The 115,343-nt window shown below is 58.8% G+C and carries 99 protein-coding genes and 3 pseudogenes (2 of these 102 only partly in view); 34 read left to right on the forward strand and 68 right to left on the reverse strand.

Annotated features, from left to right (window positions below):
- Window positions 1–958, reverse strand: partial view of an MFS transporter gene (locus ACYAR8_RS23115; protein WP_463581162.1) — the 5' portion only. The gene continues 341 nt to the left of window position 1, outside the view; the window shows 958 of its 1,299 coding nt (coding positions 1–958); its start codon is at window positions 956–958; the stop codon falls past the left edge of the window.
- 379 nt (window positions 959–1,337) lie between these two features.
- On the opposite strand from ACYAR8_RS23115, the gene ACYAR8_RS23120 reads away from it, so the two are divergent.
- Both ACYAR8_RS23120 and ACYAR8_RS23125 read left to right on the forward strand, forming a co-directional pair.
- The gene (locus tag ACYAR8_RS23120) at window positions 1,338–1,739 is read left to right on the forward strand and encodes an acyl-CoA thioesterase (RefSeq protein ID WP_037016781.1); all 402 of its coding nucleotides are present in this window, start codon (window positions 1,338–1,340) and stop codon (window positions 1,737–1,739) included.
- A 106-nt stretch (window positions 1,740–1,845) separates the two neighbouring features.
- On the forward strand, window positions 1,846–2,757 hold the full coding sequence (locus ACYAR8_RS23125; RefSeq protein WP_463581163.1) for a D-hexose-6-phosphate mutarotase: 912 nt from the start codon (window positions 1,846–1,848) through the stop codon (window positions 2,755–2,757).
- A 167-nt stretch (window positions 2,758–2,924) separates the two neighbouring features.
- Here ACYAR8_RS23125 and ACYAR8_RS23130 read toward each other — a convergent pair whose 3' ends face one another.
- The 5 genes from ACYAR8_RS23130 to ACYAR8_RS23150 all read right to left on the reverse strand — a co-directional run bounded on the left by ACYAR8_RS23130 (window position 2,925) and on the right by ACYAR8_RS23150 (window position 6,718).
- Window positions 2,925–3,461: a DUF3299 domain-containing protein gene (locus ACYAR8_RS23130; protein ID WP_074885922.1), complete on the reverse strand. Its 537-nt coding sequence runs from the start codon at window positions 3,459–3,461 to the stop codon at window positions 2,925–2,927.
- Window positions 3,462–3,540: 79 nt separating this feature from the next.
- A complete protein-coding gene (locus ACYAR8_RS23135) occupies window positions 3,541–3,786 on the reverse strand; it encodes a GlsB/YeaQ/YmgE family stress response membrane protein (protein ID WP_037016790.1) in 246 nt (81 codons plus the stop codon).
- 227 nt (window positions 3,787–4,013) lie between these two features.
- A complete protein-coding gene (locus ACYAR8_RS23140; RefSeq protein ID WP_074885925.1) occupies window positions 4,014–5,096 on the reverse strand; it encodes a 5-(carboxyamino)imidazole ribonucleotide synthase in 1,083 nt (360 codons plus the stop codon).
- A 7-nt stretch (window positions 5,097–5,103) separates the two neighbouring features.
- The gene (gene purE, locus ACYAR8_RS23145; protein WP_074885928.1) at window positions 5,104–5,595 is read right to left on the reverse strand and encodes a 5-(carboxyamino)imidazole ribonucleotide mutase; all 492 of its coding nucleotides are present in this window, start codon (window positions 5,593–5,595) and stop codon (window positions 5,104–5,106) included.
- A gap of 211 nt (window positions 5,596–5,806) precedes the next feature.
- Entirely contained in the window at window positions 5,807–6,718 is a 912-nt protein-coding gene (locus ACYAR8_RS23150) for a LysR substrate-binding domain-containing protein (RefSeq protein WP_108121214.1), read from the reverse strand.
- A gap of 211 nt (window positions 6,719–6,929) precedes the next feature.
- Here ACYAR8_RS23150 and ACYAR8_RS23155 point away from each other — a divergent pair, with 211 nt between their 5' ends.
- The 3 genes from ACYAR8_RS23155 (at window position 6,930) to ACYAR8_RS23165 (ending at window position 11,043) form a co-directional block, all read left to right on the forward strand.
- Window positions 6,930–8,354 carry an aspartate ammonia-lyase gene (locus ACYAR8_RS23155; protein WP_074885936.1) on the forward strand — a complete coding sequence of 475 codons (1,425 nt, stop codon included), beginning with the start codon at window positions 6,930–6,932 and terminating at the stop codon, window positions 8,352–8,354.
- A gap of 199 nt (window positions 8,355–8,553) precedes the next feature.
- Window positions 8,554–10,008 (forward strand): alanine/glycine:cation symporter family protein, encoded by a 1,455-nt coding sequence (locus ACYAR8_RS23160; protein ID WP_074885939.1) that lies wholly within the window; start codon window positions 8,554–8,556, stop codon window positions 10,006–10,008.
- A gap of 30 nt (window positions 10,009–10,038) precedes the next feature.
- The gene (locus ACYAR8_RS23165; RefSeq protein WP_463581164.1) at window positions 10,039–11,043 is read left to right on the forward strand and encodes an asparaginase; all 1,005 of its coding nucleotides are present in this window, start codon (window positions 10,039–10,041) and stop codon (window positions 11,041–11,043) included.
- Window positions 11,044–11,129: 86 nt separating this feature from the next.
- Here the strand turns inward: ACYAR8_RS23165 and ACYAR8_RS23170 are convergent, their stop codons facing one another.
- Window positions 11,130–12,428 carry an NHL repeat-containing protein gene (locus ACYAR8_RS23170; protein WP_463581165.1) on the reverse strand — a complete coding sequence of 433 codons (1,299 nt, stop codon included), beginning with the start codon at window positions 12,426–12,428 and terminating at the stop codon, window positions 11,130–11,132.
- Between the two features lie 228 nt (window positions 12,429–12,656).
- Complete coding sequence (locus ACYAR8_RS23175; protein WP_463581166.1) at window positions 12,657–13,523, reverse strand: bestrophin family protein; 867 nt, start codon at window positions 13,521–13,523, stop codon at window positions 12,657–12,659.
- Window positions 13,524–13,792: 269 nt separating this feature from the next.
- Here ACYAR8_RS23175 and tkt point away from each other — a divergent pair, with 269 nt between their 5' ends.
- Window positions 13,793–15,904: a transketolase gene (tkt, locus tag ACYAR8_RS23180; RefSeq protein WP_108121219.1), complete on the forward strand. Its 2,112-nt coding sequence runs from the start codon at window positions 13,793–13,795 to the stop codon at window positions 15,902–15,904.
- A 65-nt stretch (window positions 15,905–15,969) separates the two neighbouring features.
- On the opposite strand, the gene ACYAR8_RS23185 is transcribed toward tkt, so the two are convergent.
- Both ACYAR8_RS23185 and pdxR read right to left on the reverse strand, forming a co-directional pair.
- Window positions 15,970–17,181 carry a YeeE/YedE family protein gene (locus tag ACYAR8_RS23185; protein ID WP_463581167.1) on the reverse strand — a complete coding sequence of 404 codons (1,212 nt, stop codon included), beginning with the start codon at window positions 17,179–17,181 and terminating at the stop codon, window positions 15,970–15,972.
- Window positions 17,182–17,272: 91 nt separating this feature from the next.
- Window positions 17,273–18,820, reverse strand: a complete 1,548-nt coding sequence (pdxR, locus tag ACYAR8_RS23190; RefSeq protein WP_463581168.1) for a MocR-like pyridoxine biosynthesis transcription factor PdxR — start codon at window positions 18,818–18,820, stop codon at window positions 17,273–17,275.
- Between the two features lie 89 nt (window positions 18,821–18,909).
- Here pdxR and ACYAR8_RS23195 point away from each other — a divergent pair, with 89 nt between their 5' ends.
- The 4 genes from ACYAR8_RS23195 to ACYAR8_RS23210 all read left to right on the forward strand — a co-directional run bounded on the left by ACYAR8_RS23195 (window position 18,910) and on the right by ACYAR8_RS23210 (window position 21,392).
- Window positions 18,910–19,551 carry an FMN-binding negative transcriptional regulator gene (locus ACYAR8_RS23195; RefSeq protein WP_074885961.1) on the forward strand — a complete coding sequence of 214 codons (642 nt, stop codon included), beginning with the start codon at window positions 18,910–18,912 and terminating at the stop codon, window positions 19,549–19,551.
- Window positions 19,544–19,990 carry a GNAT family N-acetyltransferase gene (locus tag ACYAR8_RS23200; RefSeq protein ID WP_463581169.1) on the forward strand — a complete coding sequence of 149 codons (447 nt, stop codon included), beginning with the start codon at window positions 19,544–19,546 and terminating at the stop codon, window positions 19,988–19,990. The genes ACYAR8_RS23195 and ACYAR8_RS23200 overlap by 8 nt, the downstream gene beginning before the upstream one ends.
- A 17-nt stretch (window positions 19,991–20,007) precedes the next feature.
- A complete protein-coding gene (locus ACYAR8_RS23205; protein ID WP_463581170.1) occupies window positions 20,008–20,676 on the forward strand; it encodes a GNAT family N-acetyltransferase in 669 nt (222 codons plus the stop codon).
- Between the two features lie 122 nt (window positions 20,677–20,798).
- Window positions 20,799–21,392, forward strand: a complete 594-nt coding sequence (locus ACYAR8_RS23210; protein WP_463581171.1) for a hypothetical protein — start codon at window positions 20,799–20,801, stop codon at window positions 21,390–21,392.
- A 123-nt stretch (window positions 21,393–21,515) separates the two neighbouring features.
- Here the strand turns inward: ACYAR8_RS23210 and oadA are convergent, their stop codons facing one another.
- Window positions 21,516–23,324 (reverse strand): sodium-extruding oxaloacetate decarboxylase subunit alpha, encoded by a 1,809-nt coding sequence (gene oadA / locus ACYAR8_RS23215; protein WP_108121226.1) that lies wholly within the window; start codon window positions 23,322–23,324, stop codon window positions 21,516–21,518.
- A gap of 102 nt (window positions 23,325–23,426) precedes the next feature.
- Entirely contained in the window at window positions 23,427–24,842 is a 1,416-nt protein-coding gene (locus ACYAR8_RS23220; protein WP_074885974.1) for an acetyl-CoA carboxylase biotin carboxylase subunit, read from the reverse strand.
- 195 nt (window positions 24,843–25,037) lie between these two features.
- Between ACYAR8_RS23220 and ACYAR8_RS23225 the strand changes: the two genes are divergently transcribed.
- The gene (locus ACYAR8_RS23225; RefSeq protein WP_108121227.1) at window positions 25,038–25,988 is read left to right on the forward strand and encodes a LysR family transcriptional regulator; all 951 of its coding nucleotides are present in this window, start codon (window positions 25,038–25,040) and stop codon (window positions 25,986–25,988) included.
- On the opposite strand, the gene ACYAR8_RS23230 is transcribed toward ACYAR8_RS23225, so the two are convergent.
- The 3 genes from ACYAR8_RS23230 to ACYAR8_RS23240 form a co-directional block, all read right to left on the reverse strand.
- On the reverse strand, window positions 25,942–26,172 hold the full coding sequence (locus ACYAR8_RS23230) for a PA3496 family putative envelope integrity protein (protein ID WP_074885980.1): 231 nt from the start codon (window positions 26,170–26,172) through the stop codon (window positions 25,942–25,944). The genes ACYAR8_RS23225 and ACYAR8_RS23230 overlap by 47 nt on opposite strands.
- A gap of 109 nt (window positions 26,173–26,281) precedes the next feature.
- Window positions 26,282–27,148, reverse strand: a complete 867-nt coding sequence (gene hexR / locus ACYAR8_RS23235; RefSeq protein ID WP_065988147.1) for a transcriptional regulator HexR — start codon at window positions 27,146–27,148, stop codon at window positions 26,282–26,284.
- A gap of 117 nt (window positions 27,149–27,265) precedes the next feature.
- Window positions 27,266–29,332, reverse strand: coding sequence for a putative bifunctional diguanylate cyclase/phosphodiesterase (locus ACYAR8_RS23240; RefSeq protein WP_463581172.1), 2,067 nt, complete (start codon window positions 29,330–29,332; stop codon window positions 27,266–27,268).
- A gap of 170 nt (window positions 29,333–29,502) precedes the next feature.
- Between ACYAR8_RS23240 and uvrD the strand changes: the two genes are divergently transcribed.
- The 3 genes from uvrD to ACYAR8_RS23255 all read left to right on the forward strand — a co-directional run bounded on the left by uvrD (window position 29,503) and on the right by ACYAR8_RS23255 (window position 33,282).
- The gene (gene uvrD, locus ACYAR8_RS23245) at window positions 29,503–31,686 is read left to right on the forward strand and encodes a DNA helicase II (RefSeq protein WP_074885986.1); all 2,184 of its coding nucleotides are present in this window, start codon (window positions 29,503–29,505) and stop codon (window positions 31,684–31,686) included.
- A 206-nt stretch (window positions 31,687–31,892) separates the two neighbouring features.
- Window positions 31,893–32,747 carry a Tim44 domain-containing protein gene (locus ACYAR8_RS23250; RefSeq protein ID WP_074885989.1) on the forward strand — a complete coding sequence of 285 codons (855 nt, stop codon included), beginning with the start codon at window positions 31,893–31,895 and terminating at the stop codon, window positions 32,745–32,747.
- 127 nt (window positions 32,748–32,874) lie between these two features.
- Window positions 32,875–33,282, forward strand: a complete 408-nt coding sequence (locus ACYAR8_RS23255) for an SMI1/KNR4 family protein (RefSeq protein WP_074885991.1) — start codon at window positions 32,875–32,877, stop codon at window positions 33,280–33,282.
- A 65-nt stretch (window positions 33,283–33,347) separates the two neighbouring features.
- Here ACYAR8_RS23255 and ACYAR8_RS23260 read toward each other — a convergent pair whose 3' ends face one another.
- Window positions 33,348–35,102 carry a cation:proton antiporter gene (locus ACYAR8_RS23260; RefSeq protein WP_463581173.1) on the reverse strand — a complete coding sequence of 585 codons (1,755 nt, stop codon included), beginning with the start codon at window positions 35,100–35,102 and terminating at the stop codon, window positions 33,348–33,350.
- Window positions 35,103–35,411: 309 nt separating this feature from the next.
- Here ACYAR8_RS23260 and ACYAR8_RS23265 point away from each other — a divergent pair, with 309 nt between their 5' ends.
- Window positions 35,412–35,897, forward strand: coding sequence for an acyl-CoA thioesterase (locus ACYAR8_RS23265; protein ID WP_074885997.1), 486 nt, complete (start codon window positions 35,412–35,414; stop codon window positions 35,895–35,897).
- A gap of 19 nt (window positions 35,898–35,916) precedes the next feature.
- On the opposite strand, the gene pdxY is transcribed toward ACYAR8_RS23265, so the two are convergent.
- Window positions 35,917–36,783 (reverse strand): pyridoxal kinase PdxY, encoded by an 867-nt coding sequence (gene pdxY / locus ACYAR8_RS23270; protein WP_108121229.1) that lies wholly within the window; start codon window positions 36,781–36,783, stop codon window positions 35,917–35,919.
- Between the two features lie 134 nt (window positions 36,784–36,917).
- Between pdxY and ACYAR8_RS23275 the strand changes: the two genes are divergently transcribed.
- Window positions 36,918–37,310, forward strand: a complete 393-nt coding sequence (locus ACYAR8_RS23275; RefSeq protein ID WP_463581174.1) for a DUF3301 domain-containing protein — start codon at window positions 36,918–36,920, stop codon at window positions 37,308–37,310.
- A gap of 20 nt (window positions 37,311–37,330) precedes the next feature.
- On the opposite strand, the gene ACYAR8_RS23280 is transcribed toward ACYAR8_RS23275, so the two are convergent.
- The gene (locus ACYAR8_RS23280) at window positions 37,331–38,293 is read right to left on the reverse strand and encodes a CobW family GTP-binding protein (RefSeq protein ID WP_463581231.1); all 963 of its coding nucleotides are present in this window, start codon (window positions 38,291–38,293) and stop codon (window positions 37,331–37,333) included.
- Window positions 38,294–38,344: 51 nt separating this feature from the next.
- Here ACYAR8_RS23280 and ACYAR8_RS23285 point away from each other — a divergent pair, with 51 nt between their 5' ends.
- Window positions 38,345–38,716 carry an NADH:ubiquinone oxidoreductase gene (locus ACYAR8_RS23285; protein ID WP_463581175.1) on the forward strand — a complete coding sequence of 124 codons (372 nt, stop codon included), beginning with the start codon at window positions 38,345–38,347 and terminating at the stop codon, window positions 38,714–38,716.
- A 12-nt stretch (window positions 38,717–38,728) separates the two neighbouring features.
- On the opposite strand, the gene zigA is transcribed toward ACYAR8_RS23285, so the two are convergent.
- Window positions 38,729–39,931, reverse strand: a complete 1,203-nt coding sequence (gene zigA, locus ACYAR8_RS23290) for a zinc metallochaperone GTPase ZigA (protein ID WP_463581176.1) — start codon at window positions 39,929–39,931, stop codon at window positions 38,729–38,731.
- 87 nt (window positions 39,932–40,018) lie between these two features.
- Here zigA and ACYAR8_RS23295 point away from each other — a divergent pair, with 87 nt between their 5' ends.
- On the forward strand, window positions 40,019–40,408 hold the full coding sequence (locus ACYAR8_RS23295) for a glutamine synthetase (RefSeq protein WP_463581177.1): 390 nt from the start codon (window positions 40,019–40,021) through the stop codon (window positions 40,406–40,408).
- A gap of 66 nt (window positions 40,409–40,474) precedes the next feature.
- On the opposite strand, the gene ACYAR8_RS23300 is transcribed toward ACYAR8_RS23295, so the two are convergent.
- Together ACYAR8_RS23300 and ACYAR8_RS23305 are read right to left on the reverse strand one after the other, a co-directional pair.
- A complete protein-coding gene (locus ACYAR8_RS23300; protein ID WP_463581178.1) occupies window positions 40,475–41,713 on the reverse strand; it encodes an N-acetylmuramoyl-L-alanine amidase in 1,239 nt (412 codons plus the stop codon).
- 246 nt (window positions 41,714–41,959) lie between these two features.
- Complete coding sequence (locus tag ACYAR8_RS23305; RefSeq protein ID WP_074886019.1) at window positions 41,960–42,481, reverse strand: DUF3617 domain-containing protein; 522 nt, start codon at window positions 42,479–42,481, stop codon at window positions 41,960–41,962.
- A 175-nt stretch (window positions 42,482–42,656) separates the two neighbouring features.
- On the opposite strand from ACYAR8_RS23305, the gene cls reads away from it, so the two are divergent.
- On the forward strand, window positions 42,657–44,096 hold the full coding sequence (cls, locus tag ACYAR8_RS23310) for a cardiolipin synthase (protein ID WP_108121233.1): 1,440 nt from the start codon (window positions 42,657–42,659) through the stop codon (window positions 44,094–44,096).
- Window positions 44,097–44,222: 126 nt separating this feature from the next.
- On the opposite strand, the gene cfaB is transcribed toward cls, so the two are convergent.
- The 5 genes from cfaB to hflK form a co-directional block, all read right to left on the reverse strand.
- Entirely contained in the window at window positions 44,223–45,407 is a 1,185-nt protein-coding gene (gene cfaB / locus ACYAR8_RS23315; protein ID WP_463581179.1) for a C17 cyclopropane fatty acid synthase CfaB, read from the reverse strand.
- 276 nt (window positions 45,408–45,683) lie between these two features.
- On the reverse strand, window positions 45,684–47,564 hold the full coding sequence (locus ACYAR8_RS23320; protein WP_463581232.1) for a heavy metal translocating P-type ATPase: 1,881 nt from the start codon (window positions 47,562–47,564) through the stop codon (window positions 45,684–45,686).
- Between the two features lie 71 nt (window positions 47,565–47,635).
- The gene (locus tag ACYAR8_RS23325; RefSeq protein ID WP_074886031.1) at window positions 47,636–48,703 is read right to left on the reverse strand and encodes an SPFH domain-containing protein; all 1,068 of its coding nucleotides are present in this window, start codon (window positions 48,701–48,703) and stop codon (window positions 47,636–47,638) included.
- A complete protein-coding gene (gene hflC, locus ACYAR8_RS23330) occupies window positions 48,700–49,740 on the reverse strand; it encodes a protease modulator HflC (protein WP_463581180.1) in 1,041 nt (346 codons plus the stop codon). The genes ACYAR8_RS23325 and hflC overlap by 4 nt, the downstream gene beginning before the upstream one ends.
- A gap of 11 nt (window positions 49,741–49,751) precedes the next feature.
- Window positions 49,752–51,722 carry a protease modulator HflK gene (gene hflK / locus ACYAR8_RS23335; RefSeq protein ID WP_108121237.1) on the reverse strand — a complete coding sequence of 657 codons (1,971 nt, stop codon included), beginning with the start codon at window positions 51,720–51,722 and terminating at the stop codon, window positions 49,752–49,754.
- A 369-nt stretch (window positions 51,723–52,091) separates the two neighbouring features.
- Between hflK and ACYAR8_RS23340 the strand changes: the two genes are divergently transcribed.
- The 5 genes from ACYAR8_RS23340 (at window position 52,092) to ACYAR8_RS23360 (ending at window position 58,609) form a co-directional block, all read left to right on the forward strand.
- Entirely contained in the window at window positions 52,092–53,711 is a 1,620-nt protein-coding gene (locus tag ACYAR8_RS23340) for a glucan biosynthesis protein D (RefSeq protein ID WP_074886040.1), read from the forward strand.
- Between the two features lie 513 nt (window positions 53,712–54,224).
- Window positions 54,225–55,529, forward strand: a complete 1,305-nt coding sequence (locus ACYAR8_RS23345) for an O-antigen ligase family protein (RefSeq protein WP_463581181.1) — start codon at window positions 54,225–54,227, stop codon at window positions 55,527–55,529.
- Window positions 55,530–55,543: 14 nt separating this feature from the next.
- Window positions 55,544–56,827, forward strand: a complete 1,284-nt coding sequence (locus ACYAR8_RS23350; protein WP_463581182.1) for a hypothetical protein — start codon at window positions 55,544–55,546, stop codon at window positions 56,825–56,827.
- 199 nt (window positions 56,828–57,026) lie between these two features.
- Window positions 57,027–57,740 carry a substrate-binding periplasmic protein gene (locus ACYAR8_RS23355; RefSeq protein WP_463581183.1) on the forward strand — a complete coding sequence of 238 codons (714 nt, stop codon included), beginning with the start codon at window positions 57,027–57,029 and terminating at the stop codon, window positions 57,738–57,740.
- Window positions 57,741–57,949: 209 nt separating this feature from the next.
- Window positions 57,950–58,609, forward strand: a complete 660-nt coding sequence (locus ACYAR8_RS23360; RefSeq protein WP_463581184.1) for a hypothetical protein — start codon at window positions 57,950–57,952, stop codon at window positions 58,607–58,609.
- Between the two features lie 43 nt (window positions 58,610–58,652).
- On the opposite strand, the gene ACYAR8_RS23365 is transcribed toward ACYAR8_RS23360, so the two are convergent.
- The 8 genes and pseudogenes from ACYAR8_RS23365 to gcvA all read right to left on the reverse strand — a co-directional run bounded on the left by ACYAR8_RS23365 (window position 58,653) and on the right by gcvA (window position 69,239).
- Window positions 58,653–60,455 carry an FAD/NAD(P)-binding protein gene (locus ACYAR8_RS23365; protein ID WP_463581185.1) on the reverse strand — a complete coding sequence of 601 codons (1,803 nt, stop codon included), beginning with the start codon at window positions 60,453–60,455 and terminating at the stop codon, window positions 58,653–58,655.
- Window positions 60,446–62,465, reverse strand: a pseudogene (gene sbnA / locus ACYAR8_RS23370) (2,3-diaminopropionate biosynthesis protein SbnA). Before sbnA ends, ACYAR8_RS23365 begins: the two are co-directional and overlap by 10 nt.
- Window positions 62,462–63,820, reverse strand: coding sequence for a SidA/IucD/PvdA family monooxygenase (locus tag ACYAR8_RS23375; RefSeq protein WP_463581186.1), 1,359 nt, complete (start codon window positions 63,818–63,820; stop codon window positions 62,462–62,464). The pseudogene sbnA and the gene ACYAR8_RS23375 overlap by 4 nt, the downstream one beginning before the upstream one ends.
- A 54-nt stretch (window positions 63,821–63,874) precedes the next feature.
- Window positions 63,875–64,822: an ABC transporter substrate-binding protein gene (locus ACYAR8_RS23380; RefSeq protein WP_463581187.1), complete on the reverse strand. Its 948-nt coding sequence runs from the start codon at window positions 64,820–64,822 to the stop codon at window positions 63,875–63,877.
- Window positions 64,819–65,943: an NAD(P)/FAD-dependent oxidoreductase gene (locus tag ACYAR8_RS23385; RefSeq protein WP_463581188.1), complete on the reverse strand. Its 1,125-nt coding sequence runs from the start codon at window positions 65,941–65,943 to the stop codon at window positions 64,819–64,821. Before ACYAR8_RS23385 ends, ACYAR8_RS23380 begins: the two co-directional genes overlap by 4 nt.
- A 20-nt stretch (window positions 65,944–65,963) precedes the next feature.
- A complete protein-coding gene (locus tag ACYAR8_RS23390; RefSeq protein WP_463581189.1) occupies window positions 65,964–67,472 on the reverse strand; it encodes a methionine--tRNA ligase in 1,509 nt (502 codons plus the stop codon).
- A pseudogene (locus tag ACYAR8_RS23395) lies at window positions 67,472–67,916 on the reverse strand (cupin domain-containing protein). The gene ACYAR8_RS23390 and the pseudogene ACYAR8_RS23395 overlap by 1 nt, the downstream one beginning before the upstream one ends.
- A 414-nt stretch (window positions 67,917–68,330) precedes the next feature.
- Window positions 68,331–69,239 (reverse strand): transcriptional regulator GcvA, encoded by a 909-nt coding sequence (gene gcvA, locus ACYAR8_RS23400; protein ID WP_463581190.1) that lies wholly within the window; start codon window positions 69,237–69,239, stop codon window positions 68,331–68,333.
- Window positions 69,240–69,395: 156 nt separating this feature from the next.
- On the opposite strand from gcvA, the gene ACYAR8_RS23405 reads away from it, so the two are divergent.
- Together ACYAR8_RS23405 and ACYAR8_RS23410 are read left to right on the forward strand one after the other, a co-directional pair.
- On the forward strand, window positions 69,396–70,322 hold the full coding sequence (locus ACYAR8_RS23405) for a DMT family transporter (protein ID WP_108121249.1): 927 nt from the start codon (window positions 69,396–69,398) through the stop codon (window positions 70,320–70,322).
- A 176-nt stretch (window positions 70,323–70,498) separates the two neighbouring features.
- Window positions 70,499–71,431: a LysR substrate-binding domain-containing protein gene (locus ACYAR8_RS23410; RefSeq protein WP_463581191.1), complete on the forward strand. Its 933-nt coding sequence runs from the start codon at window positions 70,499–70,501 to the stop codon at window positions 71,429–71,431.
- 31 nt (window positions 71,432–71,462) lie between these two features.
- Here the strand turns inward: ACYAR8_RS23410 and ACYAR8_RS23415 are convergent, their stop codons facing one another.
- The 24 genes and pseudogenes from ACYAR8_RS23415 to rpmH all read right to left on the reverse strand — a co-directional run bounded on the left by ACYAR8_RS23415 (window position 71,463) and on the right by rpmH (window position 93,517).
- Window positions 71,463–71,729: a hypothetical protein gene (locus ACYAR8_RS23415; protein WP_463581192.1), complete on the reverse strand. Its 267-nt coding sequence runs from the start codon at window positions 71,727–71,729 to the stop codon at window positions 71,463–71,465.
- Between the two features lie 69 nt (window positions 71,730–71,798).
- On the reverse strand, window positions 71,799–72,308 hold the full coding sequence (locus tag ACYAR8_RS23420; RefSeq protein WP_463581233.1) for a methyl-accepting chemotaxis protein: 510 nt from the start codon (window positions 72,306–72,308) through the stop codon (window positions 71,799–71,801).
- A 30-nt stretch (window positions 72,309–72,338) separates the two neighbouring features.
- Window positions 72,339–73,130, reverse strand: a pseudogene (locus ACYAR8_RS23425) (PAS domain-containing protein); the annotation flags it as partial.
- Between the two features lie 167 nt (window positions 73,131–73,297).
- Window positions 73,298–75,133 (reverse strand): glutamine--fructose-6-phosphate transaminase (isomerizing), encoded by a 1,836-nt coding sequence (gene glmS / locus ACYAR8_RS23430; RefSeq protein ID WP_108121251.1) that lies wholly within the window; start codon window positions 75,131–75,133, stop codon window positions 73,298–73,300.
- 9 nt (window positions 75,134–75,142) lie between these two features.
- The gene (locus ACYAR8_RS23435) at window positions 75,143–75,910 is read right to left on the reverse strand and encodes a DeoR/GlpR family DNA-binding transcription regulator (RefSeq protein ID WP_074886092.1); all 768 of its coding nucleotides are present in this window, start codon (window positions 75,908–75,910) and stop codon (window positions 75,143–75,145) included.
- Window positions 75,911–76,086: 176 nt separating this feature from the next.
- A complete protein-coding gene (gene glmU / locus ACYAR8_RS23440; protein ID WP_463581193.1) occupies window positions 76,087–77,454 on the reverse strand; it encodes a bifunctional UDP-N-acetylglucosamine diphosphorylase/glucosamine-1-phosphate N-acetyltransferase GlmU in 1,368 nt (455 codons plus the stop codon).
- A 121-nt stretch (window positions 77,455–77,575) separates the two neighbouring features.
- Entirely contained in the window at window positions 77,576–78,001 is a 426-nt protein-coding gene (locus ACYAR8_RS23445; protein WP_037016911.1) for a F0F1 ATP synthase subunit epsilon, read from the reverse strand.
- A gap of 44 nt (window positions 78,002–78,045) precedes the next feature.
- A complete protein-coding gene (gene atpD, locus ACYAR8_RS23450; protein ID WP_037016914.1) occupies window positions 78,046–79,422 on the reverse strand; it encodes a F0F1 ATP synthase subunit beta in 1,377 nt (458 codons plus the stop codon).
- A gap of 28 nt (window positions 79,423–79,450) precedes the next feature.
- Window positions 79,451–80,311, reverse strand: coding sequence for a F0F1 ATP synthase subunit gamma (atpG, locus tag ACYAR8_RS23455; RefSeq protein ID WP_037016916.1), 861 nt, complete (start codon window positions 80,309–80,311; stop codon window positions 79,451–79,453).
- Window positions 80,312–80,361: 50 nt separating this feature from the next.
- Window positions 80,362–81,906: a F0F1 ATP synthase subunit alpha gene (gene atpA / locus ACYAR8_RS23460; protein ID WP_074886098.1), complete on the reverse strand. Its 1,545-nt coding sequence runs from the start codon at window positions 81,904–81,906 to the stop codon at window positions 80,362–80,364.
- A gap of 21 nt (window positions 81,907–81,927) precedes the next feature.
- On the reverse strand, window positions 81,928–82,464 hold the full coding sequence (locus tag ACYAR8_RS23465) for a F0F1 ATP synthase subunit delta (RefSeq protein ID WP_074886101.1): 537 nt from the start codon (window positions 82,462–82,464) through the stop codon (window positions 81,928–81,930).
- 12 nt (window positions 82,465–82,476) lie between these two features.
- Window positions 82,477–82,947: a F0F1 ATP synthase subunit B gene (locus tag ACYAR8_RS23470; protein WP_065988056.1), complete on the reverse strand. Its 471-nt coding sequence runs from the start codon at window positions 82,945–82,947 to the stop codon at window positions 82,477–82,479.
- Window positions 82,948–83,004: 57 nt separating this feature from the next.
- Entirely contained in the window at window positions 83,005–83,262 is a 258-nt protein-coding gene (atpE, locus tag ACYAR8_RS23475) for a F0F1 ATP synthase subunit C (protein ID WP_002555987.1), read from the reverse strand.
- 137 nt (window positions 83,263–83,399) lie between these two features.
- Window positions 83,400–84,269, reverse strand: a complete 870-nt coding sequence (gene atpB, locus ACYAR8_RS23480) for a F0F1 ATP synthase subunit A (RefSeq protein WP_074886103.1) — start codon at window positions 84,267–84,269, stop codon at window positions 83,400–83,402.
- 16 nt (window positions 84,270–84,285) lie between these two features.
- Window positions 84,286–84,693: a F0F1 ATP synthase subunit I gene (locus ACYAR8_RS23485; RefSeq protein ID WP_463581194.1), complete on the reverse strand. Its 408-nt coding sequence runs from the start codon at window positions 84,691–84,693 to the stop codon at window positions 84,286–84,288.
- A gap of 146 nt (window positions 84,694–84,839) precedes the next feature.
- Window positions 84,840–85,712, reverse strand: a complete 873-nt coding sequence (locus tag ACYAR8_RS23490) for a ParB/RepB/Spo0J family partition protein (RefSeq protein WP_074886109.1) — start codon at window positions 85,710–85,712, stop codon at window positions 84,840–84,842.
- Between the two features lie 9 nt (window positions 85,713–85,721).
- On the reverse strand, window positions 85,722–86,516 hold the full coding sequence (locus tag ACYAR8_RS23495) for a ParA family protein (RefSeq protein WP_074886113.1): 795 nt from the start codon (window positions 86,514–86,516) through the stop codon (window positions 85,722–85,724).
- Window positions 86,517–86,534: 18 nt separating this feature from the next.
- A complete protein-coding gene (gene rsmG, locus ACYAR8_RS23500) occupies window positions 86,535–87,170 on the reverse strand; it encodes a 16S rRNA (guanine(527)-N(7))-methyltransferase RsmG (RefSeq protein WP_175514147.1) in 636 nt (211 codons plus the stop codon).
- 5 nt (window positions 87,171–87,175) lie between these two features.
- Window positions 87,176–89,074, reverse strand: a complete 1,899-nt coding sequence (gene mnmG / locus ACYAR8_RS23505) for a tRNA uridine-5-carboxymethylaminomethyl(34) synthesis enzyme MnmG (RefSeq protein ID WP_074886118.1) — start codon at window positions 89,072–89,074, stop codon at window positions 87,176–87,178.
- A gap of 521 nt (window positions 89,075–89,595) precedes the next feature.
- Window positions 89,596–90,966, reverse strand: coding sequence for a tRNA uridine-5-carboxymethylaminomethyl(34) synthesis GTPase MnmE (gene mnmE / locus ACYAR8_RS23510; protein ID WP_074886121.1), 1,371 nt, complete (start codon window positions 90,964–90,966; stop codon window positions 89,596–89,598).
- A 78-nt stretch (window positions 90,967–91,044) separates the two neighbouring features.
- Complete coding sequence (yidC, locus tag ACYAR8_RS23515; RefSeq protein ID WP_463581195.1) at window positions 91,045–92,724, reverse strand: membrane protein insertase YidC; 1,680 nt, start codon at window positions 92,722–92,724, stop codon at window positions 91,045–91,047.
- A gap of 2 nt (window positions 92,725–92,726) precedes the next feature.
- On the reverse strand, window positions 92,727–92,972 hold the full coding sequence (gene yidD, locus ACYAR8_RS23520) for a membrane protein insertion efficiency factor YidD (RefSeq protein WP_074886126.1): 246 nt from the start codon (window positions 92,970–92,972) through the stop codon (window positions 92,727–92,729).
- Entirely contained in the window at window positions 92,965–93,366 is a 402-nt protein-coding gene (gene rnpA, locus ACYAR8_RS23525) for a ribonuclease P protein component (RefSeq protein ID WP_074886129.1), read from the reverse strand. The genes yidD and rnpA overlap by 8 nt, the downstream gene beginning before the upstream one ends.
- Window positions 93,367–93,382: 16 nt before the next feature.
- Complete coding sequence (gene rpmH / locus ACYAR8_RS23530; RefSeq protein WP_002551315.1) at window positions 93,383–93,517, reverse strand: 50S ribosomal protein L34; 135 nt, start codon at window positions 93,515–93,517, stop codon at window positions 93,383–93,385.
- 585 nt (window positions 93,518–94,102) lie between these two features.
- On the opposite strand from rpmH, the gene dnaA reads away from it, so the two are divergent.
- From dnaA to gyrB, 4 genes are read left to right on the forward strand one after another with little or no spacing between them, the layout of a single operon-like run.
- Window positions 94,103–95,638, forward strand: a complete 1,536-nt coding sequence (gene dnaA / locus ACYAR8_RS23535; protein ID WP_074886132.1) for a chromosomal replication initiator protein DnaA — start codon at window positions 94,103–94,105, stop codon at window positions 95,636–95,638.
- A 35-nt stretch (window positions 95,639–95,673) separates the two neighbouring features.
- Window positions 95,674–96,777, forward strand: a complete 1,104-nt coding sequence (gene dnaN / locus ACYAR8_RS23540; RefSeq protein WP_065988045.1) for a DNA polymerase III subunit beta — start codon at window positions 95,674–95,676, stop codon at window positions 96,775–96,777.
- A gap of 13 nt (window positions 96,778–96,790) precedes the next feature.
- On the forward strand, window positions 96,791–97,894 hold the full coding sequence (gene recF, locus ACYAR8_RS23545; RefSeq protein ID WP_074886135.1) for a DNA replication/repair protein RecF: 1,104 nt from the start codon (window positions 96,791–96,793) through the stop codon (window positions 97,892–97,894).
- A 4-nt stretch (window positions 97,895–97,898) separates the two neighbouring features.
- Window positions 97,899–100,316: a DNA topoisomerase (ATP-hydrolyzing) subunit B gene (gene gyrB, locus ACYAR8_RS23550; protein ID WP_065988041.1), complete on the forward strand. Its 2,418-nt coding sequence runs from the start codon at window positions 97,899–97,901 to the stop codon at window positions 100,314–100,316.
- 63 nt (window positions 100,317–100,379) lie between these two features.
- Here gyrB and ACYAR8_RS23555 read toward each other — a convergent pair whose 3' ends face one another.
- On the reverse strand, window positions 100,380–101,528 hold the full coding sequence (locus ACYAR8_RS23555) for an acyltransferase family protein (protein ID WP_463581196.1): 1,149 nt from the start codon (window positions 101,526–101,528) through the stop codon (window positions 100,380–100,382).
- A gap of 58 nt (window positions 101,529–101,586) precedes the next feature.
- The gene (locus ACYAR8_RS23560; RefSeq protein WP_463581197.1) at window positions 101,587–102,732 is read right to left on the reverse strand and encodes an acyltransferase family protein; all 1,146 of its coding nucleotides are present in this window, start codon (window positions 102,730–102,732) and stop codon (window positions 101,587–101,589) included.
- Between the two features lie 311 nt (window positions 102,733–103,043).
- Between ACYAR8_RS23560 and ACYAR8_RS23565 the strand changes: the two genes are divergently transcribed.
- A complete protein-coding gene (locus ACYAR8_RS23565) occupies window positions 103,044–104,231 on the forward strand; it encodes an MFS transporter (protein ID WP_217648305.1) in 1,188 nt (395 codons plus the stop codon).
- A gap of 182 nt (window positions 104,232–104,413) precedes the next feature.
- Here the strand turns inward: ACYAR8_RS23565 and ACYAR8_RS23570 are convergent, their stop codons facing one another.
- Genes ACYAR8_RS23570 through glyQ form a run of 4 tightly spaced genes read right to left on the reverse strand, consistent with a single transcriptional unit; the run spans window position 104,414 to window position 108,809 of the window.
- A complete protein-coding gene (locus tag ACYAR8_RS23570; protein WP_074886143.1) occupies window positions 104,414–105,184 on the reverse strand; it encodes a lysophospholipid acyltransferase family protein in 771 nt (256 codons plus the stop codon).
- Between the two features lie 57 nt (window positions 105,185–105,241).
- Window positions 105,242–105,799, reverse strand: a complete 558-nt coding sequence (gmhB, locus tag ACYAR8_RS23575) for a D-glycero-beta-D-manno-heptose 1,7-bisphosphate 7-phosphatase (protein ID WP_175514146.1) — start codon at window positions 105,797–105,799, stop codon at window positions 105,242–105,244.
- Between the two features lie 11 nt (window positions 105,800–105,810).
- Window positions 105,811–107,865 carry a glycine--tRNA ligase subunit beta gene (glyS, locus tag ACYAR8_RS23580; protein WP_074886146.1) on the reverse strand — a complete coding sequence of 685 codons (2,055 nt, stop codon included), beginning with the start codon at window positions 107,863–107,865 and terminating at the stop codon, window positions 105,811–105,813.
- The gene (gene glyQ / locus ACYAR8_RS23585) at window positions 107,862–108,809 is read right to left on the reverse strand and encodes a glycine--tRNA ligase subunit alpha (RefSeq protein WP_065988033.1); all 948 of its coding nucleotides are present in this window, start codon (window positions 108,807–108,809) and stop codon (window positions 107,862–107,864) included. Before glyQ ends, glyS begins: the two co-directional genes overlap by 4 nt.
- 82 nt (window positions 108,810–108,891) lie before the next feature.
- Here glyQ and ACYAR8_RS23590 point away from each other — a divergent pair, with 82 nt between their 5' ends.
- Both ACYAR8_RS23590 and ACYAR8_RS23595 read left to right on the forward strand, forming a co-directional pair.
- Window positions 108,892–109,464 carry a DNA-3-methyladenine glycosylase I gene (locus ACYAR8_RS23590; RefSeq protein WP_463581198.1) on the forward strand — a complete coding sequence of 191 codons (573 nt, stop codon included), beginning with the start codon at window positions 108,892–108,894 and terminating at the stop codon, window positions 109,462–109,464.
- Between the two features lie 39 nt (window positions 109,465–109,503).
- Entirely contained in the window at window positions 109,504–110,391 is an 888-nt protein-coding gene (locus ACYAR8_RS23595) for a lysophospholipid acyltransferase (RefSeq protein WP_074886151.1), read from the forward strand.
- Between the two features lie 142 nt (window positions 110,392–110,533).
- Here ACYAR8_RS23595 and trkA read toward each other — a convergent pair whose 3' ends face one another.
- From trkA to def, 4 genes are all read right to left on the reverse strand, one after another.
- Complete coding sequence (trkA, locus tag ACYAR8_RS23600; protein ID WP_074886153.1) at window positions 110,534–111,907, reverse strand: Trk system potassium transporter TrkA; 1,374 nt, start codon at window positions 111,905–111,907, stop codon at window positions 110,534–110,536.
- Window positions 111,908–111,954: 47 nt separating this feature from the next.
- Window positions 111,955–113,274 carry a 16S rRNA (cytosine(967)-C(5))-methyltransferase RsmB gene (gene rsmB / locus ACYAR8_RS23605; protein WP_463581199.1) on the reverse strand — a complete coding sequence of 440 codons (1,320 nt, stop codon included), beginning with the start codon at window positions 113,272–113,274 and terminating at the stop codon, window positions 111,955–111,957.
- Complete coding sequence (fmt, locus tag ACYAR8_RS23610) at window positions 113,271–114,230, reverse strand: methionyl-tRNA formyltransferase (RefSeq protein ID WP_463581200.1); 960 nt, start codon at window positions 114,228–114,230, stop codon at window positions 113,271–113,273. Before fmt ends, rsmB begins: the two co-directional genes overlap by 4 nt.
- 134 nt (window positions 114,231–114,364) lie before the next feature.
- Window positions 114,365–114,871, reverse strand: coding sequence for a peptide deformylase (gene def, locus ACYAR8_RS23615; RefSeq protein ID WP_463581201.1), 507 nt, complete (start codon window positions 114,869–114,871; stop codon window positions 114,365–114,367).
- 141 nt (window positions 114,872–115,012) lie between these two features.
- On the opposite strand from def, the gene ACYAR8_RS23620 reads away from it, so the two are divergent.
- Window positions 115,013–115,343: the start of a LysM peptidoglycan-binding domain-containing protein gene (locus tag ACYAR8_RS23620; RefSeq protein WP_463581202.1), read on the forward strand. The gene runs 695 nt beyond the window's last position; only the first 331 of its 1,026 coding nucleotides appear in the window; it begins with the start codon at window positions 115,013–115,015; its stop codon lies off the right edge, out of view.

Raw genomic sequence — 115,343 nt, forward strand, 5'->3', positions numbered from 1 at the left:
CGAACAGGAACACAAGGCCCGCGCCGACTCGATCCGCCAGCGCGCCAGCCCCGATACATCCCAGGCTAAGCAAAACGATCGCGAGGCTGTTGGCTTTCAGGGTATCGGCAGGTGCGAAACCGTAGGCCTTCTGCAGCAGTGTCGGGGTCATGAGAATCACCACGACAACGCCTGCCGACAGCAGCCAGGTCAGCAACATCGACAGCACAACGGCACCGCGGTGATCACGCAGTACGGCTTTTAGCGGCACTTCTTCAGCCAGTTGCTTGCGCAATTGCAGCTCAGCGAACACCGGGGTTTCGTGCAGCCAGCGACGCAGGTAAACCGACATCAGACCGAAGACACCACCGAGCAGGAAGGGAATCCGCCAGGCGTAGTCCGAGACTTCAACGGGCGAGTACACGCTGTTGATCCAAGTGGCGACCAGCGAGCCGAGCAAAATCCCGGCAGTCAGACCGGACGTGAGGGTACCGCAGGCGTAACCGACGTTACGGGCGGGAACGTGTTCGGAAACGAATACCCACGCGCCAGGCACTTCGCCACCGATCGCGGCGCCTTGAATGACGCGCATCAGCAGCAGCAAGAGCGGCGCCCAGATGCCGATCTGCGCGTAGGTGGGCAGCAGACCCATGATCAGCGTCGGCACGGCCATCAGGAAAATGCTCAGGGTGAACATTTTCTTGCGGCCCAGCAGATCGCCAAAATGCGCCATGACGATGCCGCCCAGCGGCCGAGCCAGATAACCGGCGGCAAAAATGCCAAACGTTTGCATCAAACGCAGCCATTCGGGCATGTCTACGGGGAAAAACAGCTTGCCTACCACCGCTGCGAAGAACACGAAAATGATGAAGTCGTAGAACTCCAACGCTCCGCCCAGTGCAGACAGTGAAAGGGTTTTGTAATCGTTGCGGTTCAGCGGGCGCGAAGGCTGTGTGGCGCTTAAAGGCACAGAGGACATAACAATGGCTTCTCTTTTGAGGCTCTCTTTGGGCGAAAATCAACGGTGACTCAACCGTGGGTAACGGCTTCACACGCGATTTCTCGACTCGAAAAGTTAATCGGGCATCAAAATTGCGTGCCAAAAATGGCGTAGTGCGCCAGGTCGGTCCGGCACGATAGCAAATTGCGTACAAATGCACATGGATTGCAATGACACGAAGGCATCATGGAAAACCTGCGGTCGTTTCAAGACGGCGCGCTCGATATACTTGCCGGCCGCGACTCAACCGGGCTCTTCAGGGAAGTTGTGCGAAACCATTTGCCCAAGTCGTTTTCGCAGAGTTTCCCTTTAAACAAAATGAAGACTTAGTAGAGTCATGGGTCAGAGGGACCCAAAAATGATTGAGCTCGAACAAGAAGATCCAATACCGCAGGGCGATCTGGCCCTGCAGATTACCGCCCTACCCCGCGAAACCAACGGCTTTGGCGATATTTTCGGCGGCTGGCTGGTTTCACAGATGGACCTTGCCGGGACTGCCATGGCGAGCAAGGTGGCCGGTGGACGTGTGGCGACTGTTGCCATCGACCGCATGGCGTTCCTGGTGCCGGTCGCGGTGGGGGCGCAGTTGTCGTTTTATACCCAAACCCTGGAAATCGGTCGCAGCTCGATTCAAATGATGGTCGAGGTGTGGAGCGATGATCCGCTGTCCAGCGAATGGCGCAAGGTGACCGAAGCGGTGTTCGTTTTCGTCGCCATCGACGGCAGCGGCCGTACCCGCTCAGTGCCGGCTCGACGCTGATCATTAAGCCAGGGTGGGCCGATGTGCCCGCCCTTGGCTTTGCGCAACAAACTCATCAAGCTTGGCGCAGTCTGATTCAGTCACTGTCCTTCGAGTGAGAACCCCTATGCCTACGTCAAACGTCGAATCCTTCCAGCTCGGTGAGCTCAATTGCTGGCGCATCCGCCACGGCCAGGCCGAACTGGTGATCGCCCAACAGGGCGCGCACATCATCAGTTACCAGGTCGACGGCGATGAGCCGCTGATCTGGTCGAACCCGGGCGCGCTGTTCAAATCGGGCAAGCCTATTCGCGGCGGGATGCCGATCTGCTGGCCGTGGTTTGGCAATTTTCAGCGTAACCCGTCGAGCGTGCAGGCCATGCGCGAGAGCAACGAGCCGGCAAAGGCCCACGGTGAAGTCCGGGCGATCGACTGGGAATTGATGGGCGTGGGTGAGGACGGCGACGCACTGATCGTCGACTTCATTCAGCCTCAGGCCGAAGGACAGTTGCCGGGCTGGCCGCATACCGTCGGCCTGAAACTGCACATCCGCCTGGATGCCGCGCTGAATGTCAGTCTGGTGAGCTTCAACGCTGGCGCTGAAGACGTCACGCTCAGTCAGGCGCTGCACAGTTATTTCGCGGTGAGCGATGTGAGCCAGATCAGCATCGAAGGGCTGGATGGCGTCGAGTACCTGAACACGCTGGAAAGCTGGGACACCCAGAACGTGCAGGTGGGTGACATCACGTTCACCGGCGAGACGGACCGTATTTACCAGGACACGCCTGACCTGATTTCAGTGGTCGACCCGGAATGGAAGCGCCGGATTCAGATTCAAACGACGGGTTCGCACTCGGCCATCGTCTGGAACCCGTGGATCGACAAGACCAAGACTTTCGACGACATGCAGGCTGATGGCTGGAAGAGCATGGTGTGCGTTGAGACGGCTAACGTCATGACCGACGTCGTGACGCTCAAGCCGGGTGATATGCACGCGCTGAGCGTCAGCATCTGGGCCGAGCCGTTGGCAGAAGCCTGACAGCCTGTGGGATTGGGGTCCAAGCCAGTCCCACTGAGTGAACGCGCTCTACTTGTGGGACCGGCTTCAGCCGGGAAGAGGCCTGCATGAGCACCATGAATTTTGCGGTGTGACACCCGACGCCTTCCCGGCTAAAGCCGGTCCCACAGTGGATCCCAAGACCAGTCCTACAAATCCGCCTCAACCACCACACGCACTTTCGATGCGTCCAGCGCATAGGCGGCGTCGGCGAGATCATTGTTGACCTTCTCCACCTTCAACGTGCCGATGACCCACAACGGTGTGTAAATGTCGGAGATCTTCAGGCCTTTCGGATAACGCACCAACACCAGCTGATTCGGCGGCGGTGGCGGCACGTGGATGCAGGCGCCCGGGTACGGGACGAGGAAGAACAGCGTGCTGCGACCCTTCGCGTCAGTCTCAAGCGGCACCGGATAGCCACCCAGGCGGATGGTTTTGTCGTTCATCGACGCGACGGTTTTGGTGGAGTACATGACGGCAGGCAAGCCCTTGCTCTGCTTCAAACCGCCCTTGCTGTCGAACGTGCCCTGGCCTTCCGGCGAGTTGTGGTCGATTTCGGGCATGGCTTCGAGGGCTTTCTGATCCGACTTCGGCATCAGTTCAAGCCAGTCGGTTTCGGGTAATTCAGTGGCGCGTACCAGTCCGCAGACCAGCAGCAGTGAAACGAAGAGGAGATGACGCATTGGAGATGCTCGGCGAGAGGAGTTGAATGCCGGGCATTCTAGCCCTCTGCGCTGCAATAGCGCAGAGGGCCAGGCGTGCTTAACGCTTTTTAATCATGCCGTAGATCACCAGCAGGATGATCGCGCCGACGAGCGCACCGAGGAAACCTGCACCCTCGCCTGCGCGGTAGATACCCAGCGCCTGACCACCATAAGTGGCGGCCAGCGAGCCGCAGATGCCGAGCAGGATGGTCATGATCCAGCCCATGCTGTCGTCGCCTGGCTTCAGAAAGCGCGCCAGCAGACCTACGATCAAGCCGATGAAGATGGTTCCGATGATTCCCATGCCATGTCCCTCTGTTTGAATGAATATGCCAAAAGCCTAGCTGGCTATTGGCAACACGCTATGAGAGGGGTGGCCCGGCGAATGGTTCAACAGGAAAGTACACCGGTCTTTGTAGGAGCGCGCTTGCCCGCGATGGCGGTGGGTCAGACAGCAATGATGTCGCGGACAAATGCTATCGCGAGCAATCTCACTCCTACAGAGGCGATCAAGACTGGCCAGCGCAGTGATCAGTTTCTGATCAGTGCCTCGACCTGCTTCACCTGACGATCCAGCGTTGCGCGGTCTTTGCTGCGCACCGTGGCGTGGCCGACCTTGCGCCCGGCCTTAAAGGCTTTGCCGTAGTGATGCAGATGGCAATCTTCGACAGCGATGACCTGATCCACTGCCGGCACTTCACCGATGAAGTTGAGCATCGCGCTTTCGCCGACCTTGGCCGTCGAACCCAACGGCAGCCCGGCAACGGCGCGCAGATGGTTCTCGAACTGGCTGCACTCGGCGCCTTCGGTGGTCCAGTGGCCCGAGTTGTGGACGCGCGGGGCAATTTCGTTGGCTTTAAGGCCGCCATCGACTTCGAAGAATTCAAAGGCCAGCACGCCTACATAATCCAGCTGCTTGAGCACCCGCCCGGCGTAATCCTCAGCCAGCGCCTGCAGCGGGTGATCGGTGCTGGCGATGGACAGGCGCAGGATGCCGCTGTCATGGGTGTTGTGAACCAGCGGATAGAAGCGGGTTTCACCGTCACGGGCGCGCACGGCGATCAGCGAGACTTCGCCGGTGAACGGCACGAAGCCTTCCAGCAGGCAAGGCACGTTGCCCAGTTCGGCGAAGGTGTCGATCACGTCTTCCGGTGTGCGCAGGACTTTCTGACCCTTGCCGTCGTAACCCAGCGTGCGGGTTTTCAGCACAGCCGGCAGACCAATGCTGGCTACCGCAGCGTCCAGATCGACCTGGGACTGGATATCAGCGAACGCCGGCGTCGGTATGCCGAGGTCCTTGAACATGCTTTTTTCAAACCAGCGATCGCGGGCGATGCGCAGCGCTTCTGCACTCGGGTAAACCGGCACGAACTGCGACAGGAAGGCGACGGTTTCAGCGGGCACGCTTTCGAATTCGAAGGTGACCAGATCGACATCATTGGCCAACTGGCGCAGGTGCTCCTGATCGCCATAATCGGCGAGCAGGTGCTCGCCAAGGGCAGCGGCGCAGGCGTCCGGTGCAGGGTCAAGGAAGGCGAAGTTCATCCCCAGCGGGGTGCCCGCCAGTGCCAACATGCGACCCAACTGGCCGCCACCGATTACGCCGATCTTCATGAAAACCTCAGGCCTCGCGTGGGTCTGGATTGTCCAGAACGCTGTCTGTCTGCTCAGCGCGGAATTTCTTCAGCACTGCGTGGAAGTGTGGGTGCTTGGCGCCCAGGATACTGGCCGACAACAGCGCAGCGTTGATCGCGCCCGCCTTGCCAATGGCCAGGGTCGCGACCGGAATGCCGGCAGGCATCTGCACGATGGAGAGCAATGAATCAACGCCCGACAGCATGGAAGACTGAACCGGGACACCCAGAACGGGCAGATGAGTTTTGGCAGCGCACATGCCTGGCAGATGAGCAGCGCCACCGGCGCCGGCGATGATCACCTCGATACCACGGCCTTCGGCTTCTTCGGCGTACTTGAACAGCAGATCGGGCGTGCGGTGCGCCGAAACCACTTTGACTTCGTACGGAATGCCGAGCTTTTCAAGCATGTCGGCGGTGTGGCTAAGGGTGGACCAATCGGACTTGGAGCCCATGATCACGCCAACCAGTGCGCTCATCGTCGTGCCTCTCATCGGGCGCCCGCAGGCGCGACTAAAAACAACAAGCCACGCGGGAGGACCGGCGTGGCTTGTCGTACAAATTATGACCAGTCGAACCGGCCGAAGGCCGCGGAGTATACCGCAAAGATTCTCGTTTGACAGGCTGCCGGCGACCTCCCGTCAGCCCGCCAAACCGGCCCGTGGAAGCCCGGATTTACTGACTCCAAGGTCAGGCAGCCGGTGAGGTGCCGCCGGCTTCCAGCTTGCGCCACAGCAGCCGGACATTGGCCTTGCGAACCAACGCGCAGCGGTACAGCCGGATCTCCAGCGGAACATGCCATTGGGGCCCTCCGCAGATCACCAGCTCGCCTCGTTCAAGCTCCGCCGTCACGCTCAGCCGCGGCACCCATGCGATCCCCAGCCCTTGCAACGCCATGCCTTTGAGACTGTCAGCCATCGCCGTTTCGTAAATCGTCGTGAAGCGTACGCTGCGCTGGCGCAACAGCAGGTTCACCGAGCGACCCAGAAATGCACCCGCGCTGTACGCCAGCAGCGGCACGCTCTGCTCCCCTTCCAGATCGAACAGCGGCCGTCCCTCCTCGTCCGTCGAGCAGACCGGTAGCATTTCGGTCACGCCCAAGTGCAGCGACGGGAAGATCTCGGCGTCCATTTGCAGCGCGGCATCAGGGTCGTAGAACGCCAGCATCAGATCGCAGCCGCCTTCACGCAGCGCGTGCACCGCGTCGCCGACGTTAGTGGCGACCAGTCGCGTGGCGATATTCAGCCCTTCGTTGCGCAGTTGCGCGATCCAGCGCGGGAAGAAACTCAGTGCCAGCGAGTGCGCGGCCGCGATCTGCATGACCTCGCCCTGCCCGCTTTCCAGATGGTGCAGATGACGCAGCACTTCGCCGAGCTGGTCGACCACAGTGCGCGCGGTAACGAGAAATAACTGCCCCGCCGCCGTCAGCTCGACCGGCGTGCGAGAGCGATTGACCAGCGTCAGCCCAAGCGCAGCTTCAAGGCTGCGAATGCGCCGACTGAAGGCCGGTTGCGTGACGAACCGACGCTCCGCTGCCTGGGAAAAACTGCGGGTCGCGGCCAGCGCACTGAAATCTTCCAGCCATTTGCTTTCCAGGTTCATCGTTTCTCCAGCCTTAGAAGTTGCGCATTCGCGGGTGCGGACGAGAGCCTCATACACTGATTCACACGCCCGTAACAATCCCCGCGTCACTGCGGCATTATGCCGATTGTGCATAGGGCAGCGTTTTACAGCATTGGTCCGGAATAGCGCACAGGCCTAGTATCAAGGGCGTTCCGGCTTGGTCCGTGCCCATCTTGAGACTTTCTCTATCATGTCCTCCGCTGCATCATTTCGCATCGAAAAAGACTTGCTTGGCGTTCTCGAAGTACCCGCTGAAGCGTATTACGGCATCCAGACCCTGCGCGCAGTGCACAACTTCCGCCTCTCCGGCGTGCCGCTTTCGCACTACCCGAAGCTGGTCGTAGCGCTGGCGATGGTCAAGCAGGCAGCGGCGGATGCAAACCATCAGCTGGGCCATTTGAGCCCCGAGAAGCATGCGGGCATCAGCGAAGCCTGCGCACGACTGATCCGCGGTGATTTCCACGATCAGTTCGTCGTCGACATGATTCAGGGCGGTGCCGGCACCTCCACCAACATGAACGCCAACGAAGTCATCGCCAACATCGCGCTCGAAGCGATGGGCCATGCGAAGGGCGAATACAAATACCTGCACCCGAACAATGACGTGAACATGGCGCAGTCCACCAACGACGCCTACCCGACGGCTATTCGCCTGGGTTTGCTGTTGGGACACGACGCACTGCTCGCCAGCCTCGATAGCCTGATCCAGGCGTTCGCGGCCAAAGGTCACGAGTTCAACCACGTGTTGAAAATGGGCCGTACCCAACTGCAAGACGCGGTGCCGATGACCCTGGGTCAGGAATTCCGCGCCTTTGCCACCACCTTGACTGAAGACCTCAACCGCCTGCGCAGCCTTGCGCCTGAGCTGCTGACTGAAGTCAATCTGGGCGGCACCGCCATTGGTACCGGCATCAACGCCGACCCTGGTTATCAGCACCTGGCCGTTCAGCGTCTGGCGACCATCAGCGGCCAGCCGCTGGTGCCGGCTGCTGACCTGATCGAAGCGACTTCCGACATGGGTGCTTTCGTGCTGTTCTCCGGCATGCTCAAGCGCACCGCGGTCAAGCTGTCGAAGATCTGCAACGACCTGCGCCTGCTCTCCAGCGGCCCGCGCACCGGTATCAACGAAATCAACCTCCCTGCCCGTCAACCAGGCAGTTCGATCATGCCGGGCAAGGTCAACCCGGTGATTCCGGAGGCGGTGAACATGTGCGCCTTTGAGATCATGGGCAACGACCTGGCGCTGACCATTGCTGCCGAAGGCGGCCAATTGCAGCTGAACGTGATGGAACCGTTGATCGCCTACAAGATCTTCGACTCGATTCGCCTGCTTCAGCGCGCCATGGACATGCTGCGCGAGCACTGCATCGTCGGCATCACCGCCAACGAAGCGCGCTGCCGCGAGCTGGTCGAGCACTCGATCGGCCTCGTCACTGCGCTGAACCCGTACATCGGCTACGAAAATGCCACCCGTATCGCTCGCGTTGCACTGGAAACAGGCCGTGGCGTGCTGGAGTTGGTCCGTGAAGAGGGCTTGCTCGATGACGTCATGCTGGCGGATATCCTGCGCCCCGAGAACATGATTGCGCCGCGACTCGTGCCCTTGAAGGCTTGATCGTCCGGCTCTGCAGCACTTGCAACACGATCACCAGGCTGAGGGTCTAGACACCCCTCACCCTTTTGAGGGCCGGGAGCATACGCTTCCAGGCCCTTTTTTTTGCCCAGCGCCATTCGGGCTTGAAACAAACCGGATAAAGACTCCAATAACGCGCGCCGGTATAGTGCGCACCCTCTAAGAAAGCGAGGAAACACCAATGCTTGAAGTCATCAACGACTTCCTCTCGGGAAAAGTACTGATCGTGCTCATTGTAGGGCTCGGTGGATATTTCACGATTCGCTCGCGTTTCGTTCAGTTCCGTCACTTCTTTCACATGTTCGCGGTGTTTCGCGACAGTCTGCGCAGCAGCGCCGGCCAGTTGAGTTCATTTCAGGCTCTGATGCTCAGCCTCGCTGGCCGCGTCGGCGCAGGTAACATCGCAGGCGTCGGCATCGCCGTAACCCTGGGCGGACCCGGTGCGGTGTTCTGGATGTGGGTTACAGCCCTTGTCGGCATGGCGAGCAGCTTTTTCGAATGCTCCCTCGGCCAGCTGTACAAACGCTGCGACGCCGAAGGCCAATACCGCGGGGGTCCGTCGTATTACATTCAGCACGGTCTGGGCAAACGCTGGCTGGGCATGATCATGGCGGTGTTGCTGCTGGTGACCTTCGGTTTCGCCTTCAACGGCCTGCAATCCCACGCCGTGACTCACTCGCTCAATGACGCGTTCAAGGTCTCGCCAGGCTACGCCGGCGTCGGTCTGGCGATTCTGCTGGGCCTGGTGTTCGTCGGCGGGATCAAGCGCATCGCCAAGGTCGCCGACCTGCTGGTGCCGATCAAGACGCTGGTCTACATCGCCGTCACGCTGTACGTCATTGGCGTGCAGTTCGAACACGTTCCGCACATGCTGATGACCATCGTCAAAAGCGCGTTCGGCATGGATGAAGTGTTCGGTGGCCTGATCGGCAGCGCCATTGTCATGGGCGTCAAACGTGGCGTCTTCGCCAACGAAGCCGGCCTGGGCAGCGCACCCAACGTGGCAGCGGTCGCTCAGGTCGAGCACCCGGTTGCACAAGGTGTGGTTCAGGCGTTCAGCGTGTTCCTCGACACCTTCGTCATCTGCACCTGCACCGCGTTGCTGATCCTGCTGTCCGGTTTCTACACCCCGGGCTTCGAAGGCGATGGTATCGCGCTGACGCAGAACTCCCTCGCTGCGGTCGTCGGTGACTGGGGCAGGCTGTTCATCAGCGTGGCGCTGGCGCTGTTCGTGTTCACCTCGATTCTCTACAACTACTACCTGGGCGAAAACAGCCTGCGCTTCCTGCTGGGCGAGAACCGCAAGGCGATCTTCTTTTATCGCGTGTTGGTCCTTGCGCTGATTCTGTGGGGCGCAGTCGAGGATCTGGGCACGGTGTTCGCCTTCGCAGACATCACCATGACGCTGCTGGCCTTCGTCAACCTGATTGCGCTGGCGATGCTGTTCAAAATCGCGCTGCGGGTGCTGAAAGACTACGATGACCAGCGTAAAGCCGGCATCAAGACGCCGGTTTTCGACTCCAGCCAGTTCCCCGATCTGGACCTGGACCTGAAAGCCTGGCCAAAGCCTGATGCCGCTCACCCTTCGGCGCACACGGAAGCGATCAGCAGCAAACCCGTCGCGGACGCGCGTTAATCACTTGAACGTCAATCCAGGGAGACAGGCATGAATCGCGAAATTCACCCATCGGCCCGCCAGGTAATGGTGCTGTACACCGGTGGAACCATCGGCATGCAGGCCAGCGAAAACGGGCTGGCACCCGCTTCCGGCTTTGAAGCACGCATGGCTGAGCAACTGGCCGCACTGCCCGAAATGGTGGTGCCACAGTGGTCGTTCCGCGAAATGTCTCCCCTGATCGACAGCGCCAACATGACCCCTGCCTACTGGCAGCGCTTGCGAGAGGCGGTGGTCGATGCAATTGAAGCGCAAGGTTGCGATGCTGTGCTGATCCTGCACGGCACCGACACCCTGGCCTACAGCGCAGCGGCCATGAGCTTTCAACTGTTGGGCCTGAATGCCCCGGTTGTGTTCACCGGTTCCATGTTGCCAGCCGGTGTTCCCGACAGCGATGCCTGGGAAAACGTCAACGGCGCCTTGCAGGCCTTGGGTCAAGGGCTCGCCTCGGGGGTGCATTTGTACTTCCATGGCGAGCTGCTTGAGCCGACACGGTGCGCGAAGGTTCGCAGCTTCGGCCGTAACCCTTTCGCGGCGCTTAATCGCGCCCGGGGTGGTGAGGCTGTATCGGCGTTGCCGACGGCGCTGGATTACCGCCAGCCCAAGAAACTGGCGAATGTCGCCGTGCTGCCCCTGTTTCCCGGCATTGGCGCTGCACAGCTCGACGGTTTGATCGACAGCGGCATTCAAGGTCTTGTGCTGGAATGCTTCGGCAGCGGCACTGGCCCCAGCGATAACGCAGGATTCCTTGCCAGCCTGCAGCGTGCGTATCAGCAAGGCGTCGTGGTCGTGGCGATTACCCAATGCCACGAAGGCGGCGTCGAACTGGACGTATATGAGGCTGGCAGTCGTCTGCGCGATGCCGGCGTGCTGTCCGGCGGAGGCATGACCCGCGAAGCCGCATTCGGCAAGCTGCATGCACTGCTGGGGGCTGGTCTGGAGGGGGAGGAAGTACGACGGCTGGTTGAGCTGGATGTTTGCGGCGAGTTGCGTTAAAGCTACTCTGAAACCAGTAGGTTCAAACCCGGAGCCCTACTCCGCGAAAACGGAACCTACGAAGTAAGGCATGCAGGTGTGTGAGCTTAAGTAAGGTACCGGGAAATCCAGAAACTGGTGTTCTCACCCGGCCTTGGGTTAACCACCCATCCTCCTATGAGCAGCTTACTCTCTGCTCCTTCGTCATCCTTTATCTCTTCAGCAAAGGAAGTGAACAGGTACCCTGGAACCTTGGTCAGTACTGATCCCTGCTCACCAAAAGTTGTATCCAGCGTCCCGTCAGCGTTAATCCGGCTCAGAGTAAGCGCACTCGTATCACCGAAGGTTGTCCCGATGCCAATAGACAGCCCCGATTCCAGCGGTATGACGTAGCTACCGATATTACCCTCTCCCAATGGGATACTTAACGGCGCACCGCCGTTGAAACTCTGATCCGGCTTACCATCCAGACTTAGCTTTGTATACACTGCGGTTTGCTTTCCGATTGCCCCTAAAGCGCCCACCACAAATATTCCATCGCCTCGAATCGCAAGGTTTGCCACAAATCCACCGGCGCTGCCATCGCCATACGTAAACTTGCCCCCTTCTGCAAAACTTTTATCGACACTGCCGTTATCGAAAAACCGGGAAATCGCCATCTTGTCCCCAAGATTGCCAGCAACGTAGATCCGTTGTTGGCTGTCGAGCCGAATCCTTGAATAACTTTCTTGTGCCTTAGCGGTTGAATATACGAATCCGTCTTTACCAAACGACAGGTCGGTAACACCATCTTTGTGGATTCGCATCACTGCGCTGTCAAAATCGCCGTATGTTTTAATCGTTTCAGCAGTGATTAGAATCTTGCCATTTTCTTGAAGGGCCATCCCCCCTGCGATGCTATTAGGGTACTTAAGCGCCGGACGATGAATACCGTTAATACCGAAGCTGGTATCCATTTCTCCGTTATCTCCTACCTTAATGACAATAAGAGAATCGGACTCGCCCCCGGCGAGGTCGTACAGGCCCAATGTAAGTAAAACACCTTCATTGGGTACCACCAACGAGCCAGTCACGCGTACGCGATGCTCGAAGAGTTCCAGAAACGCATACCCACCGGTGCCATAGGACTCAACCAATTTGCCATTCGTATCGAGCCTTACCGTAACCACGCCGACTTTCTCGCCAGCGCGATAATTCAAACCCTTGGGGGTTGCATGAGTAATGACGCTCGTGGCGGGCTGTGCAAGCGAACGGGCTGGCGCTCCAGCAACATAGGTACCAATGATCAGATATCCGTCGCTTAAACGCTTGATATGACCGCCGGTGCTTTGATTAAGACCCACTGAAATAACGCCGTTCTCTCCAAAATTCGGATCTTGATCCCCTGGCTTCCGTTCGTTGCTCATCACTCATCCCTCAATGACTATCGAATACCGAGAGATAACAATAAGACTTCGGGGCACACGGCATAACTGTCAGTAATGACAGTGCTCAGTTCCTTTCGCGATAAACCGTGCCCTACGGAGACATAATGGAATGAGCGAGCGATTAGGCAATTCACACCGACGCCCGCTATAAAAGGCGTTCAATTCGACCTCGCGGAGGTCGAATTTCCGGGAACAAGCTTAGGTCTGCTACGAATAAGCAACCTCAGCCGGCCGCTTATCCATCGCATCCTGCAGCATCGAGTTCAGATTGCCGGAGATGTTTTCGCACAGCGCTTTCATCTGAATCTCGTGCTCGGAGACTTTGAAGGGGCTTTGCAGGTCTGTGCCGATTTTCTCGATTGCCAGCAGCATGAAGCCGACTACGGTGGACGCCAGCGGCGTGAACCATCCCAGCGTGTCAACAAGACCGATCGGCACGATGATGCAGAACAGCGTGATGAACAGGCGCGGGAACGTGACGTATGGATAGGGCAACGGCGTGTTGGCGATGCGCTCCATTCCGCCCTGATTGTTGGAGATTTCCACCAGCGTCGCTTCGAGCCGTTCAAGACGAATGCTGTCCAGACGGCCGGCTTTGTATTCCTGAGCGATGATCGCAGCGGACTCATTGAGAATCGCATTGGGGAAGTTGTTGGTGCGCGTGCGGCGCTCATACTCTTCCCGGGAAATCATAGCGGTGACCTGCTCGCCGCAATCGCTGCCCTTCAAATGAGCCGACAGGCATTCAACATAGGCCACATGCCGGCGCAACAGGGTGGCCTTGACCGGGTTCAGGCCGTCTTCGTCATCGATGAACGTCAGCACCTGCCGGGCGAAGCTGCGAGAGTTATTGACCAGTGCGCCCCATAAGGTACGCGCCTCCCACCAGCGGTTGTAGGCGCTGGTGTTGCGGAAACTGGTCAGTACCACCAGCGCGGAACCCAACAGGGTCAGGGGCATCGATGGCAGGGTGATCTTGCGATCGAGAAACAGCATGAAGTCGGCGGTGACGACAACGTCCCATATCAGAAGCCAGAACAAGGACCAACCGATGTAGGTAAACGTCCGGATCATGGTCCGGTACTTCTTGACGATAAATTCCTGCAAAAGCCACCCCCGTCGCAATACGTTGAATCAGTCGGCAAAGGCTCGACCCACAGCTTCGAATACCTGCGGGCAAGTTCGTTCGTTACGACCACAGGCTATATGTAACCAAATGCTCTCGGAAAGCTGAATCGGTTCTTCTCCTAGCCGGCTGACAGACTGTTCATGGAACGATAACGCCCTCCCCGTGCTCAACACCTATCTGGATGTTTCAGCTACCCGTCACGAGGAGAACGTTAATGAGCTCATCTGCCAATACTCCCTCCACCGAACGATCCGGCGCCGCGCGCACGTTCACGCCGCACACCGACCGCGACCAACTGACCATCAATACCATCCGCACCCTGGCCATGGATGCCGTGCAGAAAGCCAATTCCGGCCACCCCGGCACGCCGATGGCGCTGGCACCTGTCGGCTACACGCTGTGGAAAGATTTCCTGCGCTATCACCCGCAACACCCTGACTGGCCAAACCGCGACCGCTTCGTGCTATCGGTCGGTCATGCTTCGATGCTGCTTTATTCACTGCTGCACCTGGCGGGTGTGGTCGAGATCGACGAGCATGGCAAACCATCGGGCAAACCCGCGGTGAGCCTTGAGGACATCAAGCAATTTCGCCAAATGGACTCCAAAACCCCGGGCCACCCTGAATACCGCATGACCACCGGCGTGGAGACCACCACCGGTCCGCTGGGTCAAGGCTGCGCCAACAGCGTTGGCATGGCGATGGGCGAGCGCTGGCTGGGCGAGCACTTCAACAAGCCCGGCGCTACGCTGTTCGATTACAGCGTTTACGTGCTGTGTGGCGATGGCGACATGATGGAAGGCGTGACGGCCGAGGCGGCGTCGATCGCCGGGCACCTCAAGCTGTCGAACCTGTGCTGGATCTACGACAACAACACCATCAGCATCGAAGGTCATACCGAGCTGGCTTACAGCGACGATGTGCAGAAGCGTTTCGAGGGCTACGGCTGGAAAACCCTGCACGTCAAAGACGCCAATGACGCCAACGCGCTGGCTAAGGCGCTCCAGACCTTTCAGCACACCAGCGATGCACCGACCCTGATCGTGGTAGACAGCATCATTGGCTTCGGTTCGCCCAACAAACACAACACCTCTGCCGCCCACGGCGAACCGCTGGGCGATGACGAAATCAAGCTGACTAAAAAGGCTTACGGCTGGGATGAGAACAGCAGCTTCCTGGTGCCGGAAGATGCCCGCAATTACCTGCGTGATGCACTGCTGGAGCGTAGCGGCAGCAATTACGACGCCTGGCTTGCGACCTTTAACCAGTTTGAAAAGGACCAGCCGGAACTCGCCGATCAGCTCAAGCGCATGCGTGCCGGTGAAATGCCCGACGGCTGGCAAGACAAGCAGATGAATTTTGAGGCGGACGCCAAAGGCATTGCCTCGCGCGCTTCCGGTGGCAAGGTGTTGAACGCCTTCGCCGAGCAGATCCCGTGGCTCATTGGCGGCTCGGCCGACCTTTCGCCGTCGACCAAAACCAACCTCACATTTGAGGGTGCGGGCAGCTTCGAAGCGGGCAATTACGGCGGTCGAAACCTACACTTCGGCGTGCGCGAACACGCCATGGGCTCGATTGCGAACGGCCTGGCACTGTCCTACATCCGTCCATACACCTCGACGTTTCTGGTGTTCAGCGATTACATGAAGCCGCCGATTCGTCTGGCGTCGATCATGGAGTTGCCGGTGGTGTTCGTCTTTACCCATGACTCCATTGGCGTCGGCGAAGACGGCCCGACGCACCAACCCATCGAGCAATTGACTCAGCTGCGGGCTACCCCGGGTGTGCTGACGATTCGGCCGGGCGATGCCAACGAAACGGCCCAAGCCTGGAAAATCGCGCTGGCGCAGACCAGCAGGCCTTCATGCCTGGTGCTGTCGCGTCAGCCGCTGCCGACCCTTGATCGCTCGAAATACGCCAGCGCCGAGGGCCTGACCAAAGGCGCCTATGTGCTGGCGGATGCGGTGGAAGGCAAAGTGGACGTCATCCTCATCGCCACCGGCAGCGAGGTCGGCATGACCGTCGAGGCGTTCGAGACGCTCAAAGCCCAAGGCATTGCGGCGCGAGTGGTGTCGATGCCGAGCTGGGAATTGTTCGAGGACCAGGACAAGGCCTATCGCGACGGCGTGTTGCCGCCGGACGTTAAAGCACGGGTGGTGGTGGAGCAGGCGGGGCCGGTAGGCTGGGATCGGTATGTCGGTCAGACCGGCGCGAAGATCGTGATGAATACCTTCGGCGCGTCGGCCCCCATCGACAAGCTGCAAGCCAAGTACGGATTTACGGCGGAGAATATCGCCAAGCTGGCGAAAGAGCAGATCGCCGGTTAAACCCTGCGTAAGAGCGCTTGCCCGGAAATCGCGGGCAAGCGCTCTCCTTCCTTTAGATCACTCGATCAGCATCCGGTCAACACAGCGGGCCGACGCTCACCCTCAAAGAATAACGGCCGAATGCGCACGCCCACGGCGTTGCCCGCGAAGGCAGCGACCAGCCAAAGCCAGCCGTGCAAGCTGCCTGAGGCGATGCCGCTGAAGTACGCGCCGATGTTGCAGCCGTACGCCAGGCGCGAACCATAACCCAGCAACAGCCCACCGATCACTGCAGCGATTAGCGAGCGTGTCGGAATTTTCAGGCTCGGGGCGAACCGTCCTGCAAGGCCCGCCGCCACTGCCGCACCCAACATAATGCCGATGTCCATGACGGTGGTGATGTCTTCCCACACCGGCGCGGCCAAAGCCTTGGCGTTCGCCGGCATCTGCCAGAACGGCCAGCTGCCCACATCCACACCCAGACCACCGGCGACTTTCGCACCCCACAGTGCGAAGGCCGATGTGATGCCCCAAGGGCGACCCGCCAATGCCAAGGTGGCGTAGTTAAGCAATGCCAACCCTACGGCACCCCACACCAGCGGCCAGGGACCGCGGAGGAAGCGGCGCAAGCCAATATGTTCGCTGCTGACAGCCGCCTCCAGCTCCCCGTGCCGACGCTTTTCCAGCTTCACGGTGACAAGGGCAATGACTGCGAACAGGGCCAGGCTCATCAGCAGCGCCGGAATCACACCGAAGGTTTTAACGATGGAAGTGGCGGGAAACGACGGCAGCGAGAACCACCAATCGACGTGATGGGTGGCGATCAGCGAGCCAATGATGAAGAACAGCAAAGTGACGAGCATCCGCGCGTTGCCGCCGCCAACGGTGAACAGCGTGCCGGACGCACAGCCGCCGCCCATTTGCATGCCGATGCCGAAGATGAAGGCGCCGAAGACTACGGACACACCGGCCGGGGCCACGAGGCCGGTGACCGGCGTGCCGAACAGCGTACCGGCACCCAGCGCGGGGAAGAACAGCACCACCGCGACGGCCAGCATCACCATCTGCGCGCGCAAACCGGCACCGCGTCGCTCGTTGATGAATACCCGCCAGGCCGAAGTGAAGCCGAAGGCGGCGTGATACAGCGTGAGGCCCAGCGCAGCGCCCACGATCAGCAACAGCACTTGCCGGCCCCCTACGGCCGATTGGAGAAACAGAGCGCCGACCACCAACAAGAGGAAGGCGATCAGCGGCGCGCCGAGCTTGCGCTGCGGCGCCACAGAGAGAGGAAGACTCATGGGCGTATCTCGGAGAAGGATTGCGATGGGCGCGAGTATACGCCGGTGCCTGCTGGATGACGCGCCAACGCCCCCATCGGTTTGATCACAATCAAACCCGCCATGCACCTCGCAAGCGCGTCAGCGCAGAGGCGATATCGGCCTCGGGAACCGCTGCAAACCCCAGTACCAGGCCCGCCCGATCATTCACCGGCGTCTCTGACTCCGGCAGCCAGTACTCACTCAACGGCGCGACCTCGACGCCGACACTTTCCGCTTTGGTCACCAGTTCCGTTTCACGCGCTAAAGTGTCCACCGCGACGGTGACATGCAGCCCTGCAAGCGGCTTGATCATCGGGCTGCAGCCCTCAAGCGCCTCGGGCCAGCCAGCCAGCAATGCATCGCGTCGACTCAAGGCAGCCCGGCGCATGCGGCGAATGTGCCGTTGAAAGTGGCCCGCTGCGATGAACTCGGCCATGACCATTTGTGTACCCACCTCGGAATGACGCATGTCCACGGCCCGGCGCCGGCTGAATGGTTCTACCAGGTTGCGCGGCAACACCAGATAACCCAGACGCAGCGCCGGAAATGCCACCTTGCCGAAGGTCCCGACGTACAGCACGCGACCGCTCCGATCCAGCGCTGCCAACGGCGCCAGCGGTGCGCCGCTGTATCGGTATTCGCCGTCGTAGTCGTCTTCGACGATCCAGCCCTTATTGCGCTCGGCCCATGCGAGCAGTTCCAGCCGCCGCGCCAGGCTCATCGTCACGCCCAGCGGGTATTGATGGGAGGGCGTCACGTAGGCCAACTTGCAGCCTGAATCATCGCGCGCCGGACTGCGCATGCCCTGCGCGTCAACCGCCATGCCCTGCAACCTGGCGCCAGCCACCCCGAAGGCATGACCGGCAGCGCGATACCCCGGATTTTCGATCGCCACCACATCGCCCCGCTCAAGCAGCAGCTGTGCACAAAGGGTGATTGCCTGCTGCGCGCCATTGGTGATCACAATTTGCTCAGGTGCACAGCGCAGATCGCGGGACGTCCTCAAATAAGCTGCGATGAGCTCTCGCAGTCGCCATTCGCCAGCCGGGTCGCCATAGCCCAGATGCTGCATGCCCGGCTTACGCCAGAAAGCCGCGTGCAGCTTGCCCCACGTGTCGAAGGGGAACAGATCGAATGCCGGAACCCCTGTTCGAAACGCCTTCGGCAGACCGCTTTTTGTCGGCCACAGATGATGCTGCTCCAGCGTCTGAATCGCACTGCTGTGGATAACATTGTTCGACAGTTCTGCCGCAATTGTCGGCGGTTTTGTGGATAAACCTGTTGATAAGCCTGGTGATAACCCTGTGGACAGGTTTGTGGATAGTTTTTTTGCCGCCCGTGGTTTCTCCTTCAACAGTGCGACATAAGTGCCGTCGCCTACACGGCTTTCAGTGAAGCCTTCGGCGTAGAGCTGGTCATAGGCGCGCACTACACTGTTGCGGGAGATGCCGAGGGACGACGCCAGATCCCGGCTTGCCGGCAAGCGCGTGCCTCCAGACACGCGGCCGTCGAGGATGCGCTCGCGCAGCGTCTGATAGAGCTGGCGGCTAAGACCATGGCGGCGGTTCAGCTCGATGCCGGCGAAATCGAAGGTCAGTGCTGGCATGGGTACGCGCATCGGATTGGCCCTATGAGATTGATCATTAATGGCTCTTACAACGGACCATTAGGCTGCCTAGGATTGGCTCAGCCGCCAAGGAAAATCTCATGTACACGCCCAGCTATTTCAAAGACGAAGACCTCGCCAGCCTGCACGGGCAGATAGAAGCCACCCGCCTGGCGACCCTGGTCACTTTTGACGAGAGCGGTTTGCAAGCGAGTCATATCCCCTTGCTGCTCGAACCCACTCAAGGTCCGCAAGGGACGCTGTATGGGCATCTGGCCAAAGCCAATCCGCAGTGGAAAGCCCTCAAGACGGGCGCCGAAGCACTGCTGATTTTCCAGGGTGCGGACGCCTACATCAGCCCGTCTTTTTATGCCGCCAAGGCTGAGCACGGCAAAGTGGTGCCCACGTGGAATTATCTGGCGGTGCACGTGTATGGCCGTGCTGATGTGTTCACTGACCCCGAGCGGCTGCTGCAGGTTGTCACCGGCCTGACCAACAAGCACGAAGCCAGCCGCGCCGAGCCTTGGGCTGTCAGCGACGCGCCCGCTGATTACATCGAAAAAATGCTCAACGGCATCGTCGGTTTTGCGATTCCCATCGAGCGGCTTGAAGGCAAGCGCAAGCTCAACCAGAACCGCAGCGCCGAAGACATTGCCGGCGTCAGCCAGGGCCTGGCACTCAGCCAAGACCCATCCGATCGGAAAATCGCTCAATTGATGAGCCAGGGAGCACCGCGTGTCTGACCTCCACATCCGCCCCGTCACTGCTGAAGATCACGATGCCTGGCTGCCGTTGTGGCACGCCTATCTGACCTTCTACAAAACCACGCTCGCCGATGCGGTCACACAGAGCACCTGGCAGCGGTTTCTGGACACCAACGAGTCCACCAACGCCGCCCTCGCCTGGCAGGACGGCAAAGCAGTGGGCATGGTGCATTTCATTTATCACCGCTCCAATTGGAGCATCAGCAATGCCTGCTACCTGCAGGACTTGCTGGTGGTGCCGGAACAGCGCGGCACGGGCGTTGGCCGCAAGCTGATCGAGTACGTCTACGCGACCGCCAAAGAAGACGGCGCCGACAAAGTCCATTGGCTCACCCACGAGACCAACGCAACCGCCATTCAGCTCTACGAGCGCATCGCTGAGCGGCCGGGCTATATTCAGTTTCGCAAACCGTTGTAAGACCAGGAACTCTCGATATGTCGGACCTCACACAATGGCAACCGGCCAGGCTGCCGGACACGCGCACGCTGCAAGGACGCTTCATTCGTCTGGAAAAACTCGACGCCGCACGCCATGGAGATGGGTTGTGGGAGGCGCTGGAAGGTCCTGCCGCTGACCCCAAATTGTGGGATTACCTGTTCGTGGGTCCCTTCCCCGAGCGCGGCGCATTCGATGACTATCTCGCAGGGCTGGAAGGCTCGACCGACCCGTGGTTCTACACCGTCATCGACCAACAGACCGGCGCCATCGACGGCTTTCTGGGCTTGATGTCCATTTTCCCGAGCGCGGGCCGCATCGAGATTGGTCATGTCACCTTCGGCGCCTCGATGCAACGCACCCCCAAAGCGACCGAGGCGGTTTACCTGCTGGCGAAGGAATCCTTTGCGCTGGGCAATCGCCGCCTGGAATGGAAATGCAACGCCAACAACGCCCGCTCCAAGCGCGCGGCCGAGCGTTTCGGGTTCAGCTTCGAGGGCACATTCCGCCAGCATTCGGTGTTCAAGGGGCAGAATCGCGACACCGCCTGGTACTCGATCATCGACAGTGAATGGCCGGCTGCACAGCAAGCGTTCGAAGCATGGCTGGCTGTGGATAACTTCAAAGACGGTCAGCAAATCAGAACGCTGGAGGAGATACGCAACTAATCGCACGGTTGAGTAGGAATTATCTGAAAAAGCTGCGAGATCATCACGGCTGGAAAATCCCGGGCTAGCCTGAAGGACGTCCACAGGAAGTGGACGCCCTATCTCATTCAAGGAAGACTCACATGCAAAATCTGACTCAAACAAAAGCGGCCCCCGAAAATCCGTGGCGAGTGCCCGCTCCCATTCTCCACAACGGCAAATATGGCAGCGTGATCATTGATCGTGGTTCGCTAAAAAAGGCAGTGGCCGGATCCAACAATCATTATCTGTTCAGCGAAACAGGCGTCGGCGTGCAGTCTCTGGTGATCGTCGGTACAGCGGTCCAGGTCACCGAGTTCTTGCTTGACCATCAACTGCGCGGCATTGAATCGCAGATCAAGAGCCTTCCGCATCTCTACATGGGCATCACCACTTACAAACCGAACGAGCGATTCTCAGGGGTATTTCCTGCCAATGAGTTGCTGAGCAGTGTCGCTGGTTTCCTGGGTGGGCTGATTCCAGCACCCGACTGGTCGGGAATTCTTGCGGCTCCCGATCAGTTGGCCAGCCTCAAAAAAGCCATCAACGGCGTGGATGCTGCGCAGAAGGCCAAAGGCAATGTGCTTTACGTGAAATTCAGCTATTTGCAGGAAGATAAAATGGTGCTTGTCGGCACGGGTAAAGCGTCGTTCAAAGACGTCCTGCATGTCTTCCAGAAGCACTACAAGAATCGCTGAGCGCCCATTCACCCAGCTTGGGTTCAGGACAAAAAAAAGAGGAGCCACGAGAGCTCCCCCAGAGGTAACCGTCAAGCCTGCCGCGTCTGTGCGCGGCAGGCCGTTAACTGTGCCGCAGCTGTGTCAGCCCTCGATTTCGACCAATATCTCGCCCGGGTTTACGCGATCGCCTTTCGCGACATGGATGGCCACAACCTTGCCAGCGATTGCAGCCTGGACTTCGGTCTCCATCTTCATCGCTTCGGTGATCAGCACTGCCTGACCGGCGCGGACGGCATCGCCCTCCTTCACCAACACGTCGACGATATTGCCCGGCATCGAAGTGCTGACATGGCCCGGCTTGCTGGCCTGCGCACGCTTGCCGATGCCGCTGCCGACGAACTCGTTAAGCGGCTCGAACACCACTTCTTCCGGCATGCCGTCGATGGACAGATAGAAGTGGCGCTTGCCCTCGGCCTTGACGCCTACGCCGGTGATATCGACGCGGTAGCTTTCGCCGTGAACATCGATCACGAATTCGGTCGGGACGCCTTCGCCGCCTGCTTTCGCCACTGCGCCCGGCTCTGGAATCGGCAGCAGAGGCTCTGGCGCCAGAGTGCCCGCCGCACGCTCTTCGAGAAACTTGCGGCCGATGTCCGGGAACATCGCGTACGTGAGCACGTCCTCTTCGGTGGTGGCCAACGCGCCGATTTCGCCGCGCAGCTTGGTCATTTCAGGCTTCAGCAGGTCGGCCGGACGCACATCGATCAGCTCTTCATTGCCGATGGCCTGACGGCGCAGTGTCTCGTCCACCTGCCCCGGCGCTTTGCCGTAACCGCCAGCCAGGTAGAGCTTCACTTCGTTGGTGATGGTTTTGTAACGCTCGCCGGCCAGCACGTTGAAAAATGCCTGGGTGCCGACGATCTGGGAAGTCGGGGTCACCAACGGCGGATAGCCCAAGTCTTTGCGCACCCGCGGAATCTCGGCCAGCACTTCGCCCATGCGGTTCAACGCGCCCTGCTCTTTGAGCTGGTTGGCGAGGTTGGAGATCATGCCGCCCGGCACTTGGTTAACCTGCACGCGGGTATCGACCGCCGTGAATTCGCTTTCGAACTGGTGATACTTCTTACGCACGGCGTAGAAATACAGGCCGATTTCCTGCAGCAGTTCCAGGTCCAGGCCGGTGTCGAATTCACTGCCTTTAAGTGCCGCAACCATCGACTCGGTACCCGGGTGGCTGGTGCCCCAGGCAAAGCTGGAGATCGCGGTATCGATATGGTCGGCACCATTTTCGATAGCCTTCAGCTGGCACATCGCAGCCAGGCCCGCGGTGTCGTGGGAGTGAATGAACACCGGCAGCGATTGCTCGGCTTTCAGCGCCTTGACCAGCTCGCCCGTGGCATAAGGGGTCAGCAGGCCGGCCATGTCCTTGATCGCGACAGAATCGCAGCCCATCGCTTCCATCTCTTTGGCCTGCGCGACAAACGCGCCAATGGTGTGCACCGGGCTGGTGGTATACGCAATCGTGCCTTGGGCATGTTTACCGGAAGCCTTTACCGCTTCGACCGCTACGCGCAGGTTGCGCACGTCGTTCATGGCATCGAAAATGCGGAACACGTCGATACCGTTATCCGCCGCCTTGGCGACGAAGGCTTTGACCACGTCATCGCTGTAGTGGCGATACCCCAGCAGGTTCTGACCGCGAAGCAGCATTTGCAGACGCGTGTTGGGCAGCGCCGCGCGCAATTGGCGCAGGCGCTCCCACGGATCTTCCTTCAGGAAGCGCACGCACGCGTCGAAGGTCGCACCGCCCCACACTTCCAGCGACCAATAGCCGACTTTGTCGAGCCTGTCGCAGATCGGCAGCATGTCCTCGGTGCGCATGCGGGTCGCCAGCAGGGACTGGTGGGCGTCGCGCAAAATGGTGTCGGTGACATGGATCTTCTTGGTCATTTTTATCTCCTCAGAGCTGCAAGCGCCAAGCTGCAAGCCTCAAGCAAAGGCCGATCGCGCTCTTGCTTACAGCTTGCCGCTTGTAGCTTGCAGCTAACGTGTTCATAGGCCAGCGTGTGCAGCGATGGCGGCGGCGATGGCCAGGGCCAGCTCTTCGGGTTTGCGCTTGATCGAATAATTGGTCAGCTCGGGATGGCTCTCAACGAAGCTGGTATTGAACTGACCGCTGCGGAATTCCGGGTTGCGCAGGATCTCCTGGTAATACGCGGCCGTGGTCTTTACCCCCTGCAGACGCATGTCATCCAGCGCACGCAGACCGCGGTCCATTGCCTCTTCCCAGGTCAGCGCCCAGACGATCAGCTTCAGGCACATGGAGTCGTAATACGGCGGAATGGTGTAGCCGGTGTAGATCGCCGTATCGGTGCGCACGCCGGGACCGCCAGGCGCGTAATAACGGGTGATCTTGCCGAAGCTCGGCAGGAAGTTGTTTTTCGGGTCTTCCGCGTTGATGCGGAACTGCAACGCGAAACCGCGATGGATGATGTCTTCCTGCTTGACCGACAGTGGCAGCCCCGACGCAATGCGGATCTGTTCGCGAACGATGTCGATCCCGGTGATTTCCTCGGTGATCGTGTGCTCGACCTGTACGCGGGTGTTCATCTCCATGAAATACACCTCGCCCTCGGCCAGCAAGAACTCCACGGTGCCGGCGTTCTCGTAGCCCACGGCCTTGGCAGCACGCACGGACAGGTCGCCGATGTAGGCGCGCTGCTCCGGGGTTAGTTGCGGACTCGGGGCGATTTCGATGAGCTTCTGGTTGCGGCGCTGGATCGAGCAATCGCGCTCAAACAAGTGCACGACATTGCCAAAGCTGTCGCCGAGGATCTGCGCTTCGATGTGCTTGGGATTGACGATGCACTTTTCGAGAAAGACTTCGGCCTTGCCGAATGCCTTGGTCGCCTCGGAAATGACCCGAGGAAAGGCCTGCTCCAGCTCTTCCCGGCTGTTGCAGCGACGAATGCCGCGACCGCCGCCGCCAGAAGTGGCCTTGAGCATGACGGGGTAACCGATGCGATCGCCTTCAACCAGTGCTTCGGCAATGTCGGCCACGTTGCCTTCCGTCCCGGGCGTCACCGGCACGCCGGCCTTGATCATGCTGCGGCGAGCTTCGGTCTTGTCGCCCATGCGGCGGATCACTTCAGCGGACGGACCGATGAACTTGATACCTCGTTCTGCGCAGATATCAGCCAACTCTGCGTTTTCCGACAAAAACCCATAGCCGGGGTGCAACGCGTCGCAGCCGGTTTCAACGGCAAGATTCACCAGCTTCCGCGGGTTCAAATAGCCTTCGAGGGGCTCCGAGCCAATACCGTAGGCCTCGTCGGCACGCTTCACGTGGAGCGCGTGACGGTCCGCGTCGGAATAGATCGCCACCGAGCGGATGCCCATTTCGGCGCATGCGCGCACGATTCGGACAGCGATTTCCCCACGGTTGGCGATCAGGATTTTTTTTATCACTGGTATTTCCTCGACCGATTAGCAGACGGACCAGATAGCTGGCCAATACCGCGCGACATTCCGTAACTGCATGTTGCTCGCAGGTGAGGGCACCCTATGACGAATCAGCAATTAACAAAAATGAGTAAATATTGGGTGAACCATAAGCAAAACCTTATAGTTGCCAATATCAGCTAGACAGCCAGGGATATAAAAATGCGTAAGTCATTGATGCGAATGACATTGCGTCAATTGCGGATCTTCAATGAGGTCTGTGACTTGCGCTCTTACAGTCGGGCGGCTGAAGAAATGTCGCTGACCCAGCCTGCCGTCAGCCTGCAGATTCGTCAGCTGGAAGAGCTGGTCGGGCAGCCTTTATTCGAATACGTGGGCAAGAAGCTTTATCTCACGGAAGCCGCCGAGGCGCTGCAGCTCGCCAGTCGCGACATCTTCGGTCGGCTGGAGAACCTCGACATGCAACTGTCCGACATGCAGGGCTCGCTGCAGGGGCAGCTCAAACTGGCGATCGAATCCAGTGCCAAGTATTTCGTCCCACACCTGTTCGCGGCCTTCAAGCGTAAATATCCGGAAGTCATGCTCAACCTGACGGTCGTCAACCGGGCGCAGGTGATTCGGCGACTCTCGGATAACCGCGATGACCTGGTGGTGATGTCGATGGTCCCGCAGGACATGGGCCTGGAGTTCTTGCCCTTTCTAAATAACCCGATCGTCGCCGTCGCGCAGCCGGATCATCCGTTGACGCTGTTGCCCAATCCGACGTTGAAGGATCTGGAGTCGGCAACACTGGTGGTCCGCGAACAGGGCTCGGGGACGCGCAAGGCGTGTGAGGAGTATTTCAAGGAGAAGCGCGTTCACTTCGAGCACACGCTGGAGGTGTCCTCGGCTGAAGCGCAGCGTGAATGCGTGGTGGCGGGGCTTGGCGTCGCACTGCTGACGCGTCATGCGCTGAGCCTGGAGCTTGCCACTGGCACGCTGATTGAGCTGCCAGTGGCCGAATTGCCGCTGTACCGAAGCTGGTGCGTCGTACAGGCACGGGACAAACGTCTGTCGCCGGTGGCTCACGCGTTCCTGTCATTCATCCGGACGGAGCGCACACAGATCAGCGAGCTGGTCGCGCGCTTTGATGGCCACCTTCCGAAGCGCTAGCGCTCTGCCAGAAGTGCGCGGTGGCGCCATCCAGGTAGTTCGAGAGTTCCTGGTTCAGGCGGCGCTCTTCTGAATGGCTTTCGATTGCACGCCGGAACGCCATGCGGCGCTGGTCTTCCTGCTGACGGCGGGTTTTGGTGCTGGAGGTGCTGTGCTGCTGCGAGTCATCGTAGTGCCGAGGCATATCCTGTCTCCCATTCGTGTGCGGGAGTACAGAGTGGCGGGGCGCGGTGACGATCAGACGTCGGAAGCGTTACAGGTTGGTGAAGGTTTCAGCACTGCGCAGGTTCAGCTCAATCTTCGGACGATTTGATCGACTTCGGCGACAACCGCAGGCTGCGCAAGCTGCGCTTCACGCTCTTCAGGTGATTGACCAGGCTCGGGCCGCGCGCCATCGCGACGCCCATCGCCAGGACATCAATGACCACCAGGTGCGCGATGCGTGAGGTCAACGGCGTGTAGATCTCGGTGTCCTCGTGCACGTCGATGGCGAGGTTGACCGTGGACAACTCGGCCAATGGCGTCTGGCTCGGGCACAGCGTAATCAGGTTGGCGCCGCTCTCGCGCACCAGATTGGCGGTGATCAGCAGATCCTTTGAGCGACCTGACTGCGAGATACACACCGCGACGTCGGTGGGCTTGAGCGTTACAGCCGACATCGCCTGCATGTGCGGATCAGAGTAAGACGCCGCCGTCAGCAGTAGTCGGAAGAACTTGTGCTGGGCGTCAGCCGCGACTGCACCGGAGGCGCCGAAACCGTAGAACTCAACCCGATGCGCGGCCGCCATGACCGTCACCGCCGCCTGCAAAGCATGGGGATCGAGCTTTTCGCGCACTTCTATCAGCGTGTGCAGCGTGGTGTCGAAAATCTTCAGGCTGTAATCGGCGACGGAATCGTCTTCGTGGATGGCAAACTGCCCGAAGCTCGCGCCGGCGGCGAGGCTTTGCGCCAATTTGAGTTTCAGATCCTGAAAACCGGTGCAGCCAATGGCGCGGCAGAAACGCACGATGGTCGGCTCACTGATACCGACCGCATGCGCCAGATCGGCCATGGAGCTGTGCATCACGGCCGCCGGATCGAGCAGCACGTGATCGGCTACTTTCAGCTCCGACTTGCGCAAGAGATGGCGTGACTGGGCGATGTGCTGCAACAGATTCAAAGGACAGGACTCAAGTGAAGGAAGGGCCGGGCTGTAGCTTTCTTGTAGTTATACTACATGACCTGCAAACCGCACAGTTAAACGATCTTCCCGCGGTCAACCGATCGGTGTTGAGGCTCAGGTCGCTTTGTAGTGTAGGGCTTTTCGCACAGGGCTCCAGGCTTCGGCCAGACAACTGCGCAGGATGCCGCCCATGACGCTGGCCTCTACCGGCCGACTGATCAAGTAGCCTTGCACCTCGTCGCAACCATGAGCCCTGAGAAACTCCAGTTGCTCGCAATCTTCCACGCCCTCGGCCACTACCCTGAGTTCAAGACTGTGGGCCATCGCGATGATCGCCCGGGTGATCGCCGCGTCCTCTGCCCCTTCGTTCAAACCACGAATAAAGGCTTGGTCGATCTTCACGCAGTGCACCGGAAAACGTTTCAGGTAGCTCAACGATGAATAGCCCGTACCGAAGTCGTCGATGGCTAATTTCACCCCAAGTGCGCGCAGTTGCTGGAACGTGGTGATGATGTGCTCGACGCTCTCCAGCAGCTGGCTCTCAGTGAGCTCAAGCTCCAGGTATTCCGGATCGAGCCCGGTCTCTTCGAGCACTTGCCGCACAAGGCTGACCAGCTTGCCTTGACGCATTTGATGCACCGAAAGATTGACTGAAACCCTGATCGGAGCGAGGCCCTCCCGCTGCCATTCGCAGGCCTGGTGGCAGGCTTTGCGCAGCACAAACTCCCCTATGTTGGCGATCAGGCCGGTCTCCTCCGCCAACCCGATGAACTCGCCGGGCGAAATCAGACCGCGCTCGGGATGACGCCAGCGCACCAGTGCCTCCGCGGAATTGAGACGCCCGCTTTTAAGCTCCAGCTTAGGCTGATAAAAAACCTCCAGTTGCCCTTCTGCAATCGCGCGACGTAGCTGGATTTCCAGCTGCAAACGACCTGGCGTACCCGCCTCAAGGCTTTCGGTGTAGAACTGAAAATTGTCGCCACCCAGGTGTTTGGCGTGTTGCATGGCCATATTCGCCTGGCTGACCAGCGCGGCAATGTCCCGGGCAGAACCGGGCAGCAACGCGATGCCGATCGAAGCGCTGATCACCAGCTCATGGCCGGAAACTGATATCGGCGAACGCAGCTTCGCCAGCAGGCGCGTCGTGATTCGCGCCATCGTGGTCAGGTTGCCGTGGCTGTCAAACAGCACGGCAAACTCGTCCGCCGACAAACGCGCGACGGTATCGGCGTCTGCCACGTGGGCATTCAGCCGGCGCGCGACAAGGCGCAGCAATTGGTCAGCGATGTCGTGACCCAGGCTGTCGTTGAGCAATTTGAAGCGATCGAGATTGATATGCAGCATGGCCAGCGTGCGCCCACCGTGACGCGCACGCTGATTGGCCTCGCGCAGCCGCTCGTTGAACAACGCCCGATTGGCAAGGCCGGTCAGCTCATCGTAATGGGTCAGATAACGCGTACGCTCTTCGTACTGGCGCGTCAGCTCGCGGTTAAGCTCGTCACTTTCGGCCTGGGCCTGTTGAAGGTGCTCGATGAGCGCCACGTTCTGAAATCGCCGGATCAGGCCCCTCTCGATCAAACGGTTGACCTGCGCGGCCACCACGATCAGCGCCAGCAGCAGAATCAGTCCGAGCCAGCCCCAGCCATGGCATTGTGGATCGCCAGTCCAAAACAGATAGAGGATGGGCGGCAGCAGGCACGGCAGCGTGAAGGTGAGGAACGCCGGAATGCTCACGGCATAGGCCACACTGGCAGACAGCGTCGCAGCGCCGATGAGGCCGAACGCCCAGGCCTGCTGAGCGAGGCTTTGCGCCGGCATCAGCACCAGCGCGGCGCTGGACAGGGTGAACCCGCTGACGCAGGCGCCGGCCAGAAATATGCGATTCCAGATCGGCTGTGAACGACGATCGAGTGATGCCGACCTGAACGCGGCGACTTGCAGCACACGCAGACAAACCAGCGCTGACAGCCAACCCAGCCAGACGCCAACCAGCACGTAACGCTCGGGGCTCCAGAGCAGCCACGCGCAGAGCAAACCATTGATGAACATGAACAGGGTCGGCAGTAGCGATCCCTGATAAAGAAGGCGGGTACGCTCGGCGGCAAGCTGGGTCGCGAATTGCTTGCAGATGACACGGCGTGTCGCCACGGAGTCTGCCGGGGCTTCGGAGCTGAAGGTCATGGCATTTCTTATAATTGGTGGCCTTGAACGTTCGCGGAGGATACACAAGGGACCGTCGAGACCAAACAGTCATAAATTAAAATCTACAGACGGCAAAATAGGACCGACAACATCACGACCGGCCAGCGTTAGGGTTTGCCCATGCCCTCACGGCACCCTAGAATGCCCCGATGCGCGATGACCTCTCCCTTCTGCTTAACTCCCTCAACGATGCCCAACGCCAGGCCGTAGCTGCCTCCGTGGGTCGTCAGTTGGTCCTGGCCGGCGCTGGTTCCGGCAAAACCCGTGTGCTGGTACACCGTATCGCCTGGTTGATCCAGGTCGAGAACGCCTCGCCGCACTCGATCCTGTCGGTGACGTTCACCAACAAGGCCGCTGCCGAGATGCGCCATCGCATCGAGCAGTTGATGGGCATCAACCCGGCCGGCATGTGGGTGGGTACCTTCCACGGTCTGGCGCACCGCCTGTTGCGGGCGCACTGGCAGGAAGCGGGTCTGAACCAGAGCTTCCAGATCCTCGACAGCGATGACCAGCAGCGACTGGTCAAGCGCGTCATGCGCGAGCTGAATCTGGATGAGCAGCGCTGGCCGGCACGGCAGGCGCAGTGGTTCATAAACGGGCAGAAGGACGAGGGGCTGCGTCCTAAACACATTCAGGCCTCGGGCGATCTCTTTCTGACGACCATGAAGTCGGTCTATGAAGCCTATGAGGCGGCCTGTCAGCGCGCCGGCGTTATCGATTTCTCCGAACTGCTGCTCCGCGCGCTGGACCTGTGGCGCGATAACCCGAGCCTGCTTGCTCACTATCAGCGCCGTTTCCGTCACGTGCTGGTGGACGAATTCCAGGACACCAACGCCGTTCAGTACGCCTGGTTGCGCCTGCTTGCCCAGGGTGGCGACAGCCTGATGGTGGTCGGCGACGACGATCAGTCCATCTATGGCTGGCGCGGCGCGAAGATCGAGAATATTCATCAGTATTCCGAAGACTTCCCCGATACCGAGACCATTCGCCTGGAGCAGAACTATCGCTCCACCGCGAGCATCCTCAAGGCCGCCAACGGCTTGATCGTCAACAACACAGGGCGGCTGGGTAAAGAGCTGTGGACTGACGTCGGCGACGGCGAGCTGATCAATCTGTATGCCGCGTTCAACGAACACGACGAAGCGCGCTACGTGGTCGAGACCATTGAAAGCGCGATCAAGACCGGCCTTGCGCGAAGCGACATCGCCATTCTCTACCGCTCCAACGCCCAGTCGCGGGTCCTTGAAGAAGCCTTGCTCCGCGAGCGCATCCCGTACCGCATCTACGGTGGCCAGCGATTCTTCGAGCGCGCCGAAATCAAGAACGCCATGGCGTATATGCGCTTGCTGGACGGGCGCGGTAATGATTCGGCGCTGGAGCGGGTCATCAACGTCCCGCCGCGCGGCATTGGCGAGAAAACCGTCGAAGCGATTCGCGAGCATGCGCGCCACGCCGACGTTTCGATGTGGGAAGCCATGCGCCTGCTGGTCGCCAACAAAGGCCTGGCCGGTCGTGCAGCGGGCGCGCTGGGCGCATTCATCGAACTGATCGAAAACCTCGCCGCCAAGGCCGCGGACATGCCGCTGCATCTGATGACCCAAACGGTTATCGAGCAGTCCGGCCTGATCACGTACCACAAGGAAGAGAAAGGCGAGAAAGGCCAGGCCCGGGTGGAAAACCTTGAGGAACTGGTCAGCGCCGCGCGCGCCTTCGAGAACAGCGACGAAGAGGAAGACCTGACACCGCTGGCGGCCTTCCTCGGCCACGCCTCTCTGGAGGCAGGCGATACCCAGGCGGACGAGCACGAAGACAGCATTCAGCTGATGACGCTGCACAGCGCCAAAGGTCTGGAGTTCCCGTACGTGTTCCTGGTGGGCATGGAAGAAGGCCTGTTCCCGCACAAGATGAGCCTGGAAGAGCCGGGGCGCCTGGAAGAAGAGCGTCGTCTGGCTTACGTGGGTATCACCCGTGCCATGCAGCATCTGGTGATGACCTACGCAGAAACCCGACGCCTGTACGGAAGCGAAACCTACAACAAGGTCTCGCGCTTCGTACGGGAGGTGCCGGCCAATCTGATTCAGGAAGTGCGGTTGTCCAACAGCGTGACGAGGCCGTTCGGCGGTTCCAAAACCATGGCCCCGAGTCGCTTGTTCGATGGCGAAGCCATTCCGCAGAGTCAGTTCTCCCTGGGGCAGCACGTGCAGCACGCAGTGTTTGGTGAAGGCGTGATCCTCAACTTCGAGGGTTCAGGCGCTCAGGCGCGGGTCCAGGTGAATTTCTCGGAAGGCAGCAAGTGGCTGATGCTGGGGTACGCGAAGCTCGAGCCGGTTTGATCGGCAACTGACGATGCGTTGATGCATCCCTTGTATTCCCACATCCACCCCCCATCTTTCCTACAGAACTTTCTTCACCTGCTTACAACCCAAGTAGAGCAGGCAGGTGAAGATTCACGCAAAAGCCGGAAACATATGGCCGCTGGTCATCCCCATTTGTCCTGTGCAACATGGCGCGCGTGCAATCCACAAACGGGAATTCCCTTATGCAACGTTTTCTTAGCATCGCTCTGGCAATGATTATCGGGCTCACCATGAGCCTCGATGTCAACGCTGCGCGTTTCGGTGGTGGCAAGAGCATGGGCTCGGCGCCAAGTCACCAGGCGCGTCAAACAGCTCCTTCCACTCCTGCCGCAGCACCTAACGCCGCCGGCCGTCCTGCGCCTGCTGCGGGCGGTGCTTCCAAATGGCTGGGCCCATTGGCCGGTCTCGCCGCGGGTGGCCTGCTGGCCTCCATGTTCATGGGCGGTGGCTTCGAAGGCATGCAGTTCTTCGACATCCTGATCATGGCGATCATCGCCTTCGTGATCTTCCGCTTCATCGCGGCGCGTCGACGCAAACAGCAGCCACAGATGGCCCCCGCTGGTGCTCCTTATCAGCGTGAAACCTTCGAACAGCCGCAACCGGCACAGAATTCGATCTTCGGCGGTTCCGCTCCTGCAGCGGCTGCCCGTCCGGTAATCAACGCGCCGGCCTGGTTCAACGAAGAGCGTTTTATTGAAGCTGCCCGCAGTCACTTCCAGTCGCTGCAACAGCACTGGGACGCGAACGAGATGGACAAGATCTCCGAGTTCGTGACCCCGCAGATGCTGCAGTTCCTGAAGAAAGAACGCGCCGATCTGGGCGACGGCTTCCAGTCCACCTTCATCGACAACCTCAACGTGCAACTTGATGGTCTGGATGATCGCGCCGACAAGACCATCGCTACGCTGACGTTCAACGGTGTGTCGAAGACGTCGCGCTTCGATCAGGGCGAAGTGTTCAGTGAAAGCTGGAACATGGAACGCGCCCAGGGTGACAACCAGCCTTGGCTGGTGGCAGGTATCCGCCAGAACGGCTAATACCGCTGAGCTGCTGCAAATGAACCCCGGACTTGTTCCGGGGTTCTGTTTTTAGAGAAGCCAAGTTAATTTGGCGATGCCTTTGAGCTACTGTATAACCCGCGCAAATCGTTAGAGGATCCACGTCGTGGAAGAAGTCATCGAACAACTCCGTGAAGCCAATGAACCGGTCCCTGTCCCGCTTGAGCTGCCTGATGAAGATCAGTTGGTCGAAGTTGAGGAGCAGCTGTTCATCAATATCCCGTTCGTCTTCAAGGAGTTCTTGCTCACCGTAAGCGACGTGGTTTACGGCAGCCTTGAGCCCGTCACCGTCACTGATCCGGGCTCGCATACGTATCTGCCGGAAGTGGCGGCGACCGCCTGGGACATCGGCGTGCCGCGCGAGCTGATCCCGATCTGTCAGGACGGCGAGGATTACTACTGCGTCGAGGAAGACGGTACTGTGGTGCTGTGGTCTGGCGAAGAAGAACTCGTCACCGAGGAAAACTGGGAATCCGTCTGGCACTGGGCGCGGGACGTCTGGCTGGAAAGCTGAGAATCACAACTCCTCTTCTGAATCAGCCTTGAGCACGCGTCTCAAGGCCGACTCAGGCTCATGCCTCATGGCTCAGCGTGATTGCCGAGGGTTTCGAGCAGCGCAATCTGCATGCGCGTGTGCACCCGGATGAACCACCGCCACAACACGGCTGCTACCACGGCCGCCACCACGACGATCAGCATCAGCCATTCGCGCGTCGGCAGCATGCTGGATGACAGCAATGCGATGAGCAGAAAAATCACCACCAATGACAGCAGCGGTATCACTTCAGCGATCACCCGACGGACGCGCGCTGTGTGCCTTCCCGCCATCTCCGGCTTCACGCTCATCTCCGCCAGCAACATCGACAGCGCCTTGAGCTTGCGATAAGCAGCGATCAGGAACGGCAGCGACAGTAGCAATGAAGCGCCCCAGATCCAGGCTTTCTGCTGTCCGACATCACTGACCCAGTCGCTGAAATACACGCCAATCCGCTCCGCGAAGAATGCCCCGGTGAGGAAGATAGCGATGACCAGCGCCAGGTTGATGCCGACCTGCAGCAGAATCTTGCGGATCATCGCCGCCAGCACTGCGCCTTCCCCTTGCGGCTGAATGCTGCGCAGCCACTCTCCGTATAGGCCAAACACCCGCGCCATACGTGCCGGAACAATGGCGCCCAAGGTGTGCGACAGCGGATCTGCTGCGCGGATGAGGTAAGGCGTCAACAGCGTAGTGATGGCGGAGACCGCCACCGCGACCGGGTAGAGAAAATCGCTGGTGACCTGCAGCGTCATCCCCAGCGCTGCGATGATGAAGGAAAATTCGCCAATCTGTGACAGCCCCATCCCCACACGCAGCGAGGTCTTGCCGTCGTTGCCGGCGATAAAAGCGCCCAACCCGCAGGAAATCATCTTGCCCAGTACCACGGCGACGGTGATCACCGCGATGGGCCAGGCGTAATCGAGCAGAATGTTCGGATCGATCATCAAGCCGATCGCGACGAAAAAGATCGCGCTGAACATGTCCCGGATGGGCTCGACCAAGTGTTCGATCTTCGCCAGTTGCCGGGATTCGGCCATGATCGCACCAATGAGAAACGCCCCCAGCACCATGCTGTATTCAAGTTTGACCACCAGCAGGCAAAAGCCGAAACACAGGCCCAGCACGGTGATCAGCAGCATTTCATTGCTTTCGAACTTCGCCACATAAGCCAGCAACCGCGGCACGACCAGAATGCCGATGACCAGCGCGACGATCATGAACAGCGACAGCTTGCCGACCGTGGAAAACACCTCGCCGGAACTGACCGTGCCGCTCACGGCGATGCCCGATAGCAGCGCGATGATGCCAATGCCGAGGATGTCTTCAACGATAAGCACGCCAAAGATCAGCTGGGCAAAGCGCTGGTTTTTCATTTTCAGGTCGTTGAGCGCTTTGACGATAATGGTAGTAGACGAGATCGCCAGAATGGCACCCAGGAACAGCGAGTCCATGGTGTTCCAGGCGAAGAACTGGCCGATTTCGTAACCGATCCAGATCATCAGCATGATTTCGAGAAACGCGGCAATGAACGCGGTCGCGCCTACCTTGAACAGTTTGCGCAGGCTGAATTCCAGGCCGAGGCAGAACATCAGGAAGATCACGCCGAGTTCGGCGAGGGTCTTGATGGTGTCTTCGTCGTGGATGAGGCCAAAAGGCGGGGTGTGCGGGCCGATGATAAAGCCGGCAACGATATAGCCCAGCACCACGGGTTGCTTGAGCCTGTGGAACACCACCGTTACGACGCCAGCGACGAGCATGATCACAGCCAGGTCTTGAATGAAACTGATGGCATGCATGGGCGCTGCTCCTGCTGGCAATCGGTGAAATGCGCGTATCCGCCTGAATGAGAGACGACTGCTGTACGAAAACTCGCCAACGAAGCCTGAATATTCTGACCGAGACGCAGGATTTACCCCATCCAAGGGCTTCCGCAGGTTAACACCGCACAAAAGCGCGAAAAGCCAGTGCAATATATGGAAACAGATGGATGCAGGGCGTGACGGCGGAGCGGCCGTTGGCGTCCCGGTATCGATGGTTTTGTAGCCAATCTGCATTCGAGCACCTGAGCAAGGTGCCTTCTGACCCTTTTAGACCGTGAGCACGCTATGGAACCCGGAAACGCCCAGCTGTCGATGACTGTATTGATGACCCCGGACATGGCCAACTTCTCCGGCAACGTCCACGGCGGGACGCTGCTGAAGTACCTCGACGAAGTGGCCTACGCATGCGCGAGCCGTTACGCAGGACGCTATGTCGTGACGCTGTCGGTGGATCAGGTGATTTTCCGTGAGCCGATTCACGTCGGCGAACTGGTCACGTTCCTGGCATCGGTCAACTACACCGGCAATACGTCCATGGAAGTGGGCATCAAGGTAGTGACTGAGAACATCCGCGAACGCTCGGTTCGTCACACCAACAGCTGCTTCTTCACCATGGTGGCGGTGGACGACCAACGCAAACCTGCCGGCGTGCCGCCGCTCACTCCAGCCAACAGCGAAGACAAGCGCCGTTACGTGCAGGCACAACAACGCCGCCAGATCCGTCAGGAACTGGAGAAGCGTTATCGTGAAATCAAGGATGAGCCGGTTTAAGCCAGCGCCGGAATTCGCTCTACAACCGGACGGCTTCGAACCTGACGCGCGGATGGGCGATTCGGTCCTGCGCGCGCACCAGTTCCAGCTCATAGCTGCCGCAGGCCTGAGTCTCCAGCAGCACTTCATGCACCGCTGACGCCGCGAATTCGAACGCGCGGCGCAGGTCGTCACCCAGCAAAATCCGCGACAGGAAAAGCCCGGACGTCAGGTCGCCGACACCAACGGGCTGTCGAGGGAATGCCAGGAGCGGTCGGCGCAGGTGCCAGGTTTCGTGTTCGGTCACCAGCAGCATTTCAAAGCTGTCCGCAGGTTTTCCCGGATAGGCCAGGTGCTTGACGACCACCGCCTTGGGGCCTCGGGCCAGCAATGTGCGCGCCATGGCCACGCAGTCAGGCAGCGATTCGGGTTTGCGGCCGGAGAAGCTGTCCAGCTCCAGCTGATTGGGGCAAAGAAAGTCGGCCACCGCAGCGGCTTCGTCGAGAAGGAAATCGCTGACCTCCTGCGGCACGATGCAGCCCTTTTCCGGGTGCCCCATCACCGGATCACACACATACAGCGCGCGTGGATTGGCGCGTTTGATCTGCGCAACGGCGCTCAGAATCGCCCGCCCCTGCGCTGCGCTCCCCAGATAACCCGACAGCACCGCGTCGCAATTCCCCAACTCGCCTATCGCGGCAATCCCCTCGACCAACGCTGGAATCTGCTGCGGCGCCAGGACTTCCCCCGCCCAGTGTCCATACTGAGTGTGGTTGGAGAACTGAACGGTATTCAACGGCCAGACATTGATGCCGATACGCTGCATAGGGAACACAGCTGCGCTGTTGCCGGCGTGACCAAACACGACATGGGACTGGATGGCGAGTAGATGGGGCGTACGTTTCATGACAGGTTCCTGAGACCGGGAAGGCACAGTAGTGGCGATGCCGGACGAAGTGAAGCGAAATTAAGCTTTCGGGCTATGGCTGTCTGTCACCCGACGCAGTTAAGCTGCAAGCCTTCTGTTGGAGTGCCTTTTCCATGCTGACCCTGGGCAACATTTTCGTCCTCATGCTGCTGGCGACTGCCGGCGCCTGGCTGTGGCACGCCCATGGCCTGCGTGAGCGGGCGCTCGAACGCGTCAAACAGCACTGCGCCAAGCTTGAGCTTGAATTGCTCGACGGCAACGTGGCGCTGAAGCGACTCGCCTTCAAACGCGACAATGAAGGCCGCAAGCGCCTGGCGCGTGTGTATAACTTCGAATTCACAGTCACCGGTGAGCACCGGCATCCCGGCACGATCACCATGTTCGGTGCCCATGCGGCGCAGATCGAGCTGGCGCCCTACCCGTTCGAGATCAAAGACCCGAAGCCCACCGCCGAGATCATTCAGCTGAGTCAGTGGCGTCAGGAACACAACAAGTGGAAGCAGTGATCCTCTGTGGATAACTGACTCTAGAGCAGACAGGCCGCCAACTCTGCCTGCAAAGCGGCCTCGTCCTGAGGCCCTTCGAAGATCAGCTCAAGGCGCGAGTCCCTGCGCCATTCACTCGACGCCCATTCCAGCGAGCTGCCATTCAGCGCGTTGCCTGAAACCCACCCCTTTTCGCTGTGGATAACCAGCTTGGCGCGCCGCCAGTCAAAGGCCTGCAGCCATGCTTGCACCTTTGTCGCATCGAAAACCCGCTCTGGGTGCCAGCGCCAGCCGATGCTCCAGCCTTCTGCCTGTTGCTGGCTCACGCAGAACGGCGCCATCGGGTCTGCCCACGCTGCAGGGAGTTGCGCCAATGACCGGGGGATGGCTGGGTTGTCGGAGCCAGCGTGAGCGCTGACGTCGATGCCGGGTAACGCATCCAGAGACAATACGCCGTGGTCAGTCCAGCGCAGCAGACGATCAGGCAGCGCAGCGGCAATCGCCTTCCGCGTCGAAGCGTCCAGCCCTTCAGACTTGTTCAGTACCAGCAGGCCCGTCTGCGCAAGGGCGTCCCGCTGGGTGTCAGGCAGCGCTTTGCCCTGAGCGAGCGCCTGGGCGTCGAGCACCATGACACTGGGCTGAATCGACAGCACGCCGAACCAGGGTGCCTCGTGTAATTGCTGGATCAACTGAACCGGATGCCCCAGCCCGGAGGGCTCGATGAGCAAGCGGTCCGGTCTGGCCTTGCGCAACAACCGGCCGAGGCCAATCTGAAAAGGCGCGCCATTGACGCAGCACAGGCAACCTCCAGCCACTTCGCCAAGTGCGATACCATCGTCGCCGGTCGTCAGCAGCGCAGCGTCCAGGCCGATCTGGCCGAACTCATTGATCAGCACAGCCCAGCGCTCGTGCGCAGGTTTCTGCTTCATTAGATGCCTGATCAGGCTCGTCTTGCCGGCACCTAATGGGCCTGCAATGACATGAGTGGGGATGTTCTGCAGCATGTCGGCCATTCTTGAGATCGCTCCTGAAATGAGCGCTGACGGAGGTAATTGATGCGAGCAAGGTGGCTGCCCATGGGGCTGGCGTGGGCGCTGTTGGCGATGACGTCGGCGCAGGTCTGGGCCGAGACGTGCGTCGTGCACAGCCAGGGCGAGCGAGTGGACGTCAAAGTCTGTCAGGAGAATCTGAACATCCCGCCAGACCTGTTCCACGACGGTTTTTGCAAACCCCAGCTCAAGGACCAGAAAACGGAGGTTACGTACGCGGAACAGTGCCCTACCGGGTCATTTGGCCAGTGCAGCAACGCGCAGGTGGCCAATATGCCTTATCGGCAGAACATTCACTATTACGGCGTGGCCAGCGACGCTGCGTTCCTCAAACCGTTCTGCGAGCAGCAGAGCAAAGGCATCTGGAAAACCCAGTAAGTCGGACGGGTTTTAGGCCGCGTCGCCGTACCAGTCGCCAAACGGATCAGGCATTGAGCGCCAGTCTGCAACGCCGGCCGCCATCTCGGCGTCAGTCAGCAGACATTCATCCAACTCGGCAGCCAGCCGCCCGAAGTCGATGTTCTGACCAATGAACACCAGTTCCTGACGGCAATCGCCGGTCTCCGCTTCCCAACTGCGCATGATCACCTGCGTGCTTTCGTCGTCCTGCGGCCACTGCGCCTTAGGCACGAAGCGCCACCAACGACCGGCGAAACCATGACGCATCAAGCCGCCGGCCTGGGACCAACTGCCGGCGTCCTCATGCTTGCTGGCGAGCCAGAAAAAGCCCTTCGAGCGCAGCAGTCGTCCGTTTTCCCACGGCGCATTCAGGAAGTCGAAAAAGCGTTGGGGATGAAAAGGCCGACGCGCCCGATAAGCCGTGGACGCGATGCCATATTCTTCGGTCTCCGGCGCGTGCTCGCCACGCAACTCCTTGAGCCAGCCCGGTGCCTGCGCCGCTCGTTCGAAGTCGAAACGGTTCGTGTCGAGAATCTTGCTGAGGGGCACGGCGCCCATGACCATGGGCAGAATTTCCGCCTGACTGTTGAGGCGACGCAAAATTGCCATCAGCTCCCGGCGATCGGCTGAACTGATGAGGTCGATCTTGCTGATCAGTATCACGTCGGCGAACTCAACCTGCTCAATCAGCAGATCAGTGATCGCGCGCTCGTCATCCTCGCCCAAGGTCTCTCCGCGTGAGGCCAGGCTCTCCGCAGCGTTGAAATCCTGCAGAAAGTTCAGGCCATCGACTACCGTCACCATCGTGTCGAGACGGGCGACATCGGCCAGACTCCGGCCCTGTTCATCGCGAAAGGTAAATGTCTCAGCCACGGGAAGCGGCTCGGAAATACCCGTGGACTCAATCAGCAGGTAGTCGAAACGGCCTTCATGGGCCAGCCGACTGACCTCTTCCAGCAAGTCTTCGCGCAGGGTGCAGCAGATGCAGCCGTTGCTCATCTCCACCAGTTTTTCTTCCGCGCGATTGAGGCTGACGTCCCGCTGTACTTCACTGCCGTCGATGTTGATCTCGCTCATGTCGTTGACGATCACGGCGACGCGCAGATTGTCGCGATTGCGCAGGATGTGGTTCAACAGCGTGCTTTTTCCTGCGCCAAGGAAGCCGGAAAGAACGGTAACGGGAAGACGGTTCATGAAGGTTTCACCAGAGTGCGGATGCGATCGCTTTTTACGTTATAGTATAACGATACGCAGGCGCTAATCTTTTTTTAAGGCAGCTTCATGACTCGGTTGTTTTGGTTGTTGGCAGGCTGTTCGCTGTTGCTGAGCACACAGGCGTTTGCCCTGCCGCCCTCGCCCAGGCTGAACAAGGCGTTGTGCACGCGCACTGCAACGCTGTTGGCCTGCATTGATGCCGACGACAACACGTACAGCGTGGCGGTAGCAGGGAAAACGATCTTCGTGCGCGGCTTTGAAAGCGTTGGCAAGCGACGCTGGGCGCAGACCAATAGCCGTTACGGCTCACTGACCTTCTTCACCGGCCTGGCATCGGATGGCGAAACCTGGGTGGGGTATACCCGGAAAGTGGGCTGGACGACGATCAGTCGGGTGTCGAGTTCGAGCGGGAGCCGGACCAAAATCACCTGTGATCGAGTGATGGGTTGTCGGTGAGCGGCAAAGCTGGCCCGTTTCCGGAGAGAGCCAGTCTGCTCTCTCCGCCGTTCGGCACCTCAATCCTCAGGCCAGCGCCTCATTCGCCTTTTGCTCCTGGCGCCAGGCCACGTACGAGCCGGCCGGCGGATTGCGCTCGAAGTAGCGCTTCATGCCATCAAACAAACCATCGGCCACGGCCTGCTGATGGCGCGCGGTGACGAGACGCTGACTGTCGCGGCTGTTGGAGATGAAGCCGGTCTCGACCAGAATCGACGGTACGTCCGGTGACTTCAGCACCGCGAAACCGGCCTGCTCCACGCGTTTCTGATGCAGCGTCGTGATCCCTTCCAGGCTGCCCAGTACGGTGTGACCCAAATCCAGGCTGGCAGCGATCGTGGCGTTCATCGACATATCGAGAATCACGCCGGCCAGCATTGGGTCCTTGTCTTTCAGGTTCAACAGACTGTTCGCGCCGATCAGGTCGGCGCCGTTTTCGCGCTGGGCCATAAACCGTGCTGTTGCAGATGTCGCGCCGTTCTCCGACAAAGCGAACACGGACGCGCCAGAGGCCGTCAAGCGAGGGGCGGCGTCGGCGTGGACCGAAATGAACATGTCAGCGTTGTATTTGCGTGCAACGTCCACGCGCTTGCGAAGCGGCACGAAGAAGTCGTCGTTGCGAACCAGGCGCACATCAAAGCCCTTTTCGCGCTTCAAACGCTTGGCGAGCAACTGCGCAATGGACAGCACGACGTCTTTCTCGCGCTCACCCTTCGAGCCAACGGCGCCAGGGTCTTTACCACCATGGCCTGCGTCGACGACCACCATGATGTCGCGCTTGGAACGGTCTCTTCCCGTGGACTGCGCGGCTGGCTCTTTCGCCAGCGGTGCGGCTGCGGCCAACTGCACCGGCGGACGGGAAAGCACGTCATGCCCCAGATCCAGAACCAGCCGGTTGCCCTGAGCGCCCTCGGGACCCAGCAGGAAACTGTTGATCTGCACGGGGGATGTCAGATCGAGGACGATGCGCGTATCGCTCTGACCGAAGTGGCCGGAGCGAATCGACTTGATCGGCGTGTTTTCCAGCGCCAGCTGACTGAAGTTGCCCTCAAGCCGGGCGCCGCTGACGTCGATGATGATCCGCTCGGGCGCGCTAAGAGTGAAAGTCTTGTACTGCACCGGGCCACTCAGGTCGAACACGAGACGTAGCTTGCTATCGGAACGCCACAAGCGAGCACTCCGGATCTGCGTCGCATGGACTGAAAATGGAAGCGCAAAGGCGGCGCTGGCCAAAAGCATGTTGAGCAGCATTTGACGTCGGTGCATGGCACGGTCCGATGGCGAAGAGCATCCCGGCTCAGAGATAGAGGGTCATAGTTACAATATAACAGTCGGGATATCTGGCGAAGATGAAGCTTTTTATAAGAATGGCCAGGGTTTTAATCAGTCTGTTCAACGCCTAAGGTTGAAAAGCTCATGTGAAACAAGAACATGTTCCACGTGGAACACGATGTAATGTTCGCACAAATGAAAACGCCCTGATTACTCAGGGCGCTTGATAAGCAGGAAGAATCAGGTTCTCGGTTTTACGGTGCCACACTGCTGACCCAGCCAAACAGCGCGCGTGTCCATGCTGCCGTTCTGCTGCTGGCCTGTCGCGTTGAACGAGCCAATGACGTGGGTGTTGAATTCACGGTCACTCAGGAACTGTGCAGTGCCAGTACCCTGAGCGCGAGGGCAACTGAACTTGAATTTCCAGGTGGCGCCGGTACGTTCGGTGATCTGCTGGGTACAGCCCGACTTCGGATCGGTCAGCGGGATCTGCTCATTCTTGACCTGCTCTTGGGTCAGGCAAATACGTACGCCCTTCCCGCCAAGAGTAACACCTTGTTTTTCAAGCATTTGCTCCATGGCTGCGCGCTGCTGCGGCGCCATCATTTGCAGTTGGGACAGCATCACCTGCAAGTCCGGCATCTGCTGGCCGTCCACCTGCATGTTGCTTGAACTCAGCTCCCACAGTCCCGGCTGCAACACCTGTGCCTGGGCGAAGGGCGCAGCCAGACAAACCATCAACGCCAGTACGCGCTTTTTCATGAATCGGTTTTCCTTTTTTACTCTTGGGCATCTGGATGCGGCCTGCTTGCAAGCCACTGAACGATGAGGGTTAGACGGCAGATCGGGTGGCCAGTTGCACCCGCAATAAAATAGCGACAATCCCGGTGCGGTGTGGTCTGTTAGACACCAATAAGCTTCTAGCACAAGGTTGCGCATGGATTACCACAGCCCGTATTTCTTTGGCTATTTGCTCGGTTTCACTCACCTGCTGGGCATTGTCGCAGCAATCCACGCCTTACTCACTGTGCGTACGGCTCAGGGCTCGATTGCCTGGGCGATGCCCCTCATCTTCATCCCCTATATCGCACTCCTCCCGTATCTGGTCTTCGGTAGAAGTACGTTCGACGCCTACATCAAAGCGCGGCGTCAGGCGAACACCGAGATGCGCACGGCGATCGCCGACTTCAACTGGAAGCCATGGATTGAAGAGGCGGTGGCAGCGCGTCGCTCGGACGCTTATCGATCCCTGCGCGCAATGCCAAAGCTGGGACGCATGCCGTGCCTGGCGAACAACGAAGTAAAGCTGCTGATCAACGGCGATGAAACGTTTGGCGCGATATTCGAAGCAATCAAAAGCGCCCGGGAAGTGGTGTTCGTGCAGTTTTTCATCATCCATGACGATGATCTCGGTCGCCGACTGCAAGGGCTGTTGCTGGAAAAAGCCGCCGAAGGCGTAGCGATTCATGTGCTCTACGACCGCATCGGCAGCCATGCCTTACCGGCGCGCTACATCGACAAACTGCGTGCCGGTGGTGTTCAGATCAAGGCCTTTGCCACACGGGGCGGTTGGCTGACACGCTTCCAGATCAACTTCCGCAATCATCGCAAGATCGTCGTGGTTGATGGCATGAAAGGCTTCGTTGGCGGCCACAACGTGGGCGATGAGTATCTGGGCCTCAAGCCGCCGCTGGCGCCGTGGCGCGATACCCACGTTAGCGTTGTCGGACCTGTCGTGGCGTGCTTGCAGGAATCGTTCGCCGAGGACTGGTTCTGGGCGACTCGCGAAATCCCGCCGCTGATCCTGCCGGACAGCTACCCGGAAGACGGCGTACTGTGCCAGTTACTCGCCAGCGGCCCGGCCGATGCGCAGGAAACCTGCTCACTGTTCTTCGTCGAAGCCATTCATGCGGCGACCGAACGGGTGTGGATCACCACACCCTATTTCATTCCCGATGAAGCCGTGTCGGCGGCGCTGAGATTGGCGGTCCTGCGCGGCGTGGATGTGCGCCTGCTGCTGCCCTCGCGTCCTGATCACTACACGGTCTATGCCGCCTCCAGCTTGTTTGCGTTTGAAGCCGTCCGCGCAGGCGTTCGCATCTTTCGCTACAAGCCCGGCTTCCTGCACCAGAAGGTGGTGCTGGTGGACAACGCGATCTCGGCGATTGGCAGCGCCAACCTGGACAACCGTTCGTTCCGGCTCAACTTCGAACTCATGCTCTTGACCGTTGATGAGGATTTCGCACGCGAGGTCGAAACCATGTTGATCGACGACTTCGCCCTCTCCCACGAAATCTCCAGTGAAGAGAGCAAAGAAACCCATCACCTGCAGCAATTGGGAATGCGGGTCGCAAGATTGATTTCGCCGATTCTGTAGATGTGATTGAGCAGTACGCCAAGTGTGGGAGTGAGCTTGCTCACGAAGACGGTAGTTCAAACGCCGATGATTCGGGGGATGTACCGACATCTTCGCGAGCAAGCTCGCTCCCACCAGTTGAAGCAATTACGCGTAGATATCGTCTCTGGTCAACGGCAGATTATGACTACCGTCCGGATAAGACTTTACCGCGAGGATCTGGTGGAGGTTGATCCAGCCCCTGGAAAACGCATACGCGCAGCCAGCCAGATACAACCGAAAGATCCTCAGCGCCTGCTCCGGCACCATGGCCGCGGCGAGATCGAGCTTCTCTTCCAGCCGGGAACTCCAGTGTTCGAGTGTCCTGGCGTAGTGCAGGCGCAGGCTTTCCACGTCGACCACTTCCAGACCCGCCTCGCTGATGAACCCGGTGATCATCGACAGGTGCGGCAGTTCACCGTTGGGAAACACGTAGCGATCGATAAATTCCCCTGCACCGCGCCCCACAGGACGTCCGTCGGTGTGCCTGGACGTGATGCCGTGGTTCATCACCAGACCGCCCTCCTTCACCGCATCGAATAAACACTTTGCGTACAGCTCAAGGTTGGCGTGGCCGACATGCTCGAACATGCCGACGCTGACGACCTTGTCGAACCGACCGTCCCTGGGCAGATCCCGGTAGTCGAGCAGCTGCAGCTCGACACGCCCCTGCAGACCGTCCGCGCGCACCCGCTCCCGGGCCAGCGCCAGTTGCTCACGGCTTAACGTGATGCCGAACACTTTGACGCCGTATTCACTTGCGGCAAAGCGGGAAAGCCCTCCCCAGCCACAGCCGACGTCGAGCAGGTACTCCCCCGGCTTGAGGCGCAGCTTGCGGCACAGGTGGTGAAATTTGTCTTGTTGCGCCTGGTCGAGGGTCTCGTTGCCGGTCTTGAAGTACGCGCAGGAGTAGACCATCTCCCGGTCCAGCCACAAGCGATAGAAGTCGTTGGAGAGGTCGTAGTGGTAGGAGATCGACGCGGCGTCGGTGGCCTTATCGTGCTCGGTGCGCACAGGGAGATTGTCGTCGTCCTCGTCCACCAGCGCTTTGGTCAACTCGTCGCACACCCGGATCACTTCGCTGATTGATCCTTCCAGTTCGAGCCGGCCCTCAACAAAGGCGCGGCCCAGAAGGTCCAGACTCGGGTGCGTGAAATCGGAAACAAGCGACGGGTCGTTCACCACGATCGTGACGCGGGGATCACTCCCCAGGTCGAGCTCGTTGCCGTCCCAGAGCTTGAGACGCAGTGGCAGATGAAGGTTCTGCAACGCCGGTGGAAGTTGCGCGAGCATATGAAATCCCCCTGATCCAGCTACACGGAAAGGGTAGTCCATAACCGACTCCCGGATCAGGAGCCGTCAGGCGATCGGCTTTTATGAACGACGACGAATCTACAACGGGTAGGACTTTGTGCCCCAGAATTCGAGCCAATGTGACGCCTGCAGATGGAGCACCCCGAAAAGACTCAAGTTAATTTGTAACAGAGTTCTTCAAAGCTCAAGCGGATTTTAATGCTTAGTGGATCCCCGTAACCCGGCGCTTTCGGTGAAGGCGCCGGGGAATGTGGCTTAGGAGGGATTGTGAAACTTCGCGATGGGCTCGTGAAAACGTAGCAGTCGACCGGCGTTGCCAAGCACCAGCAGCGTGCTGAGGTTATGCAGGATCGCCGCGATCATCGCGCCTGCCGCGCCCAGCACGCCGAACGCCGCCATGGCGACAATGGCCAGCGTCCAGCCAAGTCCGATGATCACGTTCACTTGCAAGGTATGGCGGCACTGACGGCTCAGCCTCACGCAGGTGCCCAGCCGGCGCAGGTCACTGCCGATCAACACGATGTCGGCGGAGGCCAACGCGATGTCCGCCCCGCCCGCCCCCATCGCAACGCCGACAACGCCGGCCTTCAGCGCCAGGGAGTCGTTGATGCCATCGCCGACGACCATCGGACGAAAGCCTTTTTTGATTTCGCTCATGACCCGATTGAGCTTGTCCTCGGGCAGCGCCTGGGCGTGGATATCGCTGATGCCGACCTCGTGACCCAAGCTGTCGGCGACACTCTGGCGATCCCCGGTCAGCAGTAACTGCCGACCCAGGCCCAGCTCGCGCAGCTCACTCAGCGCCTGACGGGCCTCGGGCTTGAGGCTGTCGGCCAGCAGCAGCCAGGCCAGAAAATGGCCATCCACCGCGAGCCCGGCAATCGGGCCATCGTGGTCAGGAACCGGCGAGGTAACGATGCCCAGCTGCGCGAACAGCTCAGGCCGCCCCAACGCGGCTTCACCCCGTGCGGTCTGCGCGACGACGCCCAGCCCCTGGCGCTCACGAATGTCGCCAAGAGGGAGCAGATGATCCTTGTCGACCAAACTGGCCAGCGCGCGACTGACCGGGTGGCTACTCGCAGAACCCAGGCTTGCTGCCAGCTCGATGATGTTGTCGCCAGCGCCCTCCTCGGCCTGCACCGATTGCAGACGCAGACTGCCGTAGGTCAGCGTGCCGGTCTTGTCGACGACCAAGGAAGTCAGATCGGCCAGTTCTTCAAGAAAAGCCGAACTGCGGATCAGAATGCCGTGGCGCGCGGCGACCGCAATACCGGCAATGGCTGTCGCGGGCGCTGACAGCACCAACGCGCAAGGGCAGGCAGCGACCAACACCGCCAACATGGCCTGCGCGTTATTGGTGATGAACCAGGTCACGGCCGCGATCAGCAGCACGAGAACCATGTAGCTGCCGGCGTACTTTTCCAACAGGCGAGTGATGGGCGGTTTGGAGCGTTCGGCGCTTTGCATGAGCGCGATGACCTTGCCCAGGGTCGACTCGTTGCCGATGCGCGTCACTTCGATACGCAGCAGGCCATCGAGGTTGATCGCGCCGCCGAAGACTTCCATCCCTGCACGCGCTTCAAGCGGGACGGACTCGCCGGTAATGGGTGCGGTATCGAGGCTGGCCTGGCCTGAAATCACCAAACCGTCAGCCGGTACGCGGTCACCGGCGCGCACTTCGACGCGATCACCGGCCACCAGCGTGCCGTTGTCGACTTCGCGGATCGCGCCATCCTTATCGATCAGCCGGGCATGGCTGCGGGTCAGACGGCCCAGTGCCTGAATGGCTTCCTGGGAGCCAATCACGCTGCGCTCCTCCAGCACGTGGCCGAAGATCATGATGATGGGCAGCAACGCGGCGGTCATCAGATCGCCCGTCGCCCACGCGCCCAGCATGGCCAGTGCGATCAGTTGATCGGTAATGCCGTGCAGGCTGGGATAACGCAGGCTGTGCCAGCCGGCGCTGACCACCGGGATGGCCACCAACAGCGAGGCGGCGCCCAACAGCAGCTGGCTGACGCCGACTTGCTCGGGCGAGAAGAATCGCCAGACCAGCCCCAGAGCAAGCAGGCCCAGGGCAAGCATCGCCAGCGTCAACTGGCGGGCCGCGCTGCGCTGCTCGCGGCTGGTGAGCATACTGCCGGGCGCAGCGGGCTCGGCATGCTTGTGAGAAGGGTCGTGGGAATGGTTATGTACGGCTTCGCCACTCATTTGTCAGCTCCCTGAATGATCAGGCGGGAATCGTCGCGGGGGTCGACCGTGGTCACTGAGCCCGCCTGTTTCAGGATGGCAGGCACCCGCTCGCGGTAGATCCGCAATAGCAATCCGGGATCGCTCTTGTTCTGCATCGACATCGCCAGGCCGGTCACTGCGGCGGTGTCGGTCTGCGCCTTGGCCAGTCGTTCGGACGCCTGGGCATGGGCGACCTGCAGCGTGCGGTCGGCCTGCTGATTAGCGGTCTGGTTGAGTTTCTCTGCGTCAGTGCGCGCGTTCGCCACAGCCTGATCGGCTTGCTGACTGGCAGTCAGCACCGCGTTGAACGCATTCACTGCCGCGGCCGGCAGACTGGACTGCACGTCGACACGCACGACTTCGACGCCCAGACCGACGCCAGTGGCCGTCAGCTCGCCAAGCTGCGTGTTGATACCCTGCACCAGATCGCCGCGCAGACGTTCGCGACGCTCGGCAGACTGGCTGTCGGAACCCACCAGCTCGGGACGCGCCACCAGAATAGTGTCCAGATCCCGCGCCGCTGTGAGGCTGACGGCGCTGCGATTGACCAGACGATCCAGCGCCGGCAGCACGTGCTCGCCTTGCAGCACGAACGCTCGCGGCTCCGTCACTTTGTAGTACGCCGTCACATCGAGTTGTACGACACCGGCGTCCCCCGTCAGCAAATAGCCCGAGCCTGCCAGTGCGTCGCTCATCGGCGTCGCAAAACTGGTGATCTTGTCGGCTGCCAACGCAGTGGGGGAACGCAACAGCGTTTCGACATGCCGCTCGATCACGCGGTCAGCGGACGGCAAAAGCACCACTTGCTCGAACGGTTGCGGCCAGGCCAGCAACAAGCCTGCGTTCTGTACGCGGTCCAGCTCGCCGAAGCGAAACACCACGGCGCGGTTCTGTGGGTCGATTTCCCGCACATTGGAGACAGCCCAACCGAGCGCAGCCAGCAGGGTCACGACATACAGCCCCAGAAACGCCAGCCGGCTGGCCTGCAGCCAGGGACTGTTCACCACCGGCCGCTCGATGTGCGCCGCGTCTTGCTCAGTCATGGCTGCGTTCCAGCCTTGCCATCCAGGGTCGGCGGGCCGTCTACAAGCACTCGGAACGGCGCGGCATCGGTACGCAGAATCAGTTTGGTGCTCGGCCCCACCACGGTGCCGAGGGTGTCCAGCGAGCGCAGCAAGTTGTACAGCTGCGGCGAACCGGCGTAGGCGCGGCCGTAAATCTGCGCCGCTTCAACGCGGGATTGCGCCTCGATGTCGGCAGCTTTCACGGTAGCGTCGGCCTCGACAATCCGCGCGTCGCGTTCGGCGGCAGAACGGATCTGCGCCGCCTCGCGTTTGCCAATGGCGGTGCGCTCTGTAGCGATGGTTTCGCGCTCGGCGCGCATGCGGTCGACTGTCGCGTTGAGAGTCACCGACGGCAACGTAAGACGTTCGACACCTACTTGCAGAACGCGTACGCCATAGGTGGTCAGCAGTTGCTTATCGATCTGCTGACGCAGCTGGTTTTCGAAATCGGCAATGCGCACCTGCTTGGCGTCGGTGTTGATCAGGCTCGACAGATCGAAGCTCGCTGCGGTGGTTTCCAGTGCAGAGCCGACGAAGGTGCGGATCTGTCTGGCCGCTTCGTCCGGCTGGTTTTGCACGGCGCGCATGAAGCGCTTCACGTTGTCCGGATCGCCCTGCACCTGCCAGGCCACGTACGCCTGAACGATGATGCGCAGGCCGTCACGGGTACCGACGTCCTGCAAACCGCTTGAGGTGGTGCGCAAACGCAGGTCCACGGGGATCGCTGCTTCGAACGGCGCCGGCCAGCGCCAGCTCAGGCCCGGATCGAGCAGTACGCGGGCGGGGTTTCCGAAGCGCGTGATGACCGTCGCCTCGCCGGAGCGCACCTGGACCAGGCTCGCCGCCGCGATCGCGAAAGCAATCAGCACCGCAGCCAACGCCGCACGGCGCCACGGAAACACGGCCGGGCCGGAGGCTTCGCCATGGTGATGGCCGTGATGGTGGCCGCCATGACCGTGACCGCTGTGGTCGTGACCGGAATGGTCGTGATGATCGTGGGAATGAAACAAACTCAAAGGAAGACTCCTTATTCAGCCGAGGGCTGGTCAGCTGATTGAGTCGACGCTGCAGGGTCGACCGGGAGGGTAAAAGAACGCAGATCGATGGTCGGCGCGCTGGTGCCGCCGAGCCGATGATCCAGCACCAGCAACTTGGCGTGGGTCAGCCCCTGAGTCAGCTGACTGAAATACTGCTCCAGCAGAAACGCCCGGCCCGCTTTGGCGTAGCCCTGTTGCTCGGCGCTGAAACGCAAATCCGCGCCTTGCGCCGTGGCCATGACTTCCCGCGAGGTGGCCGCCGCCTGATCGTGGGCCATGCTGGCGTGCAGTTGAGCCACGTTGGCCTGATCTGCCGCCGCGCCACGCTCCCGGGCGATCAGTGCCTGGGCGCTGATCTGCGCGGCCTGGACCGCGTGGTAGGCGTTTGCCGCGCCTGCCGGTGGATGAATCGACTCAACCACGGTCGCAAGAATTTCCACACCGCTGTCGAGTTTTTTCAGGTCGCGCTGTACGGCGTCGCCGATGTCAGCCGCCAGATCATTGCGCTGCTCACCGAGCAATTCGTCGAGGGTGCGCGAGGCGAAATCGTGCACCAGCACGCGGCTGGCGGTGCTGCGAATAAGACTGGGGATGTCGGCGCTGTTGTACGTCGCGGCCAGTGCGGCTTCGTCCGTCAACCCGATACGATACACAAAGCGCACGTCCATGTTGACGATCTGGAAGCTCTGCTTGGCACCGGAGCCGCTGGCGATCACTTGCGACTTGTCATTGATGTGTGTGGCGTCCCATAACCGGTTGGCAATGGCAGGCGGCGGCCCTTCGGCAGGGTCAAGGGTCTGCTCGGCGCCCGCCCCCTCCGCGACGCTGGTCGCCAGCTCGTGGACCACACCATTTTCCACCGCCAGCACCGTTCCGAAAGGCCAGGGCAAACCGGCATGCAGACCCGGCTCCAGGACTTCAACCGGCTTGCCGAAGCGCTCGTAAATGCCACGGCCCTGCATGGGGATTTCGTGAACACCACTCAGCAACCAGCCGAGGCCGACGATGACTGCCAGCACCGGCAGAAAGGCACGGCGCATGTAGGTAAACGCCCAGATCTGGCGCAGGTCGATGCCGAAGCGGTTATGCAGCTCGTTTTGCAGCGCCAGCAGCGGACGCGGCGGCCAGCGCAACAGGCCGGCAACGAAGCTGTTGGCAATCAGGCGCGGTTCGAGGCGTTCGTTACGGGGGCTGAAGACAGACAGGAGCGCGCGGACGAGTAACTCGACGGCGACCAGCCCAGGCAACAGCCCAATCAATACCGCGAGGCGGGCGGGCCATACGCGATCAACTGAGGAGAAAAACAGGCAGAACGCCGTGACCAGTAGCGTAGCGATGGCGACCTTGGTGATCTGCGCCAACTGCTCGGCTTCAGGCCAACTGGCCTCGGACTCATTGCCGAATTGCCGCTCCAGCACCAACAGCGCAAACCCGATCAACAGCAGCAGGCCGCCGACCATGTTGCCGACAAGGCCGACATTGCTGCCTGCCAAAGCAAGGTTCCAGATCAGGCCAATGCTGACCAGCGACAGCAACGTCCAGCCTGCCAGCCAGAACACTGGCAATCCGACCTGCCCCACCATTGAGGTGCCAGCGCCGCTGATGCGGCCAAGGACGCGGTCGTACCAGCCCTGCTCCTCGACGTGAAGCAGCGCTTCATCATCAGAGGCAGCTGCAGCGGAAGCGGGTGCGATGATGCCCGCGCGCCACTGGCTGACCACGTGAGCCGACTGCAATGCCGCCGCCAGCAAGAGCAGGCTCGCGGCACTGTTGGTCAGCACCGCCGTCCACAGCGAGTTGGGAGAAAAGAGGTCAACGAAAAGCGACACCACCAGGCCGACGACGCCCATCGCTCCTGTCAGATACGTCAGCCGTGAAAGACGCCGCGATTGAACAGCCGCCTGCTGAAATCGCGGCAGGCTCACCGGTGCAACGCCCTCATCATCCAGATCAACCCGCATTGCAACTCCAAAGCCCGTTTAACGCTGTAATCATCACCCTTCCCGCTCGCCAACTGCCGTCGCGTCACACTGCTTCCAACCACGCTGAAACAGGGCGTTACGATATAACAGAAATCGTGAAATTTTCGTCTGATTATTCGTTTGCGCAGCCCTCAATGCGGGTGCGGACAGGCAGCAGACAGCTACAGGCTCACTCGGACAAGCAACACGTGGACGCCAGATCAAACGTGCCTTGAAACGTTTTTTTCCCCTTTGTGCGAACAAGATGCCGAGATTGTTATCTGTTTGTTGGTAATTTGCGTTCGGCAAGGATTGGGAAAGCGCACTATTTTGTGCAGGAAGGCACAGCATCTTCAGAGGCTTCACCATATGAATCGCAGAAATCTCTTGAAAGCGTCCATGGCGCTGGCAGCCTATAGCGCGCTGCCCGCGTCAGGTCTTTATGCGGCACGCGCGCTGGCTGCGGCGGCCGATGGCGACATCGAACACTTTGACTTCAAGACCTTGCAGGACAGCGCCAAACAGATGGCCGGCAAGCCTTACGTCAGCACCAAGCAGAACCTGCCGCCAACCTTGGCGAACATGACGCCTCAGCAGTTCAACGCGATCAAGTATGACGCCGGTCACTCCCTGTGGAACGACGTGAAAGGCCAACTGGACGTGCATTTCTTCCACGTCGGCGCAGGGTTCAAGACGCCGGTTCGCATGTACAGCGTCGACCCGGCGACCCAGCAGGCGCGTGAGGTACATTTCCGCCCTGAGCTGTTCAACTACGAAGCCAGCCGCATCGACAAGAGCCAGCTCAAAGGCGACCTGGGCTTCGCCGGGTTCAAGCTGTTCAAGGCTCCCGAGATCGCCATCAACGACGTGCTGTCTTTTCTGGGCGCCAGCTACTTCCGCGCCATCGACAGCAACAAGCAATACGGTCTTTCCGCCCGGGGTCTGGCGATCGACACCTACGCCCATAGCCCTGAGGAATTCCCCGACTTCACGCAGTTCTGGTTCGAGAAGCCGACCAAAGACGCCACACGCTTTGTGGTCTACGCGCTGCTGGACTCCCCCAGTGCGACGGGCGCGTATCGCTTCGACATCGATTGCCAGGCTGACCGCGTGGTGATGGACATCGACGCGCACATCAACGCGCGGGCCGACATCGAGCAGTTGGGCATTGCGACCATGACCAGCATGTTCAGCTGCGGCACCCATGAACGCCGCATGTGCGACACCCTTCACCCGGAAATCCACGACTCTGACCGGTTGGCCATGTGGCGTGGCAATGGCGAATGGATCTGCCGCCCGCTCAACAACCCGGCCAAGATCCAGTTCAACGCGTTTGCCGACAAAGACCCGAAAGGCTTCGGTCTCGTGCAGACCGACCACGACTTCAAGACCTACCAGGACACCGTGGACTGGTACCACCGCAGGCCGAGCCTGTGGGTCGAGCCGACGACGGCATGGGGCGAGGGCTCAATCGATTTGCTGGAGCTGCCGACCACGGGAGAAACCCTGGATAACATCGTCGCTTTCTGGAACCCGAAAGTGCCGGTCAAGGCCGGCATGTCGATGAATTATGGCTACAAGCTCTACTGGAGCCCGCTGCCTCCGGTCAGCACGCCACTGGCTCAAGTGCACGCGACGCGTTCAGGCATGGGCGGTTTCATCGAGGGCTGGGCTCCGGGCGAGCACTACCCGGAAGTCTGGGCGCGGCGTTTTGCCGTGGACTTCAACGGCGGCGGGCTGGACCGATTGCCGGAAGGTTCGGGCATCGAGCCGATGGTCACCGTGTCCCACGGCAAAATCCAGGACTTCAATGTGCTGGTGCTGCCGGACATCAAAGGGTTCCGCGTGACGTTCGATTGGTACCCGACCAGCGACTCCGTGGAGCCGGTGGAAATGCGCATGTTCATCAAAACCGGTGACCGCACGCTGAGTGAGACCTGGCTGTACCAGTACTTCCCGCCCGCACCGGACAAGCGTCGCTACACCTGAGTCTGATCAGCTGACCGTATCGCGGGATTCAAGCTTGCTCGTGAAATGGCGTATCAGCCGCTGAATATTCAACGGTTGTGCTGCCATCTTCGCGAGCAAGCCAACGCTCACAATGAGTCCTGTCGCCACTCGAGTACACACATCTCAAGAGAGCGGCCAGCACTCGGAACCTGTAACGGAAATGAGTCATAGAAAGCCACCGACAGGTCTGTATTTCCCCTCCTTTTTATAGCGTCAATTTTCTATCCGTCATTAGAATCAATGAGTTACGATTTACGATATTTAGCCATGACTAAATATATCCGTAAATTTGACTATTTGATTGACAGCCCCCCGATCTGCGGCTGATATATCCCTGCCGCGCCGCTCGCGAGGGGACCGAAACGCCCTCCTCCTCCCCCGCTGCGACCAACCAAATCATCGCGATTGCACGCCATCGACCGCCATTGCCGCTCGGCGGCTGCTCGCACGCTGACGTTTATCACACGTACAAATGCTCCCGAGGGGCTGCACATGATGTCGACTTCCCCCGTTTACGTAGAAAAACCTTCTTTGCTTTCATTCGAGAAATCCATGGCGATCGTGCTGGTTGCGATCAGCCTGATGGTCGTCGAGACCTTCAACGGGGCTCTGCGTTTCTATCTGGATCAGGCTGGGATTTCCGTACTGCTCTACGCCCCGAAGGTCGCTTGCCTGCTGTTCTTCGCACTGGAGCTGCGCAGCTTCAAAGCCGGGCCGGGGGTCTGGTTGAGCCTGCTGGTGCTGTTCCTGTCGGCGGCATGGGGAGCACTGAACGGCGCCCAGGCCGGGAATTTTGCATTCGCGCTCTACGGGATCAGCCCGCTGCTCTTCGGGATCGCCTGCGGTGACCAGATCATTCGCCACAAGCGCCTGTTCATGTGGGTGATTGCCTTCTGCCTGCTGGCTTCGCTGGTCGGCATTGCCCTCGACCGGTCTGTCAGTCTGCCGTGGAAGGGCTACAGCTACACCGTCGGCGGCACCGAGTTGAGCGCCAACACCGCGTGGACCTCCGAAGACATAGACCGCCCGGCAGGCTTCGCGCGGATGTCCAGCGCAGTGGCCAGCATCATCTCGATTTTCAGCCTGTACCTGATGGCGACCCTGCGCTCGAAGTTGCTGGGGTTGGTGGTCTGCGTGATCGGTCTCGCCGGCGTGATATTGACCACCAGCAAGGCACCAGCATTGGCGTTCATCGGCGGTGCCGGTCTGCTGGTGATGATGCGGTTCCGCTGGACGGCACGGGCGACCATCGTTGTCGCGGTCGTCCTCGGTATGTCGCTGCCCTTCGTGGCGATGATGACCGACTTCGATGCCAACAAAATCTCGTCCAGCAGCTCGCTCGCATCCATCTATGACCGGCTGATCAACACCTGGCCCAACGTCATTCGGACGCTGATGGAGGAGGATCGAACGCTCACCGGTGTGGGCTTCGGGCTGGTTGGCAGTGCCGTGGCCGCCTTCCCGGTTCCCGCGGCCAGCATCTTCATGGTTTCCGACAGCACCGTGGTTTACCTGTGGGCGACGTTTGGCTTGGCCGGACTGTTTCTCTACGCGCTGCACATCCCGTTGTTTTTCATCCTGGCGGACAGCGTCACCCGTTACGGCAAGGCGTTGCTGGTGACCAGTTTTTGCATCTGCATTGTCAGCTGGACGACCGATACGCTGGAAGTGACCCTAGCCAACATGTTCCTGGGCATGGCCATCGGGCACGCGCTGGCCATGAAAGCGCGGGGCAGACAGCGGGCCCCAAAGCCCCATGAGTTGCCCACGTGGAACGGCCTGCCGGGCCTGAGTTGACCGAGGGCAATCCTATGAGCTTTCGCACCATTGGCCTGAGCGGGCTGGCACTCATGGCCGCTCTCTGCGCTGCCAATGTCGCCGCGTCCGAGCCTTTTATCGTCGGCGTTGCCACCCATTCGATGAACAACACCGGGCAACCGCTGCGCAGCCTTCAAATGGCAAGCGTGGCGGGCGTCACGTCCATTCGCGATGACGCCTTCTGGTCTACGGCCGAACCTGTGCGAGGCCAGATGCAGATCATTGCGCCGTGGCGCGCCTGGCTGAGCACTGCCAAGGGACTGAACCTCGCCCCAATGGTCATTCTCGGCTACGGCAGCTCATATCAGGGCGGCGCGAAGCCGCGCAAGGCTGAGGTCAAGATTCCGTACCTGAAATACGTCGACTACCTCACTCGCCAGTTGGGTAATCCGGTCAGGTTTTATGAAGTCTGGAACGAGTGGGATCTGGACGGCGCGGCCGATCCGCGTCTGAGTAACGACTACGTCACGCTGGTCCGTGACGCGGCACCGATCATTCGCAAGAACAATCCCCAGGCACTCGTGCTCGCCGGCGCCGTGACGACCCTGGGGATCAAGAGTGGATTCGTCGACCGCATCCTGGCTGCAGGGGTGATGAAGTACGCCGATGGCCTCTCGCTGCACCCCTATGTGCACTGCGAAGGCAGCTACCGCAATACGCCGGAAAGCTGGATCGGCTGGATGCGTGATCTGGACCGTCGAATCAGCGCCAAGGTTGGGAGGCCGGTGCCTCTGTATCTGACCGAGATGAGCTGGCCAAGCCACAATGGCAATTGCGGTGTTAGCGCCGAGCGCCAGTCTGCATACCTGGCGCGCGCGTACTTCCTTATCCGCACGCTGCCGAACGTCAAAGGCATGTGGTGGTATGACCTGATCAACGATGGCACCAACCACACCGACCAGGAGCACAACTTCGGCCTGCTTGATGACGATCTGCGCGCGAAACCGGCTTATTCGGTGCTCAAGGCCATCAGCCCTTACCTGCCTGACTTCACCTACGAGCCGGCCAACAGCCTCCAGTCCGACGGAGTCTTCCAACTGGCCCTGAGCAATGGCCGCGAGCGGATTCTGGTGGCGTGGGTAAGCGGTCGCGAGCACGAAGTCAGCATTAGCGCTACGGCCATGAAAAACAGACCGGTGCGCATACTCGATACGCAAACGCCGGACAAAGGCATGACCGACTCTGCGCAGCAGTGGGTGTGCGATGCCCAGCGCTGCTCCGCCCGGCTCACACTCACGGAGTTTCCAAAAATAATTCGCTTGAGTCCCGACGCCTGACGTCCTTACGTCTTTACTTATGAAACCCGCCTGCCCCTGTCAGCGCGGGTTTTTTATGCGCTGCAGATGCAAATAGTGGCAATACGACATTTACTGGACATGTGTTGCTGCTACCTTACGGCCTAGGGCAGATAGGCTGCCGGGGGAACGTATGGGGCTTCGAGGAAGATTCATCGTTGGCTGCTTGCTCGGGCTGTTCATGCTGCCAGTTGTCGGGGAGCCGTACGTCGCAGGCGGAGCTCAGTCGAAGCCCTATGCCTACGAAGACAAGGACGGTCACCTGGAAGGGATCTCCGTCGACATCGCGCGACGCGTGATGAAACTGGCAAACCTTGACGTTACCTTCGTCATCTACCCGGTCAACCGCCTGCAGGCGATGCTGCGCAAGGGCGAGATCGATATCAACTTTGCTGACGCGCTGATCTGGAACAGCTCCGAAGAGCAGCGTCGATACGTGTTCTCCAAACCCTATTCCACGGTCAAAGAGCACCTGTACTTTCTGGCGGACCACCCTGCGCGGGGCCAGACCATCGCGCAACTGGCGCACCTTACGATTGGCATGGTCCGGGGCTACAACTACTGGGCCCTGGACCCGGCGATCGAGAAGCATCGCCTGACCCGGCTGGAAACCTCCAGGGATGAAGCGCTGATCAAGCTGCTCCAGAGCAAACGCGTCGACGCCATCGCCATGGTCGACGACAACTTTGATGAGCTGGTCTCAAGCAATGCGCTTGATCCCGGTCAGTTCGTCCAGGGCGCACGACTCAGCGAAGCGCCGCTGGTGTTCAAGCTCCAGCCGCAATACGCCTCGTGGTTGCCGCGTATCAACAGCGCGATCGACAGCCTTAACACGTCGGGCGAGCTGGAGCGCATTCGACGCCAGTATTTGCCTGGGGCGCAGGTGGCGAAGTGACGACAGGCCGTTCATTAGTCAGTAATTTTGTAACTGCGGAACAGGAGGCCGCGCGCATCCCGGATCTGGAAAGTACAATGCCGACCTCAAAAAAAACCCCACCGAGAGGTGGGGTTTTTGTTACTTCGTCTGTCCTCGGGGGGAGGTGCATGCACCCGCGAATCCCGTGGCTAGTGAAAAAACTATATGGACATAGGTTTCTCAAGTCAATGCAAAAAACCTGCACGGTCTCGACCGCCCTGTCATCGGTTTGGATGGCAACATATCGAAGTGCGGCGACCGCGGCCGGGTTCGGTGCTGAAGAGGCTTTGGCGCTTTACGCTTGGAACGCTCGCGTATCGGGTGCACTACTTACACCCCTGCATATATGTGAAGTCGTTGTTCGCAACGCCGTTGCTGATGCAATAGCACTAATTCACGGCCCCTCCTGGCCATGGATTTCTGGCTTCGAGCGCAGCCTTCCTCGGTGCGCAGGACCCGGCTATAACCCGCTAACAGACCTGCAGCGCCTTAAGTCGAAGCGCAGCACTGCAGACCAGATTGTCGCCGAACTGAAATTCGTGTTCTGGGAGAAAATGTTTACCAGCAGGCATGACGATCGAATCTGGAACTCGTGCCTTATCCAAGTCTTTCCCAACCTGGAGCCCGCCAATACAACCGCAGAAAACCGCAAGAAATTATTTGAAAACCTAAACAAAGTGCGACTGCTCAGAAACCGCATTGCCCACCACGAACCTATTTTCAGTCGAGATCTCCAAGCCGACTTCTGCATCATCATCGGACTGGTGGAGGCACGGTGCAGAGCATCCGCCTCGTGGATGCTGAAGCAGCAGCATGCTCTAGAAGTCATCGCTACCAAACCTTTCTAGGCGTCTCTCATTCGCGAATGCGGGAGAGCGCTGAAAATAGCCTCTAAACCGTCAATTTAACCTCAACATTCAACCCTAGCATCTCGCGGGCGATCCGGTCGGCATCGACGAAGGCGCGGGAATAGCTGCCCGAAGACGGGACGTAGTGGTTGTAATAAGTCGAACCTTCGACGAGAGGGCCGGTTATCCACAAGTTGGGTTGTGCTTTACCTTCGCTGTCTACGAGCACGCCCTCTCCGTCTTCAGTCAGGCTGTTGATAACTCCGATATCCTTTAATAAGCGGATAACTTTTGGCAGCGACGAACTGTCACGGGCGCCGCTGACATGTGCGCTGATGACACATTGTAAGGGGATGATCAGATTCTCTGCGAGAACCACGCTGGTGAGGTGTCGATCCGCACTGTGGATAACTTGGGAAACGTGCACCCATTTGACAATTCCCGCATCGGCCAAGGCCAGCAGTTCCTGATGACGCTCCTTCTGCGGCCCGGCGACCATTCGATTGACGTGGGGCGCGTATTCTCCGAAGAAGACTAGACGTGAATCAGTTGTGAGTCCTCGGTTATCCACAACCCGACGGAGCTGCTCACGGCAACTTCTCCACACTTCGATCGCAGCCTTGATCGGACTCGAATCCAGGCCCAGTGAACTCTCCGCAGTGTCGCGCTCGATGAATGCGCGCATGGATTGGGGATAATCCTTCGAATCCATAAATGACCCGCGCGGGTTATACACAGCCTCATCCAGCGGCAGCGCCTGGAAGCGCGCGGCCATTTCCGCCGATACGGTGTCAAGCCGGTCCAGGTAATACGCGCGCACAACCTCCGCTTTGATCTTTAACGCCGACTCGCCTTTTTGGTGCGCAATCATCCCGAAGTATTCTGCGAGCATCTCAGCTTTGATCAACGGCAGTACCTGCAGCTCGAAATCCAGGCCGTCGGGGTTTTCCGCTCGAAGACTCGCCACCGCTGACAAGGTGAAAATCAACGCAGCATTTGAGGTCCGATGAGGCACTATGTCCGGCCGGGTGCGGTACGGCAGACCGCTACGGGAGAATAGATAGATAGACGGCTCCCCGCCGCCAGGCTCATAGCGCAAGCCATCCGGCAGATTGCGAAATTGGCCTCCGCGCCCGACCGTTAGACCCGCGACAACATCCATCGCAGTAAGCCCCAGCCCTTCAATACCGACCGCTTCTGTGGATAACACTGAGTCGAGCGATCCGAGGGGTGTATAAGCTGCGGACGATCCGGGCCGCTCCTCTTTCGAACCCTTCATCCATTGCGCGTGACCAACAGTGATCGCCAGCCAATCCACTGCACAACTCAATTCATCTGTGGACAGAACAAACTGGCCCATATCTGTGTGCTCAATGTTATCCACAGCATGAGGTTGATGAATGACACGCACGTTTGCGGGCAGACCAGAAATCACCTGTTGGTAAGTCCATGCCAGATACTCTCCCAGCCAGCTGCGCGGCAGGAACCCATTGGGTTGTACGCTGCGTTCTGCAGATTTATGACGCAGGCACCATTCGTAAAAGTTCGGCCCTTGCCGTCCCGTGTGTCCGTCGAGGGCCGCGGCGTCCGGAAACATCGAAATCTGCGAAGCGACGGTGTTGAGCATCAGGTATTCAGGCTGGTCGACGGCATGCAAGCCTGGCCCCGGGGGCTGGGGGTCAAATACGTTCACTTCGATGTGCCGGGCTGTGTTGACCGCCAGCGCACAGATACGCTCCAGCACCGTTAACCCGCGTGAGCCACACCCGACAATACCGATGCTGATAGCGGCTTTTTCCAGGCCTGGGGATAACTTTTCGCCCGCCAGCGCTGCGCTCAGTTCCATCTCAAGGTCTCTCCAAAGAACGATTCGATACCGACGCCACGGGATTCTGCCAGCGCGGTGTCGACGATGAATTTACTCAGCGCCAGGTCCAGTACGCCCAAGCCGAACGGCGAGAAGATCGAGGGCTTTGCGGGGTCAAGCCCGACCTCGCCACGGATAAGGCCGGCCAGCGTCCCGTTCATGAAAGCGCGGCTGCCGGTCAATTGCTCGGCGAGGTGCGGCGACGTATTGGCCTTCATGCAGTGCTCAATGTCGTCACAAAGGTTGTTGGCTTCCAACAGCAGCTGCGGGGCGATGTCCCGCAACGAGATGTTCAGCACGACTTGGCCGGCGCGAAACCCCATTGGCTGTTTGACGTACGGCTCGCCGGCCGTGGTGGCGAAGATCACCAGATCTGCCGACAGCGTTTGCTCCAGCGTTCCGGTCCGGGCTGTGCATAAGTCGGCATTTTCGATAAAGCCTGTCAGAGCGTCCGCAGACGCCGCGTCGAAATCGTGCACAACCCCGTGACTGATATCCCATCCTTCAACGCTGAGCATCCGCGCGATGTTGCGGGCAATCACCCCTGCGCCGATAAATCCTACTGACGCAACCTTACGTGACTGACCGTTGAGCCAGTAAGCGCCTGACACCGCCGATGCGGCTGTTCGCACCGCGCTGATCTGCGCGCCTTCAAGGCAGGCGTAGGGATAGCCAGTCTCTCGGTCATTAAGGATAACGACGGCTGACGCCCTTGGCTTCTGCTGAGCGACGTTGCCGGGGAAGCTCGAAATCCACTTGATTCCCGCCACGGCGTCTTCTCCCTCCAGCGCCGCCGGCAACGCGATGATCCGGTTGGCGGGTTGTTGAGGGAAACGAAGAAAGTAGCTGTCCGGGTTGAGCGTCTGGCCGTCATGGTGCTGCAGATACACCTGCTCGATGCGCCGCACCATGTCGTGGGCGTGGCTGTCGAGAATGTCTTTGATCACAGCGCCGGGGATCACATGGAAGTCAGACATTCAGCGCCTCTCCCTCGAAGGTGTGCACGTACTGCTTCACATACCGGGCAATCGGCTGTGAGCTGAGCGCCGTCAGCTCGGCGCGTCCGAACTTCTGCATCACCCACTCATCGTTGTAGATTGTCTCAAGGTAACGCTCGCCGGCGTCCGGCGAGATCGCCACGACTACGGCGTCTTTGGGAATCCCCAGCGAGGGCTCTGCCAACCCGGCCACCACGGTCCCGGTGGAGCCGCCCGCCAGCACGCCATTGGATTTCGCCAGCCAGCGACACATGGCCACGGTGGCGCGCTCATCCACCACCTGCTGCTTGTGCAAGTGATGGGCGCGGAAGATCGGCGGCATCTGGCTGGAGCCGAGTCCCGGAATGAAACGCGGCCCGGGGGGCTGACCGAAAGTCACCGAACCGGCGCTGTCCACCGCGATGATCTTGGTGCGCGGCGAATGTTTGCGGAAATACTGCACGCAGCCCATCAAAGTGCCGGTCGTGCCGGCGCCGACCACCAGATAGTCCAGCGCCGGGAAGGCGATATGAATCGAGCGCGCTGTGGTGTGCTCATGGGTCTTGGCGTTGGCCGGATTGCTGTACTGGTTAAGCCACAGGTGACGGGGATCGCGGGCGACGGCATCGCGAATGTAACGAATGCGGGTGCCCAGATAGCCGTCATTGTCGTCGCGCTCGGTGACGATGATGATCTGCGCGCCGAAGGCTTCCATCATCTTGATGTTGTGCAGGTTGGTGTTGGGATCAACCACACAGCAGAACTTATAGCCACGCTCGGCACAAATCATCGCCAACGCCACCCCAAGATTGCCGGACGACGACTCGATAAGCACGGTGTCCTTGTGGATAAGTCGGCGCTCTGCATAGGAGTCGATCAGGCCGATGGCCGTCTTCATCTTGATCGAGCCTGCGGGGTTGCATGACTCAAGCTTCAGATGCAGGTTTTCAAAACCCAGGCCTTTTACCCTGACGAAGTTCGAATCGCCGACGATGTGGGAAATGAAATTCATGGTCGTGCCTCGACGCGTGTGCGCCGGGAATGGCTCGGCATGGTCGCCACCGGCGCACGCTCCCGGGGCTGGGTCGCCAGCAGCGCATCGGTCAGGTGCTGCGCCCGTACGGCAACCATTGAAAACGACTGAGCGTCGCTGATGCCGTGGGTCTTTTCCGACGTTCCGTTCGCCAGGATCTGCACGCCTTCACTGTGCTGCAGGGCGACCCGGTAATGCCGGTCGACCGCAAGCGTGCCGTCCTCGTCGCGGACCAGCCAGGGTTGCAGAAGGGTCAGCAGTGGTGGCACTGCAAGCTGCTCGTAGCCGGTGCCCAAAACAATCCCGTCGACGTACAGCACGGTTTCAACGCCGGTATTGCTGTCACGCAGCACCACCGAATAGGCATCGCCCACTTTTTCCACTGAAGCCACTTCGGACCAGACATGCAGGTTCAGACGCCGGTGCCCGGTAACCTCGCCTTCGTACAGGAAGGAGTAAAGCGCCTGACTCTCGTCGACGTCGATGCCTGCGTAATTGGTCGCGCGGATCTCCTCGAATACCCGGCTGCGTCTGCCGGGCTCAAGGTCGTGGAAATAATCGATGTGCTCTGGCAGGAAGGCCATGTTGGGAAATTGCCCCAGCTGTCCCACCTTGAAACCCACGCCGCGGTGCACTGAATGGACTTGCGTGGTGGGGGCGGCGCCGAGCAGGTGCGTCACCGCCTCCCCCGCGCTTTGACCCGAGCCCAGCACCAGCCAGCGCTGCGCGATCGGACCGCCGCCCAGGTGGATGTTTTTCAGGTACCGGGAGGTGTGGAAGACCCGGCCGCCGAGGTGCGGGCTGAACGCGTCCGGTATACGGGGCAGGCTGCCGTGGGAAAGCACCAGACGCTTGGTGCGATAAGTGCCGTTGGCCGTGACGACATCGACGCCCTTCAAGATGCCTTTTTCCGTCACCGGCAATACGTCGAGGACGCCTTCGTCGTAGGCGACGTAATCCTTGAGTTGCGCAGCGACCCAGGCGATGTAGTCGGACCATTCCACCCGGCTGGCCGGACGGCCCAACAGGCCAAACGTGTGCAGACGACCCTTCTCTTTCAGGTACATGGCGAAGGAGAAGCGGCTGCGTGGATTGCGCGGCGTCACCAGGTCTCGAAAGACATGGTGGTTGATGTCGGTGCCCGCCAGTAGAAACGCGCCATGCCACGTCGAGTCACGCCCTTTTTCGAAGAAGCGCACGCGCTGGAAAGGCTTTCGACCGCTGCCTTCCGCTTCGTCTTCCATCGCACAGGCCAGTGCGATACCCGCCGGGCCGAAGCCTACCGAGATGACGTCCAGGGTTTCACGCACACCTTCGATTTCATACTGAGTCATGGTCATTCTTCCTGAAAGTTGTAAAAGAGGTGGCGCGCTGTTGGGCAGGCCGCTTCAACACAGCAGACGTCGTTCGTGGACGTGCTCGTCGGTGTAAATCCACAGCGAAACCCGGGCGTGACCGTTCTCCCCGTTGCTGAAGCTGACAGGGCCGGCGGGGGTGGCAAATTGATCAAAGCGCAGCGCGTCCAGCAGTCCGCGCTGCCCGGCGGCTGCTCGGTCAACCAGAGCAAATGCCGCAAGGGTCTCGACGGCGTAAACCGGGGCCTGTTCGGCGTAGATCTGCTGATAAACCGCATCGAATGACTGCGCCTCAACCAGATCTCCCGCGATGGGGAAGCTAATGACGTACACCGTCCCGGTTTGCGCAATGCCTTCCACCAGCGCAGGAAACGCGGCGTCGTCGGTGAAGAAGATCGGCAATTCACAGCCCGCAGCGCGGTTATCCACAAGGAATTGGCGGCTGGCTTTCAAGCGCCCGCAAAAAACAACGGCGTCGGCATTATTCACATCGACTACCAACTCGACTGTGGATAACTGCAAGGCCTCTTGCAGTTCATGCCCCTGCTGGCGGCCATGCAGGCTCGGGTCGGTGAACAAAGCGAGCCGTCGCAGGCCTTCAGATTCGGCAAACTCAATCAGGCGCGTGGCCAGAAGTCGGTCAGAGGCGCAAATCCGGAATGTGGTATTCCCGGAGCGGGTCAAGGCTGCGCAAGTGGATGCGGGCAGGATCAGCGGAATTCCAGCCTGTGCATAACTTTCCACAGCTGCGGCGGCAGAGTCGGAAGCGAAGTGACCGATCACTGCATCCACCTTCGCATCAATGAAGTGCCTCGCCGCCGCAACGCCTCCCGCCGCGCTCGCGCCGTCATCAAAGTAAAAATGGCGCGCGCGGCGCACGTGGGGATACAGATGGCTGGACAGGTACACGCTGCGCAAAAAACCGCGCGCATGCAGCGTGGTGCCAACGTCGAGCGCCGCGCAGATACCCAGGCGCATCATGACAACGCCACCTCGGCGAACCGCGAAGGGCGGAACGCTTCCATGACTGATCGGTAAGCCTCGTCCATCGACACGCCGGACATCAAGCCGCTCAGCTCGAACGCCAGCAGCTCGGCAACATTCGGTGCCATTTTGAAGCCGATGCCGCAAAACCCGGTAGCCAGGAGCAGGTGGCTCTTGGCGCTGGAACGGCCGATCAGCGGGCGGCCGTCTTCGGTATACGCGTCCCAGCCAACCTGTGTGACCACCGGCAAACTGTGATGCCGGTCGTAGCCGAGACGAGAGATGCGGTCCATGACGTCTTGCTCGTTATCCAGCGGGGCTAGGTTCAGCTGATCCGCATGTTCCGCGCGCTGACGTCGCTGGCCGCCCACTTGCACGAGATTGCGGCCCAGCGGGAGGAGGTAGGTATTCAGGTGGTGAGCAATGATCGGCATGCTCGGGGCCTGGTCGCAGCCGAAGCGCGTGAACGGAATCGTCCGCGCGTGCACGGCGTTGTGCGGCCGGGGCATTGGGCCACTGGCGCCACAGGCATCGACGACCCATGTCGCCTCCAGACACAGTTTCCCGGCATGAACCTGAACATGGCCATCCAGTTCGACGCAGTGGTCTACGGCCAGGTGATCGAGGTACGTCGCTTTCTCACTGACGTAGCGACATAGATTCGACACCGCAACGCGAGCATCGACCGTGCCACCGCTGCGTTCGATGAGCAGGCATTCGCCGACACAAAACGGCGAGAAACGCCCGTTATCAAGCGCGTCGACAGAAGCGTGCAGCTCAATGCCCTCGGCACCTTCGCTGTCCACTGCTTCCAGATATTGCCCGCACACTTCGGCGCTGGCGATGTAGGCGACACCACTACGGTTGAGTGCACTCTCGTAAAGGGCATGGACAATCCCGGGATTGCCGTAAAGGCAGCCGCGGCGAGTCAAGGGACGCAACGTGGCGTCCAGCTCCAGACCGCGGACAATGCCGCCCGTGTCCCGAGTTGCACCCTGAGCGCCAGCGATACCTTTCTCCATCAGCGCCACATCGAGGCCGCTTTCAACCAGCGCCGCGGCGATCGAAGCGCCCATGATGCCGGCTCCGATCACGATCACATCAAATGAAGTTTTCATCGTCGTTGTGCGCCTCTCGGTCAGATTTCGTACTCGACCGCACTGACATACACCAGCTGCTGCAGGACTTCGTTTTCAGTAAAACGGCAATAGCGCAGGATCTGTTTCGCCAGATCCGGGAACACTGGCGCGCCGATGGCACCGACCAGCGCCATGTACGGCAGAATCCGCTTGCCGAGCGTCTGACGATCACGGGCGGCGTTGATGATGTCCGACAGCAGCACCGCGAGGCCCTTCATGCTGAAGTGGTCCACCGACGTCGCTTCGAACCAGCGCGCGACCAAAGTCTTGAGGGCCGCCGCGTCCGCCGCACTGACTTTCAGGCTGTCGCCGTCCACCCGTTCGCGCTCGGCCTGGGCGGCCAGCTTGACCAGCACCTCCTTGAAGGTTTGCTCACGCCAGGCGGAGAACTTCTCGACATCGAAATCATCGGTGTCCTGCTCGGGCGCGATCAGCGCCAGATAGAAGCGCGCGCTGTCGGTGCAGGCCTCTGCCACCAGGTCCCGCGCCCAGATCGCATAGTTGCGGCTGGTGGACAGGTTCTTGCCGTTCAAGGTCAGGAACTGGTTGGTGTAGAAGGTCTGGCGCATGCGATAGCTATGCATGGTCTGCAGCAGCGAGGGGTAAACCATCATGTGGCTGAAGGCGCAGTCGTAACCCAGAAAATGCACAAGCCGGCCTTTGCCCGAGCGGCAGTATTCGTCGTACTCCCATGGCGCAAGCTTGTGTTCGTTGAGGTATTCACGGAAGGCCGCCAGGTAACCGGACAGCCCCATAACCCAGGTGTGTAGGCGACGGCTGCCATCGGGCTTGAGATCCAGGCCGCCGTCGTGGGGCCGGGTGATGCCCCAGTCCATCGGACCGATATCGAATTCCTCCTCCAGAAAACGGCGAATGAAAGGCCGCAGCGGCGCATGTTCAAACGTACTTTTCAGGTGGTTACGGAAGTTCGACAACGCGAGAAATTCGCGCTCTATCGGTCGCCAGATCATCGGCGCTGCACATAGCTTGCAGCGGAAGTCGCTCATCTTCGAGGCATTGGGTGTATGGGCGCATTCTTCGCACTGGCTGGCATCCGAGTCCGAGCCACAGTGATCGCAATTACCCCGGCCGAAGGCTTCGTAGCCCCACTTATCACAATGTTCGCAATACGGTTCCTGGCTGACCTTTTTGTAAATGGTCCCCGCCTTCACCGCGTACTCGTACATCTCCTCCACGGCGTTCTTGAAGTAGCTGTTCCCGTACGGGCGCATCCAGAAGTCGACCTGGATGCCCATCTTCTCAAGCGTGTCGTTGATCTTATCGGTGTTCTCCAGCGCCAGTGCTTGGGGGGTACGGTCCAGCTCAATACCTCGACGCAGCATGTAGGACTGATAGTCGTCGGAGTAGGAGACGAGGGTGCAATCGTGGCCGCGTTGACGCTGAGCGCGGGTGTAGATATCCGCTGCCAGAAAAGGCCCCGCCATATGACCAATGTGCAAATCACCGTTAGGCGTCGGCGGCGTGATCGTCACAAGTAGCTTGCCCATCACGACGCCCTCTGATCGGACACGTCATGAACCGTTGCCCTCTGCAGGGCGAACTCATTGGCGGCGACTGACTGCCGGGCGTCTTCATCGAGAAAGCGGTTGGCGGAATCGCGATCCCACCACACGACGTAGAAGTGGAAGTCTTCGTCAGTGTCGTTGAACACATAGTGATCGGTGTGTTTGGGAATGGCGGCGATGTCACCCCATGGTGAACGGGTATGTCTGTTCCCCGACGATCAACTGTGCGGTTCCTTTGATGCCGATAAAGAATTCCTGGTCTATCTGGGTATGGGACAACGATTTAGTGTGGGGCCGCACGACGCACCAGCCGCCGCCGATGGGCGTCGGATAGCCATTCCATGGCAGTAACCTTGCGCCATCCAAGTCATATTCATGAACCAGCTTGTCCCACGCCATGGGGCGAAAAATATCGAAATCAGTCATGAGGTTTTCCTTCAGCCGGAGCATCCTGCTCGCTGTTTTATCGGCGCCAGACTGGGCTGACGGGCGCATGCCAGTTAAGGGATAAACTGAAGAAAAGTGAGCGACGGGGCAAACTAGAAATCCGCAATCAGCGGTTAAGTTTGACTTAACGGATGTCGGCTTAATTGGTTGAAGAATCAACAAGTTGATGGGTTTCATCCATATGGATATATCGCCCATGGACACTGAAGCAGGACTTAACTGCCTGACAACTAACCAACACTTTATGACACCGCAGAAATTGAGGGTGTACGCACTGGCCTCTTCCCGGCTAAAGCCAGTCCTACTGACACACCGCGTACACACTGTGGGACCGGCTTTAGCCGGGAAAACGTCGGTGGCAACAACGCAGACTCGGCGGTGTGCAAACGCGAACTATCGTGTGGTGAATTCACGCTGACTGGCGATGGCCTGAGACACCAGCCAGTCACGAAACTGTTTGCTGGATTTGGGGAGAATGGCCGTTTCGTCATAAACCAGGTAATAGGCAATTGGCGTGTCGATGGCTGCGCGAAACGGCACGACCAGACGGCCGGACGCCAGCTCTTCTCGAATCAGCGAACGTCGCACCAGCGCAATGCCCATTCCCGCCAGCGCAGCCTCGATGACCCCGTTGGAATCGACAAAAACCGAGCCCTTGTGAACGGCGGCCTCGCCGTCTTCGATACCCACTGCACGGAGCCACAACGCCCAGTCTTCGCGGTGTTCGTCGTGCAAGAGGTTGTAACTTTTCAGGTCGATGGGCGACGACAGATACCGGGAATCCGGCAGCAATGAAGGGCTGCAGACCGGCTGCAGCCGGTCGTTGATCAGCATCTCCACTTCCAGACCGGGATAGCGCCCAAGGCCGTGGCGCACGGCGAAGTCGACACCGTCGCCAAGCAAATCAACCAGCCGGTTGGTGGTACTGATCAGCACCTCGATGCCGGGGGAGATGGCCTGAAAATCAGGCAGCCGGGGCAGCAGCCATTGCATGGCAAAGCCGCTGGTGCAGCTGACAGTGATTGTATTGGGGCCGTTATCGCTCATCAGTCGCTGAGTAGCGTCGGAGATCTGTCCGAGCGCGGGACGAATGGCTCGCAGGTAAATCTTGCCCTCGGCGGTCAGTTCCAGGCGCTTGGTATTACGGATGAACAGCGTGACGCCAACGGCTTTTTCGAGCTTGGCAATCTGTTGGCTAATGGCCGCAGGGGTCACGAACAGCTCGCCGGCCGCGCCTTTCATGCTCGCGTGGCGCCCCGTCGCTTCAAAACACAACAGCGCGTGGAGGGGCGGAAATTTCATGCCTGACCTCGGTTAAGAAAATCTAATGTGCTTAAGAAAAGCTCGCTTGAGCACCGCCCCAGACACTGCTCAAATCATCACACCCCGACTCGACGAGCGTCAATCAACAACTTTTCGGTCAGCGGATCGGCGATACGGATCAAGAAAGGAAGCGCAATGAAAGTGTCCGACTATGTTCGATTAATTGTTCTGGCCGCCATCTGGGGAGCCAGCTTTCTGTTCATGCGCGTTGCTGCCCCGGTATTAGGCGCATTGCCTACCGCCTTCTTTCGCGTGTTGCTCGGTGCCATTGGCTTAATGGTTATTCTGGCCATGTTAAGAACCCGGCATGAGTTCAACGGCAAGTTCAAATCTACTTTGGTCCTCGGCATCATCAATTCCGGCATTCCCTTTTTGATGTACAGCATGGCGGCCCTGTTATTACCCGCGGGTTATTCCGCCATCTTGAATGCAACCACACCATTGATGGGCGTATTAATAGGCTCGATATTTTTCAATGATTCGCTGACACCCAAAAAAGCCGTCGGCGTGTTTCTCGGTTTGCTGGGCATAACATTGCTAACCACCACCGGCCCGGTGACCTTTACCACGTCGGTGGTCATGGGCGCACTCGCTTGCCTGGTCGCGACCAGTTGCTATGGCGCCGCAGGATTTTTGACCCGTCAGTGGATCGGCGACCGGGGAGGATTGGACGCCAAGCTGGTAGCGTTCGGCAGCCAGATCGGCGCGACGCTGTTTCTGCTGCCCTTTTTCGCCGTCTCCGCCACCGTTAATCCGCCGGCCACCTGGGGCGATTCGTCCGTATGGCTGTCCTTGGCAGCCGTTGGTTTCGTGTGCACGGCGTGCGCTTACATTCTGTACTTCCGCCTGATCGCCGACATCGGCCCGGTGCGCTCGCTGACCGTAACCTTCCTCATCCCGCCATTCGGTGTCCTGTGGGGAGTGATGTTCCTGGGTGAAAAGGTGTCTGCCGGACACCTGTACGGCGGCGGCCTCATCTGCCTGGCCGTCTGGTTCGTATTAAGCCAAAGCAAGCCGAAACCGGCGCCTGCCCCCCAGGACCGTGCCGCAACAACCTCATAAAACAGTTATCCACAACAGATGTTCAGTCCCGAGTGAGCTCGCGGCCCGGACCGGCTGTACCTGAACTATCCAATGCCGGGTGATAAACACCCTTTTGGGGTTCATCCGATGGCAACCCTTGGACGCTTTTCCGTCACTTGGCACACCGGCAGCAATCTCACAGCGAGGTATGCAGGATGAGCAGAGCGATCCCGTTGATAGCCCTCCGCACGTTCGTTGAGGTGTGCAAGGCCGGGAGCATGAAACGTGCAGCGGATCAGCTGTGCGTGTCACCGGCGGCCATCAGTCAGCAGATCAAAGGGCTGGAAGACCAGATCGGCAGGCGCCTCTTCGAGCGAGACGCCAAAGGCATCCAGCTCACCCCTTGCGGACGCAGCCTGTATGACGAGCTCGCCGGCACTTTCGACGTCATCGAAAAAGCCTGGTCGGGTGCTGCGCTCAAGCCGCCACGTCCGACGCGCCTGGTGATCAGCACGACGTCTACGATTGCCAGCTCCTGGCTGATCCCGGCACTGAGCGGCTTCAAGGAGCGATGCCCCAACGTCGAGATATCGATCCAGATCTGTAACGGTCTTTCGGAGCTCAAACACGGCCATGTGGATATCTGCATTCAGCGCGAAATGGCAGCCAGTTGTGATAACCACGCCACGCATTTGTGGTCGTCGTATTTGATTCCCGTGTGCAGCCCGCATCTGCTCAGCACCCAGCGCAACATCCAGAGCCCGCAAGATTGCCTGACATTCCCGCTGCTACAGGACACCGAGCGCAATTACTGGAAAGTCTGGATGAACGCGTTCGGCATGAGCAACCGCAAGATGATTCAGGGTTCCAGCTATGGCGACGAGTCCCTGTTGATCAGTGCGGCCTGTGCGGGTCAAGGCATTGCACTGGTCAACAGCGTCTTCGCTTCCGAGGCCCTGCAAAGCAAACGCCTGGTGCAGGTCACCAATGCCACCGCGGAGCTCAAGTTCGACTATTTCGTGTACTGCGCGAAAGAACGGCGCGAAGAATGGGCGATTGCGGAGTTCATGGGGTGGGCTGTGCAGCAGGCGGGCAAGACTGCGAAGGGGCACACGCGGGAGATTGAAAGCGCTGGCCAGGTGGCTTGATTCAGTTAGAGCAACCCTTTGAACACATCTTTCAAATAAGCATGCGGCTCATGCCCACTGAGTCGCGCGACCGGACGGCAGCCGCGGGATTGCCCATGCGGCGCTGACTTCCGCTGCGAAAGCACCGTGAACGTTCGTTACGGACATCATAGAACAGCTGTGTGGCCTGCTCGCCAGTCAGAGTCCCTTCTGTTCGTGCCTGCTCGATCCGAGCGAGCAGCGCGTCACACTCATCTTCCAGTCTGGGCCGGTCGACCTTATGCAGATCGTTTATGGATTGCTTGAGAGTATCGAGCATATGGATCACCTGGATCGCGCTTTCCCTGGGGTCACTGCGAAGTGCAGACATGAAGCATTGCAACATTCATTACTGTCCGGCTTGACCTGAGAACTGCTCAACGGCGACCACAACACTGTTGGCACCTTGCTGAATGTCCTTGATCACCTCGTCCGCCTCACTCGCCAAATCCAGCGCAGCGCCGGCCTGCTGTCTGCTTTTTCCGATCAAGGTCACAGCGCTGGACGCCAGAACCTGATTGTTTTTCACGACATCAAAGATTTCCGCCGTCGCTTTAGTGGTTCGAAGGGCCAGATTTCTGACCTCGTCGGCGACCACCGCAAACCCCCTGCCCTGTTCCCCGGCACGTGCCGCTTCGATTGCTGCGTTCAGGGCCAACAGATTGGTCTGGTCCGCGATGCTGCCGATGGTTTTGACGATGGTGCCGATTTCCTGGCTCTGGGCATCCAGTGCTTCAATGCCATGGGCAGCATCTTCCATCAAGGCAGAAAGCGTATTGAGGGTCGTGACGGTGTTCTGAATGACTTCGCGGCCTTGCTGGGCGCTGGCATTGGTTCGAACCGACGTGCCGTGGGCCATGCCGGCTGCTTCGGATACGGCGCGCTCGCGGGTGACCTGGTCGGTAATAACGGTGGCTATTTTGGCAATCTTGTACAGCTTGCCATTGGCATCCACGATTGGATTGTAGGAAGCCTCCAGCCATACCTCGTTGCCATGTTTATCGACTCGGCAAAACCTTCCCGCGACATAGGATGCCTGTCTAAGGGTCTGCCAAAACCGATCGTATTCCTCTGACTGAGCGTCGGATGGCACGCAAAAGATTCGGTGGTGCTTGCCCAGGATTTGGGGAAGCGTATAGCCCATAGCCTCGAGAAAATTCTGATTGGCTGTCAGCACTAACCCATCCAGAGAAAACTCGATAACGGCCGTGGAGCGCATCAACGCCCCCACCAGTGCTTCGTTCTCCCTGGAAGCTTCAATGGTTCTCGTCAGCACGCTTGAATACATGACGATTCGTTCGACTCGCCCACTCTCACCCGCGAAAGGTATAACCATTGCCCGTAGCCAGACGTGTCGACCGTCGTGGCTGCACAGGCGCAAGGTACCGCTGTAATGCTTGCCTTCGGCGATTGCATCCAATGCGCGACGCTGATGGACATCGCCCTGCAGTTCAGAGGGACTGAATTCACGCAGGGTTCGACCGACCAATTCAGCCTGTTTGAATCCCAACTCTTTCTCGAACTGAGCATTCACCTCCAGGATGACGCCTCCCGCATCCAGAGTGACGGACACGGTTTCGAGATCCAGAGTTGCCTTTACCTGCTCCAGGGCTCCCAGCTGTTTTTCCAATTGCTGGATTCTATTTTTCAACCGGGTATTGAACATGAGGGCCGCTCGCATTGACTTGAGAAGCTATCGACGCAGCGAGCGAAACCTTGAGCAGCATGGCCAGCATAATGATGGCCGGTAGAGATCAAGCATTCAATCCAGCGTGTAGGCCCTCCTTTGCCTACACATCAACATCCTGCGAATGCTCTGAAGCTCAAGAACAGTATGCTGTGGATAACTTATTCCACCGTCACAGACTTCGCCAGATTGCGCGGCTGATCCACATCCGTACCCTTCAGCACTGCCACGTAGTACGAGAGCAGTTGCAGCGGGATGGTGTACAGAATCGGCGTCAGGGCGTCGAGGATGTGGGGCATGGAAACCACATGGGTGCCCTCCCCGTTGACCATGCCGGCCTGTTCGTCAGCGAAGACAATCAGCTCGCCGCCCCGCGCACGCACTTCCTGCAGGTTGGACTTCAGCTTTTCCAGCAGCTCGTTGTTAGGTGCCACGGTGACAACAGGCATGTCGCTGTCCACCAGTGCCAACGGGCCGTGTTTCAGTTCGCCGGCCGGATAAGCTTCGGCGTGAATGTAGGAAATCTCCTTGAGCTTCAACGCCCCTTCCATCGCCACCGGGAATTGCGCGCCACGGCCCAGGAACAGGGTGTGATTCTTCTCGGCGAACAGTTCGGCGATTTTCTCCACGGTCGTGTCCATTGCCAGTGCTTCACCCAGGCGGGTCGGCAGGCGGCGCAGTTCTTCGACCAGTTCTGCTTCCACGCCAGCGCCCAGCGTGCCTTTGACCTGACCCAGTGATAGCGTCAGCAGCATCAGCGCGACCAACTGGGTGGTGAACGCCTTGGTAGAGGCGACGCCGATTTCCGGGCCGGCCTGAGTGAGCAGGGTCAGATCGGATTCACGCACCAGCGAACTGATGCCCACGTTGCAGATCGCCAGGCTGGCAAGGAAACCCAGTTCCTTGGCATTGCGCAGCGCGGCCAGGGTATCGGCGGTCTCGCCGGACTGGGAGATCGAAACGAACAGCGTGTCCGGCTGGACCACGACTTTGCGGTAGCGGAATTCGCTGGCGACTTCGACCTGGCAGGGAATGCCGGCGAGACCTTCGAGCCAGTAACGCGCGACCATGCCGGCGTGATAGCTGGTGCCGCAGGCGACGATTTGCACGTTGCGTACTTTGGCGAACAGCTCCGCCGCTTGCGGCCCGAACGCCTGCACCAGCACCTGCTGCTGACCGAGACGGCCTTCCAGGGTCCGCTGCACGACTTTTGGCTGCTCGTGGATTTCCTTGAGCATGAAGTGGCGGTACTCACCTTTGTCCGCCGCTTCTGCGCCCTCGTGATACTGGACGATCTCACGCTCGACAGGCAGGCCGGATGCGTCCCAGATCTGCACGCTGTCGCGACGGATCTCGGCGATGTCGCCCTCTTCCAGGTACATGAAACGGTCCGTAACCTGACGCAACGCCAGCTGATCGGAGGCGAGGAAGTTTTCCCCAAGGCCCAGACCGACCACCAGCGGACTGCCACTGCGAGCGGCAATCAGGCGATCCGGTTGCTGTGCGCTGATGACCGCAAGGCCATAAGCGCCGTGCAGTTCCTTCACCGTAGCCTTCAGAGCAGCGGCCAGATCGGGCGTGTCCTGGAGTTTATGGTGCAGCAGGTGGACGATGACTTCGGTGTCCGTGTCAGACGTGAACACGTAACCAAGACCCTTCAGACGCTCGCGAAGCGGCTCATGGTTTTCGATAATGCCGTTATGCACCACCGCCAGTTGCTCGTTCGAAAAATGTGGGTGAGCGTTACGCTCCAACGGCGCCCCGTGCGTTGCCCAACGGGTGTGAGCAATGCCGAGGCGGCCTGCGACCGGCTCACCGGCGAGTGCCCGCTCCAGTTCGTTGACCTTGCCAACCCGGCGGCGACGCTCGAGCACGCCGGCGTTGTTGAATAACGCTACGCCAGCGCTGTCGTAGCCCCGGTATTCCAGGCGCTTGAGACCCTCCAGCAGGATCGCAGTAACATTCCGCTCAGCAACAGCTCCGACAATTCCACACATGGTCTTCTCCTAGGAAACAGCAGCGCAAATCAAGGTTACGCCGCGAGCCTGAATTTGTTCGCGCGCCTCTTGAGGCAGGCGGTCATCGGTAATAAGGGTATGGACGCTGCTCCAGGGCAGCTCCAGATTGGGAATCTTGCGACCGACCTTGTCGGCCTCGACCATCACGATCACTTCCCGGGCGACCTCGGCCATCACCCGGCTGAGGCCGAGCAGTTCGTTGAATGTGGTTGTACCGCGGGTCAGATCAATGCCGTCGGCGCCGATAAACAGCTGATCGAAATCGTAGGAACGCAGCACCTGTTCAGCCACCTGGCCCTGAAACGACTCTGAATGCGGGTCCCACGTCCCGCCTGTCATTAGCAGGACCGGCTCGTGCTCCAGTTCACCCAGCGCGTTGGCGACGTGCAGGGAATTGGTCATCACCACGAGGCCCGGCTGTAGGCCCAGCTCCGGAATCATCGCAGCCGTGGTACTGCCGCTGTCGATGATGATCCGTGCGTGTTCCCGAATGCGGGCAACAGCGGCGCGGGCGATGGCTTGTTTGAACCTGGACACAGGCTGGCCGGGTTCGCCGATCAATTCCTGGGGCATGGTGATGGCGCCGCCATAACGACGCAGCAGCAGCCCGTTACTTTCAAGTGCGGCCAGATCCTTCCTGACGGTCACCTCGGAGGTTTCAAACCGCTTGGCCAACTCATCCACACTCACCTCGCCCCGCTCATTGAGCAAAGCAAGGATGTTGTGGCGGCGCTGAGGCGTATTACGTTTCGACATAGTGATCTTAAGTTTCGATTCGAAAGTTAACGAACGCAATGAAAGCTCATCGAAAGATATACGTCAAGGGGGAATGGGTATAGGGGAGGATGAAATAGGATGTGTTTGAACGATTTCCGCTCACAGACCAGCATCGGCTGCCTGCTTGGCAGCAGCCGATGTAACCTGGGGATAACTCAATCTTTCTTGGTTTTCACCGGGCGCTTCCAGCCTTCGATGTTGCGTTGACGCGCACGGGCGACCGCAAGCTGTTCGGCAGGTACGTCCTGATTGATCGTGGAGCCGGCGGCAGTGGTAGCGCCCGACGCGATGTGCACAGGGGCAACCAGCGAGTTATTCGAGCCGATGAACACGTCCTCGCCCATTATCGTCTTGTGCTTGTTGGCGCCATCGTAGTTGCACGTGATGGTGCCGGCGCCAACGTTGGTGCGCGCGCCGATGACTGCATCACCCAAGTAGGTCAGATGACCTGCCTTGGCACCCTCCCCCAGATGGGCATTCTTCAATTCGACGAAGTTACCCACATGAGCGCGGGCATCGAGCACGCTGCCCGGGCGCAGACGGGCGAATGGCCCTGCATCCGCACCTTCGCCAACGATCGCGCCTTCAAGATGACTGTTCGCCTTGATGATTGCGCCTTTGCGCAAGGTGCTGTCCTTGATCACGCAGTTCGGCCCGATCGAGACGTCGTCCTCGATGACCACTCGCCCTTCAAGGATGACGTTCACATCGATCATCACGTCGCGGCCCGTGGTGACGTCGCCACGAACGTCAAAACGCGCCGGGTCGCGCAGCGTGACGCCCAACGCCATGAGTCGGCGGGCTTCGCGTTGCTGGTAATGACGCTCGAGCTCGGCAAGCTGTTTACGATCATTGGCGCCCTGCACTTCCATCGCATCATCAGGCTGGGCAGTTGCGACCACCAGGCCGTCGTTGACGGCCATGGCAATCACGTCAGTCAGGTAATACTCACCCTGAACATTGTTGTTGGAGAGGCGGCCCAGCCAGTCTGCCAGTCGCTTGCCGGGTACGGCGAGAATACCGGTGTTTCCTTCCTTGATCGCCTTCTGCGCTTCGGTTGCATCCTTGTGCTCGACGATAGCGCTGACGCGGTGGTGCGTATCACGAACGATCCGACCATAGCCGGTCGGGTCATCCAGCGTGACTGTCAGCAGGCCCAGTTGTTGATCGTTTGCCAAGGCAAGCAATCGGTGCAGGGTCTCCACTTTTATAAGCGGGACATCGCCGTAAAGAATCAGCACCGTTTCAGCGGTCAACACCGGCAGCGCTTGCGCCACTGCATGGCCTGTCCCCAACTGTTTGTCCTGCAGAACAAAACTCAGATCATCGCTGGCCAGTTGCTCGCGGACTCGCTCGGCGCCATGGCCAATAACCACATGAATGCCTTTTGGGGAAAGCTGGCGTGCACTGTGGATGACGTGGCCGAGCATCGATTTGCCGGCCACCGGATGCAAGACCTTGGGCAGAGCGGAACGCATGCGAGTGCCCTGACCCGCGGCGAGAATGACGATATCGAGAGACATGAAGGGATTCCAGACGAGCAGGCCACATTAGCCGGGCTGATAATTCAGGCGAGATAGCCGAAAAAAGAAAAAGGGTAGCCGAGGCTACCCTTTTACTCAATCGCGCAACGAGCCGTCGGTGTTAGCCGCCGAACTTCTTGCGAATTTGCTGAACGGTGCGCAGCTGAGCTGCGGCCTCCGCCAGACGTGCAGCAGCAGATCCGTAATCGAAATCTGCGCCTTTTTCATTCAGAGCACGCTCGGCAGCCTTGACGGCTTCCTGAGCTGAGGCTTCGTCCAGATCAGCAGCACGTTGCACGGTATCGGCAAGCACTTTGACCATGTTCGGTTGAACCTCAAGGAAACCACCGGAGATGTAAAACACCTCGGCTTCGCCACCCTGCTTGATCAGGCGGATCGGACCCGGCTTCAGATCGGTGATCAACGGTGCGTGACCTGGAGCAATACCGATATCACCCAGGTTACCGTGTGCAATCACCATCTCGACCAGACCGGAGAAAATCTCTCCTTCCGCGCTGACGATATCGCAATGGACTGTCATAGCCATTTGCCTGCCTCAACCTGATTAGCGCCCGTTGCCGGGCGCCTGGATTACAGTTTCTTGGCTTTCTCGATCGCTTCTTCGATGCCGCCGACCATGTAGAACGCCTGTTCAGGCAGATGGTCGTAGTCACCAGCGAGGATGCCTTTGAAGCCAGCAATGGTGTCTTTCAGGGAAACGTATTTACCCGAGGCACCGGTGAAGACTTCAGCCACGAAGAACGGCTGCGACAGGAAGCGCTGAATCTTACGAGCGCGGGATACCAACTGCTTGTCGGTTTCCGACAGCTCGTCCATACCCAGGATCGCGATGATGTCTTTCAGCTCTTTGTAACGCTGCAGAACATACTGAACGCCGCGAGCGGTGTCGTAGTGGTCCTGACCGATGACGTTCGGGTCCAGCTGGCGCGAAGTCGAGTCCAGTGGATCGACCGCTGGGTAGATACCCAGGGAAGCGATGTCACGGGACAGAACGACAGTGGCGTCCAGGTGAGCAAACGTTGTGGCTGGCGATGGGTCGGTCAAGTCATCCGCCGGTACGTATACCGCCTGGATGGAAGTGATCGAGCCTTCCTTGGTCGAAGTGATGCGCTCTTGCAGTACGCCCATCTCTTCAGCCAGCGTCGGCTGGTAACCTACTGCTGAAGGCATACGGCCCAGCAGTGCGGATACTTCAGTACCGGCCAGTGTGTAACGATAGATGTTGTCGACGAACAACAGAACGTCGTTACCTTCGTCACGGAACTTCTCAGCCATGGTCAGGCCAGTCAGTGCAACGCGCAGACGGTTACCCGGCGGCTCGTTCATTTGACCGTAGACCAGCGCTACTTTGTCCAGAACGTTGGAGTCCTTCATCTCGTGGTAGAAGTCGTTACCCTCACGGGTACGCTCGCCCACACCAGCGAACACGGAATAACCGCTGTGCTCGATGGCGATGTTACGGATCAGTTCCATCATGTTTACGGTCTTGCCGACACCGGCACCACCGAACAGACCGACTTTACCGCCCTTGGCAAACGGGCAAACCAGGTCGATGACCTTGATACCGGTTTCCAGGAGGTCGTTGCCGCCAGCCTGATCAGCGAACGAAGGCGCAGGACGGTGAATGCCCCAGCGCTCTTCGGTTTCGATCGGGCCCGCTTCGTCGATCGGGTTGCCCAGTACGTCCATGATCCGGCCCAGTGTCGCTTTACCGACCGGTACGGAGATGGCTGCGCCGCTGTCGATAACGTCCAGACCGCGCTTCAAGCCTTCGGTGGAACCCATCGCAATGGTACGAACTACGCCGTCGCCCAGCTGCTGCTGAACTTCCAGAGTAGTTTCCGCGCCTTGTACTTTCAGCGCGTTGTAGATGCTCGGTACGCTGTCGCGTGGAAATTCCACGTCGATCACGGCGCCGATGATTTGAACGATACGTCCGCTACTCATTAGCTGGATCCTCTGAATATTTGAACCGTTAAACCGCGGCAGCGCCGCCGACGATTTCCGAGATCTCTTGGGTGATCGCTGCCTGACGCGCCTTGTTGTAGATCAGCTGCAAATCGCTGATCAAATCACCGGCGTTGTCAGTGGCGTTCTTCATCGCGATCATCCGCGCAGCCTGTTCAGCCGCGTTGTTCTCGACCACCGCCTGATAGACCTGCGACTCCACGTAACGGACCATCAAGCCGTCCAGCAGCTCTTTGGCGTCGGGTTCGTACAGGTAATCCCAGTGGTGCTTGAGTTCTTGATCCTGGGTCGCGACCAACGGAATCAACTGCTCGACCGTTGGTTGCTGAGTCATGGTGTTGATGAACTTGTTGGACACCACGGACAGGCGATCAATACGGCCCTCCAGGTAGGCATCCAGCATCACCTTGACGCTGCCGATCAAGTCGTTGATCGACGGCTCTTCGCCCAAGTGGCTGATCGCAGCGACGACGTTACCGCCGAAGTTGCGGAAAAACGCCGCACCTTTGCTGCCGACCACGCACAGATCGATCTCTACGCCGTTTTCACGGTTCTTCGCCATGTCCTTGACCAAAGCCTTGAACAGGTTGGTATTCAAGCCACCACACAGACCACGGTCACTGCTCACCACGACGTAACCGACGCGCTTTACTTCGCGTTCGATCATGAAGGGATGACGGTATTCCGGGTTAGCGTTGGCGAGATGACCAATCACCTGGCGGATGCGCTCCGCGTAAGGACGGCTAGCAGCCATGCGCATTTGAGCCTTGCGCATTTTACTGACCGCCACTTTTTCCATGGCGCTGGTGATCTTTTGCGTGCTTTTGATGCTCGCAATCTTGCTGCGAATCTCTTTTGCGCCTGCCATGTAACACCTATCAGGTTAGCAAGCGGGAGCCTCGCGGCTCCCGCTGCGGCTTACCAGGTTTGGGTGGCCTTGAACTTCTCGATACCGGCTTTCAGGCCAGAATCGATTTCGTCATTGAAGTCACCCTTCACGTTGATCTTCGCCATCAAATCGGCGTGATCTCGGTTGAAGTAAGCAATCAGCGCTTGTTCAAAGCTGCCAACCTTGGCGATTTCAACGTCAGTCAGGAACCCACGCTCAGCGGCATACAGCGACAGCGACATGTCAGCAATCGACATTGGCGCATATTGCTTCTGCTTCATCAGCTCGGTAACGCGCTGACCATGCTCAAGTTGCTTACGGGTCGCTTCGTCCAGGTCAGAGGCGAACTGGGCAAATGCTGCCAGTTCACGGTACTGAGCCAGAGCGGTACGGATACCACCGGAGAGCTTCTTGATGATCTTGGTCTGAGCGGCACCACCCACACGGGATACCGAAACACCGGCGTTCACTGCCGGGCGGATGCCGGAGTTGAACATGGCCGATTCCAGGAAGATCTGACCGTCAGTGATGGAAATCACGTTGGTCGGAACGAACGCGGAAACGTCGCCAGCCTGGGTTTCGATGATCGGCAATGCGGTCAGGGAGCCGGTTTTGCCGGTCACTGCGCCATTGGTGAACTTCTCTACGTACTCTTCCGAAACGCGGGATGCACGCTCCAGCAGACGGGAGTGGAGATAGAACACGTCGCCTGGGTAAGCTTCACGGCCTGGTGGACGACGCAGCAGCAGGGAGATCTGGCGATAAGCCACAGCCTGCTTGGACAGATCGTCATAAACGATCAGTGCATCTTCACCGCGGTCGCGGAAGTATTCGCCCATGGTGCAACCGGAATACGGTGCCAGGAATTGCAGCGCTGGGGATTCGGAAGCACTGGCAGCCACGATGATCGTGTTGGCCAGAGCGCCGTTCTCTTCCAGTTTGCGAACCACGTTGGCGATGGTCGATTGCTTCTGACCGATTGCTACATAGACGCAGAAGATTCCGCTGTCTTTCTGATTGATGATCGCGTCGATCGCCAGAGCGGTTTTACCGATCTGACGGTCACCGATGATCAGCTCGCGCTGGCCACGGCCGACAGGAATCATTGCATCGACAGCCTTGTAGCCAGTCTGTACAGGCTGGTCTACCGACTTACGCCAGATCACGCCTGGAGCAACTTTCTCGACCGCGTCGGTCTCGGTGTTGTTCAGCGGACCTTTGCCGTCGACAGGGTTACCCAGTGCGTCGACAACGCGACCCAGCAGTTCCTTACCAACCGGAACCTCGAGGATACGGCCAGTGCACTTGGCGCTCATGCCTTCGGCCAGAGACTGGTAGGAGCCCAGTACAACGGCACCTACGGAGTCTTGCTCCAGGTTGAGAGCCATACCGAAGACGCCGCCCGGAAACTCGATCATTTCGCCGTACATTACGTCGGCGAGACCGTGAATCCGCACAATGCCGTCAGATACGCTGACGACAGTGCCTTCGTTACGGGCTTGGGAGGACACATCGAGCTTGTCGATGCGACCCTTGATGATTTCACTTATTTCGGAAGGATTGAGTTGCTGCATTGCTCTGCTGCCCCTTCAAACTCAAGATTTCAATGCTTCGGCTAGTTGCGCGAGTTTGCCGCGAACTGAGCCATCGATAACCAGGTCGCCAGCGCGGATAACGACACCACCGATCAGGGTGGCATCCTCCGCAGCGTGCAGGCGCACTTCCCGGCCGAGCCGTGCACTGAGAACCTTGGCGAGTTTGTCTTGCTGTTCTTGGTTCAATGCAAAAGCACTGGTCACATCCACATCTACCGACTTTTCCTGCTCGGCCTTGTACAGGTCGAACAGCTCGGAGATCTCCGGCAAAAGCGGGAGGCGGTCGTTTTCTGCAACGACCTGGATGAAATTCTGTGCCTTGGCATCGAACTTGTCGCCGCACACTTCAATAAAAGTGGCTGCCTTGTCTGCGCTCGTCAGTCGCGGGGCCTTGAGCATGCGCTGCATCGTGTCGTCTTGCGACACTGCAGCAGCCAGGCCGAGCATGGCTGACCAATTGGCCAGTTGCTGGTGCGCCTGTGCATGCTCGAAGGCTGCCTTAGCGTAAGGTCGGGCCAACGTGGTCAGTTCTGCCATGATCGCCCTCGCTTAAATTTCAGCAGCCAGTTTGTTTACCAGCTCCGCGTGCGCGTTTTGATCGATTGTGGCACCCAGGATCTTCTCTGCGCCGTTGACTGCCAGGCTACCCAGTTGGGCGCGCAGCGCGTCTTTGACGCCGTTCAGTTCCTGTTCGATCTCGGCCTGAGCCTGAGCCTTGATGCGGTCAGCTTCAACGCGAGCCTGTTCACGGGCTTCGTCGACAATCTGGGTACCGCGTTTCTTGGCTTGCTCAATGATCTCAGCTGCCTGAGCCTTAGCTTCGCGCAGTTGCTGACCCACTTTATCTTGGGCCAGCTCCAGGTCGCGAGCTGCTCGTGTAGCAGCGTCCAGTCCATCCGCAATCTTCTTCTGACGTTCGTGCAAAGCCGCGATGACCGGAGGCCACACGAACTTCATGCAGAACAGCACAAAAATGAAGAACGCAACGGACTGGCCAATCAGGGTTGCATTAATGTTCACGCCAACACCTCGCTCGTTCGTTGTCCATCACACCAATCAACTCGAAAATTCGAGTGATCAGCCAGCGAGTTGACCAACGAAGGGGTTCGCAAAAGTGAAGAACAGAGCGATACCAACACCGATCATGGTCACGGCGTCGAGCAGACCAGCCACGATGAACATTTTAACTTGCAGCATTGGAACCATTTCCGGTTGACGCGCAGCGCCTTCCAGGAATTTACCGCCCAGCAGGCCGAAACCGATTGCAGTACCCAGTGCGCCCAGGCCGATCAGCAGTGCAACAGCGATAGCAGTTAGACCAACTACAGTTTCCATCTTTCCTCCCGACTTTTACGTCGTATTGGTTAGGTTTTCTTAGATTAAAGCGGTAAAGCAAAATCGTCTCTTATATCAAGCCCTCGCGGGCACCCCCTCACCGGAGTGAGGGGATCATCAGACTCGCCAGGCGGGTCTCAATGGTTATCTTCGTGAGCCATCGAAAGGTAGACGATGGTCAGCATCATGAAGATGAACGCTTGCAGGGTGATGATCAGGATGTGGAACACAGCCCACGCCCATTGCAGGACCACGCCCAGGCCGCTGAGCCACAGCAGACCGCTGCCGAACATGACCGCGATAAGAATGAACACCAGTTCACCCGCGTACATGTTGCCGAACAGTCGCAGCGCCAGGGAGATCGGCTTGGCCACCAGAGTCACGAATTCAAGCAGGAAGTTCACCGGAATCAGCAGCGCCTGAACGAAAATGTTCTTGCTGCCGAACGGGTGCAGGGTCAATTCGCCGATGAAGCCGCCGATACCCTTGATCTTGATGCTGTAGAAAATGATCAGAGCAAATACGGACAGAGCCATGCCCAGCGTCGCGTTCGGATCGGTTGTCGATACGGCGCGGAAAGGAATGTGATGATCACCGGTTATCATGATCGCCAGTTGCGGGATCCAGTCGACAGGAATCAAATCGACGGCGTTCATGAGGAACACCCAGGCGAAGATGGTCAATGCCAGAGGGGCGATCACGGCGCTGCGGCCATGGAAGCTGTCCCGGACGCTGCCGTCAACGAACTCGACGAGCACTTCAACGAAGTTCTGCAGAGCGCCCGGCTGACCCGAAGTCGCCTTTTTAGCGGCCATGCGGAAAATGAGGACGAAGATCAGACCCAGTGCGACCGACCAGCCGAGCGTGTCGACGTGGAAAGCCCAAAAGCCCATTTCTTTTGCTTCAGCCGCTGAATGCGCGAAGCCCCAACTGCCGTCAGGCAAATGACCAAAGGTCAAGTTCTGCAAGTGGTGCTGGATATAGCCCGAAGCTGTTTGCTCTGCCATGGTTGCCTCAAACGCCCTAAGGTCTCGAAAGTCTTGTTCTCATTAGCAGGGGCGCAAACCAACTGACCAGTTGGGTCAGTATGAACACGCCGAAAACCGCCAGCGGAGCCAGCGGCTTTACTCCTGCAAACGTCAGTGCAAAGAGCACCGCCGTAAAAATCAGCTTGCCTGCCTCGCCGGCGTAGAACGACCGAACGATGGCCTGCGCTGCCCTGGCCCCGGAGTACCGGAATGCCTTATGAGCAAAATACAAATTCGGCAGCCAGGCTATCAGGCCTCCGCAAAGACCCGAATACCCGGCTACGACACCGTGCCACTGCCAAAGCGCCAGCGCAGTCCCCAGAAGGACTATCAACTGAGCCAGCAAGATCGGGAAAACAGCCAGGCGATGGAATGGCAAGCGGTTTGGCGTGCGTGTCTCCATCACATGGGCTCCTCGTAAGCCGGCCGCCAAAATCAACAACTTGGCATAAATTGTGCCGACAAAATGCGCGCAGAGTATAGGGGCGGTTCAGCCCCTATTCAACTGCCAGGTAGTGATTTCCGACTACCCGCTACGCATGATTTGTTTCAGCGAATGTGAGCGAGCACACCCTGTAGCTCATCCAGCGAGTTGTAACGGATGACCAACTGACCTTTGCCCTTCTGTCCATGGCGGATTTGCACTGCGGAGCCCAGCCGCTCGGCAAGACGCTGCTCCAGACGTGTAATGTCAGGATCAGCCTTCACCGGCTCTGCAGCCTCCTGTTTTCCGCTGAGCCACTGGCGAACCAGTGCCTCAGTCTGGCGCACGGTCAAACCGCGTGCGACAACATGTCGCGCCCCTTCAACCTGCTGATCTTCGGGCAGCCCCAACAGTGCACGGGCGTGGCCCATCTCCAGATCTCCATGGGAGAGCATGGTCTTGATGACTTCCGGCAATGCGATCAGTCGCAGCAGATTCGCTACGCTGACTCGCGACTTGCCGACCGCTTCGGCCACCTGCTGTTGGGTCAGCTGAAATTCCTGCTGCAAACGCTGCAGGGCAATCGCTTCCTCGATCGGATTCAAGTCTTCGCGCTGGATGTTCTCGATCAACGCCATCGCGATGGCCGCTTCATCCGGCACGTCACGCACCATGGCGGGAATCGTTTCGATCCCAGCCTGCTGGCTGGCGCGCCAGCGGCGTTCACCAGCAATGATCTCGAAGCGGTTGTCAGCAATGGGGCGGACCACGATCGGCTGCATTACCCCTTGCGCCTTGATCGAGTTCGCCAGTTCTTCCAGCGCTTGAGGATCCATGTCACGACGCGGCTGATATTTGCCTCGTTGAATCAGGTCCAGCGGAATGTGCTGAAGCTCGCGCTCACTGGCCTTCACCGCCTGTTCTTCCAATGCGCTGACGGTGGGGCTGCTCAGCAGTGCGTCCAGCCCACGTCCGAGTCCACGTTTCTTGACGGCCATGGAATTTCCTTAAGTGGGCTGAGCCGCGGTGCGACTGCCGCGACGTTGGCGACGGACCATCTCGCCCGCAAGCGCCAGGTAAGCCAGCGCGCCGCGAGAAGTCTTGTCGTACGCCAGTGCCGGCATACCGAAGCTTGGCGCCTCGGCCAGACGAATATTGCGCGGAATAACGGTGTCGTACAGCTGCTCGCCGAAGTGCTCTTTGAGCTGTGCCGAAACATCGTTGATCAGGCTGAGCCGCGGGTCATACATGGTCCGCAGCAAACCTTCGATTTTGAGTTGTGGATTGAGCAATTCACCGATGCGCTTGATGTTATCCACAAGGTCGCTCAAACCTTCGAGCGCGAAGTACTCACACTGCATGGGGATAATAACGCCATCGGCCGCAACCAACGCGTTGAGCGTCAACATTGAAAGCGACGGAGGGCAGTCAATGAGGATGTAATCGTAATTTTCGCGGATGGGCGCCAGCGCTGAACGCAGGCGGGATTCCTTCATCTGCATTTCCAGCAGGACTACCTCGGCAGCCGTCAGATCGCGGTTTGCCGGTAGCAGCTGATATCCGCCGTGTTCGGAAAAGTGGATGGCCTGATTCAGATCGCACTCGCCAATCAGCAAATCGTAGACCGAATGCTCAAGCGCGTGCTTATCCACACCACTGCCCATGGTGGCATTGCCTTGTGGGTCGAGATCGATCAACAGCACCCGACGCTTGGTAGCCACCAGCGACGCCGCGAGGTTGATGCAGGTTGTGGTTTTACCCACCCCGCCTTTTTGGTTCGCTATCGCGAATACCTTAGCCATTCTTGCGTGTGTTCCCTGTCATGCCGAGCGGCGCAGTATCAGCAGATGCCGTTGACCTTGGCAACCGGGTACGGCCAAGGCTTGCGCGCTTTCCAGATGAAAATCTGCGGGCAATGCTACCAGTTCATCCACTGGATGAAGACCCTTCATTGCCAACCAGCGCGTTTCAGCGTCGCCCATATGCCGAGTCCACTGGGTAAAGTCTTCCAGACTGCTGAAGGCGCGGGAGATGATGCCGTTGAACGGCAGCGCAGGCTGGAAAGCTTCGGCGCGGCTGTGGATAACTTGCAGGTTGGCGAGCGCGAGCTCCAGTTTTACCTGGGTCAGAAACCGGGTCTTCTTGCCGTTGCTGTCGAGCACCGTGACTTTCATGTCCGGGAACAGGATGGCAAGCGGTATGCCAGGCATCCCGCCGCCGCTACCGACGTCCAGCTGACGCTCACCTTCGATGAAACGCACCACGCTCAAACTATCCAGCAGATGTCGAGACACCATCTCATCAGGATCACGAACAGCGGTCAGGTTGTACGCCTTGTTCCACTTGATCAGCAAGGCCAGGTACGCCAGCAACTGGCTGTGTTGACTCTCGCTTAACTCGACGCCGAGCTCTCGAGCGCCAAGGGTCAGTTCTTCTGCATGCTGCGGGGTAACCATCGAACTCAAGCGCTTTGCTCCAACTGACGGCCCGCGCCGCGTTTTTTCAAATGAATCATCAACAGAGAGATCGCCGCTGGTGTGACGCCCGGAATCCTTGAGGCCTGGCCGAGCGTTTCCGGACGAGTTATCCCCAGCTTGCTCTGGATTTCTTTAGAAAGACCGGAAATCCCGGTGTAATCGATATCTTCAGGGAGTCGTGTGTTTTCGCTGGCACGCAAACGAGCGATCTCATCCTGCTGACGGTCGATGTAACCGGCGTACTTGGTTTTGATCTCGACTTGTTCAGCGACCTGCGGGTCAGGCGAGCCGTTACCGGTCAGCGCAACAAGGCTGGCGTAGTCCACTTCGGGACGGCTCAGCAGATTCAGCAGATTGTATTCGTGGGTCAACGGCGTGCCGAAGTGCGCCGAGACCGCATCGCCCTGCTCGGTACCCGGACGAATCCAGGTGGACTTCAGGCGCTGTTCCTCGAGTTCGATGCCTTCACGCTTGGCACAGAACGCCGCCCAGCGGGCATCGTCGACCAACCCGAGCGCCCGACCCTGTTCGGTCAAGCGCAAGTCCGCGTTGTCTTCACGCAGAATCAAGCGGTACTCGGCGCGCGAGGTGAACATCCGGTACGGCTCTTGGGTGCCCAGCGTAATCAGGTCATCCACAAGCACGCCGATGTAGGCCTCATCCCGACGCGGACACCAGCTGTCCTTGCCTTGAGCCCGAAGGGCCGCATTTGCACCGGCGAGTAAACCTTGCGCACCGGCCTCTTCGTAACCGGTCGTGCCGTTGATCTGTCCGGCGAAAAACAACCCACCGATAACCTTGGTTTCCAGGCTGTACTTCAGGTCACGCGGATCGAAATAGTCGTACTCGATGGCATAGCCAGGCCGCACGATATGGGCATTTTCCATCCCGCGAATAGAGCGAACAATCTGCAGCTGTACGTCGAACGGCAGCGATGTCGATATACCGTTTGGATAAAGCTCATGTGTCGTCAAACCTTCCGGTTCGATAAACACCTGATGGCTTTCCTTGTCGGCAAAACGATGGATCTTGTCTTCGATCGACGGGCAATAGCGAGGGCCGACGCCTTCGATCTCCCCGGCAGCAGAATACATCGGCGACCGATCCAGATTCGCGGCGATGATTTCGTGGGTTCGAGCGTTGGTGTGGGTAATCCAGCAACTGACCTGGCTCGGGTGCTGAGCCTTGGAGCCCATAAACGACATCACCGGGATCGGCGTATCGCCCGGCTGTTCGGTCATCACCGAGAAATCTACAGATCGTCCGTCAATGCGCGGGGGGGTGCCCGTTTTCAGGCGACCCACTCTCAACGGCAACTCACGGAGCCTGCGCGCAAGCGCAATTGACGGCGGATCACCGGCGCGACCGCCCGAGTAGTTCTGCAGACCAATGTGGATAAGCCCGCCGAGAAAGGTACCTGTGGTGAGAACTACTGAGTCGGCGAGAAATCGCAACCCCATCTGAGTCACTACGCCCCGCACCTGGTCCTGCTCGACGATCAGGTCGTCGCATGCTTGCTGGAATATCCACAGGTTAGGCTGGTTTTCGATGATCTCTCTGACCGCTGCCTTGTACAGCACGCGGTCAGCTTGGGCACGCGTCGCCCGGACAGCTGGGCCCTTGCGGCTGTTTAGCACGCGAAACTGGATACCACTTTTGTCAGTGGCCGTTGCCATCGCACCACCAAGTGCATCGATCTCTTTGACCAGATGACTTTTGCCGATGCCACCAATGGCCGGGTTGCAACTCATTTGGCCGAGGGTTTCCACGTTGTGCGTAAGCAGCAGGGTGGTAGCACCCATACGTGCGGACGCCAGTGCTGCCTCGGTACCGGCATGACCGCCGCCGATGACGATCACTTGAAAACGGGAAGGGAAATCCACCACGCACCTCGTGCCTGTTGATTGGGGGGAATAGGAATGGCGGCAAGTATAGGCACTTACCCCCCCTTAAGAAACCCGTTGCGCAAAATCTAACCAGCTGTGGATGAATGGCGGTTATAGAAATTAAAAAGAAAGAAATTTATAAGATCTTTGTTTTTATGTTTATATTTACTGAGGCCACTTTCTGTGGATAAAGCTCTGAAGCCCTTTTATTACCTTATGTACAGACCATCAAAAGTCTGTGTCCATGTGGGCAAGAGGCCCTTGGATAACCTGTCTAAGCCTGTGGATTAAATGATAGGTTGTCCACAGGCGCAATTATCCTCAGCTCAGGTGCGTGTTTATCAACCGAGCTTAGCCGCGGTTATACACAGGGCTTAATCGGAAAATGATCCGCTGAGCGGTCAAATTCGACGCGCAGACATCCCCATTGCACTGATCGGGAATCAGGCAAAGTCGGATGAGTGAATGGGATGTGGCAGATCCGGAGAGATTGACCTGCCTGGGGATGGAGCGTAGCGCTATTTGCCAATGCAAAAGCTGGAGAAAATTCTTCCCAACAAATCGTCAGAGCTGAAGGCGCCGGTGATTTCACCCAAGGACTGCTGAGCTTGGCGCAGATCCTCTGCAAGCAGCTCACCAGCGCCGGCCAAGGTCAACTGTGAGCGTCCATGCTCAAGAGAGGCGCTTGCCTTGTGCAACGCCTCAAGGTGGCGTCGTCGCGCACTGAAGCTTCCTTCAGCTGTTTGCTGATACCCCATGCACGACTTCAGATGCTCGCGCAAAAGCTCCACGCCTCCACCACCCGCCTTGGCGCTGAGATTGATGGTCACGTGGCCACCGACGCTGGTCACCAGTTCCACCGGTTCATCACTTAGGTCCACCTTGTTACGAATCAGCGTGACATGGGCCGGGTCAGGTCGTTGATCGAGGAACTCTGGCCACAACGCGAACGGATCGCCTGCCTCGGGTGCTGTCGCATCCACTACCAGCAAAATGCGGTCTGCCTGGCCTATCGCCTGAAGCGCGCGTTGAACGCCTATTTTTTCCACCTGATCGTCGGTATTGCGCAGACCTGCGGTGTCCACGACGTGGAGCGGCATGCCATCAATGTGAATATGTTCGCGCAGGACATCCCGGGTTGTGCCGGCAATCTCAGTCACGATCGCCGCTTCTTTGCCCGCGAGTGCATTCAACAGGCTGGATTTGCCGGCATTGGGCCTGCCTGCAATAACCACATTCATGCCATCCCTGAGCAACGCGCCCTGATTGGCTTCGTGCAGCACTGTGGATAACTGGTTGCGCACATTATCCAACATGCTCAGCACGTGGCCATCCGCGAGAAAGTCGATTTCCTCCTCCGGAAAGTCGATGGCCGCTTCAACGTAAATGCGCAAGCTGATCAGTTTCTCCGTGAGTTCATGGACTCGTTGGGAAAATGCACCCTGCAGCGACCTCAAGGCATTCCGCGCGGCCTGAGCAGAACTTGCTTCAATGAGGTCAGCGATCGCCTCGGCTTGGGCAAGATCAAGCTTGTCATTGAGAAACGCGCGTTCGCTGAATTCACCCGGCCGCGCCAGGCGGCACCCCAGTTGCACGCAACGTTGCAGCAACATGTCCAGAACAACCGGCCCGCCATGTCCTTGAAGCTCGAGCACATCTTCCCCAGTAAACGAGTTAGGGCCTGAAAAGTAGAGACCGATGCCCTCGTCGATTACTGCGCCGTTTGCTTCTTTAAAGGCGCCGTAATGTGCATAACGAGGTTGTGGCAGTTTGCCAAGAATTGCCTCGGCACATTTGCTGGCCTGGGGGCCGGAAATACGGACGATGCCGACACCTCCTCGTCCGGGAGCAGTCGCAATGGCCGCGATGGTTTCAAAAAGAACGTTCATGGGCCGACTCCTGAGCAACTGACGGATAGCAAAACGCCCCACGAGGGGGCGTTTTGAATAACTTGTTAACAGGGTAGATCAGGCATCAGCTTTCTTGGCTTTCGCTTCGATGCTGCGGGTGATGTACCACTGCTGGGTGATGGACAAGGTGTTGTTCACAACCCAGTACAGCACCAGACCAGCCGGGAACCACAGGAAGAAGAACGTGAAGATGATTGGCATCAGCTTCATGACCTTGGCCTGCATCGGGTCCGGAGGTGTCGGGTTCAAACGCTGCTGGATGAACATGGTAGCGCCCATGATGATCGGCAGGATAAAGAACGGATCCTTGATCGACAGGTCGGTTATCCACAGCAGCCAAGGCGCTTGGCGCATCTCGACGCTTTCAAGCAGTACCCAGTACAGCGACAGGAAAACCGGCATCTGTACCAGAATCGGCAAGCATCCACCCAACGGGTTGATCTTCTCTTTCTTGTACAGCTCCATCATCGACTGAGACAGCTTCTGACGATCGTCACCATGTTGCTCTTTCAACGCGGCAAGGCGTGGAGCGACTGCACGCATGCGTGCCATGGACTTGTAACTGGCTGCCGACAGAGGGAAGAAAAGCCCTTTGATCAACATGGTCAGGAAGATGATCGACCAGCCCCAGTTGCCGACGATGCTGTGGATATGTTGCAGCAGCCAGAAAATAGGCTGGGCAATGAACCACAAAATGCCGTAATCCACTGTCAGTTCCAGACCTGGGGACAACTCTTTCAGGACTGCCTGACTCTTCGGACCGGCATAAAGCGTTGTAGTCGTCTCGGCTTTTGCGCCAGGTGCGACCGTCATTGCCGGACCGGTGAAACCGATAATGTAATTGCCTGCACTGTCTTTACGGGTTGTGACGGTGTTGCTGTCAGCCTTGTTCGGGATCCAGGCGGTCACGAAGTAGTGCTGTAGCCAGGCGACCCATCCACCCTGGACAGTATCCTTGACCGACCCTTTGTCGATGTCCTTCATGGAAACCTTTTTATAGGGTTCCGAAGGTGTCCACATCGCAGCACCCAGGTAGGTGGCGGTGCCAGTAGCGGTAGTCGAGGATGGATCAGCGCTCGCATCGCGTTTCAGCTGGGCGAACAGGTTACCGTTCCAAGGCTGCGCGCTCTGGTTGTCAATCACGTAAGAGACGGTCAGGTCATACAGCCCGCGTTTGAACGTGAAGCGCTTGATGTAGTTAACACCGCCATCGCTGAATTTCAGGTCAACGACCAAGTCGTTCTGTCCATCAGCCAGCTGGTAGCTTTTTTGCGTGGCCGAGTAAACAGGACGACCAGTGGATCGGGCATCAGGACCATTGGCGCCAGTCAGCCCGCTCTGAGCGAGGAAAATCCGCTCACCGCCGTTATCGAACAGCTGGAAAGGAATTTCGGGGTGATCCTGACGGCGTGGATAGAGCGGCAAACGAAGTTGCACCACGTCGCCACCTACCGGATCAATTTCCAGATTGAGGACGTCTGTCTTCACCTGAATCAGATCTTTGCTGGCGGCCACCGGGGTTTCAGCCGGCGCAGCGACTTCTCCGGTGGCGCTAGGAACGTCTGCATTGGCAGTCGCTGAACCTTGCGGAGCATCAGGAATAGCGGATGTATTGGTGTTGGCAGCAACATTCTGAGTCGGCAAGGCAGCCTGACCATAGTCCTGGTTCCATTTCAGGACACCGACATAGGTCACGATTGCCAGGGCGACGATCAGGATCGTGCGTTTAATATCCATGATTACTCGGCCATCGAAGAGGAACGGGAGGTGGGAGCAGGTGGAACCGGGTCATAACCACCGGGATTCCACGGATGACACCGACCTAAGCGACGTAAGGTCAGCCAGCCACCACGCACCAGACCATAATTTTCAATGGCCTCGTACGCGTAGCAGGAGCAACTGGGGTAGAAACGACAGTGACTGGCCATCAGAGGACTGATGGCATAGCGGTAAAACTGGATCGGAACGAGCGCCAGTTTACGCATCAGGACTGTCTACCCCCGCAGTTTCGGTTTTAAGTTCGGGATTGGGCCGGCTACGCGCCAGACGTTTCCAGAGCTTGCCGAAATGCTGAATCAATTCGGGGTTTTCAATATCACCCAAGCCTTTGCGTGCGACGACGACGATATCCCATCCGACCAGGTTGTCCTGGTGAAGGCGAAACGACTCACGCATCAGGCGTTTCAAACGGTTGCGCTCGACGGAGAGCTTCACGCTCTTCTTCCCGATCACCAGCCCGAGACGGGGATGATCAAGGTCGTTGTTGCGCACAAGGAGCAGGAGATTTTTCCCCGGAACCTTGCCGGTGGGGGAGTCAAAGACTGCCTTGAAATGCCGGGGTGTCAGCAAGCGCTTTTCCCGACTGAAGTCCTGACTCACCACCTGTGCCGATTAATCAAACTGCCAGACGCTTACGGCCTTTGGCGCGACGACGCGACAGAACTGCGCGACCGTTTTTGGTGGCCATACGAGCACGGAAACCGTGGGTGCGAGCGCGCTTGATAGTGCTGGGTTGGAAAGTACGTTTCATGGCGTGTTACCTGGTTCGTCCACAACGGGCCGGAATGGCCCCCGTTTTAAGAGACCGGGGATTCTAGAGAAAGCGGGCTCGCAGGTCAATTTCCAACCAACGTTTCTTGCATTTAGTTCCTGAGTGCAATTCGACGACAGCGGCCAATCCGTCGAAGCATCCTCGGATGCGTAGATATAGAAATAAAGAAGGAAGGTATTTAAAGCTTTTTTGTAAAGCTTATAAAAGCTTAAGGAGAGGTTTTCTGTGGATAAAAGCCTGAAGGCCTTTATTTGCCTGATGTACAGAGGAATGAAACTCTGTCCACAAGCAGTGCTCCTGCTGTGCGGCAGCTGAATACAAGCTGTGCGTAAACCAGCTAGTTATCCACATTCACTTTATCCACAGATTTCAGGGTGGTGTTATGCAGAGAGCTGAAGCGTGGTTATCCACAGACCTTAACTATCCACCGGCCGTCATCTTTTTCAGTGCTTTACGGTGGGTTTAGTGCGTTCGCGCCCTACCTTCGTGTGGATAAGTCAGCTACGGGTGGTTACAATGGCGGCTTGTTTTTGCCGCGCCGGCTTCAGAATCTAGGGGATATTTGTGTCAGTGGAACTTTGGCAGCAATGCGTTGAGCTTTTGCGCGATGAGCTGCCTGCCCAGCAATTCAACACCTGGATCCGTCCTTTACAGGTTGAAGCCGAAGGCGATGAACTGCGCGTGTATGCGCCCAATCGATTTGTCCTGGACTGGGTTAATGAGAAGTACCTGGGTAGGTTGCTCGAGTTGCTGGGCGAGCACGGTCAGGGAATTGCGCCGGCACTGTCCTTATTAATAGGCAGCAAGCGTAGCTCTGCCCCACGTGCCGCCCCGAACGCACCACTCGCTGCGGCGGTAGCCGCATCTCAGGCGGCTGAGATTGCAGCCACCAGCGAAGCGCCGGTTGCAGCGCGAGCTCCGCAATCCGTCGCGACGCCCGCTCCGATGATTCAGACCTCTCTGAATGTCGAGGATGAGCCTTCAAGGGCGAGCTTCGATCCGATGGCTGGCGCGAGCTCCCAGCAAGCGCCTGCGCGCGCGGAGCAGCGTAATGTTCAGGTTGAGGGCGCGCTGAAGCACACCAGCTATCTCAACAGGACCTTCACATTCGAAAACTTTGTTGAGGGCAAGTCCAACCAACTGGCGCGGGCTGCCGCCTGGCAGGTTGCCGACAATCCCAAGCATGGCTACAACCCGCTCTTCCTTTATGGTGGTGTAGGCTTGGGTAAAACTCACTTGATGCATGCTGTGGGTAACCACCTGCTCAAGAAGAACCCGAATGCCAAAGTGGTGTATTTGCACTCGGAGCGATTTGTGGCGGACATGGTCAAAGCGCTACAGCTCAATGCCATCAATGAGTTCAAACGCTTCTACCGCTCCGTCGACGCACTGCTGATTGATGACATTCAATTCTTTGCGCGTAAGGAACGTTCCCAGGAAGAGTTTTTCCACACCTTCAACGCGCTTCTCGAAGGCGGTCAGCAGGTCATTCTCACGAGCGACCGCTACCCCAAAGAAATCGAAGGTCTTGAAGAGCGCCTCAAGTCACGTTTCGGTTGGGGCCTTACGGTTGCCGTGGAGCCCCCGGAGCTGGAAACGCGGGTCGCGATTTTGATGAAGAAGGCGGATCAGGCGAAGGTCGATCTCCCTCACGACGCTGCGTTTTTTATTGCGCAGCGAATCCGTTCCAATGTGCGTGAGCTCGAGGGTGCGCTCAAGCGCGTCATCGCTCACTCGCACTTCATGGGCCGCGACATCACGATCGAGCTGATCCGCGAGTCATTGAAGGATTTGCTCGCGTTGCAGGACAAGCTGGTGAGTGTGGATAACATTCAGCGGACTGTTGCCGAGTACTACAAGATAAAGATCTCCGACCTGCTGTCCAAACGCCGTTCCAGGTCCGTTGCAAGACCGCGGCAAGTGGCAATGGCCTTGTCAAAGGAACTGACCAATCACAGCCTTCCCGAAATTGGCGACGTGTTTGGCGGCCGCGATCACACAACGGTCTTGCACGCGTGCCGGAAGATCAATGAGCTTAAAGAATCCGATGCGGACATCCGCGAGGACTACAAGAACCTGCTGCGGACTTTGACAACGTGATACCGACGCAGCTTATCAAGGCAAGGGACTAGACCATGCATTTCACCATTCAACGCGAAGCCCTGTTGAAACCCCTGCAACTGGTCGCGGGCGTCGTTGAACGCCGTCAGACCTTGCCGGTTCTTTCGAACGTACTACTGGTCGTTGAGGGCCAGCAGTTGTCTTTGACCGGTACTGACCTCGAAGTCGAGCTGGTCGGCCGCGTACAGTTGGAAGAGCCTGCAGAACCGGGCGAGATCACCGTTCCTGCGCGCAAGCTGATGGACATCTGCAAAAGCATCCCAAATGACGCGCTCATCGACATCAAGCTCGACGAGCAAAAGCTGATTGTCAAAGCCGGCCGCAGCCGATTCACGCTTTCCACCCTGCCTGCCAACGACTTCCCTACTGTCGAGGAAGGTCCGGGTTCGCTGACGTTCAGCCTTGTTCAAAGTAAATTGCGCCGTTTAATTGAGCGCACCAGCTTTGCCATGGCTCAGCAGGACGTTCGTTATTACCTCAATGGCATGCTGCTGGAGGTTCAGTCGGGCATTCTGCGCGCGGTGGCTACTGATGGACATCGTCTTGCGATGTGCTCCATGGCTGCAGAGATCGAGCAGGCTGACCGTCACCAGGTGATCGTTCCGCGTAAGGGTATTCTGGAACTGGCGCGGCTGCTAACCGAGCAAGATGGGCTGGTCAGTATCGTGCTGGGTCAGCATCACATTCGTGCGACCACGGGCGAGTTTACGTTCACATCCAAATTGGTCGACGGCAAATTCCCGGACTACGAGCGAGTGCTTCCCAAGGGCGGCGACAAGCTTGTTGTGGGTGATCGTCAAGCACTTCGAGAAGCGTTCAGCCGCACTGCGATTCTCTCCAACGAGAAGTATCGAGGCATTCGTCTTCAATTGGCCAACGGTCAGCTGAAGATTCAAGCGAATAACCCGGAGCAAGAAGAGGCCGAGGAAGAAATCAGCGTCGACTACAATGGCAGCTCTCTCGAGATCGGATTCAACGTGAGTTATCTGCTCGACGTACTGGGTGTCATGACCACGGAGCAAGTCCGTCTGATTCTCTCTGATTCGAACAGCAGCGCTTTGGTGCAGGAATCAGGTAATGACGACTCGGCCTACGTCGTCATGCCGATGCGCCTGTAACAGCAGTTGATTAATGTCTCTTAGCCGCGTCTCGGTCACCGGGGTGCGCAATCTGCAACCGGTGACCTTCTCTCCTTCTCCCCGCATCAACATCCTGTATGGCGCCAACGGCAGTGGTAAAACCAGTGTCCTTGAAGCCATCTATCTCCTGGGCTTGGCGCGCTCGTTCCGCAGCGTACGGCTGCAGCCGGTTATCCAATACGAGCAACCTGCTTGCACTGTCTTTGGCCAGGTGGAACTTGCCGAGGGTGGCCATAGCAGTCTGGGCATTTCCCGTGATCGTCAGGGAGATTTTCAGATCCGTATCGATGGCCAGAACGCCAAAAGCGCCGCGCAACTTGCAGAGACATTGCCGCTGCAGCTGATTAACCCGGACAGCTTCAGGCTTCTTGAAGGCGCTCCCAAGATCCGTCGTCAGTTTTTGGATTGGGGAGTGTTCCACGTGGAACCTCGTTTCATGTCGACTTGGCAGCGGCTCCAGAAGGCCCTCAGGCAGCGTAACTCGTGGCTTCGGCATGGTACACTTGACGCCGCTTCGCAGGCGGCATGGGACCGTGAACTGTGCCTTGCCAGCGATGAAATTGACGAGTTTCGGCGCGCCTATATCAAGGCGTTGAAGCCAGTATTCGAGCAAACCTTGAGTGAGCTTGTTCAGATCGATGGGCTGACGCTTAGTTACTATCGAGGATGGGACAAGGAAAAAAATCTGAGTGACGTACTGGCATCTTCGCTTTACCGCGATCAGCAGATGGGTCACACGCAGGCGGGGCCGCAACGTGCAGACTTACGCCTGCGATTGGGTGGGCACAATGCGGCGGATATCCTTTCCCGTGGGCAGCAGAAACTTGTGGTCTGCGCCCTGCGCATTGCTCAGGGACATCTAGTCAGCACGGCCCGTCGTGGCCAATGTATTTACCTCGTCGACGATCTGCCATCGGAGCTCGATGAGAATCACCGCGGTGCGCTATGTCGCCTGCTGGAAGAATTACGCTGCCAGGTATTTATCACCTGCGTAGATCATGAATTGTTGAGGGAAGGCTGGCAGACGGAAACGCCAGTTGCTTTGTTCCACGTGGAACACGGCAATATCACCCAGACCCACGACCACCGGGAGTGAAGGCATGAGCGAAAACCAAACGTACGACTCGACCAGCATCAAAGTGCTGAAAGGGCTCGATGCCGTACGCAAGCGTCCTGGTATGTATATCGGCGACACAGACGATGGCAGCGGCCTCCACCATATGGTGTTTGAGGTTGTGGACAACTCGATTGACGAGGCGTTGGCCGGTCACTGTGACGACATCAGCATCATCATTCACCCGGATGAATCGATCACTGTTCGCGATAACGGTCGTGGCATTCCGGTCGATGTGCATAAAGAAGAAGGCGTTTCCGCAGCCGAAGTCATCATGACTGTGCTGCACGCCGGTGGTAAGTTTGACGACAACTCCTACAAAGTATCCGGCGGTCTGCACGGTGTGGGCGTTTCAGTGGTCAACGCGCTGTCCGAGGTTTTGAACCTCACTGTCCGCCGCAGTGGAAAAGTATGGGAGCAAACGTACGTCCATGGTGTTCCACAAGAGCCGATGCAAATCGTTGGTGAAAGTGATACCACGGGTACCGAGATTCACTTCAAGCCCTCCTCTGAAACGTTCAAGAACATCCATTTTAGCTGGGACATCCTGGCCAAGCGCATTCGTGAGCTGTCGTTTCTCAACTCCGGTGTGGGTATTGTTCTTAAAGACGAGCGCAGCGGCAAAGAGGAGCTGTTCAAGTATGAAGGCGGTTTGCGCGCATTCGTTGAGTACTTGAACACCAATAAAACACCTGTGAATCAGGTTTTCCACTTCAACATCCAGCGTGAAGATGGCATAGGCGTTGAGATTGCCCTGCAGTGGAATGACAGCTTCAACGAGAACCTGTTGTGCTTTACCAACAACATTCCACAGCGTGACGGTGGTACGCACCTCGTTGGCTTCCGTTCTGCTCTGACACGCAACTTGAACAACTACATCGAGCAGGAAGGTCTGGCTAAGAAGCACAAGGTCGCTACTACCGGTGACGATGCGCGTGAAGGCCTGACAGCGATCATCTCCGTCAAGGTACCCGATCCGAAGTTCAGCTCGCAGACGAAAGACAAGCTAGTGTCTTCAGAAGTGAAGACGGCGGTTGAGCAGGAGATGGGCAAGTACTTCTCTGACTTCCTGCTTGAGAACCCGAACGAAGCGAAAGCCGTTGTCGGCAAGATGATCGATGCAGCGCGTGCTCGTGAAGCGGCGCGTAAAGCACGTGAGATGACTCGTCGCAAAGGTGCGCTGGATATCGCAGGCCTGCCAGGCAAACTGGCCGACTGCCAAGAGAAAGACCCTGCCCTTTCCGAACTGTATCTCGTGGAAGGTGACTCTGCGGGCGGCTCCGCCAAGCAGGGACGTAACCGTAAGACTCAGGCCATCCTGCCACTCAAGGGCAAGATTCTGAACGTGGAAAAGGCACGCTTCGACAAGATGATTTCGTCCCAGGAAGTGGGCACGTTGATCACGGCACTGGGCTGCGGTATTGGCCGTGACGAATACAACATCGAAAAGCTGCGTTACCACAACATCATCATCATGACCGATGCGGACGTCGACGGCTCGCACATCCGTACCTTGTTGCTGACCTTCTTCTTCCGTCAATTGCCGGAACTGGTTGAGCGTGGCTACATCTACATTGCTCAACCGCCTTTGTACAAAGTGAAGAAAGGCAAGCAAGAGCAGTACATCAAAGACGACGACGCCATGGAAGAGTACATGACCCAGTCGGCCCTTGAAGATGCGAGCCTGCACTTGAATGAGTCGGCGCCTGGCATCTCCGGTGCAGCACTGGAGAAACTGGTTCACGACTTCCGCATGGTCATGAAGACTCTGAAACGTCTGTCTCGCCTGTACCCGCAAGAGCTAACCGAGCACTTCGTCTACCTGCCGGCTGTACCTATGGAGCAGTTGTCGGATCATGCGGCCATGCAAGAGTGGCTGGCGAAATTTGATGAGCGCCTGCGCGTGGGTGAGAAGTCCGGTTTGGTCTACAAGGCCAGTTTGCGTGAAGACCGTGAGCGTAACGTGTGGTTGCCAGAGGTCGAGCTGATCTCCCATGGTTTGTCTAACTACGTAACGTTCAACCGCGATTTCTTCGGCAGCAATGACTATAAAACAGTCACTGCGCTGGGTGCTCAGATCAGCACGCTGCTCGAAGAAGGCGCTTACGTTCAACGTGGCGAACGCAAGAAAGCGGTCACCGAGTTCAAGGAAGCGCTGGCCTGGTTGATGGCAGAGAGCACAAAGCGTCACACGATTCAGCGCTACAAAGGTTTGGGTGAAATGAACCCGGATCAACTGTGGGAAACCACGATGGACCCGAGCGTTCGACGCATGCTCAAGGTGACGATCGAAGACGCCATTGGCGCTGATCAGATCTTCAACACCTTGATGGGTGATGCGGTTGAACCGCGTCGGGACTTCATTGAAGCCAACGCACTGGCGGTGTCGAACCTGGATTTCTAAGGTTCACCCGCTGACAAAACAGCCCCAACGATGCGAATCGTTGGGGCTGTTTTGTTTGAGGGTTCAGCTCACGATTTTGATGGGGTTAACTGCCGACGTGGTTCTTCCTCTCTTGGTCAACCGTTTGCCCCATTCAATCCCGCGCTGTTCAATGAGGCGGTGGCTGACCACAGATACGCCCACGATAATGATCAACAGAGCGAGGAGCAGAGCGTTGTCAGCCACTACGTTGTTCAAGGACAGCGTTGGACTTGGCGCTCCTGCAGGATAAGTGACGATGGCGTAACCAGTGAGTTTCCCTACAAGCAGCATGGCGAGGGTAAAGGCGAATAGAACCATCGCATGGGTCATGTAGATCGAGTAGGACAGCGCGCCCAGGTTCTCGAACGGGCGAGCCTTCAGCAAGGTCGAGATCACCCCTCCCTCAAAGGAGAAGATCAACATGAGCACGCAGAAGCCCAACGTCAGAATGATCTGCTTGTGATCAATGTCACTCACCAGCAAGCTGACTATCAGGCAGATCCCTGCGACTTCCAGAGCCGTGTGCAGCCAGCGCGGCAGGCTCATGTTGTGGATAACCCGGTAGAGGTGGTAGGTCAGCACGCCTGCAAAGAAACAAGACAGACCCTGCAGTGCGGGCTCCATCAGATAGGCAAGTCCCAAGGCCAGGCACACCGTAGCCATCAACGAAATCATCGAAAATATCAGCGTGGCGAAGCGTGGGGTACACAAGAGGATCCCCGCGAAGATCATGTAGATGTAGTACTCGACACTGATGCTCCAGGCGGGAAAGTTGAACGACTGGGGATTGAATCCTGGCCACCAGGATTGCAACAGCAGCAGGTTGGGAATGATTTCCTGGGGCGCGCGCTGCCCGGTGAAGCTGGGCTGATTGAACGCTATGCCGGCATGCTCAGCGCCCAGCTTCACTACCTCCAATGCGATGGCGAATACGAGTACAAAGACGTGCAACGGGTACAGTCGGAAGCTGCGTGTGATGAAAAACTGCCTGAACTGGTCCGTGGTGGCCAGGCGCTGGGCATAGGTGTGAAACATGACAAAGCCGCTCAGGACGAAGAAAAAGCTCACCAGGTAATGAGCATTTCTGAAGAACGCCCATTCCCCGAAGCTCTGCGAAATATGGATGTGATAGACCGCAACGCTAAGTGCGCAGATGCCCCTAAAACCGTCCAGCACTTGAAATCTCTTCATCTCGAACTCCCTGTCGAATCCATACTGAATGCGTTTCGATTTTCCCTCTGAGCGCAGGTCATCTCGCGCTACCCTTCCCGGCTTTAGGCCAAAGGGTTTTCACGGTGTCCAGGCAGCTGCTCAAAAACCAGGCAAGCTCACGGCGCCGTGCCATGGCTGGCCTCTCGATGAAGTGCCAAGAGAATATGGCGGCCAGTATCACAAGTGGAAAGGCGGGCAGCATCATGCTGAGAGGGCCGATGCCTTTGAACAGATCGGCCAGAATTTCCTGAATCGGGAAGCCGTAGATATAGGCGCCGTACGAGTAATCACCCAGCTGGTTATAACGGTCGATCGTGGGGTGCGTTGCGAACCCGAGGTAGAAAATCAGATACGTCCAAACCAGAACAAAGCATTCGAAGAAATAGGGTGTGCGCCATGTGCAGACGGCTAGTACGGCGAAAGGCAGGAAGCCAATGAGTCGATGCTGGATGTGCTGACGATATCGGTAGAAGGACATGCCCAGCACAAATGGCAAGCTCCACGTGAAGAAAGACTCGACGCCGTAGAAGTCATTGAACAGCGCGTTGTTCAATATCAGGGTTTTGAAGGCTACATACAGTGCCGCATAGAACATTAGAAAGCCGGCGAATTTACGGCCTTCACTGTAGAAGGCGGATGCGCCAAGCGCACTGACCAGCATGTAGAACGCCACCTCATAAAAGAGCGTCCATAGTGACCCGTTGATACCGGGCCACGGGTTGTTCTCGAACACACCAGGCAGGTGGAACTTCATGCTGAGCAGCGTCAAGTTGTGGGTCGCATAACCGTATGTTTCACCTGAGCGGAAATATTCCGACGCACTCAGTGTCGTAAACATGGGCCCGATGAGGAACACGCTCAGCAGCAGCACAAGTGTCAGTCCAGGGTAGATACGCAGAAACCGAGCGGTGAGGAAATCCATCGTGCTGTCCGCGCGATCGCGGCTAAGCGAGATAAAAAAGCCGGAGACGCAGAAGAATGTGATTACCGCCACATCACCAAGGGAGAGGCCGAGCCAGTCAGAGAGCGGCTCGACCGCATCATGGCCGAGTGCGAGCGGGTAACCGTGGGAAATCAGTACCGCAGTGGCGGCAAGCATTCTGATCAGGTTGAAATTGTTGTTTCGTCTGGACGCCAGGTCACCCAACGTACTCATACTGCCTCCGCGCGAAATCAGGGTCATGTCGGATCGATCCATTCACCGCTGTGACGCTCACGCGGTCGGGGACGCGCGATATCGAGAGGGTTCTAAATGGTTTTGAGCTTGAACGATACACTGGGTAGGCTGCGCGTCTAATTGGCATCCCTAATGGGGCTGCGGATAAGCTGCATGCCTTGTCAGCCAATAATTTGGCCCTTAAACATGAACGATAGTTTTTGAGAGGCGGACGTGTCGGTAGGCCTTGATAGGCCACCTGCAGTGGAGGGAACCTAGATACCCGCCGAGTGAACCGTTTCATCAGGACAGATGGAAGACCAAGGAGCCTGAGTCATATGTCGATTCGCAAATACCAGAAAGTACTGGCCATCCCTCGAGTGCTGCCTGCAACGTTGTTCATGTTCGTTGCGGGTCTGCCGCTGACCATCATGGGGCTCACGCTGAGCCTGCACGTTCTCAACGAAATGGGCGGCAGCTATTTTGATGCCGGCGTGGTGGGGACAGCGACCGCCCTCGGATTCGCGGTGGGCTCTCCCCTGCTCGGCCGAATGATTGACCGTCATGGACTACGCCCGGTGGTGGCCGTGTGCGGCACGCTGTCGACCCTCGCCTGGATACTGCTTCCCATGGTGAGCTATTGGCTTTATGTGCTTCTGGCTTTCGTGGCCGGGCTGTTTACCGTGCCGACGGGATCGCTTGCCCGGCAGTTCGTCGCCAGCCTGGTGCCGGAAGATCAGCGCCGACCTGCCTACTCGCTCAACATGATGCTCATGGAGCTCTCATTCGTCATCGGGCCCGCCAGCGGTATCCTGTTGATCACTACCTATTCGGCCACTGCAACGCTGGCAGGAATCGGTCTCTGGCGAGCGCTCTCCTATGTTGTGCTCTACGTGTTGAACTGGCCTACGCGCAATGTGGACGAAGTCGCTGAAAATCCGGATCGCGTGCGACCTAAGCTCCGCACATGGATGAGCCGCCCTCTGATGGCCGTGATGTTTGTCAGCGCGGGTGCGTTGTTCGTGCTGTACGGCACCGAGCTGGCACTGATCGCCGTACTGCGCGCAAGCGATCAACTTGCCTTTACCGGGTATGTCATCGCCGCCATGTCCGTAGCGTCGATCGTGGGCGGGTATGTCCACGGTGTTGTCCACAGGTCGTGGTCACAAATGAAACTTGCCTTGGCGATGAGCCTGCTGCTGCTGCCCGTGGTGTTCTTTGACGACGTCTGGTGGTGGCTGATGCTCGCGCTATTGCCCACCAACTTACTGTGCACGCCGACGTTGGCTGCAGGTTCGGAAGCGGTTGCCAAGCTGGCGCCTTCCAGCGTGAGAGGTGAAGTGATGGGGCTGCACGATTCGGCTTACCGAATAGGCCAGACGCTGTCCGCACCAATGGTGGGATTCGCGATCGACAGCGTTTCTCCCGCGATGGGATTTGTAGCGGCCGCGAGTGGAGGGATTGTACTGGTCGGTATGGGGGCGTTATGCAGTCTGTGGGGATCAGCGCCGGCCAGAACGGCTTGACTGGAACATCGGTCTTGGCTGCACAGGCTCAAGACCGGTATTTTCAGCCCATTGGCTGTCGTTGGAAAAAACTTATGCACGTTTTGGACGCGGTAAGCGTCGTAAGAAATAAGTAATCAAATTAACGAGTTAGACGCTAATTTATGGAATTTCAATTTATTCGTGCACAGGTTATCCACAATTCACGCCGGTGATTTCTCGGGGGCGGGCGCAGGCACTGCGGGCGATCCCAGGTCACGTTGGATTTGCTCGTTCCACGCCGAGACGCGATCATTCAGCGCAGCGATTGCGCGAGGGCCAGCGCCTTCCGCGTACATCGGTTTGCCAATCACGACTTCGATGGTGCCCGGCTTTTTACCCCAACCTTCTTTAGGCCAATAGCGGCCAGCATTGTGTGAGATAGGCAGGACGGGCAAGTCCGCGTTAACCGCCAGTGCCGAACCGCTGCGCGAGAATTTTCCGATCTGGCCGTAAGGCACGCGTGTGCCCTCAGGAAAGATCAGCACCCAGACCCTATCTTTGAGCAACTCATCGCCCTTCTTAGCCACAACCTTCAGCGCCGCTTTGGGATTGTTGCGGTCGATGGCGATGGGACGCAGCATCGCCATGGCCCAACCGAAGAACGGGACGTATAGCAACTCACGCTTCAGTACTTGGCTTAAAGGCTGAAAGTGGGCCGAGAGAAAAAACGTTTCCCACGTACTCTGGTGATTGGAGACGATCACGCACGGCGTCTCTGGGATGTTCTCATGTCCGGTGACGTTGACCTTGATGTTGAGGAACACGCGGGTCAGCCATAAGGCGCAGCGGCACCAGTAGACATTGATGAAGCGATAGCGAAGACGGAACGGCAGGAAAGGTGCAATAAAGAAACTCAGCGAACACCACAGCAGGGCAGTAGTGCCCAGCAGCAGGTAAAAGAAGAAAATCCTGATGGCCTGCACAATCGACATAGCTGCTTTTACCGTTACGGGGCAATTGCCCGAATTGAGCGAGCCGTTGAATAGCCGTTAGCCGTTCAACGGGGCGCTGTTGTGAATAAGTTCTGCGGCAACCGCCGCCAGATCATCGAAAACCAACGTGCCTGCGGGTAGAGCACCGCTTCGCGTCTTCTGACCTTTGCCGGTCAGGACCAGAACAGGTTGTGAGTCGACGGCCACCGCCGCCTCCAGGTCACCCTTGCTGTCGCCTACAAACCACACGTCACCCAAATCGACGGCGTAATGGCTGGCAATTGTCTTCAGCATGCCCGGTCTTGGCTTGCGGCAATCGCAGCCGGCGTCCGGGCCATGGGGACAATAAACGACCAGTCCGAGCTCACCACCCTCCTCCGCCACGAGTTCACGCAAGCGTGCGTGCATGGCATCGAGGGTGGCCAGATCGTAGTAACCGCGAGCGATGCCGGACTGGTTGGTGGCCACTGCCACCGTCCAGCCGGCCTTGCTCAGTTGCGCAATGGCCTCGATGGAACCTGGAATCGGAACCCACTCGTCCACCGACTTGATGTAGGCATCGGAGTCCTGGTTGATCACCCCGTCCCTGTCGAGAATCAGCAACTTCACTGGCATGCGCTCCGCTGTCAGCTCAACAAAGAGATGTCGGCAACGCCGAGGAACAGATTGCGCAGACGGGCAAGCAAGGCATAACGGTTGGCTCGCACACTGGCGTCTTCCGCGTTGACCATCACTGCTTCAAAAAACGCATCCACCGGCTCGCGAAGTGCTGCGAGACGCGTCAGCGCTTCGTTGTACTGACGGCTGGCGGACATCGGCGCTACCGCCTGATCTGCCTGCTGAATGGCCGAGTAAAGCGAGAACTCGTTGGCGTTATCGAAGTACTTCGGCTCGACGGTCTGGGCGATGTTACCGTCTGCTTTGCTCAGCAGATTGGAAACCCGCTTGTTCACGGCGGCCAGTGCGGCAGCCTCAGGCAATTTGCGGAAGGCCTGAACCGCCTGCACACGTTGATCGAAGTCCAGAGCCGAAGCCGGCTGCAAGGCGCGCACCGACAGGTAGACGGAAACGTCGACGCCTTCGTCTTCATAGCGCGCACGCAGGCGATCGAAGATGAATTCGAGCACCTGCTCTGGCAGGCCAGCAGGTTTGATCTTCACACCAAACTGAGCGACGGCGAACTGCACGGTTTTGACCAGGTCGAGATCCAGCTTCTTCTCGATCAGGATGCGCAGGATGCCGAGCGCGGCCCGGCGCAGTGCGTATGGGTCTTTGCTGCCGGTCGGCAGCATGCCGATGCCGAAGATGCCCACGAGTGTGTCGAGCTTGTCCGCAATGGCGACTGCGGCGCCGGTCAACGTGCCTGGCAATTCAGCGCCAGCACCGCGTGGCATGTACTGCTCGTTCAACGCCAGTGCGACGTCTTCGGGTTCGCCGTCAGCCAGCGCGTAGTAGTAGCCTGCAACGCCCTGCATCTCGGGGAACTCGCCAACCATCTCGGTCGCCAGGTCGCACTTGGACAGCAAGCCTGCACGTGCGGCGCGCTGAGCATCGCCTCCAATGCGTGGCGCGATGAACGCGGCGAGCTTGGAAACGCGCTCGGCCTTGTCGAACACCGTGCCCAGTTGCGCCTGGAACACCACGTTCTGCAGGCGCTGGTTGAACGTCTCCAGCTTCTGCTTCTTGTCCTGCTTGAAGAAGAACTCGGCGTCGGTCAGACGTGGACGAACGACTTTCTCGTTACCGTGGACAATCTGAGATGGGTCCTTGCTGTCGATGTTCGCGACGGTAATGAAGCGCGGCAACAGCTTGCCTTCGGCATCCAGCAGACAGAAATACTTCTGGTTGTCCTGCATCGTGGTGATGAGGGCTTCCTGCGGCACTTCAAGGAAACGTTCCTCGAACGAGCACACCAGCGGCACGGGCCACTCGACCAGCGCAGTCACTTCATCGAGCAATGCCGGCGGCACGATGGCGGTGCCTTCGTGTTGCGTGGCGAGCTCTTCGACGCGCTTGCTGATCAACTGACGACGCTCGTTGAAATCCGCAAGCACGTGGGCCGCGCGCAGGTCGCTGGCGTAGTTGGCCGGCGACGAAATGCGCACGCTTTCCGGGTGATGGAAGCGATGGCCCCGGGATTCACGGCCGGACGTCTGGGCAAGAATGGTGCAGTCAACGACCTGATCGCCAAACAGCATGACCAGCCATTGGGTCGGACGTACGAATTCTTCCTTGCGAGCACCCCAGCGCATGCGCTTCGGAATCGGCAGGTCGTTCAGCGAATCTTCGATGATGGTCGGCAGCAGGCTCAACGTCGGCTTGCCAGGGATGCTCTGGCTGTAGCGCAGCTTCGGGCCGCTCTGATCGATCTCACTCAGGTCCACACCGCACTTCTTGGCGAAGCCCAGGGCGGCCTGGGTCGGATTGCCCTCGGCATCAAACGCCGCCTGACGTGGCGGGCCATCCAGGTTGACGCTGCGATCCGGCTGCTCGGTGGCGAGCTGAGTGATCAGCACGGCCAGACGACGTGGCGCGGCATAAACCTGTTTGGCACTGTAGGTCAGGCCGGCAGCGTGCAGGCCTTTTTCGATACCGGCCATGAATGCATCGGCCAGGGTATTCAATGCTTTGGGTGGCAGTTCTTCGGTGCCCAGTTCAACCAGAAAATCTTGAGCACTCATTGCGCAGCCTCCAGCTTGGCCAACACTTCATCACGAATATCGGGCGCGGCCATAGGGAAGCCGAGCTTGGCCCGGGCCATCAGGTAAGCCTGGGCCACGGAGCGAGCCAGGGTGCGGACGCGCAGAATGTACTGCTGACGCGCCGTCACGGAAATCGCGCGACGTGCATCCAGCAAGTTAAAGGTGTGAGAGGCCTTGAGGACCATTTCGTAGCTCGGCAATGGCAGCTCCACTTCGATCAGGCGCACGGCTTCGCTTTCATAGAAATCGAACAGCTCGAACAGTTTGTCGACGTTGGCGTGTTCGAAGTTGTAGGTCGATTGCTCCACTTCGTTCTGATGGAACACATCGCCGTAGGTGACCTTGCCGAACGGCCCGTCAGTCCAGACCAGGTCGTAGACCGACTCGACGCCTTGCAGGTACATCGCCAGACGTTCGAGGCCATAGGTGATTTCGCCGGTAACCGGGTAGCACTCGATACCGCCGACTTGTTGGAAATAGGTGAATTGCGACACTTCCATGCCGTTCAGCCAGATCTCCCAACCCAGGCCCCAGGCGCCGAGGGTTGGGGATTCCCAGTTGTCTTCGACAAAGCGGACGTCGTGCACGAGCGGGTCAAGACCCACGTGCTTCAGCGAGCCAAGGTACAGCTCCTGGAAGTTGTCAGGGTTGGGCTTCAGAACAACCTGAAATTGGTAGTAATGCTGCAGGCGGTTCGGGTTCTCGCCATAACGGCCATCGGTAGGACGACGGCTCGGTTGTACGTAGGCGGCGTTCCAGGTTTCCGGGCCGATGGCGCGCAGAAACGTAGCGGTGTGGAAAGTGCCGGCGCCCACTTCCATATCGTAGGGCTGAAGTACCACACAACCTTGCTCAGCCCAGTATTGCTGGAGGGCGAGGATCAAGTCTTGGAAGGTACGCACGGCTGGCGTAGGCTGGCTCACGAAATTCACCTGTACTGGGGGGCTGCGATTTAAAGAGCGGGAGTATACCCGATTCGGCCGCGCCTCCACCCTTGGGAGCCCTATGCCACGCTGCTTTTGGTGCAACGAAGATCCGCTTTACATGGACTACCACGATCAAGAGTGGGGTGTGCCGTTGCGCGATGCGCAGATGCTGTTCGAGTTCCTGTTGCTCGAAGGGTTCCAGGCTGGACTGTCGTGGATCACCATCCTGAAAAAGCGTGAGCGTTACCGCGAAGTGATGTTCGGCTTCGACGTCCAGCGCATTGCCGCGATGACCGATGCTGAAATCGAAGCGCTGATGCTGGAGCCCGGCATTGTCCGCAACCGCCTCAAACTCAACGCCGCGCGCAAAAACGCCCTGGCTTGGTTGCGGCTGGAGGATCCGGTTGCGTTTGTCTGGTCCTTCGTCGGCGGCAAGCCGAAGGTCAATCACTTCAAGGACCGCAGCGAAGTCCCGGCCATTACGCCAGAGGCCGAAGAGATGAGCAAAGCGCTGAAGAAAGCCGGCTTCACCTTCGTTGGCCCGACCATCTGCTATGCGTACATGCAGGCCACCGGAATGGTGATGGACCATACGGTTGACTGCGATCGATACGCCGAGCTGGCGGGTGATGTGGATAATCGGCTCCCATGAATGGTTACAATGGCCGCCTCATGTATTCGGGAGTGATCTGTGGATAAGTTCAAAGGCGCCTTGATGGTTGGCGCATTGCGGCTGTTTGCCCTGTTGCCGTGGCGCGCAGTGCAATGGGTCGGCACCTGCATTGGCTGGCTGATGTGGAAGTTGCCTAACCGGTCCCGCGATGTCGCACGCATCAACCTGTCCAAATGCTTCCCCGAGCTGAGCCCTGCAGAACTCGAAGCACTGGTTGGTCGCAGCCTGATGGACATCGGCAAGACCCTGACCGAAAGCGCCTGTGCGTGGATCTGGCCGGCGCAGAAGTCAATCAATCTGGTTCGCGAAGTCGAAGGGCTTCAGGTGTTGAAAGACGCCCTGGCATCGGGCAAGGGTGTCGTCGGTATCACCAGCCATCTGGGCAACTGGGAAGTGCTCAACCACTTCTATTGCAGCCAGTGCAAACCGATCATTTTCTACCGGCCACCCAAGCTCAAGGCCGTGGATGATCTGCTGCGCAAGCAGCGCGTGCAATTGGGCAACCGTGTCGCAGCGTCCACCAAGGAAGGCATTCTCAGCGTCATCAAGGAAGTGCGCAAAGGTGGCTCGGTCGGCATCCCTGCGGATCCGGAACCCGCTGAGTCAGCAGGCATATTCGTACCCTTCTGCGGAACAATGGCGCTGACCAGCAAGTTCGTGCCGAACATGCTGGCGGGCGGCAAAGCAGTAGGGGTGTTCCTCCACGCGATGCGTCTGGAGGATGGCTCTGGCTACAAGGTCGTACTCGAAGCCGCGCCGGACGACATGTACAGCACCGACACCGCAACGTCGGCAGCGGCCATGAGCAAGGTGGTTGAAAAGTACGTGCGGGCCTATCCAAGCCAATACATGTGGACCATGAAGCGCTTCAAGAAACGCCCCGAGGGCGAGAAGCGCTGGTATTGATCAGACGCTGAGCCCAGCAGGCCAGCGATCACCTGTAGGAGCGCGCTTGCCCGCGAAAAGTAGGTACATCCGACACAGCTATGTCAGGCCTACCATTTTTCGCGGGCCAGCGCGCTCCTACGTAAAAGGCGTCTGCCCAGAGTCAGAAAAAGCTCAATCCCACCTGAAACAGTCGCTCCACGTCGCGGATGTACTTTTTATCCACAAGGAACATGACCACGTGATCGCCTGATTCGATCACCGTGCTGTCATGGGCGATGATGACTTGATCGGCGCGGGTGATGGCGCCGATGGTCGTGCCGGGCGGCAGGTTGATGTGCATGATGGCTTTGCCAACCACTTTGCTGGATCTGGCATCGCCATGGGCGACGATCTCGATGGCTTCAGCGGCGCCCCGACGCAATGAGTGCACGCTGACAATATCGCCGCGCCGCACGTGGGCCAGCAACGTACCGATGGTGGCGAGCTGTGGGCTGACGGCGACATCAATCTCCCCGCCTTGCACCAGATCGACATACGCCGGGTTGTTGATGATCGTCATCACCTTCTTCGCGCCGAGACGTTTGGCCAGCAACGACGACATGATGTTCGCCTCGTCGTCGTTGGTCAGTGCCAGAAACAAGTCGGCGTTGTCGATGTTCTCTTCCACGAGCAGGTCGCGATCGGAGGAGCTGCCTTGCAGGATCACCGTGTTGTTGAGCGTGTCGGAGAGGTGACGGCATCGAGCGGCATTCATCTCGATGATCTTGACCTGATAGCGGTTCTCGATGGCCTCCGCCAGCCGCTCGCCAATCTGGCCGCCGCCTGCAATCACGATGCGCTTGTAGCTCACATCCAGGCGACGCATCTCTCCCATGACGGCGCGAATGTCCGCCTTGGCAGCGATGAAAAAGACCTCGTCGTCAGCCTCGATAACCGTATCGCCCTGAGGAATGATCGGACGGTCGCGACGGAAAATGGCAGCGACCCGCGTGTCGACATTGGGCATGTGCGTGCGCAACTGGCGCAGTTGCTGCCCCACCAGAGGCCCACCGTAGTAAGCCTTGACCGCCACCATCTGGACTTTGCCACCGGCGAAGTCGATCACTTGCAGGGCGCTGGGGTATTCGATGAGCCGTTTGATGTAATGGGTGACGACTTGCTCAGGGCTGATCAGCACGTCCACGGGAATGGCACCGTTGGCGAAAAGCCCTGAGCGAGTCAGGTACGCCGATTCGCGAACACGGGCAATCTTCGTCGGGGTCTGGAACAGCGTGTACGCGACTTGGCAGGCGACCATGTTGGTCTCGTCGCTGCTGGTCACGGCCACCAGCATGTCGGCGTCGTCGGCACCGGCCTGACGCAGCACGGTCGGGAACGAGCCGCGACCATGTACGGTACGGATATCGAGGCGATCACCCAACGCCCGCAGACGATCCTGATCGGTGTCCACGACGGTGATGTCGTTGGCTTCGCTCGCCAGGTGCTCAGCCAGCGTACCGCCAACCTGCCCTGCGCCGAGGATGATGATCTTCAATCAGTCTCTCCTTGAAATGATGATTCAGTCATACCGGGCAATCGTCTTCACGCCGCCGCAATCTTGATCAGTTTGGCGTAGTAAAACCCGTCATGCCCGCCTTCCTGGGCCAGCAACTGACGGCCGTGGGGCTGCTTCAAGCCAGGGGGTGGATTGCCTTGCTGACCGGCGATATCCAGCTCACGAGCACCCGGCGTACGCGCCAGGAATGCCTCGATGACTTCGGTGTTTTCAGTTGGCAGCGTCGAGCACGTGGCGTACAGCAAGATGCCGCCGACCTGCAGCGTCGGCCACAGCGCGTCGAGCAATTCGCCTTGCAGCGTTGCGAGCGCCGGAATGTCATCTGCCTGGCGGGTCAGCTTGATGTCGGGGTGGCGACGAATCACGCCAGTCGCCGAGCAAGGCGCGTCGAGCAGAATGCGCTGGAACGGTTTGCCGTCCCACCATAGATCGGTGGCGCGGGCGTCGGCGGCGATGAGTTCGGCACTCAGGCCCAGGCGATCGAGGTTCTCTTTGACCCGCACCATGCGCTTGGCTTCAAGATCCACTGCGACCACGCCCGTGAGGCCCGGTTGTACTTCCAGCAGATGGCAGGTCTTGCCTCCGGGCGCGCAACAGGCGTCCAGCACGCGTTGACCCGGCGCCAACTCCAGCAAGTCGGCGGCCAGTTGCGCGGCCTCATCCTGAACGCTGATCCAGCCATCGGCGAAACCTGGGAGCGAACGAACATCGCCCGGTTCGGTGAGCACGATGCCGTCCTGGCTGAACGTGCTCGGCGTTGCGCCAATGCCTGCTTCCAGCAACAGCTGAAGGTACTGCTCGCGGATTTTGTGCCGGCGGTTGACCCGTAAAATCATCGGCGGGTGGGCGTTGTTCGCCGCACAAATAGCTTCCCAATGCTCAGGCCACGCAGCTTTCAGCGCTTTTTGCAGCCAGCGTGGATGAGCGGTGCGCACCACCGGATCGTGTTCCAGCTCCGTCAGCAATGCCTCGCCCTCCCGTTGGGCTCGACGCAGCACAGCATTGAGCAACGCTTTTGCCCACGGTTTTTTCAGCTTGTCGGCGCAGCCTACGGTTTCGCCGATAGCGGCGTGAGCGGGGATACGCGAATAGAAGAGTTGATACAGACCTACCAGCAACAAAGCTTGCACGTCGTTATCAGCGGTTTTGAAAGGTTTCTGCAGCAGCTTGGCCGCCAGCGCGGACAGCCTTGGCTCCCAACGCGCGGTGCCAAATGCCAGGTCCTGAGTGAGGCCACGGTCGCGGTCTTCAACCTTGTCCAGTTGGGTGGGCAAAGAGCTGTTTAGCGATGCCTTGCCACTCAGTACGGCAGCCAGCGCCTTGGCTGCGGCCAGACGCGGGTTCATTGCGCATCCACCGCTTGGCCGAGGACGGTGCCGACGGCGAACTTCTCGCGGCGGCTGTTGAACAGGTCAGCGAAGCCCAGAGGCTTGCCGCCTGGCAGTTGCAGACGGGTCAGACGCAGTGCTCCACTCCCGCACGCGACCAGCAGACCTTCTTTACTGGCGTCGATGATGCTGCCGGGCGCGCCCTCCCCGTCGGCGAACTGCGCGGCCAGCACCTTCAGCGCTTCGCCGTTGAGCGTGGTGTGGCAAATCGGCCATGGGTTAAAGGCGCGTACCAGTCGCTCCAGCTCAACCGCCGGGCGACTCCAGTCGATGCGCGCTTCGTCTTTATTCAGCTTGTGCGCGTAAGTGGCGAGACTGTCGTCCTGCACTTCGCCTATCAGTGTGCCGTCAGCCAGTCCGGCGATGGCTTGAATCACCGCAGTCGGGCCGAGCTCAGCGAGACGATCATGCAGCGTGCCTCCGGTGTCTTCGCCCGTAATAGGGGTCGTCACCTTGAGCAGCATCGGGCCGGTGTCCAGGCCCGCTTCCATGCGCATGACCGTCACGCCGCTTTCGGCATCGCCTGCCTGCACCGCGCGCTGAATCGGCGCAGCACCGCGCCAGCGTGGCAGCAACGAAGCGTGACTGTTGATGCAACCCAGACGCGGAATGTCCAGCACGGTCTGCGGCAGGATCAGGCCATAGGCAACGACAACCAACAGGTCCGGGTGCAATGCGGCCAGCTCGGCCTGGGCTTCGGGTGTGCGCAAGGTAGGCGGCTGCATGACAGGAATGTTGTGCTGGAGGGCAAGCTGCTTGACCGGGCTCGGCATCAGCTTCTGACCACGACCGGCCGGGCGATCTGGCTGTGTGTACACCGCAATAACGTCGTGGGGACTGTCGAGCAGGGCTTTCAAATGCTCCGCGGCGAATTCCGGGGTGCCGGCGAACACGATGCGCAGTGGCTCAGTCATGGGTTTCTCTGTGAGGTATGACGATAGAAGCGCGCATGCCCGCGGATAGCATGGTGTCAGCCGACGGATGCATCAGAGGACAGGTCCCAGTCGCGGGCAATCGCACTCCTACAGTAGAAAGGAGGATGGCAGGATCAGGCGTTTTGCTTGTGGAGTTTTTCCAGCTTTTTCTTGATCCGGTCGCGCTTGAGATTGGACAGGTAATCAACGAACAGCTTGCCGTTCAGGTGATCGCATTCGTGCTGGATGCACACGGCGAGCAGGCCCTCGGCGATGAATTCATAGGGCTGGCCGTCACGGTTCAGCGCCTTCACCTTGACCCGTTGCGGGCGATCCACGTTCTCGTAGAAACCCGGAACAGACAGACAGCCTTCCTGGTACTGGTCCATCTCGTCGGTCAGCGGCTCGATTTCGGGGTTGATGAACACCCGCGGCTCGCTGCGATCTTCGGAGAGATCCATCACCACCACGCGCTTGTGTACGTTAACCTGCGACGCGGCCAGGCCGATGCCAGGTGCTTCGTACATGGTTTCAAACATGTCGTCGACCAACTGGCGAATGCTGTCGTCCACTTCGGCCACCGGCTTGGCGATGGTGCGCAGGCGCGAATCGGGAAATTCGAGGATGTTTAGAATGGCCATATGCGTAAGGGATGCACTGTAGGGTAAAGTCAAAATCGGCTGCTAGGCTTGGGACGTCACAAGCTGCAGCCCTAGTAAAACCGGAAGTCTCGCAAGACTCAGCGTTTCACGCGAAGCCAACATGATAAAGGGATTCACCGCATGAGGAAATCACTACTCGCCCTGCTGCTGTTGGCCGCGACAGGCCTTGTCCAGGCGCAAGTACAGCTCAGGGATGGCCATCCACAGAGTTACACCGTTGTCGCCGGTGACACACTTTGGGACATTTCCGGAAAATTTCTTAACCAGCCCTGGAAGTGGCCGCAGCTCTGGCGCGCCAATCCACAGGTTCACGACCCTGATCTGATCTACCCCGGCGATACGCTCAACCTGATTTACGTTGATGGTCAGCCACGAATAGTGGTCAATCGCGGCGCGTCACGGGGGACCATCAAACTGTCCCCGCGTGTGCGCAGTACGCCGATTGCCGAGG

The sequence above is a fragment of the Pseudomonas sp. HP_01 genome, from assembly GCF_055284355.1.

Bases quoted from the DNA above. Each gene is read 5' to 3' on its own strand.
- ACYAR8_RS23135 (WP_037016790.1), bottom strand. From the start codon at position 3,786: ATGGGAATCATCGGAACCATCTTCATCGGCTTGATCGTAGGTCTGCTG.
- glyS (WP_074886146.1), bottom strand. From the start codon at position 107,865: ATGAGTGCTCAAGATTTTCTGGTTGAACTGGGCACCGAAGAACTGCCA.
- ACYAR8_RS23490 (WP_074886109.1), bottom strand. From the start codon at position 85,712: ATGGCCGTCAAGAAACGTGGACTCGGACGTGGGCTGGACGCACTGCTG.
- zigA (WP_463581176.1), bottom strand. From the start codon at position 39,931: ATGAACCGTCTTCCCGTTACCGTTCTTTCCGGCTTCCTTGGCGCAGGA.
- ACYAR8_RS23130 (WP_074885922.1), bottom strand. From the start codon at position 3,461: ATGCGTCATCTCCTCTTCGTTTCACTGCTGCTGGTCTGCGGACTGGTA.
- ACYAR8_RS23260 (WP_463581173.1), bottom strand. From the start codon at position 35,102: ATGCATGCCATCAGTTTCATTCAAGACCTGGCTGTGATCATGCTCGTC.
- ACYAR8_RS23240 (WP_463581172.1), bottom strand. From the start codon at position 29,332: ATGACCTTCAGCTCCGAAGCCCCGGCAGACTCCGTGGCGACACGCCGT.
- oadA (WP_108121226.1), bottom strand. From the start codon at position 23,324: ATGACCAAGAAGATCCATGTCACCGACACCATTTTGCGCGACGCCCAC.
- pdxR (WP_463581168.1), bottom strand. From the start codon at position 18,820: ATGCGCGTACCCATGCCAGCACTGACCTTCGATTTCGCCGGCATCGAG.
- ACYAR8_RS23280 (WP_463581231.1), bottom strand. From the start codon at position 38,293: ATGCTGCAGAACATCCCCACTCATGTCATTGCAGGCCCATTAGGTGCC.
- ACYAR8_RS23410 (WP_463581191.1), top strand. From the start codon at position 70,499: ATGAGCAGAGCGATCCCGTTGATAGCCCTCCGCACGTTCGTTGAGGTG.
- ACYAR8_RS23275 (WP_463581174.1), top strand. From the start codon at position 36,918: ATGCTGACCCTGGGCAACATTTTCGTCCTCATGCTGCTGGCGACTGCC.
- ACYAR8_RS23150 (WP_108121214.1), bottom strand. From the start codon at position 6,718: ATGAACCTGGAAAGCAAATGGCTGGAAGATTTCAGTGCGCTGGCCGCG.
- ACYAR8_RS23560 (WP_463581197.1), bottom strand. From the start codon at position 102,732: ATGACCCTGATTTCGCGCGGAGGCAGTATGAGTACGTTGGGTGACCTG.
- tkt (WP_108121219.1), top strand. From the start codon at position 13,793: ATGAGCTCATCTGCCAATACTCCCTCCACCGAACGATCCGGCGCCGCG.
- purE (WP_074885928.1), bottom strand. From the start codon at position 5,595: ATGAGCGCACTGGTTGGCGTGATCATGGGCTCCAAGTCCGATTGGTCC.
- recF (WP_074886135.1), top strand. From the start codon at position 96,791: ATGTCTCTTAGCCGCGTCTCGGTCACCGGGGTGCGCAATCTGCAACCG.
- glmS (WP_108121251.1), bottom strand. From the start codon at position 75,133: ATGTGTGGAATTGTCGGAGCTGTTGCTGAGCGGAATGTTACTGCGATC.
- ACYAR8_RS23295 (WP_463581177.1), top strand. From the start codon at position 40,019: ATGACTCGGTTGTTTTGGTTGTTGGCAGGCTGTTCGCTGTTGCTGAGC.
- rsmB (WP_463581199.1), bottom strand. From the start codon at position 113,274: ATGAACCCGCGTCTGGCCGCAGCCAAGGCGCTGGCTGCCGTACTGAGT.
- ACYAR8_RS23350 (WP_463581182.1), top strand. From the start codon at position 55,544: ATGAGCTTTCGCACCATTGGCCTGAGCGGGCTGGCACTCATGGCCGCT.
- ACYAR8_RS23405 (WP_108121249.1), top strand. From the start codon at position 69,396: ATGAAAGTGTCCGACTATGTTCGATTAATTGTTCTGGCCGCCATCTGG.
- ACYAR8_RS23345 (WP_463581181.1), top strand. From the start codon at position 54,225: ATGATGTCGACTTCCCCCGTTTACGTAGAAAAACCTTCTTTGCTTTCA.
- ACYAR8_RS23250 (WP_074885989.1), top strand. From the start codon at position 31,893: ATGCAACGTTTTCTTAGCATCGCTCTGGCAATGATTATCGGGCTCACC.
- atpG (WP_037016916.1), bottom strand. From the start codon at position 80,311: ATGGCAGGCGCAAAAGAGATTCGCAGCAAGATTGCGAGCATCAAAAGC.
- yidD (WP_074886126.1), bottom strand. From the start codon at position 92,972: ATGCGTAAACTGGCGCTCGTTCCGATCCAGTTTTACCGCTATGCCATC.
- ACYAR8_RS23225 (WP_108121227.1), top strand. From the start codon at position 25,038: ATGCGTAAGTCATTGATGCGAATGACATTGCGTCAATTGCGGATCTTC.
- atpE (WP_002555987.1), bottom strand. From the start codon at position 83,262: ATGGAAACTGTAGTTGGTCTAACTGCTATCGCTGTTGCACTGCTGATC.
- yidC (WP_463581195.1), bottom strand. From the start codon at position 92,724: ATGGATATTAAACGCACGATCCTGATCGTCGCCCTGGCAATCGTGACC.
- mnmE (WP_074886121.1), bottom strand. From the start codon at position 90,966: ATGAACGTTCTTTTTGAAACCATCGCGGCCATTGCGACTGCTCCCGGA.
- atpD (WP_037016914.1), bottom strand. From the start codon at position 79,422: ATGAGTAGCGGACGTATCGTTCAAATCATCGGCGCCGTGATCGACGTG.
- ACYAR8_RS23160 (WP_074885939.1), top strand. From the start codon at position 8,554: ATGCTTGAAGTCATCAACGACTTCCTCTCGGGAAAAGTACTGATCGTG.
- rpmH (WP_002551315.1), bottom strand. From the start codon at position 93,517: ATGAAACGTACTTTCCAACCCAGCACTATCAAGCGCGCTCGCACCCAC.
- cfaB (WP_463581179.1), bottom strand. From the start codon at position 45,407: ATGCTCGCGCAACTTCCACCGGCGTTGCAGAACCTTCATCTGCCACTG.
- glmU (WP_463581193.1), bottom strand. From the start codon at position 77,454: ATGTCTCTCGATATCGTCATTCTCGCCGCGGGTCAGGGCACTCGCATG.
- ACYAR8_RS23155 (WP_074885936.1), top strand. From the start codon at position 6,930: ATGTCCTCCGCTGCATCATTTCGCATCGAAAAAGACTTGCTTGGCGTT.
- ACYAR8_RS23435 (WP_074886092.1), bottom strand. From the start codon at position 75,910: ATGTCGAAACGTAATACGCCTCAGCGCCGCCACAACATCCTTGCTTTG.
- uvrD (WP_074885986.1), top strand. From the start codon at position 29,503: ATGCGCGATGACCTCTCCCTTCTGCTTAACTCCCTCAACGATGCCCAA.
- ACYAR8_RS23365 (WP_463581185.1), bottom strand. From the start codon at position 60,455: ATGGAACTGAGCGCAGCGCTGGCGGGCGAAAAGTTATCCCCAGGCCTG.
- rsmG (WP_175514147.1), bottom strand. From the start codon at position 87,170: ATGGTTACCCCGCAGCATGCAGAAGAACTGACCCTTGGCGCTCGAGAG.
- ACYAR8_RS23380 (WP_463581187.1), bottom strand. From the start codon at position 64,822: ATGATGCGCCTGGGTATCTGCGCGGCGCTCGACGTTGGCACCACGCTG.
- ACYAR8_RS23390 (WP_463581189.1), bottom strand. From the start codon at position 67,472: ATGGGCAAGCTACTTGTGACGATCACGCCGCCGACGCCTAACGGTGAT.
- ACYAR8_RS23355 (WP_463581183.1), top strand. From the start codon at position 57,027: ATGCTGCCAGTTGTCGGGGAGCCGTACGTCGCAGGCGGAGCTCAGTCG.
- ACYAR8_RS23420 (WP_463581233.1), bottom strand. From the start codon at position 72,308: ATGGCCCACGGCACGTCGGTTCGAACCAATGCCAGCGCCCAGCAAGGC.
- ACYAR8_RS23415 (WP_463581192.1), bottom strand. From the start codon at position 71,729: ATGCTCGATACTCTCAAGCAATCCATAAACGATCTGCATAAGGTCGAC.
- ACYAR8_RS23185 (WP_463581167.1), bottom strand. From the start codon at position 17,181: ATGAGTCTTCCTCTCTCTGTGGCGCCGCAGCGCAAGCTCGGCGCGCCG.
- hflK (WP_108121237.1), bottom strand. From the start codon at position 51,722: ATGCGGGTTGATCTGGATGATGAGGGCGTTGCACCGGTGAGCCTGCCG.
- ACYAR8_RS23165 (WP_463581164.1), top strand. From the start codon at position 10,039: ATGAATCGCGAAATTCACCCATCGGCCCGCCAGGTAATGGTGCTGTAC.
- ACYAR8_RS23285 (WP_463581175.1), top strand. From the start codon at position 38,345: ATGCGAGCAAGGTGGCTGCCCATGGGGCTGGCGTGGGCGCTGTTGGCG.
- def (WP_463581201.1), bottom strand. From the start codon at position 114,871: ATGGCCATTCTAAACATCCTCGAATTTCCCGATTCGCGCCTGCGCACC.
- ACYAR8_RS23175 (WP_463581166.1), bottom strand. From the start codon at position 13,523: ATGATCCGGACGTTTACCTACATCGGTTGGTCCTTGTTCTGGCTTCTG.
- ACYAR8_RS23340 (WP_074886040.1), top strand. From the start codon at position 52,092: ATGAATCGCAGAAATCTCTTGAAAGCGTCCATGGCGCTGGCAGCCTAT.
- ACYAR8_RS23325 (WP_074886031.1), bottom strand. From the start codon at position 48,703: ATGACTGAGCAAGACGCGGCGCACATCGAGCGGCCGGTGGTGAACAGT.
- gmhB (WP_175514146.1), bottom strand. From the start codon at position 105,799: ATGCCAGTGAAGTTGCTGATTCTCGACAGGGACGGGGTGATCAACCAG.
- ACYAR8_RS23230 (WP_074885980.1), bottom strand. From the start codon at position 26,172: ATGCCTCGGCACTACGATGACTCGCAGCAGCACAGCACCTCCAGCACC.
- dnaN (WP_065988045.1), top strand. From the start codon at position 95,674: ATGCATTTCACCATTCAACGCGAAGCCCTGTTGAAACCCCTGCAACTG.
- ACYAR8_RS23495 (WP_074886113.1), bottom strand. From the start codon at position 86,516: ATGGCTAAGGTATTCGCGATAGCGAACCAAAAAGGCGGGGTGGGTAAA.
- ACYAR8_RS23170 (WP_463581165.1), bottom strand. From the start codon at position 12,428: ATGAGCAACGAACGGAAGCCAGGGGATCAAGATCCGAATTTTGGAGAG.
- ACYAR8_RS23195 (WP_074885961.1), top strand. From the start codon at position 18,910: ATGTACACGCCCAGCTATTTCAAAGACGAAGACCTCGCCAGCCTGCAC.
- ACYAR8_RS23465 (WP_074886101.1), bottom strand. From the start codon at position 82,464: ATGGCAGAACTGACCACGTTGGCCCGACCTTACGCTAAGGCAGCCTTC.
- atpB (WP_074886103.1), bottom strand. From the start codon at position 84,269: ATGGCAGAGCAAACAGCTTCGGGCTATATCCAGCACCACTTGCAGAAC.
- ACYAR8_RS23140 (WP_074885925.1), bottom strand. From the start codon at position 5,096: ATGAAGATCGGCGTAATCGGTGGCGGCCAGTTGGGTCGCATGTTGGCA.
- pdxY (WP_108121229.1), bottom strand. From the start codon at position 36,783: ATGAAACGTACGCCCCATCTACTCGCCATCCAGTCCCATGTCGTGTTT.
- cls (WP_108121233.1), top strand. From the start codon at position 42,657: ATGGATTACCACAGCCCGTATTTCTTTGGCTATTTGCTCGGTTTCACT.
- ACYAR8_RS23300 (WP_463581178.1), bottom strand. From the start codon at position 41,713: ATGCACCGACGTCAAATGCTGCTCAACATGCTTTTGGCCAGCGCCGCC.
- ACYAR8_RS23265 (WP_074885997.1), top strand. From the start codon at position 35,412: ATGGAACCCGGAAACGCCCAGCTGTCGATGACTGTATTGATGACCCCG.
- gyrB (WP_065988041.1), top strand. From the start codon at position 97,899: ATGAGCGAAAACCAAACGTACGACTCGACCAGCATCAAAGTGCTGAAA.
- ACYAR8_RS23445 (WP_037016911.1), bottom strand. From the start codon at position 78,001: ATGGCTATGACAGTCCATTGCGATATCGTCAGCGCGGAAGGAGAGATT.
- atpA (WP_074886098.1), bottom strand. From the start codon at position 81,906: ATGCAGCAACTCAATCCTTCCGAAATAAGTGAAATCATCAAGGGTCGC.
- ACYAR8_RS23555 (WP_463581196.1), bottom strand. From the start codon at position 101,528: ATGAAGAGATTTCAAGTGCTGGACGGTTTTAGGGGCATCTGCGCACTT.
- ACYAR8_RS23205 (WP_463581170.1), top strand. From the start codon at position 20,008: ATGTCGGACCTCACACAATGGCAACCGGCCAGGCTGCCGGACACGCGC.
- ACYAR8_RS23305 (WP_074886019.1), bottom strand. From the start codon at position 42,481: ATGAAAAAGCGCGTACTGGCGTTGATGGTTTGTCTGGCTGCGCCCTTC.
- ACYAR8_RS23360 (WP_463581184.1), top strand. From the start codon at position 57,950: ATGCAAAAAACCTGCACGGTCTCGACCGCCCTGTCATCGGTTTGGATG.
- ACYAR8_RS23385 (WP_463581188.1), bottom strand. From the start codon at position 65,943: ATGAAAACTTCATTTGATGTGATCGTGATCGGAGCCGGCATCATGGGC.
- ACYAR8_RS23125 (WP_463581163.1), top strand. From the start codon at position 1,846: ATGCCTACGTCAAACGTCGAATCCTTCCAGCTCGGTGAGCTCAATTGC.
- ACYAR8_RS23375 (WP_463581186.1), bottom strand. From the start codon at position 63,820: ATGACTCAGTATGAAATCGAAGGTGTGCGTGAAACCCTGGACGTCATC.
- gcvA (WP_463581190.1), bottom strand. From the start codon at position 69,239: ATGAAATTTCCGCCCCTCCACGCGCTGTTGTGTTTTGAAGCGACGGGG.
- ACYAR8_RS23120 (WP_037016781.1), top strand. From the start codon at position 1,338: ATGATTGAGCTCGAACAAGAAGATCCAATACCGCAGGGCGATCTGGCC.
- ACYAR8_RS23320 (WP_463581232.1), bottom strand. From the start codon at position 47,564: ATGCTCACCAGCCGCGAGCAGCGCAGCGCGGCCCGCCAGTTGACGCTG.
- fmt (WP_463581200.1), bottom strand. From the start codon at position 114,230: ATGACTGAGCCACTGCGCATCGTGTTCGCCGGCACCCCGGAATTCGCC.
- ACYAR8_RS23485 (WP_463581194.1), bottom strand. From the start codon at position 84,693: ATGGAGACACGCACGCCAAACCGCTTGCCATTCCATCGCCTGGCTGTT.
- ACYAR8_RS23570 (WP_074886143.1), bottom strand. From the start codon at position 105,184: ATGTCGATTGTGCAGGCCATCAGGATTTTCTTCTTTTACCTGCTGCTG.
- ACYAR8_RS23565 (WP_217648305.1), top strand. From the start codon at position 103,044: ATGTCGATTCGCAAATACCAGAAAGTACTGGCCATCCCTCGAGTGCTG.
- ACYAR8_RS23590 (WP_463581198.1), top strand. From the start codon at position 108,892: ATGCCACGCTGCTTTTGGTGCAACGAAGATCCGCTTTACATGGACTAC.
- ACYAR8_RS23210 (WP_463581171.1), top strand. From the start codon at position 20,799: ATGCAAAATCTGACTCAAACAAAAGCGGCCCCCGAAAATCCGTGGCGA.